The 82,835-nt window shown below is 54.2% G+C and carries 51 protein-coding genes and 1 tRNA gene; 36 read left to right on the forward strand and 16 right to left on the reverse strand.

Annotated features, from left to right (window positions below; genetic code table 11):
* Positions 1–857: 857 nt before the first annotated feature.
* Entirely contained in the window at positions 858–1,673 is an 816-nt protein-coding gene (locus OSC10802_RS0103860; protein WP_017715470.1) for a tetratricopeptide repeat protein, read from the reverse strand.
* Between the two features lie 409 nt (positions 1,674–2,082).
* Positions 2,083–3,195, reverse strand: coding sequence for a Holliday junction branch migration DNA helicase RuvB (gene ruvB / locus OSC10802_RS0103865; RefSeq protein ID WP_017715471.1), 1,113 nt, complete (start codon positions 3,193–3,195; stop codon positions 2,083–2,085).
* A gap of 42 nt (positions 3,196–3,237) precedes the next feature.
* Between ruvB and OSC10802_RS0103870 the strand changes: the two genes are divergently transcribed.
* The 14 genes from OSC10802_RS0103870 to OSC10802_RS0103940 all read left to right on the forward strand — a co-directional run bounded on the left by OSC10802_RS0103870 (position 3,238) and on the right by OSC10802_RS0103940 (position 19,530).
* On the forward strand, positions 3,238–3,837 hold the full coding sequence (locus OSC10802_RS0103870) for a sll1618 family protein (RefSeq protein WP_369797054.1): 600 nt from the start codon (positions 3,238–3,240) through the stop codon (positions 3,835–3,837).
* Between the two features lie 10 nt (positions 3,838–3,847).
* Complete coding sequence (locus OSC10802_RS38600; RefSeq protein ID WP_198525056.1) at positions 3,848–4,921, forward strand: class I SAM-dependent methyltransferase; 1,074 nt, start codon at positions 3,848–3,850, stop codon at positions 4,919–4,921.
* A 325-nt stretch (positions 4,922–5,246) separates the two neighbouring features.
* Complete coding sequence (locus OSC10802_RS0103880; RefSeq protein ID WP_017715474.1) at positions 5,247–6,044, forward strand: ABC transporter permease; 798 nt, start codon at positions 5,247–5,249, stop codon at positions 6,042–6,044.
* A 65-nt stretch (positions 6,045–6,109) separates the two neighbouring features.
* A complete protein-coding gene (locus tag OSC10802_RS0103885; protein ID WP_017715475.1) occupies positions 6,110–7,498 on the forward strand; it encodes an ABC transporter ATP-binding protein in 1,389 nt (462 codons plus the stop codon).
* A gap of 138 nt (positions 7,499–7,636) precedes the next feature.
* Positions 7,637–8,509, forward strand: coding sequence for a class I SAM-dependent methyltransferase (locus OSC10802_RS0103890; RefSeq protein ID WP_017715476.1), 873 nt, complete (start codon positions 7,637–7,639; stop codon positions 8,507–8,509).
* A gap of 58 nt (positions 8,510–8,567) precedes the next feature.
* Positions 8,568–9,629 carry a sulfotransferase family protein gene (locus OSC10802_RS0103900; protein WP_082218237.1) on the forward strand — a complete coding sequence of 354 codons (1,062 nt, stop codon included), beginning with the start codon at positions 8,568–8,570 and terminating at the stop codon, positions 9,627–9,629.
* A 6-nt stretch (positions 9,630–9,635) separates the two neighbouring features.
* Positions 9,636–11,036, forward strand: a complete 1,401-nt coding sequence (locus OSC10802_RS0103905; protein ID WP_026098145.1) for a glycosyltransferase — start codon at positions 9,636–9,638, stop codon at positions 11,034–11,036.
* A gap of 62 nt (positions 11,037–11,098) precedes the next feature.
* A complete protein-coding gene (locus OSC10802_RS0103910) occupies positions 11,099–12,961 on the forward strand; it encodes a glycosyltransferase family 2 protein (RefSeq protein WP_063711955.1) in 1,863 nt (620 codons plus the stop codon).
* A 231-nt stretch (positions 12,962–13,192) separates the two neighbouring features.
* Positions 13,193–13,939, forward strand: coding sequence for a sulfotransferase domain-containing protein (locus OSC10802_RS38605; protein ID WP_017715481.1), 747 nt, complete (start codon positions 13,193–13,195; stop codon positions 13,937–13,939).
* Positions 13,940–14,019: 80 nt separating this feature from the next.
* Positions 14,020–15,330 carry a glycosyltransferase family 4 protein gene (locus OSC10802_RS0103920; RefSeq protein ID WP_017715482.1) on the forward strand — a complete coding sequence of 437 codons (1,311 nt, stop codon included), beginning with the start codon at positions 14,020–14,022 and terminating at the stop codon, positions 15,328–15,330.
* A gap of 193 nt (positions 15,331–15,523) precedes the next feature.
* Positions 15,524–16,054: a dTDP-4-dehydrorhamnose 3,5-epimerase gene (gene rfbC / locus OSC10802_RS0103925; RefSeq protein WP_017715483.1), complete on the forward strand. Its 531-nt coding sequence runs from the start codon at positions 15,524–15,526 to the stop codon at positions 16,052–16,054.
* On the forward strand, positions 16,051–16,959 hold the full coding sequence (locus OSC10802_RS0103930) for an NAD-dependent epimerase/dehydratase family protein (protein ID WP_017715484.1): 909 nt from the start codon (positions 16,051–16,053) through the stop codon (positions 16,957–16,959). The genes rfbC (OSC10802_RS0103925) and OSC10802_RS0103930 overlap by 4 nt, the downstream gene beginning before the upstream one ends.
* Positions 16,960–16,978: 19 nt before the next feature.
* Positions 16,979–17,743 (forward strand): cephalosporin hydroxylase family protein, encoded by a 765-nt coding sequence (locus tag OSC10802_RS0103935; RefSeq protein WP_017715485.1) that lies wholly within the window; start codon positions 16,979–16,981, stop codon positions 17,741–17,743.
* Positions 17,744–17,862: 119 nt separating this feature from the next.
* Entirely contained in the window at positions 17,863–19,530 is a 1,668-nt protein-coding gene (locus OSC10802_RS0103940) for a glycosyltransferase family 2 protein (protein WP_071593271.1), read from the forward strand.
* Between the two features lie 143 nt (positions 19,531–19,673).
* Here OSC10802_RS0103940 and OSC10802_RS0103945 read toward each other — a convergent pair whose 3' ends face one another.
* From OSC10802_RS0103945 to rfbF, 4 genes are all read right to left on the reverse strand, one after another.
* On the reverse strand, positions 19,674–22,058 hold the full coding sequence (locus tag OSC10802_RS0103945; RefSeq protein WP_017715487.1) for a tetratricopeptide repeat protein: 2,385 nt from the start codon (positions 22,056–22,058) through the stop codon (positions 19,674–19,676).
* A gap of 157 nt (positions 22,059–22,215) precedes the next feature.
* Positions 22,216–23,457, reverse strand: a complete 1,242-nt coding sequence (locus tag OSC10802_RS0103950) for a class I SAM-dependent methyltransferase (RefSeq protein ID WP_026098147.1) — start codon at positions 23,455–23,457, stop codon at positions 22,216–22,218.
* Entirely contained in the window at positions 23,454–24,443 is a 990-nt protein-coding gene (locus OSC10802_RS0103955) for an NAD-dependent epimerase/dehydratase family protein (RefSeq protein WP_017715489.1), read from the reverse strand. The genes OSC10802_RS0103950 and OSC10802_RS0103955 overlap by 4 nt, the downstream gene beginning before the upstream one ends.
* A gap of 109 nt (positions 24,444–24,552) precedes the next feature.
* Positions 24,553–25,323 carry a glucose-1-phosphate cytidylyltransferase gene (rfbF, locus tag OSC10802_RS0103960; RefSeq protein ID WP_026098149.1) on the reverse strand — a complete coding sequence of 257 codons (771 nt, stop codon included), beginning with the start codon at positions 25,321–25,323 and terminating at the stop codon, positions 24,553–24,555.
* A gap of 485 nt (positions 25,324–25,808) precedes the next feature.
* Between rfbF and OSC10802_RS0103965 the strand changes: the two genes are divergently transcribed.
* Entirely contained in the window at positions 25,809–27,800 is a 1,992-nt protein-coding gene (locus tag OSC10802_RS0103965) for a calcium-binding protein (protein ID WP_017715491.1), read from the forward strand.
* Between the two features lie 570 nt (positions 27,801–28,370).
* Here OSC10802_RS0103965 and OSC10802_RS0103970 read toward each other — a convergent pair.
* Positions 28,371–29,294, reverse strand: a complete 924-nt coding sequence (locus tag OSC10802_RS0103970) for a hypothetical protein (protein ID WP_017715492.1) — start codon at positions 29,292–29,294, stop codon at positions 28,371–28,373.
* A 397-nt stretch (positions 29,295–29,691) separates the two neighbouring features.
* Here OSC10802_RS0103970 and OSC10802_RS0103975 point away from each other — a divergent pair, with 397 nt between their 5' ends.
* The 10 genes from OSC10802_RS0103975 (at position 29,692) to OSC10802_RS0104020 (ending at position 43,013) form a co-directional block, all read left to right on the forward strand.
* Complete coding sequence (locus tag OSC10802_RS0103975; RefSeq protein WP_026098150.1) at positions 29,692–30,444, forward strand: peptidylprolyl isomerase; 753 nt, start codon at positions 29,692–29,694, stop codon at positions 30,442–30,444.
* A gap of 465 nt (positions 30,445–30,909) precedes the next feature.
* Positions 30,910–33,936 (forward strand): peptidase domain-containing ABC transporter, encoded by a 3,027-nt coding sequence (locus OSC10802_RS0103980; RefSeq protein ID WP_017715494.1) that lies wholly within the window; start codon positions 30,910–30,912, stop codon positions 33,934–33,936.
* Positions 33,933–35,624: a beta-barrel domain-containing protein gene (locus tag OSC10802_RS0103985; protein ID WP_198525057.1), complete on the forward strand. Its 1,692-nt coding sequence runs from the start codon at positions 33,933–33,935 to the stop codon at positions 35,622–35,624. Before OSC10802_RS0103980 ends, OSC10802_RS0103985 begins: the two co-directional genes overlap by 4 nt.
* 624 nt (positions 35,625–36,248) lie before the next feature.
* Entirely contained in the window at positions 36,249–36,797 is a 549-nt protein-coding gene (gene rfbC, locus OSC10802_RS0103990; RefSeq protein WP_017715496.1) for a dTDP-4-dehydrorhamnose 3,5-epimerase, read from the forward strand.
* Positions 36,794–37,675, forward strand: coding sequence for a dTDP-4-dehydrorhamnose reductase (gene rfbD, locus OSC10802_RS0103995; protein ID WP_017715497.1), 882 nt, complete (start codon positions 36,794–36,796; stop codon positions 37,673–37,675). The genes rfbC (OSC10802_RS0103990) and rfbD overlap by 4 nt, the downstream gene beginning before the upstream one ends.
* A 130-nt stretch (positions 37,676–37,805) precedes the next feature.
* On the forward strand, positions 37,806–38,732 hold the full coding sequence (locus OSC10802_RS0104000) for a glycosyltransferase family 2 protein (RefSeq protein ID WP_017715498.1): 927 nt from the start codon (positions 37,806–37,808) through the stop codon (positions 38,730–38,732).
* 83 nt (positions 38,733–38,815) lie between these two features.
* Positions 38,816–39,889, forward strand: coding sequence for a glucose-1-phosphate thymidylyltransferase (locus OSC10802_RS0104005; RefSeq protein WP_017715499.1), 1,074 nt, complete (start codon positions 38,816–38,818; stop codon positions 39,887–39,889).
* Positions 39,886–40,770 carry a glycosyltransferase gene (locus OSC10802_RS0104010; protein ID WP_017715500.1) on the forward strand — a complete coding sequence of 295 codons (885 nt, stop codon included), beginning with the start codon at positions 39,886–39,888 and terminating at the stop codon, positions 40,768–40,770. The genes OSC10802_RS0104005 and OSC10802_RS0104010 overlap by 4 nt, the downstream gene beginning before the upstream one ends.
* A 321-nt stretch (positions 40,771–41,091) precedes the next feature.
* Positions 41,092–41,946, forward strand: a complete 855-nt coding sequence (locus OSC10802_RS0104015) for a glycosyltransferase (protein WP_017715501.1) — start codon at positions 41,092–41,094, stop codon at positions 41,944–41,946.
* Entirely contained in the window at positions 41,940–43,013 is a 1,074-nt protein-coding gene (locus OSC10802_RS0104020) for a glycosyltransferase family 4 protein (protein WP_026098152.1), read from the forward strand. The genes OSC10802_RS0104015 and OSC10802_RS0104020 overlap by 7 nt, the downstream gene beginning before the upstream one ends.
* Before the next feature lie 701 nt (positions 43,014–43,714).
* On the opposite strand, the gene OSC10802_RS48780 is transcribed toward OSC10802_RS0104020, so the two are convergent.
* Positions 43,715–43,867 carry a hypothetical protein gene (locus tag OSC10802_RS48780; RefSeq protein WP_017715503.1) on the reverse strand — a complete coding sequence of 51 codons (153 nt, stop codon included), beginning with the start codon at positions 43,865–43,867 and terminating at the stop codon, positions 43,715–43,717.
* Here OSC10802_RS48780 and glmM point away from each other — a divergent pair.
* The 8 genes from glmM (at position 43,866) to OSC10802_RS0104070 (ending at position 54,422) form a co-directional block, all read left to right on the forward strand.
* A complete protein-coding gene (glmM, locus tag OSC10802_RS0104030) occupies positions 43,866–45,353 on the forward strand; it encodes a phosphoglucosamine mutase (RefSeq protein WP_017715504.1) in 1,488 nt (495 codons plus the stop codon). The two genes, OSC10802_RS48780 and glmM, sit on opposite strands and share 2 nt — an antisense overlap.
* A 391-nt stretch (positions 45,354–45,744) precedes the next feature.
* Positions 45,745–47,427, forward strand: coding sequence for a hormogonium polysaccharide biosynthesis protein HpsL (gene hpsL / locus OSC10802_RS0104040; protein WP_026098153.1), 1,683 nt, complete (start codon positions 45,745–45,747; stop codon positions 47,425–47,427).
* Between the two features lie 67 nt (positions 47,428–47,494).
* The gene (gene hpsN, locus OSC10802_RS0104045; protein ID WP_026098154.1) at positions 47,495–48,481 is read left to right on the forward strand and encodes a hormogonium polysaccharide biosynthesis glycosyltransferase HpsN; all 987 of its coding nucleotides are present in this window, start codon (positions 47,495–47,497) and stop codon (positions 48,479–48,481) included.
* Between the two features lie 65 nt (positions 48,482–48,546).
* Complete coding sequence (hpsO, locus tag OSC10802_RS0104050; RefSeq protein WP_017715508.1) at positions 48,547–49,722, forward strand: hormogonium polysaccharide biosynthesis glycosyltransferase HpsO; 1,176 nt, start codon at positions 48,547–48,549, stop codon at positions 49,720–49,722.
* A gap of 177 nt (positions 49,723–49,899) precedes the next feature.
* Positions 49,900–51,081: a hormogonium polysaccharide biosynthesis glycosyltransferase HpsP gene (hpsP, locus tag OSC10802_RS0104055; protein ID WP_026098155.1), complete on the forward strand. Its 1,182-nt coding sequence runs from the start codon at positions 49,900–49,902 to the stop codon at positions 51,079–51,081.
* Between the two features lie 190 nt (positions 51,082–51,271).
* The gene (locus OSC10802_RS0104060) at positions 51,272–52,042 is read left to right on the forward strand and encodes an FkbM family methyltransferase (RefSeq protein WP_155967370.1); all 771 of its coding nucleotides are present in this window, start codon (positions 51,272–51,274) and stop codon (positions 52,040–52,042) included.
* A gap of 365 nt (positions 52,043–52,407) precedes the next feature.
* Positions 52,408–53,454, forward strand: a complete 1,047-nt coding sequence (locus OSC10802_RS0104065; protein ID WP_017715511.1) for a mevalonate kinase family protein — start codon at positions 52,408–52,410, stop codon at positions 53,452–53,454.
* An 83-nt stretch (positions 53,455–53,537) separates the two neighbouring features.
* The gene (locus OSC10802_RS0104070) at positions 53,538–54,422 is read left to right on the forward strand and encodes a UTP--glucose-1-phosphate uridylyltransferase (RefSeq protein WP_017715512.1); all 885 of its coding nucleotides are present in this window, start codon (positions 53,538–53,540) and stop codon (positions 54,420–54,422) included.
* A gap of 80 nt (positions 54,423–54,502) precedes the next feature.
* Here the strand turns inward: OSC10802_RS0104070 and OSC10802_RS0104075 are convergent, their stop codons facing one another.
* A complete protein-coding gene (locus OSC10802_RS0104075) occupies positions 54,503–55,168 on the reverse strand; it encodes a glutathione S-transferase family protein (protein WP_017715513.1) in 666 nt (221 codons plus the stop codon).
* A gap of 606 nt (positions 55,169–55,774) precedes the next feature.
* Here OSC10802_RS0104075 and OSC10802_RS38610 point away from each other — a divergent pair.
* Positions 55,775–58,480, forward strand: coding sequence for a PAS domain-containing protein (locus OSC10802_RS38610; RefSeq protein ID WP_017715514.1), 2,706 nt, complete (start codon positions 55,775–55,777; stop codon positions 58,478–58,480).
* A gap of 155 nt (positions 58,481–58,635) precedes the next feature.
* Here the strand turns inward: OSC10802_RS38610 and OSC10802_RS0104085 are convergent, their stop codons facing one another.
* The gene (locus OSC10802_RS0104085; protein ID WP_017715515.1) at positions 58,636–59,928 is read right to left on the reverse strand and encodes a retropepsin-like aspartic protease; all 1,293 of its coding nucleotides are present in this window, start codon (positions 59,926–59,928) and stop codon (positions 58,636–58,638) included.
* Positions 59,929–60,485: 557 nt separating this feature from the next.
* Here OSC10802_RS0104085 and OSC10802_RS43920 point away from each other — a divergent pair.
* Positions 60,486–63,293, forward strand: coding sequence for a PAS domain S-box protein (locus OSC10802_RS43920; protein WP_017715516.1), 2,808 nt, complete (start codon positions 60,486–60,488; stop codon positions 63,291–63,293).
* A 62-nt stretch (positions 63,294–63,355) separates the two neighbouring features.
* Here OSC10802_RS43920 and OSC10802_RS0104095 read toward each other — a convergent pair whose 3' ends face one another.
* From OSC10802_RS0104095 to OSC10802_RS43925, 4 genes are all read right to left on the reverse strand, one after another.
* Positions 63,356–63,991, reverse strand: a complete 636-nt coding sequence (locus OSC10802_RS0104095; RefSeq protein WP_017715517.1) for a hypothetical protein — start codon at positions 63,989–63,991, stop codon at positions 63,356–63,358.
* A gap of 39 nt (positions 63,992–64,030) precedes the next feature.
* Positions 64,031–64,177, reverse strand: a complete 147-nt coding sequence (locus OSC10802_RS48785) for a hypothetical protein (RefSeq protein WP_017715518.1) — start codon at positions 64,175–64,177, stop codon at positions 64,031–64,033.
* Between the two features lie 482 nt (positions 64,178–64,659).
* Positions 64,660–64,731 (reverse strand) — tRNA-Gly (locus OSC10802_RS0104105).
* Between the two features lie 232 nt (positions 64,732–64,963).
* The gene (locus OSC10802_RS43925; RefSeq protein ID WP_020480611.1) at positions 64,964–68,986 is read right to left on the reverse strand and encodes a beta strand repeat-containing protein; all 4,023 of its coding nucleotides are present in this window, start codon (positions 68,984–68,986) and stop codon (positions 64,964–64,966) included.
* Positions 68,987–70,361: 1,375 nt separating this feature from the next.
* On the opposite strand from OSC10802_RS43925, the gene OSC10802_RS48790 reads away from it, so the two are divergent.
* The gene (locus OSC10802_RS48790) at positions 70,362–70,505 is read left to right on the forward strand and encodes a hypothetical protein (RefSeq protein WP_155967371.1); all 144 of its coding nucleotides are present in this window, start codon (positions 70,362–70,364) and stop codon (positions 70,503–70,505) included.
* A gap of 72 nt (positions 70,506–70,577) precedes the next feature.
* Here the strand turns inward: OSC10802_RS48790 and OSC10802_RS0104115 are convergent, their stop codons facing one another.
* Both OSC10802_RS0104115 and OSC10802_RS38625 read right to left on the reverse strand, forming a co-directional pair.
* Positions 70,578–74,873 carry a beta strand repeat-containing protein gene (locus OSC10802_RS0104115; protein ID WP_020480612.1) on the reverse strand — a complete coding sequence of 1,432 codons (4,296 nt, stop codon included), beginning with the start codon at positions 74,871–74,873 and terminating at the stop codon, positions 70,578–70,580.
* A gap of 297 nt (positions 74,874–75,170) precedes the next feature.
* The gene (locus OSC10802_RS38625) at positions 75,171–82,043 is read right to left on the reverse strand and encodes a pre-peptidase C-terminal domain-containing protein (RefSeq protein ID WP_017715519.1); all 6,873 of its coding nucleotides are present in this window, start codon (positions 82,041–82,043) and stop codon (positions 75,171–75,173) included.
* Positions 82,044–82,835 lie beyond the last annotated feature (792 nt).

The raw sequence follows: 82,835 nt of genomic DNA on the forward strand, positions 1-82,835 counted from the left end.
AATGGCGGCGGAAATGTCAAGTGCACTGCCGGTCCTGGAAGTGGAAAATCTGTTGCCCAATGGCCACGCTCATCACTTTGTGTACCAATGGTACACACAATGGCGGCGGAAATGTCAAGTGCACTGCCGGTTTGGGAAGTGGAAGATGTATTGCCCAATGGCCACGCCCATGGCTTTGTGTACCAATGGTACACACAATGGCGGCGGAAATGTCAAGTGCGCTGCCGGTTTGGGAAGTGGAAAATGTATTGCCCAATGGCCACGCCAAGGGCTTTGTGTACCAATGGTACACACAATGGCGGCGGAAATGTCAAGTGCGCTGCCGGTCCTGGAAGTGGAAAATCTGTTGCCCAATGGCCACGCCAAGGGCTTTGTGTACCAATGGTACACACAATGGCGGCGGAAATGTCAAGTGCACTGCCGGTTTGGGGAGTGGAAGATGTATTGCCCAATGGCCACGCCCATGGCTTTGTGTACCAATGGTACACACAATGGCGGCGGAAATGTCAAGTGCGCTGCCGGTTTGGGAAGTGGAAAATGTATTGCCCAATGGCCACGCCCATGGCTTTGTGTACCAATGGTACACACAATGGCGGCGGAAATGTCAAGTGCACTGCCGGTTTGGGGAGTGGAAGATGTATGGCCCAATGGCCACGCCCATGGCTTTGTGTACCAATGGTACACACAATGGCGTGCCGGTCAGGGAAGGCACCTGCTGTTGCTATGCTTTTAATCTGCTTATTTCAGCAAAAGTGCAAAGCCTGAATAGGCGCGCTTCCAGTCTTTGGGTAAGGGGTAAATGCCCGATTGCGAACGATAAAATTGATGGAAATGAGGCAAATTAAATGCCAAAAAACTTACTGTAGGTGGAGAAACTTATCGAGCGCTGACACCATTTTAGGGGGCCACCGGCGGACGCTGGCAACCCAGTTAATGTCTCTGTAGCGCGAATCCAGGCCCACGACAGCCACCCAGTTACTTTCAGCTTCTCCGAACTGTCCCTGTTGCCAGAGCGCAGCCGTCAGCGCCGCCCGCATGTCGGGAAACTTGGGGTATTTCCGCACTAAATTGCGCATGGTGCGAATGGCTTCTTCTGTGTGGCCGGTTTGGTAGAGGGCGAGGGCCCAGTTGGCGCGGGCGAAGGCGTAGTCTGGCGCTAGATTAGCCGCTTGCCGGTAGTCCGCCAGCGCCGCCTCCCACCGGCCCAGCCCTGCTTCGGCGTTGCCCCGGTTGTTGTAACCGGCAGCGTCTCGCGGATCGAGTTCCAGCACCCGGTTGTAATCCGCAATCGCCGCTTCGTACTGGCCCAGCCCTTCCAGCGCCGTGCCCCGATTCAGGTAGGGATCGGGCGCGCCGGGAGCGAGTTCGATGGCTTTCTTGTAGTCCCCGATCGCCGCTTCTAGCTTGTTCTGGCTGACTCTGGAATTGCCCCGGTTGCTCCAAAGCGCTGCGCTGTCTGGGAATTGGTCAATCAGCTGAGTCCAGTAGTTTTCAGCTGTGGCGAAGTCACCGGCATTTGTGGCTTCAAAAGCCTTTTTGGCCAGAGCGTCGGGCGCTTGCTGCTGGATCGCTGCCGGTGCCGGCACAGGTGCCGGCATCTCCGGCACGATGTGCCCCACCCAGCCGGCCACACTCACCAGCAGTGCCCACACCCCACTCAAAATCAAACTCATCATCTCATCTCCGCATATATAATTTGCAAAAAAGATAGGGGTTGGCAGTCGCAATTTAGCGCAAAAGCGGAACTGCGAACTTCTTTAAGTGCAATAAATAAATCGAGTTTTCTATCGTAGCACGGCGGCGCGGATTGGCGCACCGGCCAGTCGCACCTAGTGCCGGCTCAGTCGCACCTAGTGCCGGCTCAGCCGTACCTTGTTCCGGCTCAGCCGTACCTTGTTCCGAGTCAGCCGTACCTTGTTCCGAGTCAGCCGTACCTAGTGCCGAGTCAGCCGTACCTAGTGCCGGCTCAGCCGCACCTAGTGCCGGCTCAGCCGTACCTTGTTCCGAGTCAGCCGTTCCTCAACCTCTATCGCGTAACCGCTAACGCCTAACCCCTACCCCGTAACCGCTAACCCCTAACTCCTAAAATAAAGACAGCTGCTGTCCCGGATGATTGTAACCTAAGTGCTTCCAGGCTGCAGGGGTGGCGACGCGACCGCGAGAGGTGCGGTTGAGGTAGCCGATTTGCAGCAGGTAGGGTTCGTAGACTTCTTCGATAGTTTGGGCGTCTTCGCCGGTGGCGGCGGCCATTGTTTCCAAACCCACCGGCCCGCCATTAAAATGTTCAATCATCACGCTCAGCAAGCGCCGGTCAGTCCAGTCCAAGCCGCAGGGATCGACGCTGAACAGCTGCAAAGCTTCTGTGGCGACGGCTTCGGTAATCGCCCCCGCTGACTTAACTTCGGCGTAGTCGCGCACCCGCTTCAGCAGCCGGTTGGCAATCCGAGGGGTGCCCCTCGAGCGGCGGGCAATTTCTGCAGCGCCATCCGAGGTGACGGCAGTCTGGAGGATTTGGGCGGTTCGCAGCACAATCTGGCTGAGTTCCTCAACTTCGTAAAAGCGCAGCCGCTGAATCAAACCAAACCGGTCGCGCAGCGGAGAGCTCAGCGCTCCGACTCGCGTAGTTGCCCCCACCAGGGTGAAGCGCTGCAGGGGAATGCTGCGGGTGCGGGCGCTCTGCCCTTTGCCAACGGTGATGTCGAGGCGAAAATCTTCCATCGCCGGGTAGAGGATTTCCTCTGTCATCCGGGAGAGCCGGTGAATTTCGTCGATGAAGAGAATATCACCCGGTTGGAGGTTGACGAGCAAACCGGCAATGTCTCGGGGGCGCTCCAGTGCCGGAGCGGAGGTGATTTTGCACCCGACGCCCATTTCTTGGGCCATAATCAGGGCCATTGTGGTTTTGCCCAAACCGGGGGGGCCATAGAGCAGCAGGTGATCCAGAGATTCGTTTCTGGATTTCGCGGCTTTGATGCCAATATCAAGCAAGTCTTTCAGGTCTTTTTGGCCAATGTAGTCAGCGAGTCGCTGGGGTCGGAGTTTTTCTTCGAGCTTGCTGCTGTTTTGCTCGTCGCCGGTGGCTTCCGGAGCCAGCAGAGAACTTGCCGGCGGCGCGGAATAGGTTGCAGGTGACTCAGCCGCGCTCTTGCGCCGCTTGGGTTCTTGAGGCTGTTTGCTCGAAGAGATGATTGCCATGATTGCCGCCGGTCTTAAAATATTCCCCAAGATCAAGTTATCTTGAAAAGCAGGTTGGAGTACGATTGGTCAAGTTCTGGCTGGAGGATTTTTGACATTATGACCGCTGAAGACCTTTTGTCAGTCCCAGAAGATAAGGCCGCTGAAGGCGCGATGGCCATCACCCAATCTTTGCTCGACCGGATGGATCGCGGCGAGCTACAGGAGTCAGAGATTGAAGCGGAGATCGCCACAATCGCCACCAGTGAGAGCGGGGTGCGGGAGTTTTTCGTGACCTATCTGACGGATGACCGGCCTGTTGCGGACAGTCCCTCTGCCGGGGTGCTGCGGGGATTGCAGTCTTCCCCCGATATTGTTGCCGAACTGCTGGTGAAAAATCTGGTGATGTCATCGGCGACAGCTGTGGCCCACCGGCGATTGCAAAATGAGGAGATGGCGGCGAGTTCTGAGCGTGTGCGCTCCCGCTGCGTCAATTTAATCCAAAACCTGCAACTGCCAGCCATCCCAACTCTAGCGAAGGAAATGCGAGACAGCGCCAGCACCGGCTCGGGTGCCTACCAGGCGTTTCTCGACCGCTGGGGCTACGATGCCGAGCAGCGCCAGGCGATCGCGGAAGTCCTGCAACCGTTTGCCGCCGGCTGAGCTGCGCGCTGTGAGCCAACTGAGGGAACCCGTGGCCAGTCGGGGGGGGCTGGCAAAAGTGGCCATTGAGAGTGGCGCGCTGCGCGTGGGGGGCTGGGTGGCCTCCTTCAGTGCCGGGCCTGCCGACGGCTTCAAGCTTGCCTTTGCCGGCAGGGAACTCCGCGAGTTTGAGGTGGAAAAGGGGCTGTACAGTCCGGGGGTGAAAAAAGCCTTCCCCGACTTGGACTGCGCTGAGACGGCCAAATTCAGCATTCGCGCCCCACTGGACGAGTGGGAGGGGGCGCGAGAGGGTTTGGTGATTTTGACACCCCTGTTCAGCGGGCGCGAGGGGCGTCTGCTGTTCAGCATCTTGGGGGATTCCCTGCCGGTTCCCAGTCAGGAAGATGCCGATTTAATCGGTGGCAATTTCTATTTGATTGCCTTTGAGTTTTTGGGCCACATGTTACAAAGGGCCGGTTTGCAGCCAAACGACTGCGTGCTCGATGTGGGCTGCGGTTTTGGGCGCATGGCTTACTCCCTGGCTCACTACCTGACACCGGCAGCCCGCTACGAGGGGTTTGACATTATGGCCAATGCCATCGAGTGGGCGCAGCAGACCATTTCTCCTCGGTTTGAGAATTTTAATTTTCGCCTCGCGGACATCTGCAACCCGATGTACAGCCCCAACGGAAGGGTGCCGGCGCAGGAGTTTGTCTTTCCCTATGAGGCAGAGAGTTTTGATTTCGTCTTGCTCAGCTCCGTTTTCACCCACATGCGCGCCGGTGAGGTTCGCCATTACCTCTCGGAGATCCGCCGGGTACTCAAGTCCGGGGGGCGGTGCTTGTGCACTTGCTTCCTGCTCAACGAAGAGTCGCAATGGCTGGTGGCGGCGGGAAAGAGCTCCCAAAATCTCGTTTATGAACTGGAGGACTGTCTCACCGCCTCGATCGAGGTGCCGGAGGGTGCAATTGGCTTCAGGGAACCGCTCCTGCTGGAGTGGATTGCCGAGCGAGGCTTCAGCGTGCTGGGAAAATACGGCGGCTCGTGGTGCGGGCGTGCGTCGCTCACCACCTACCAGGACATGCTGATCCTGCAAAAAAAATAAAAAATATGCCTAGAATCTTAATTTAAGGTATAAAATGCCGCTGACTGCCTTGAATCTGGACAAAATGCAGGGGAAATCCCCTCGCAGTTGCCCCGGTGAAAAGAGGAGGTAGGGGAAATCCCCTCGCGGCTGCCCCGGTGAGGAGAGGAGGTAGGGGCAATCCCTTTGCGGCTGCCCCGGTGAGGGGAGGAGGTGGGGGCAATCCCCTCGCGGTTGCCCCTGCCGGCGGTGTGTTTAGGTGGTGTAGTGGGTGAGGAGTACGGAATTGGTCAGAACAATTAGAGGAGCTGTCAGGAAAGCTGGCAGGGTTAACCGCTTGGCGCTGATGGAGTCCAAGTGGTGGCTGAAACTGGATCTGCTGAAGACCTTGGTGCGGCGCGAGCTAGAGGCGCGGTATAAAGGGTCAGTGCTGGGGAACTTGTGGCCGCTAGTAAATCAGATTTCCCAGCTGCTAATTTACACGTATGTTTTCTCGATAGTGCTGAAGGTGAAGCTCAGCCTGCAAGGATTGCCAGAAAATAACTTGACCTTTGGCATGTGGCTGTTTGCCGGCTTGCTGCCTTGGATGGCATTCACCGGCGGGTTGCTGCAGGCGTCGTCTTCAGTGGTGGCGCAGCCGAATTTGGTCAAAAAGGTGGTGTTTCCCCTGGCGCTGCTGCCTTTGGTGCCGGTGCTGGCGGCGTTCATCGAGAGTTCGATGGGGCTGATGGCCTTAATTGTCCTCGTGGCCCTCACAGCGCACACGGCACACAGCAGCTTATGGCTGCTGCCGCTCGTGTGGCTGCCTCAACTGCTGTTAACGGCGGGTTTGGGGTACTTGGGGGCGGGTCTGACGGTGTTTTTGCGGGATATTCCCCAAACTGTGGGAGTAATTCTGAATTTTTGGTTTTATTTGACGCCGATTTGCTATCCGGCTTCTGTCATTCCAGAAAATTGGCGGGCGGCGGTATTTTGGCTGAATCCGATGGCGGCGTTTGCTGAAAGTTACCGCGATCTGGTTCTCGTGGGACAGGTGAGGCACTGGGGCGAGTGGGGGACGGCTTCGGTGATATCGTTAATAGTGTTTGGCGCAGGCTTGTGGTCGTACCGCCGCTTGCGACCGGCATTTGCCGATGTCCTGTAAGCTTTTAAACCCCTGGAAAAAAGTTACGGTATTTCACCAGATTATTTTCAGTTTTAATAACAGCCATGCCAGAAGTCGCAATTTCACTGAAAAATGTGTCGAAGTGCTTTAAGCGCTACAGACATCCCGCCGACCGGCTCAAGGAGATCCTGTTGCCAGGTAAGAGCAGAGCTGAGGAATTTTGGGCGCTGCGCGATATCAATCTGGAAGTGCCAAAAGGGCAAACCTTGGGAATTGTCGGGCGCAATGGATCGGGAAAGAGCACCCTGCTGCAAATTGTTGCCGGCACTCTGGGCGCAACAGCAGGGGAAGTTAAGGTGAGCGGGCGCATTTCAGCGCTCTTGGAACTGGGGAGTGGGTTCAATCCGGAGTTTACTGGCCGGCAGAATGTGTTCTTTAATGGTCAGTTGCTGGGGCTGACGCACTCTGAGATTGAGGAAAGGTTCGATGACATTGCTGCCTTTGCCGATATCGGCGATTTTATCGAGCAGCCGGTGAAAACTTATTCCAGTGGGATGTTCGTCCGGCTGGCGTTTGCGGTGGCGACTAGCGTGGAGCCGGATATTCTGATTGTAGATGAGGCGCTGTCGGTTGGGGATGAAGCTTTCCAGCGCAAATGCTTCGCCCGCATCCAAACGATTCAGGACAGAGGGGGAACTATTCTGTTTGTCTCTCACGCCGCTTCGGCGGTGATCGAGCTCTGCAACGCTGCGGTGCTGATGGACCGGGGGGAAATGCTCCTGTCTCACAAGCCTAAGGTGGTGATAGACAAATATCACAAGTTGATTTACGCGCCCCCGGATAAGGAAAAGGGATTGCGCGAAGAAATACGCAGCTTGAATCAGGCGACGGTTACTCCTTTGAAATCCCATCTTGCCGGTCGCGAGAAAAGCCCGCTGTCCGTTGTGGCGGGCCGCGCCGGTGCGGAGGAGAAGTGGCTGCGGGAATTTTATGACCCGGATTTGGTGCCGGCAAATACGATTTCCTATGTCCCTCGGGGTGCCCGGATTCTCAACCCCCAAATCACTACACAGGATGGCAAAATTGTCAACCATTTGAACAGCCGGAACACTTATATCTACACTTACACGGTGGCGTTTTACAAGCCGGCTTCTAAAATCCGGTTTGGCATGCTGGTGAAAACCCTGAGTGGGTTTGAGCTTGGGGGCGCTTCGGCTTCCGCTTCCAGCCAGTCGATCAGCTATGTTGAGGCGGACACGACTCTGGTGGTGAAATTTCAGTTTAAGTGCTTGCTGAATCCGGGGGTGTATTTTTTAAATGCCGGTGTGTCCGGCATTGTTGACGGGAATTTTACCTACTTGGCTCGCTGTATTGATGTCGCGATGTTTAGGGTGCAGCCCCAAAGCAACTCTCAGGCAAGCGGGATCGTTGATTTGATGATTGAGCCGAGCTTGTCCGTGATGGAGACAGGGAAAAAAGTGGAATTTGTCTGAGGTGTGCCGGTGGACAAGAAACCCGGTTTCTTAAAGAAACCGGGTTTCTCAGTACCTCACAAAGGATGAAAACCGCTATAATAGTTTTGACCGCAGTACAGCCGGCCTGTCCCAAACACGCAATTGTGAGACGTTCCGATGAATAGCAGCGATAGCCTAGGGCACCAGAAAGCAGAAATTATTAAAAAGTTTGGGGAGTGGACAAATCACAACATCCGGCTTGCCGGCGAGACTCACACAATTGATAAGGAAGCAGTTACGGGGGCTGAAGTCAAGTTAAGGCGGGTGGCGCAAACAATCGCCGACTGGTCAGGGCAGTCTTTTGAAAATCTCCGGGTGCTAGATTTGGCTTGCTTGGAAGGTCTGTATGGCATAGAGATGGCACTTCAGGGCGCGAAGGTGGTCGCCATAGAAGGGCGAGAAGCCAATGTAGAAAAAGCGCGCTTTGCCAAGGAGGCTCTCTCTCTGGAAAATATTGAGTTTTTTCAAGATGATGTCCGCAATCTCTCTGCCGAAAAGTACGGCAAGTTCGATGTGGTTTTGTGCTTAGGGATATTTTACCATCTGGACGCTCCCGATGTTTTTCAATTTCTGGAAAGCATTGCGGAGGTCTGCCACCGGCTCGCAGTAATCGACACCCATGTCAGTGCGGTTGCGGAAAAGTGCTATGCTTACAAGGGGAACAGCTACTGGGGGAGAGTTTATCCTGAACACAGTCCCGATTCAACGCCCGAGGAAAGGGCGAAGTCCCTGTGGTCATCGGTGGACAATATCAACAGTTTCTGGCTGACTCGCCCGTCTCTGTACAATTTACTGGGGCGTGTGGGGTTTAGTTCAGTTTACGAATGTCACAGCCCGATGGTAAAAAAGTATGAAGTGATGAGAGCCAGACAGGAAGCAGATCGCAGTACATTTGTGGCGGTTAAAGGTCAGCCGGTGCGCTTGCTGTCATCCCCACTCATGAACGAGCTGCCTCAAGAAGACTGGCCAGAGAAAGAGGATCTTCAGTAAATTTATTGAGTTTATTTAGTAAAATGTTTGAACCGCTTGCAGGGAGGTGGTAAAAAAGATGGCATCGACGCTGATAATAACTGGAATGCACCGGTCGGGAACATCCCTAATCGCTTCCTTCATAAAGGCGATGGGAGTGAATTTAGGGGAGAATCTCTGTGAGGCTGACTGTTTTAATGTAAAGGGTTACTTTGAAGATGTTGATTTCCTTGAATTTCAGCGCTCGGTGCTGCAACAGAGCTGCCGGTGTGAGGAGGCGGGATGGCCAGACTGGGGCTGGACGGAAAGTGAGTGGCTCGATCGCGAGAAGTTTCAAGAGTGCGTTAAACCGGCACGGGATTTAATTCAATCTCGCGAGCGAAATCCAGGCATTTGGGGCTGGAAAGATCCGCGCACCTCTTTAATGCTGGATTTTTGGGATGAATTAATTCCTGACGCCCGATACTTGTTTGTTTACCGGCTCCCCTGGGATGTGGCAGATTCTATCCTCCGCCAAAACCGCCCTATTTTCTACAGCCGGCCTGACGTTATTCTGCGGATTTGGGCGTATTATAACCGGCATGTGCTGGACTTCTACCGCCGGCATCCGGAACGCTGCATCCTGCTCAATATTAATGCGCTCATCCAGTCGCCCGACCGGCTGGTTAAACTGCTGGAGGCTAAGCTTAACCTGAAAGCAGCGAGTTTTTCTCTTGACAATTGGCGAGAGATTTACGACGAGCGCCTTTTTAAGAGCGTGAGCTTGACTCATCCCCTCGTCCAGATTTTGCGGCAGATCGCACCGCAGTATTTTTCCCTGCTAGAAGAGTTAGATAGGGCAGCGGATTTGGCGAGTGATTTTTCTTGTGAAGCTTTAGAAGCGGGGGGTTTGCCGGCAGAAATATGGCCTTTATTGCTGCACTGGCAAGGATTAGCGAATCAGTTAGAGGTTCAGAGTCTTTCTAGCCGGTGCCAGCAAGAGAGAGCGGAACTTCAGTCGCAAATCGAGCAGCTGCAGCTGGAGATTGCCACCCTAAAGAAGTCGAAGCTGTGGAAATTGCGCAGCAAGTTAGCGAAGTTGTTTAGAAACCGGGGTTCTTCGAGAAACCCGGTTTCTAGCCCCACAACCGAAAAAGAGTGAGAAGAGATGTATACATCAGGGAAATCGCCAAGCGAGGAGATATCGGTATCCGTTGTGATTCCTTGTTACAACCAAGGGGAATTTATCCTGGACGCCATTTCTAGTGTCCAGAGTTGCAGCGAGCCGGTGTGGGAAGCGATCGTAGTCAATGACGGCTCTACAGATCCGGTGACTCAGAAAGTTTTAACCTATTTGAAAAACAGTGGCTATCAAGTCGTAGATCAGAGCAACCAGGGGCTGGCGCAAGCTCGCAATAAGGGAATCGAACTGGCCAAAGGGCCATATATTTTGCCGCTAGACGCTGACAATAAGATAAGAGGGGATTATATAACCAAGGCGATTGCGATCCTCGACAGACACCCAGATGTGGGGGTAGTGTATGGGGATGCGGAGCTGTTTGGAGACCAGACGGGGGTGAGGTCAGTCCCCGATTTTGACCTGAACAGAATGCTCAGGGGGAACTATATTGATGCCTGCGCTGTGTTCCGCAAGGTTCTTTGGCAACAGTGCGGGGGGTACGACCCAAAAATCCCAAAGAAATTAGGGTATGAAGACTGGGATTTCTGGTTGAGTGCGGCAGAAAAGGGATGGAGATTTTATCACATTCCAGAGGTTTTGTTCGACTACCGGCTCCGCTCGGACTCGATGGTGAGTTTTTGCAATATTCCAGAAAACCGCAAGCAACTGTTGCGGTATATAGCGACTAAGCACATCGGGCTTTACGCGACTAACTTTGCGAATATTTGGGCGGACAAAGAGTTTGCTTATTTAACGGAGAAAGCCCGCGCTGAAAGCCTGCTGGGGCAGCTGGAGCAAACTGAGGCGGAATTGGCAAAATCGGGAGAGCAGCTGCTGGAAGCGCAGGCGCAGTGGATGGGGGAGCTGCAAAGGGCGCAGACGCAGCTGCAGCAAGCGGAGGCGCAGTGGGTGGCTCAACAGCAAAGGGCGCAGCTGCAGCTGCAGCAAACTCAAGCGGCGCTGCTGGGCGCGCAGGCGGAGCTGGAGCAGTCGCAGAGCCGGCTGGAGCAAACTCAGGTGGCGCTGCAAGCCGAGCTGAAGCGCTCCCAGAGTCAGCTGCAGCAAGCGCAGCAAAAGCACATCGGGCTGCAGGGAGAGCTGCTCAAGGCGCGAAGCGAGGCGCAGCAAATTCGGGCGGAACTGGAGCAAACCCAGACTCAGCTGCAGCAAAGCCAGACCCAGCTGCAGCAAAGCCAGACCCAGCTGCAGCAAAGCCAGACCGGCTGGGAGGGGGAATTGGCCCGCTGGCAGGAGGAGCTGCAAGAAAAGCAGTCCGCACTGGAGGCGTCGCAAGCGGCGCTCGACGCCATACGGACGAGCAAATTCTGGAAGTTGCGGACGCAGTGGTTTAAGCTAAAAAAGGTTATGGGTTTGGGAGCTGACGCTTAAGCGCGTAGTGGCATCCCTGATGTCCTTCGGGTAGGCGAACAAGTTTATAGGTTTACAGACTGATGTTTGAAAATGCTGTCTCGCGGTCTAAACGTGTGCTGTCACGGATAAAGCAGCTGTCCGAGATTTGGAGGACGAGAGGAACACGGCATGCCTGGGCTAAAGTGTTCAAGAAACTGTATTTGAAGCTAGATGATACGCCGGCTCCTGTGGAGGTGGCTCCCGCAATTACTCACCATGAAGATACTTATCAGATATGGCTGAGACAGAATTTCCCCCGCCCTGCAGACCTCCGCAAAATGGCGGAGACGGTGGAGATTTTTAATTATAAGCCGGCGATCAGCATTATTATGCCGGTGTACAACACGCCGGCACGTTTTCTCCACGAGGCGATTGAGTCGGTGCTCAATCAAGTCTATCCTTACTGGGAGCTGTGCGTGGCGGATGACGCTTCAACGGCCCCTCACGTCAAACATATATTAAAAGAGTATGCCGCTAGAGATGAGCGGATAAAAGTCGTTTTCAGGACGGAGAATGGCCATATTTCCCGCGCCTCGAACTCAGCCCTAGAAATCGCCACCGGCGAGTTTGTGGCGCTGCTGGATCATGACGACGTGCTGACGCCGGACGCCCTGTATGAAGTTGCCCTGCTGCTCAACCGGCATCGGGAGGCGGATACGATCTATTCGGATGAGGACAAGATTGACGAGAGCAATCAGCTGAGAGACCCTTTCTTCAAGCCCGATTGGTGTCCGGACTCGTTCCTGTCGAGGATGTACACCTGCCATTTGGGCACCTACCGGCGCTCCCTCGTGAGCGAGATAGGAGGCTTTCGAGAAGGCTTTGAGGGCAGCCAGGATTACGACCTGGTTTTGCGGCTAACCGAAAAAACCGACAAAATATTTCACATCCCGAAGATTCTCTATCACTGGCGGATTCACCCCGCTTCCACGGCGAGCGATATAGAAAACAAAACTTACGCGACCGATGCAGCGGTTAAAGCGATAACCGAAGCCCTTTACCGGCGCTCCGAACCGGGATTGGTGACGCTGACGGTGGGCGGTCACACGATTGTTCGCTACCATATCCAAGATTATAGCAAAGTCAGCATCATTATTCCGACAAGGAATTTCGGAGACATTTTAAACCAGTGCCTGACTTCGATTTTTGAGCGAACGGTTTACCCGAACTATGAAGTGCTGGTCATCGATAACGGCAGCACGGAGCAAGAGACAGCAGATGTCATCGACAAGTGGCGCACCAGGGAGCCGAATCGCTTTCGCTGTGAGCTGCTGGATATTCCTTTTAATTACTCAAAGATTAATAATTATGCGGTCAAGCAGTGTGAGGGGGAGTACCTGCTGTTTTTGAACAACGACACGGAGGTGCTGGCAGACGACTGGATGAATGCGATGGTGGAGCAGGCGCAAAGACCCAGCATTGGAGCAGTGGGCGCTTTGCTACTCTACCCGGACAGGACTATTCAGCATGCCGGTGTGGTGGTGGGACTTGGGGGAGTTGCCGGTCACAGTCACAAGCACTTTCCGCCCAACTCGCCGGGGTACTACTATCAACTGCAGACGGTGAATAACTATTCGGCGGTGACAGCGGCGTGTTTGATGTGCCGGCGGGAAGTCTTTGAGGAAGTGGGCGGGTTTGAGGAAGAGCTGAAGATAGCGTTCAACGACATTGACATGTGTCTGAAAATCGCGGAAAGAGGGTACAGGAATATTTACCTGCCTCAGGTGGTGCTGTATCACCACGAATCCAAGAGTCGCGGGTTTGAGGACACTCCGGAAAAACAAGCGAGATTTGCGAAAGAGATAGACTACATGCGGCGCAAGTGGAAAAAGGTGATCGCGCACGATCCTTGCTACAGCCCGAATTTAACCAGGGACCGCGAGGACTACAGTATAAATGTGTGAGAGGGGGTGAGGTGTGCCGGTAGGGCTAAAGCCCAACTACAAACTTTGGGCTGAAGCCCAACTACAAACTTTTGGGCTGAAGCCCAACTACAAACCTTTGGGCTGAAGCCCAACTACAAACCTTTGGGCTGAAGCCCAACTACGAACTTTGGGCTGAAGCCCAACTACGAACTTTGGGCTGAAGCCCAACTACGAACTTTGGGCTGAAGCCCAACTACAAACTCTACTATTATGCCAGATTTCCTGATTATTGGGGCGCAAAAGTGTGGGACGACATCGCTGTATCACTACCTGATCCAGCACCCCCAGATTCGACCGGCTGCACAAAAAGAGCTGCATTTTTTTGACCTGTTCTTCAGTAAAGGAGTGGAGTGGTATCTGGAGCAATTTCCCCGCCGCACCGCCGGCGCTGGGTGGCTCACCGGCGAGTCGAGCCCCTACTATATCTTTCACCCCTTAGTGCCGCAGCGAGTCTGGCGGCTGTTTCCCGAGGTCAAACTCATCGTCCTGCTGCGCGAGCCGGTGGCCAGAGCGTGGTCGCACTACCATCATGAAGTTAGGCTAGGATATGAGAAGCTGTCCTTTGAGGACGCCATCGCCCTCGAACCGGAAAGGCTCAAAGGAGAAACCGAGAAGATATTAGCAGATGAGACTTACTACAGCTTCAATCACCAGCACTGCACTTACCTGTCGCGGGGCGCATACGCCGAGCAGCTGCTCAGCTGGATGGAACTCTTTCCCAAAAAACAATTCTTAATTTTGAAAAGCGAAGATTTCTACGCCAATCCTGCTGAAAGCGTCAAGCAGGTGTTTGAGTTCCTGGGGTTGCCGGACTGCCGGCTGCCTGAGTACGGCAAGTACAATGCAGGAGAGTACCCTCCCATCAGCGATGCAACCCAACGTTACTTGAGAGAGTATTTCCAGCCCCACAACCAGCGCTTGGAGAAAAATTTTGGCATCACGCTCTCTCACCCCTGACCGGCCACAAGCTTTGTGAGGGTTTCGGTTTAGTTTACAGAAGTCCACATACCAAAAAAGCGCCAGTTTTTGCGAACACTATGAGAATCCTCTTCCTTCACCCCAATTTCCCAGCGCAGTTCCGCCATGTCGCCACCGTTCTAGGGAGCGACCCAAAGAATGAGGTTGTTTTCGGGACGAAAAACGAGCGTCCGGAATGGGTTATCCCGGGGGTGAGAAAAGTCCTGTTCACACCCAGTCGCGAAGCGCGTCAGGAGACTCACCACTATGTCCGCCCATTAGAAAATGCCGTGCTGCAGGGGCAGGCCATGTTTCGGCAGGCTGAGGAGCTGAAAAAAGAGGGGTTTGTGCCGGATATTATTTACGGGCACTCCGGTTGGGGTCCGACGCTTTTTATGAAAGATGTCTTCCCCAACGCAGCGCTGATGTGTTATTTTGAGTGGTTCTATCACGCTTTTGGGTCGGACGCGAACTTTGACCCAGCGGACCCCCTGAATGCGGATGATATTCCGCGCATCCGCGTAAAAAATTCGCCAATGCTGCTGGATTTATACTCCTGCGACTGGGGGCTCTCGCCCACCTACTGGCAGCGCTCTCAGTTTCCCAAAGAATTCCACAGCAAAATTAGTGTGCTGCACGATGGGGTGGATACGGAGTATTTCAAGCCAGATCCGGGGGCGAAAATGGTTTTGCCCAATCTGGACCTGTCGGGTGCCGATGAAATTGTCACCTATGTGGGGCGGGGGATGGAGCCTTATCGAGGCTTCCCGGAATTCATCGAATCGATTGCCTATGTGCAGGAGCGACGCCCCAACTGCCATGTGGTGATTGTGGGAGCGGACAGGGTTTGTTACGGCAAAGCTTTGCCCAACGGCGAGACGTATAAAGAGCACATGCTCAAGAAAGTGCCGCTGGATCTGTCGCGGGTTCACTTTGTGGGAACGCTTCCCTACGGACTGTATTTGAAAGTGATTCAGGCTTCCTCGGCGCACGTCTATTTGACCCGACCTTTTGTGCTGTCTTGGTCGATGATTGAGTCGATGTCGGCAGGCTGTCTGGTGATTGGCTCTGATACGCCGCCGGTGGCGGAAGTTATCCGCGACGGGGAGAATGGCTTGCTCGTTGATTTCTTCTCGCCGAAGCAGATTGCTGACCGAATTGATGAAGTTTTGGATCGCCCGGCACGCATGGCGGAAATCCGCGCCAAAGCTCGCCAAACTGCTCTGGAGCGCTATTCCCACGCCGAGTTGCTCCCCCGCCACATCCAGCTGATTAAAGATGTTGCCGCCGGCAAGCTGCCGCCGCTGCAAGAGGAAAAAGAAAAAGCCCCGAAACAGAAGGGAAGTAAAGGGTTTGCTGTGAGTAAGGGCAAAGGTGCGCGCGTAGGGTAAAATAAAAGTTGGCAGGAGTGGCTTGAACTCTTGAGCCACGAACCAGGGGGAGGCAGCAGCCCACCCAGAGGGCGTTCCCAGGCAGTAGGGCCGGTGGGGCACACGGAGATCGCTCCGAAACAAGGGGATAAGGCGTAGGACAGGCGTCCCGCCTGTCCCTAAGGCTTAACAGCAAAGGCGAGCGAGAAAATATATGCGTTTTATCGAGACAAAACTCAGGGGTGCATTTATAATAGAGCCAGAACCAATTGAGGATGATCGCGGCTTTTTTGCCCGGACTTGGTGCCGGCGAGAATTTCAAGCCCACGGGCTGAATTCGCAATTGGTGCAGTGCAATATCTCGTTCAACAAGAAGAAGGGCACGCTGCGCGGGATGCACTACCAGGAGCCTCCCCATCAGGAAGCAAAGCTGGTAAGATGCACTCGGGGGGAAATTTACGATGTTCTCCTCGATTTGCGCCCCAGTTCGCCGACTTTTAAGGAATGGGTGCCGGTAGTTCTGTCTGCAGAGAGCCGGCGCATGCTTTACGTTCCTGAAGGGTTGGCTCACGGGTTTCAGACTCTGGAGGACAGTACGGAGGTTTTTTATCAGATGTCGGAATTTTATGTTCCTGAGTGCGCAAAGGGTGTAAGATGGAATGATGCGGCGTTCAATATTGAGTGGCCGGCTGACCAGCGGATCGTCTCGGCCAGGGACCGGCAATATCCAGACTTTAGGTTATGAAAAGAGTTTTGCTGACGGGTGCTACAGGATTTATTGGCCGGCACTGCCTGCCACTGCTATCAGCGAGAGCCGGTGAAGTCCATGCTGTTTCTCGCAAGGCACCCCAGCCAAACCGGCAGGACATAAATTGGCATCAAGCTGACTTGCTAGACTCTCAGCAAGTCTCGAACTTGATAGCCAAAGTGCAGCCAACTCACCTCCTGCATTTTGCCTGGTTTGCAGTGCCAGGAAAGTATTGGACTGCCTTGGAGAATTTTCGCTGGGTTCAAGCGAGTCTTGACTTATTGCAAGCATTTGCGCAATATGGTGGGCAGCGGGTGGTGATGGCAGGAACTTGTGCGGAGTATGATTGGAGATATGGCTACTGTTGTGAGCGAGTGACGCCTCTTTTGCCGGCGAGCGCCTACGGGATCTGCAAGCACGCTCTCCATCTGATGCTGGAAGCCTTTTCCGCACAGACAGGACTGAGTGCCGCTTGGGGGCGCATCTTCTTTGTTTACGGACCCCACGAGCATCCCTGCAGATTAGTGCCCTCAGTGATTTGTTCTTTATTGCGAGGGGAAAAAGCTCACTGCTCTCACGGCAATCAGATTCGCGATTTTTTGCCCGTTTGGGATGTCGCGCAAGCCTGTGTCACCTTGCTAGAGAGTCAGGTTTCAGGAGCGGTAAATATTGCTTCTGGGCAGCCGGTGGCTCTCAGAGAGATAATTTACAAGATTGCCGAAAAAATGGGCCGGCCAGACCTGATTCACTTAGGATCTCTACCCACCCCTGCCAGCGACACTCACTTGCTAGTTGCTGATGTGAGCCGGCTGACTGATGAAGTGGGTTGGTCGCCAAGCTCAGACTTGGATGCGGGATTAGAAAAAACAATCGAATGGTGGAGAGCCTCCCTCAGTTATTGATTTGTATAAGGGCAAGAATATGAAACTAATAATAGATACTGAAGCTCAAAAAATTATAAAAGAAATCGGGGGCGAGCGAGAGGAGATCGACCTTTACTCAAAAGAAGCTTTTGAGTTAATCTCCCACCACTGGCTCAAAGTGGGATGGAATCAAAAATACACCTATACATTTAGCTGGATGGGGAGGCCCATTATTCAGCTGCCTGAAGACATGTTTCGGATTCAGGAAGTCCTGTACAGAGTCAAGCCCGATGTCATTCTCGAAACAGGTGTGGCTCATGGCGGATCGCTGGTTTACTACGCCAGTTTGTGCAAAGCGATGGGAAAAGGGCGGGTGATTGGAATCGATGTCGAAATCCGACCTCACAACCGCAAGGCGCTGGAAACCCATCAGCTGTTTCCCCTGATTGAACTCGTAGAAGGGAGTTCAATAGCACCCGACGCAATCAGTCATGTAAAATCCCTAGTAAAACCAGGCGAAACAGTTATAGTTCTTCTGGATTCCTGCCATACTAAACAGCATGTTTTAGCCGAATTGGAAGCTTATCACGACTTGGTGTCTCCCGGTTCTTACATCATTGCAGCAGATGGTATTATGAACGTACTTGAGGACGTGCCGCGTGGCAATCCCGAATGGATTTGGGACAACCCCGCAGCGGCGGCAGCAGAGTTCGCTCAAAAGCACCCAGAATTTGTCTTAGAGGCACCCAATTGGCCTTTTAATGAAAGTGAATTGAGTGAGAGCGTCACGCATTGGCCAGGTGCGTGGCTGCGGAGACAGTAACCGGGGAGAAAATCACCCGCAGGAAGCGAAATTCATTATAGCATATTCGCAACTGCTTCAGCCTTCTCTTCTCTTTCAGCCAGCTCTAATAAACTTAAATTATTTTGGAGGATTGACTCATGTCAGGGAATCTTTTTTCTATCGTCATCCCAACCCGCGAAAGGCACGACACACTGAAATATTCAATTCAGAGTGTTCTCCATCAAACATACAGAGAGTTTGAGCTAGTAGTTATGGACAACTTCAGCAGTCCCGAAACCGCTGAGGTTGTCAAATCATTTGACGATCCGAGAATCAAATACTATCGGGCACCTGAAAGACTCTCCATGTCCGACAATTGGGAATTGGGGCTCTCCCACGCTACCGGAGAGTACATCTTTATTTTGGGAGATGATGACGCTTTAATGCCAGATGGACTTGAAATTTGTTGCGAAATATTAAAAAGATTCAACTTAAAAATTGTATCGTGGCGCAGAAGCTTTTATTGGTGGCCAACTGCCATCGCTCCTTGGAGGCGCAATCTGCTCAGCGTCATTTTATCACAGGAAGCAAGTATCTCCAATCCCAAAGACACACTCAATAACGTTTGCAAATATCAGCTTACTTACGAAAATCTGCCAACGATTTATAATTCCTTTATTCACCGAGATGTGATTGAAAAGGTGAAGTCTGTGGGCGGCAGATACTTTATGTCTTATTGCCCTGACATTTATTCCGGTATTGTCAACTCTTATTTCTTCGATAGCTTTTTATACTCCTATCGCCCCCTCTCAGTCGCTGGAATTTCCGGACACAGCACAGGCGCGTCACACGCCTATCGGAGTATGGAATCGCAACCTTATAAAGATTACTTGCAAGAACACAAGACAGATATCACAGAGAGACATCCCGCCCTCATCAATTCTGACAGCGAATATATAATCCTTGCTGACGTTTTCATTCGCACCAAAGAATTATTCTTTCCCGATGACGGCAATTTTGCCATCGATATAAAAAGTTGTTTGAGCCGCATGGCTTTGCGCATCAATGTAGATTCGGCAAACTATGAAACTACTTTGAACCAGATTAAAGCCCTAGCGCAAAAGTACGGAATTCCTCTTTCAGCCTTAAACATACCGGCCAAACTTACCTATGAGCCACAAGCACCGCAAGGACCGACTTTAGACTCTCATGGCTCACTAATTTCCCTGGCGATTAACTGCGAGCAAGCCGGCATAACCAATGTCGCTCAAGCCGCGATGCTAGTGCGCGGAATTTTGCCCCCGATAAGCACTCTCAAAATTAGCAATAAGACGGGACGTCCGTTGGAACTGCAGAAGACTTCACCGGCTCCAACTCAACAAAAAAATCTTCACCCCCCAACACCACCTCAAAAATCCGCCGGCTCGCCCGAATTCTTAAAGCAGCTAGCCGGCTGCGCCAATCTCTACCAGATAGATCCCTCCGAAGCATCTGTCACAGACGAACTGCGACAAGCTCGCAAACAGCTCGCTGATTTTTGGCTCAGCGCCGCAACAGACGACTTGGAAAACCTTTACTCAGGCGATGCAGGGAAAAGCCATCAAATCCTCCTGAGCAGCGGCATTAAAGAACAGCAATTAACCGAAACAGAGCGAGTTTTCGCCCATGAATTAGCAGCACAAATTACTGAAAAATTAGACAGCCAAAAACTCATCCAATACCTGCTTGCGGCCACATTATACCGGCCAGCCGGCCAGATGCCGGTGCCCGACAACCTGCCTCACCTCCCCAACTGGTTTCTCGCTGATTACGAACGCTTGCTATAGCGGTTTTCATCTGAGTTAGGTACTAAGAAACCCGGTTTCTTAAAGAAACCGGGTTTCTGGCATGTACTTCATCCAACTGAAAACCGCTATAACTTTGTAATCACAACCCCATTTTGGAGGACAGGCGGGACGCCTGTCCTACATCAGGAGGTAACTTTCCTCGCTAAAAGTTCCTGAAAAACCCCATACATATCGCCAGCGAACTTTTGCGGGTCCCACACCGGCGCTAGATTTGGCGGCTGCTTAGATTTCAGAAGCTGCTCCCTGACAGCATGCCGCAAATCAGCATCCTTCCCAAACTTAATCCCCCACTCCACATACTCTTCCCAACTGCCAGCAACCCCCGCTTCAATCCCCATACTTTTCAGGAAAGAGTGCGCCACTCGCGAGTAAAACTGCTCACCCCTTCTCGTCACCACCGGCAAATTAAACCAGAGCGCCTCCAAAGTCAGAGTCCCGCCATTACATGGATAGGAATCCAGCAGCACATCCCCCAGCAAATATCTCGACCGGTGCTTTTCTTCAGGCTCCACAAACCCGAGAAATTTCAGCCGGTGCAAACCCACACCCTGACGAGCGCACTCTTCCTTATACATCGACTGAACAACCTCCAAATCCGCCTTCCCCCTGTGTAACAGCAAACTGCTGGGCACATGCTTGAGGATTTGCACCTGCGCTCTCACCAAATCCGGGTTCAACTTTCTTCCCGGAGATACAGACATATACACAACCTGATCCGAACTTATCCGCAGCGCTCTTCGCGTAGACTCCCCTTCCAAAGGCGCACTTTTAAACCCAGAAACAGCCATAAAAGAATCAGGCATCCTCACCAACTGCTCTGTGTAATGCTGTTCCGTGCCGGCGGGCAGCGTGTGCCAGTCGCAGAGAAAATAATTGCTCCCCGATATAAACGGCGGTTCCCAACCCAACCAAGACACACAAACAGGAGCCGGCTGCCCATACAGTATCTCTGCGTGAGCCGGAACCGTCACAGAATCCAAATCCACTAATATATCCAGCTCATCCTGCAATATCTGCTCCCTGACTTCCCGTGGATCTGCCACCTCTCCATTCAGCAGGTATTTTTTAGGCCAATAGAATTTCTCCGCCACTCCTTCAAATAGCTTCGTTCGCTCATCCGCTTCCAACTTTCCCGTCACATACAGGAAAATGTGAGGAGTAATCGCCGATAGCTCCCGAATGATGTCAGCGCAGCACCAGCCCACCGAATGCTTTTTGAAATGCCTCGATATAAAGCCAATCCTTAACTGCCTGCCTTCGCTACTTTTACTGAATCGAACGCTCGCCTCACCGTTATTTTTTAGTCCCGATATTTCCTCTAGATTTTGGACTATTTTTTCGCCCCCTAATCTAGCCAACTTAGCATTCTGTTCCAGATCGTCTCGCAAGTGCGGAGCCAGAAAGAAAAACAGACTGTACAGCGCGATCGCATCCTTTCCGCTCAAACTGCCAGCCTTTTCGTGTATGAGCGCTTCAGTTTGCAAAAACTTCTCCGCAGCCACCTTACTCAAGCCAGATTCCAGATAAGCGTTGATAAAAAACATTGCCGCCTTCAGCTGGCTTTTCTCCCCAGCCCCCAGCACAAACCTGTCAGCCGCTTGTCTTAACGCTGAACTATTAGTTTTCCACACACTGTTGAGTAGCGCGCACAAATTCTCATGGGCTTCAATCAAATCCGGTTTCCACTCAATAGCTTTCTGGAAACTGGCAATCGCCGCCTCAATTTTCCCCTGCTGCTGAAGTGCCAGACCCATATTAGAGTGCGCCTCGGCCAGACTCGGTTTCAACTCCAGCGCTTTTTGGCAGCTAGCAATCGCCTCCTCAGGCTTGCCCTGCTGTACAAAAATCGTGCCTATATTGCAGTGCGCTTCTGCCAGGTCAGGTTTCAGGGCAATCGCTCTTTGAAAACTGCCAAAAGCCTCATCCAACCGGCCCTGCAGCAGAAAGGAACTGCCCATGTTCAAGTAAAAATCCGCAGTCCCAGATCCGGCACTTAATTCCATCGCCTTCCGCCAGCAAGCCACAGCCTCATCCAGCCGGCCTAACTGCTGCAGCGCCTTACCCAAATTCGAGTAGACAGCAACCAATTCAGGCTTCAGTTCCAGCGCCCTCTCGTAGCAAGAAATCGCCGACTCCAACTGACTTTGCCTGTAAAACATGCTGCCCAAATTAGCGTGCGCTTCTGCAAACTCAGGCTTAATTTCCACCGCCTTCGAGTAAGCCCGAATTGCCGCATCAATTTTACCTTGCCCTTGCAGCACATTCCCCAGCGTTTTGTACCCGGGGGCGAAATCCGGCTGAATCTTCAGCGCCTGCTGGCAAACACCCAGCGCCTCCGCCAACCTCCCCCGCACAAAATAAACCTCGCCTAGCTGGTTCAGCGCCTCAGCGCTGTCAGGTTCAATCTCCAGCGCCTTTTGATAGCTGGCAATAGCCTCATCGAACTTGCCGGCATCTTTCAGTTCATTGCCGGTTTTAAAATGAATTTCAGCTGACTCTGACTTCACCGAACAACCTCACTCAATTCCTATTGGAAAACCGCTGTTTTTTTCTGGACAGGCGAGACGCCTGTCCTGCGTCACGATGCTGTTTTTTCTGGACAGGCGAGACGCCTGTCCTACGCCTGGATGCAGGGGGTGGGGTTCAGCACCTTACTGACCGCCATTATACAATTTTTAACTCAGGAATGGGAATAATAAAACACCCGCCCCTGCGCCGGTATTCAGCCTGCTGAGCCAAAATCTCCTCAGCAAAATTCCACACCAGCAGCAACACGCAATCTGGCATCGCTTCCAGCAGCTTATCAGGCGCACAGACCGGCAGGTGAGCCCCCGGAGTGTAACGCCCCTGTTTGTGCGGGCTGCGATCCGCCACAAAATCAATGATCTCCCCGCCAATCCCGCAATAGTTCAGCAAAATGCTGCCCTTCGCCGAAGCGCCATAAGCCGCAATCCGCTTGCCCTTTGCCTTCAAATCGCGCAGCATTTCTAGCAAATTGCCTCGCAGCCGCTCAACAGACGCGCCAAACTGCCGGTAAAACCCTATTTCACCCACCCCCCACTCAGCCTCCTCTTGCAACAAAAGCCGCACCCGACCCAAACCCTCATCCCCTTTTGCTGGAGATTTTACCACAAAAAGGCGCAGCGAGCCACCGTGAATCGAAACTCGCTCAACATCCGCCACCCGCAACCCGTGCCGGTGAAATAGCTCAGTCAGAGCAGTCAGCGAGAAATAGCACAAATGCTCGTGATAAATCGTATCAAATTCTACCTTATCAATCAAATCTTTAACATAAGGCACCTCAATTGCCGCTATGCCCCCATCCTTCAGCAAATGGCCAATACCAGCCACAAACCCATTCAGATCCGCCACATGAGCCAGCACATTATTGGCGTGGATGACATCAGCTTGCTTGCCCTTATCCTTGAGATTCTCGCCCAACTCCGAGCCGAAAAACTCGCACAGCGTTGGAATTCCCCGCTCCGCTTCCGCCACCCGCGCAATATTCACCGCCGGCTCTATCCCCAGCACCGGCACGCCTTTTTGGCGGTAATACTGCAGTAAATAACCGTCATTGCTGGCAATTTCCACCACCAAACTGTTGCTAGAAAGCCCGCGCTCAGCAACCAGCCTCCCCACCAGCGCCTCAGCGTGCTGGAGCGCCGTGTCCGAAAAAGACGAGAAATAGCAATACTCTCGAAACAGCAGTTGCGGCGGCACCGTTTCCGAAATCTGCAGCAAAGCACAGTGCGGGCAAAAAATCAAGTCAAGGGGATAAGTCGGCTCAGCTGCCGGCAGTTGCTCCGCAGCCAGCAGAGCATTGGCCAGTGGCATCTGACCCAGAGATAGCACCGGCTGCAAACCCGATTTGCCGCACGACCGGCAAACTGGCCACCCATTCCTCATCCAGACCCCCCCAAAAACTTCCGATACCAGTCAACAGTGCGCTGCAAGCCTTCCTCCAGCGCAAACAGCGGACGCCACTCCAGCATCAGCCTTGCCTTAGCCGCACTCAGGTACTGATAGCGAATTTCGTTGCTCGCCTGATTGAGCACCAGTGGCTGCAAGTCAGATCCCATAATAGCGAGAATCCGCTCCACCAGTTCCAGCACCGGCACCGGCATTTCGTCAGAAAAATTGAAAGCATGGCCGCGCAAGTCAGGGTTTTTGGCCAGCTGCTGGGCCAGAAGCGCGTAGGCAGCTGCCCCATCCTCAACATAAAAGTAGTCGCGCACATAGTGGCCATCAGAGCGAATCACCGGTTGCTGGTTGCGCAGCACCGAACGGACAGTCCCCGGCACCAGCCGGTTCCAATTCAAATCCCCGCCGCCGTAGAGATTGGCGCAGCGGACAACCGCCACCGGCAACCCGTAAGTGGCCGCATAGGACTGCGCGATCAGATCCGCGCAAGACTTGCTGACATCATAGGGGTGCCGGCCAATCAGCGGCGTCTCCTCAGTATAGGGCAGCTGGCCTGTTTCGCCGTAGGCTTTATCTGACGAAGCGACAATAATCTGGCGCACCGATGGACTGCGCCGGCACGCTTCCAGCAGCGACCAAGTGCCGCGAATATTCGCTTCAAAAGTGGAGAGGGGATTGCGGTTAGCGATGCCCACAATCGTCTGGGCGGCTAGGTGAAAGACCGTATCGATTTCGTACTCCCCCAAAGTCCGCTCCAGCAGCGCCAAATCGCAGATGTCGCCGCGCACCACCGGCACCCGCTCCAGCAGCCCCCCCCGCACCAGCTCGCTGAGCGGCACCCAGTCGCGAACCAAGCACACCACCGCCGCACCCCTGTCAAGCAGGTGCCGCACCAGCCACCCCCCCAGCAAGCCGGTGGCACCCGTCACCAGAGTTGGCCGGTCTTGCCAGAAATCATCGTTCTCAACCATGATTTGATTCTATTAGAGCATGGGGTATGGGGCATGGGGCATGGGGAATTGGGCATTGGGCTATGCGCTATGCCCTATGCGCTATGCGCCTTTGCCCCATGCCCGATCCTCAGTCCCACACCTGCCAAGGGGCGTGGCCACTTTGCCATAAACTTTCCAAAAGCCGCACATCCCGCAGCGTGTCCATACACTGCCAGAACCCGTCGTGCCGGTAAGCCGCCAGCTGGCCATCAGCCGCCAGACGCTCCAAGACATCCGCCTCCAAACTGGTACTATCTCCTTCCAGGCAGTCGAAAATGGCCGGTTCGCAGACCAGGAACCCGCCATTGATCCAGCCTTCGCCAATTTGGGGCTTTTCCGTGAACTCAGCCACCAAATCCCCGGCAAACACCAAACCCCCGAAACGAGCCGGTGGGCGCACCGCCGTCACCGTCGCCACACGCCCGCACGACCGGTGAAAGCGCAGCAAATCCTCCAAGTCAACGTTAGCCACTCCGTCCCCATAAGTCAGCATGAACGTCTCGTCTTTCAGCCAGGGTTCCAGACGCTTGACGCGGCCACCCGTGAGAGTATTGACACCCGTATCGATTAGGTGTATAATCCAACTGTCTGACTCCTGACCGGACACCCGCACGTCGCCGGTGGCCAGATTCACCGTCAGATTGCCACTCAGGGTGCGGTAGTCCAAGAAATAGCGCTTGATGACTTCTCCCTTGTAGCCCAAAGCGATGCAGAACTCCTGAAAGCCGTAGTGGGCGTAGTGCTTCATAATGTGCCAAAGGATGGGCCTTGAGCCAATTTCCACCATTGGCTTGGGTTTGACTTGGGTTTCTTCGGCTAGGCGGGAGCCCGACCCACCGGCAAGAATAACGACTCGCATCTGTTGCAGCACAGTCCATTAATTTACGGGGGGATCTGGCGCTGTCACACCCCTAGTGATTTAATACCAGTAAGGCTGTTGAGTCAACTTTTTTTCTGCCGCGCCCCCACTCCCCGGGAAACTCGGAAAGCAGGAATTGTGTCTGAAATGATACAGAATCCTTTAAAGACACAGTATAGAGCGGCACAGGCAACCGTGCCGCCAAGCTTTAATTTTTATACAGACTGCTAACTGCGAGAGAATTCCGGGGGCCAAGGGCAGGGGACTGGCCAGCCAAGCTTCGCAGCGAGGCCAAAAGTGGGGGAGGCAAACCATCAAAAATTCTCAAGGCATACAGGCTAGACACAGACCTGCAATCTAGGCTAGACTTGCTGCGGATTGCTATAATAGACCACTGCCAACTCAACGTCAAGGAGTTGAGACAGTAGCCGCACTCGCAGTGCGGGCAAGGACTACGACGCGCAACAGAGGAGAGAAACCGGAAAATGGTAAGAATATTAAACGATGATGCCAACGTCCTACAGCTGCTCGACGGCCCAGATACGGTTCTGGGACTGGGTGGCCAAGACCTAATCCAAAGTTATTCTGGGGGAAAGAGTGCCATTTATGGGAACGCCGGGAACGACCAGCTGCTCGCTCAAGGCCCAAATGACACCCTGGACGGGGGGAAGGACAATGACACCCTCACCAGTACCAAGGGGTCGAGTTTGCTCCTGGGAAAGGAGGGCAACGACTCATTGACTGCAGCAAGTGCCGGCAATGACACTATGCTGGGCGGGGATGGCGATGACACGTTGGTCGGCACTACTCCCGCACAAACAAATACATCAGGCTCCTTGTTCCCTGGACTGGGGAGCAGCAGCACTGTCCTCGCCGCTACGAACAACTACCTCTTTGGCAACGCAGGAAACGACACCATTATAGGGGGCGGGAGTAAGGACACCCTGCGAGGGGGCAAAGACGACGACTCGATACAAGCAGCAACAAACTCAGAGAGCAACTTCTTGTCCGGCGACATGGGTGCGGACACGATATTTGGTGCGGGGGACTACGATACCCTGCTTGGCGATATTGACACAGCCGGCGGCAACGACATTATCGTCGGTGGGGCGGACGCAAAGCAGCTTTTGATTTTTGGGAATCAAGGCAATGACATCATCATAGTAAATTCAGCTGACACTGTACAGGGCACAAACACTAATGGCGACACTATTGCCATTGATGACTCCGTAAATGGTACGCAAGCTACGGTGCACGGCGGTCAGGGCAACGACCGCATAGATGCCAGAAAAACAGACGGAAAAAGCTCTATATATGGCGATGCCGGTGATGACACCATAGAGACCGACCAGCAGACCGATAGCCTGTTTGGTGGGGATGGCAATGACTCTCTCGTTGGTGTGGCGGGCACAGCAGCTGATACCACAGGAGGAGGAACTGGTACCACGACAGGAGGAGTGTTCGATACCGTAACAGGATCGCAGGGCACTTCAGGAACCTACATGGATGGGGGTGCTGGTAATGACATCTTGGTAGGGAAGGGCCGGCAGTCCCTCAGCGGTGGCGAGGGCAATGACATCTTGTCTGGTACGACGGGCGACACCTTGCGGGGCGATGCCGGCGATGACCGCATAACGGTGGATTCTCTGGGTGCCGCTGTTGTGGACGGCGGTGATGGCAACGACACCCTCACAGGCGGTGATGCGAACGACGTTCTTACAGGTGGTGCCGGCAATGACAGCCTGACTGGCGGTGCGGGGAACGACAACCTCAGCGCCGGTGAGGGCAACAACACCGCAAATGGCGGTGCGGGGAACGACACCATCACCGCCGGTGCCGGCAATGACAACCTAATTGGCGATACGGGGGACGACCGCATCACCGCCGGTGACGGCAACAACACCGTAAATGGCGGTGAGGGGAACGACGTCATCACCGCCGGTGCCGGCAATGACAGCCTGCTTGGCGGTGCGGGGGACGACAACATCAGCACCGGTGACGGCAGTAACATCGTATTTGGCGGTGCCGGCAATGACACCATCACCGGCGGTTCCGGCAACGACTACCTGCATGGCGACGAAAACGGCAGCACTACTGGCGGTAACGACAGCATCACCGGCGGTGCCGGCGACGACAGTCTTATTGGAGGTGCCGGTATCGACACCCTCACCGGCGGAGATGGGGCCGACCGCTTCTATTATTCTGCCGTCAGTGAAGGTGGTGCGAGCGAAATCATCAATAATTTTGTCACCGCCACCGACAAGATATACCTGGCGAAAACTGCCTTTGGCACTTCCGTTACTACCACCTCCACGACAGGATCGAACTTCGAGTTGACTACCCAAAATGGCACCGTTATTTACAATAGCACCTCCAGAACGCTGTCCTTTGATGACCTCGGCACTGCAGCTGCTGTGACACTCTTCACGCTCAGTTCTGGTTCTTCGCTCGCTGCTACCGACATCACACTCTATTAACTGAATTGAGCGGCACGTTGAACGGCTGTGATTGAACTCACAGCCACATAACACAAGGCCAGGGATCTCCCTCCCTGGCTTTTTGCTGTCCGCTGTGGCCGGCGGCAGGCACGACCCTCTCTAGGCTGTCACACACTTAATTTGCGTTATAAATCGTTATCGCATCGCTAACTATAGCAGCAGTCATATTGGGCCATCACTGGCGTGGGGAAAAAGGCGTAGGACAGGCGTCTCGTCTGTCCTACTGTCCTAAGAAAAGGCGTAGGACAGGCGTCTCGCCTGTCCTACTGTCCTAAGAAAAGGCGTAGGACAGGCGTCTCGCCTGTCCTGCTGTCCGTTCCCTAAGTGAATACTGCTATAACAGAAATTTTGGGCACTTTTGTAGCGCTGCATCATTTCTATCATAAGCAGATTAAAAGCATAACAGCTGCCAGCACCCTACCACACAGTTTCTTGTCTCCCTGACAGCCCCCATTCCCCAACCGGTTACAGTGTCGCCCCAGCTGACAGCCACTCTTACGGGAAGCCTGCGGCTACAGGCGGGGAGCGAGGGCGTGACAGGTGAAACGTTTAAAAAATGATTAATGGGGTGTTATCTCCCCCATTCGAGCCGGCGAGGAGCGCCTGCAAGGCCGGTGACAGGCCCACTTGCCCCCCAATCAGGCCCAGAAACCCAGTGCCGGCGTGCTCAATCTCCAGAAACGCCGCCTGAGGGGGTGCCGGCTTGTAAATCCTGAATGTCCGCATCACCCCTAGGGTGGCCGCACTTTCCAGCGGGCCAATGAAGCTGGTATCCCGGTCTAAAAAATAGGGCTGCTGCGCCCAGTAAGCCATCTGGCTGGCATTGAGAAAATAGCAGCCAGAGTGGGGGTTGAGAGGGCGGCGGAAAGGCACCGGCGTTCCCATAATCTTGCCGTTCAGTTCGGGCTGCTCCCCCACGTTCTGAAATCTGGCGGTCGCCCGTGGGGCTATGTCCCCATCAATATAAGCTTTGCGCACAGCCCCGGCAACCGACACCTCATAGCGATTCGGCTGCAGCAGGTTGCCATCCCCCGTGATTTGCGCAAACCAGTTGAGCTTGACAAAAAACCACGGATCGTGCAAGCACAGGTCATCTTCTAAAAAGCAGTAGTAATCATACTTGCCCAAGCCGTCTGCCAGCACAGCCTGACACTCAAAGCCCAACAGCATCGGCTCGGCGCTGGTAGCATGGTGAGTGTAGAGCTGGGGGGGCAGCGGAACCTGAGATAGAAGATGAAAGTCAGAGGTAGTGCACACGACAACATCAATATCGTGTGCTTGAGACTGGTTAGCCGGCAAGGCTTGGCGCTGGGCAATGTCAAGCACGCACTGCGAGTTGCCAAATAATTGGTGCAGCGCACTAACGCAGGCGGTCAAAGCTTGGATGCGGGGCTGTGGGTCTTTTCGTTGGGAAGCGTGGCGTCCGCCACCTTCGGGATTGAAAAAATGGGCAATAGTGAAGAGAATTCGCATAGAGCCTGCTTTCCTTGAATCCGCGCCGAGGCACTTCTAGCATTAACATTATTTTGTCTTTCCCGGCACCGTGGCGCGGTGGCGCGGTGGCACGATCGCCGGCTGTTCCTGAAACCGCCTGACCGCCAAACCTCTTCCCCTAACCCCCAATCCCTGACCCCTCTGAAGGCCCGCACCCCGCAGAGGTAACAATATAAAATACGGTTGATTACTCAGTAATTAAGGGCTGGCGAAAATATAATAGTCTATCTTATCATAGTTTTAAGCCGTCGGTTGCCAATCCCAAATAAAAAATCCAAAAACCAAAATCGCTATAATACCGGCAATCAAAACACAAGCGAGTCAGCTGCAGCAGCTCGCAGAGTAAACCACCAGGAGAATGGGTGAATCCGAAGACATGACAGAACTTTTTCAAGTAGGCAATAGAGTCATCCAAGGACACGAAATCCCGGCGCTGTTGAGCCGATACCAGCTGATGCCCCAATTTTTGCGGGGCATTATCATTGATGGAGCCATAGCCGACATTAGCTGCACCGACGAAGAGCGTCAGGCAGCGGTGGAGCGGATCTGCCAGCAGCTGCAGCTGACAGCCCCCCAAGCGCGGGAGGCGTGGCTGAAAAGCCAGGGCATGACGCTTGAGCAGATGGAGGAACTGGCTGTGCGGCCAGTTTTGCTGGAAAAATTCAAGGCAGCCACTTGGGGGGCCAAAGTAGAATCCTACTTCATGACTCGCAAGGGCAGCTTAGACCAAGTAGTCTACTCCCTAATTCGCACCCAAGACCTGGGGCTGGCCAACGAGATTTACTTTCGCATTCAAGAAGGGGAACAGTCCTTTGCCGAGTTGGCCAAGGAGTATTCTAAAGGGCCAGAAGCCCGCACCGGCGGTTTATTAGGGCCGGTGCCCCTGTCTCAGCCGCACCCAGCCATTGCCAAACTGCTTTCCGTCAGCCAGCCCGGACAGCTGTGGCCACCGCGAGCCCTGGCAGAGTGGATGGTGATTATCCGGCTGGAAAAATACATGCCGGCCCGGCTGGATGAAGCCATGCGCCGTCAGCTGATTGATGAAATGTTTGAAGAGTGGATCAAAACAGAAATCCAGAAAGTCAAGACGCTCCAGTCCCTGTGGTCAGCCTCCTCACCTTCGGCATGAGCGGGCCGCCAATATTGGGCCCGGGCAGATTTCGCGGACATCGGGCCGGCAGGCTATCACAAATGTGAGCTACAATAGATTCTGGTGCCAATAGCTGTGGCGCTCTACCGGCACTCACATGCGTGCGTGTGATACCTGGCGGAGCGGCAGCGATATTGTATTGCATTTTGGCAGCAGGGCGGCATCCACACCTTGAGCTAGTTTTAAAGCGTGTTATAAAGCGGTGAATTGCGCAAGAGAACATTACTTAAAGTTACCATCGGAGCAGAGCTATGGGAGGAGTGGCACCAGGATGACTGAAACTTTTTGCATTCATCGCTCAACCCGCCTGCTGTCCCCCCTAGGCGCGAACGCGGGGAGGGGGTTAGGGGGTGGGGTTGATCCCACGCTCGGTGCAATCGGGTTCGTTTCATCCTTTTGATGTGGGACGCTCTATTTTAGATTAGCAAGTTCAGCACTTCCCGTATGACCCAAACTGTTTCCCCGACCGAAATCCGAGATTTTTTGGCGCAAACGGCTCCGTTCGACCGGCTCGGCGTTAGGGACCTTGAAGCAATGGCCAACAAATGCCAGCTGCTGCGCTACCGCACTGGACAGCCGCTATTTGAGCGGGAAAAAATGCCGGTCATGGCCGCCATTATCTATGAGGGACAGGCGCGAGTGCTCGGCTACGACCAGCGCAGCCAGATGCCGGTGAGCTTGAAACTGGCAGGACCGGGAGAAATTCTCGGCTGGGCCAGCTTGGTGCGGGGCGTGCCGGGGGAAACCGCCATCGCATCCAAAGAACTGATCGCCATTGCCCTGCCGGCGGCAGACTTTCTAGAGTGCCTGGACACGCAAGCGAATTTTGGCCAAGCCTTTCGGGAGCGGGCCGACTTGAGTGAAGTCTTTGAACTGGTGAGCGCCGAACTGCAGCGGCGGGCGGATGGGACAGTCAATCTCAAAGAACTAGTTTTGCAAGTGCTGCCTGAGGTCAAGGTGCTGAACCTGCCCCCGGGCAAACTGGATCTGGCCAAATTAGACCCGAACTGGCTGTGGCTAGTCAGCAGCGGGCCATTGGGAGATTTGCCGGTCGGCAGCAGGCTATTTCTCGACGAGCCAGATCGCTCCCTGTCCGTGCCCGGAAAAAGAGGAGCTCGGTTGCTGGGTTTGCAGCTTAGCACATTAGAAGCAAAAACGCAAGAGGAAACAGGCAGCGGGCAGAGCGCCCCACCGGCTCAAAGTGCCGGTGCTAGCCCGCCTGCGGTCACGCAATTGCAGGAAAACGGTCGCGGTGGGGGGCTGGCAGTAATCGACGCGCCGGCGCGAGTTCCCGAGCCGCCCCCAGATCCAGACGCAGCGCCGGTGAAATTCCCGTTCGTGCGGGGGAAAGGCCAGATAGGTGCCCCAACCGCTTGCTTCGAGATGCTGAGCAAGTATATGGGCGGAACATTTCGCCGGGACATCATCCGCAAAGTGCTGGACAACCAGCTGAAAACCAAAGGGCAAATTTCCCTGCAAACCTGCGGTGCCGTCGTGGAAATGATGGGGATACGCGCCCAGCTGGTGCAAGTCCCAACAGAAGCTGTCGGCAGGCTCAAAGCACCGGCACTCGTTGCCTGGGAAGAGAGCTTCGCCATCCTCTACAGCATCAGCGAACGAGAAATCGTGATGGCGGTGCCAGAGCGGGGCATTATTCGCAAACGTCCCGGGGATTTTGGCGAAGCGTGGGGGGAAGTAGCGCAGGTGCTGCTGCTGCAGCCTCCCCGAGGCGAGCCAAAGGAAAAGTTCGGCCTCGGCTGGTTTGTCCCAGTAATCATTAAATATCGCGGCGTCTTAACCCAAGTCTTTGTCGCTTCATTTTTTGTCCAGATGTTCGGGCTGGCTAACCCGGTCATCACCCAGGTGATCATTGACAAAGTGCTCGTGCAGCGCAGCATCGAAACTCTGGATGTCCTGGGGGCCTTCATGCTGGGAATGGCCCTGTTTGAAGCCCTGCTCACCTCCTTGCGCACCTATCTGTTTGTGGACACCACCAACCGGATTGACCTCAGTCTGGGGACGGAGGTGATTGACCACTTGCTGCGGCTGCCACTGACCTACTTTGACAACCGGCGGGTGGGCGAGCTGGCGGGACGGATGAACGAGCTCGACAAAATCCGGCAGTTCCTCACCGGCACAGCCCTGACGGTGGTGCTAGATGCCGTATTTTCGGTGATCTACATCGTCGTCATGTTTATTTACAGCTGGCTGCTGTCCATTGTGGCTCTGGCCACGGTGCCCCTATTTGCCATCCTCACTTTGCTGGTGTCCCCGATCGTGCGAGGGCAGCTGCGCCGCCGAGCTGAGCGCTATGCGGACACAGAATCCTATCTCGTGGAAGTGCTCTCCGGGATTCAAACCGTCAAAGCCCAGAACATCGAACTGCAATCCCGCTGGAAGTGGCTCGACCGCTATGCGCGATACGTCAGTGCCGGGTTTAAATCCGTCCTCACCTCCAGCACCGCCAGCTCTGTGAGCGGCTTCTTGCAAAAGCTGTCCGGACTGATGCTGCTGTGGGCGGGAGCCTATCTGGTGCTAAAGAATGAAATGACCTTGGGGCAGCTGATCGCCTTCCGGATTATTGCCGGCTATGTCACCAGCCCCCTGCTGCGCTTGGTGCAGCTGTGGCAGAACTTCCAAGAAACTGCCCTGTCCATTGAGCGGCTCAGCGACATTCTCGACTCACCCCAAGAAGCGGACGAAGACAACCGCACCAACATCCCCCTCCCGGAAGTGAAAGGCACCGTCGCCTTTGAGGGAGTGTCTTTCCGCTTCACCCAGAGCGGCCCGCTGCAACTGGCAAATGTCAACTTAGAATTTCCTCCCGGTACGTTTGTTGGCATTGTCGGTCAGAGTGGCTCCGGCAAGAGTACCCTGATGAAGTTGCTGCAGCGTCTTTATGAACCCCTGTCTGGCCGAATTAAAATTGATGGCTATGACATCAGTAAAGTAGAGCTGTATTCGCTGCGCCGCCAGATTGGCATGGTGCTGCAAGATACCCTGCTATTCAACGGCACAGTGCAGGAGAATATTTCCCTGCACAATCCAGAAGCCAGTACGGAGGAGATTATCGAGGCGGCGAAAGTAGCAGTCGCCCACGATTTCGTTATGGGTCTGCCCAATGGCTACAACACGCTGGTGGGAGAGCGGGGCTCATCCCTGTCCGGGGGGCAGCGCCAGCGGATTGCCATCGCCCGCACAGTCCTGCAAAAGCCTAAAATACTGATTCTGGATGAAGCGACCAGCGCCCTCGATTACAAATCGGAGCGACTTGTCAGCGAGAACTTAGGGGCTACCTTTAAGGGCACCACGGTCTTTTTCATCACTCACCGGCTGTCCACGGTGAGAAATGCCGATGCGATCATCATGATGGATCAGGGTTCTGTGGTTGAGCAGGGCACCCACGACGAATTAATGGCCCTTAAAGGGCTTTACTACTGCCTCTATCAGCAACAGGAGTCACAGCTGTGAAATCCGCACAACCATTCGACCGGCCCGTGAAACCGTCGGAAACCTTCGACCAGCCCGTCATTTTAGAGCAGCCTTCTATCTGGGCGCAAATCTTTGTCTGGCTGATTATTGGCGTCACGACATCGGCCCTGCTTTGGGCCTATTTTGCCAAAATCGATCAAGCGGTTCCTGCCGCCGGAAAATTGGAACCGGAAGACGCCGCCCAAGACGTCAGACCGCCCACCGGCGGGGTGGTGCGCGAAGTTCTGGTTAAAGATGGAAATTTTGTAAAAAAAGGCGAAATCTTGCTGACGCTTGACCCCACTTCCCCTCAAGCTGATGTGGAGACTCTCCGCAACCAGAGAGAGGCTCTCCTGAGAGAAAATCAATACTACGACAAAGCCCTCAATGGCGGCAATCCGGTAGGGGCTGGGTCAGACTTAGAATCCCTGTCGCGGGAGCGCAATACCCTGCTGGCAGAAAATGACGTTTACCAGGCGCTAATTGATGGGAGCAACCTGCTAGGAGTGGGGGCACCGCGAAACTTCAACAGCACCCAACAAACTCTTTGGGAAGCCCACAGAAGGGAATATATCGCTCTGGAGTCTACGGGGCGATTGAAGGTTGAGGAATTGGAAAAGCAGCGCAGCCAGGTGCGAGGACAGCTAGAGGCCGGCCTCCGACAGGTAGCTATCGCCAAGGAACAGTTACCAAAGGCTGTCAGCCAAGTGGCAACCGCCCGGGTGCAATTAGAAACACTCCAGAGACAAAAAGAAAAGAACGAACAGGTTCTAGCGCTGAATAAACAGATTTTGGATCAGGTGTCGCCCCTGGTAGAAGAAGGGGCGCTCTCTAAGCTGCAAAAACAGCGCCAGGAGCAAGAAGTTTTGACCCGCCAAGCTGATGTCCTGTCCGGGGAATCTCAACTGCTGAACGCCCAAAATGAAATCGTCACCCGCCAGAGGGAGGTCTTGACCAGTCAAAATGAGATGGATGCCCGACAAGCTGAGGCGGACAGGCTGGCAGCGGAAGAGCAGCGGATCAAGGTCGAAATATCCCGGACGATTGAAGAGTGGAATAGCTCGAAAGCTTCCTGGGTAAGAGATAAACAAGATAAAATTCAAAGCAACAAGCAGCGGATCGCACAGCTGGATAACGAAATCAGTCAGAAGAAACTGGAAAACCAAAAGCAGCTCACTCAGCTCAATGGCCAGTTAACCAAGGCTCAGCAAGCACTTCAGTACCAAGAAGTGCGGTCGCCCATCGATGGGTATGTTTTCGATCTCAAAGCGGCACCGGGGTATGTGGCCAGGGAAGTCGAGCAGAATCCTATCCTGAAAATTATTCCGAATCAGACTCTCGTTGCCTCGGTATACATTCAGAATAAGGATATTGCCCTGGTGAGGGAAGGCCAGAAAGTGGATATCAACATTGAAGCTTTCCCCTCAATGGAATTTGGGACGATAGAAGGCACTTTGAAATCGATTGGCAAAGATGCTTTGCCACCGACTCAAGAACGCCAATACTATTCTTTCCCCGCCAAAATTACTCTGGACCGGCAAGCGTTTAAAGTGGATGATGGCCGGGAGGTTAAGTTACAGTCTGGCATGGCAGTTCAGGCTACTGTCAAAATCGGCAAGCGGACTGTTATGGATATGTTCCTTGACCGCATGGACCGGAAGATGAAAACGTTAGAGACTGTTAAGTGACATGGCATGGGGCATGGGGCATGGGGTATGGGGCATGGGGCATGGGGCATGGGGGCGATCTCACTCAAATACCCTTGAATATTTTGTGTGCAATTCGCACACATTTCTTGTTTCCGGAAGAAAGCATCTATAACCTTTCTCATATTAGTGAGGTACTGAGAAACCCGGTTTCTTTAAGAAACCGGGTTTCTGGGCCTAACGTTCATCCAACTGAGAATCGCTATATACAAAACCCGTCTAAAGGCGTATTTTAGAAAAACCATTCTTTCGGATGGAGCTAAATTTGAGTGCTTGGTGTCCCATCCGCACGCCCGCATGGGCCACAGGCCAGGGCAAAAGAGGGCCCAAGGGCCAACTTTCAGCCGGTTGCCCGAGGATAGGAGGCGCTGGCAAGGCGCACATTTCTTACTTCCGGAAGAACGCATATATACAAAACCAGGCTGCAGGCCGTATTTTGTAAAAACTTTTCTTTCGGATATCCCTAAATTTGAATAATTGGCCTCCCATACGCACGCCCGCATGGGTCTTCCCATGCGATGATGCCCCATGCGCCATGCGATGATGCCCCATGCGCCATGCCCCATGCCGGGTGCGCCACACCCAATGCCCAATCCCCAATAAGCGATGAATATTATCCCCACTGAAATTCCAGATGTCTTGCTGATCGAGCCGAGGGTGTTTTCCGACGAGCGAGGCTTTTTTTATGAAAGCTTCAACCGGCGGGCTTTTGCTGAGAAAACCGGCGTCAGCCTCGAATTTGTCCAAGACAACCACTCCCGTTCCGCCCAAAATGTCCTCCGGGGCTTGCACTACCAGATCCAGCAGCCCCAAGGTAAACTGGTGCGCGTCGCCGCCGGCGAGGTGTTTGACGTTGCTGTGGATATCCGAAAAAGCTCGCCCACTTTTGGCCAGTGGGTCGGTTTCTCCCTCAGTGCGGAAAACCGCCGCCAGCTGTGGATACCCCCCGGATTCGCCCACGGCTTTTTCACGGTTTCGCCCGCCGCTGAGGTGCTCTACAAAACCACCGACTATTACGCTGCGCCCCACGACCGGTGTATTATTTGGAATGACCCCGACCTGGCCATTGACTGGCCCCTCAACGGTGCGGTGCCGGTGCTGTCGCCCAAAGACCAAGCCGGCCTGCCTTTTAAAACAGCGGAGGTTTTTCCTTGAATATCCTGATCGCCGGCATCACCGGCCAACTGGGCCAAGAACTGCAGCGGGCCCTCGCCGGTGCCGGCCAGATTACCGGCTGCGCTCGGGACACGCTGGATTTGGCCCAGCCCGACACCATCCGCCGGGTGGTGCGCGAAGTCAAACCTGACCTGATTGTCAATGCCGGCGCTCACACCGCTGTGGACAGAGCTGAGAGCGAACCCGAACTGGCCACCGCCATCAATGCCACCGGCCCGGGCATCTTGGCTGAGGAAGCCCACAAGCTGGGTGCCACCCTGATTCACATCTCGACAGATTACGTATTTGATGGTATAATAAGTCGCCCCTACCTGGAAACCGACCCGACGAATCCACTGGGGGTGTATGGGAAATCCAAACTTGCCGGTGAGGGGGCGATTCGGGCAGTTGGCGGGCACAGCATTATCCTGAGAACGGCGTGGGTTTATGGCGCATTTGGCAAGAGCAATTTCGTGAAAACCATGCTGCGTCTGGGTGCGGAACGCCAGGAACTTCGGGTGGTGGCAGACCAGGTGGGCAGCCCGACTTGGACGGGGGATCTGGCCGGTGCGATAGCCCAGCTGATTTCCCGGATCGGTCCAGAGATTGCCGGCACCTATCACTGCACCAACAGTGGCGTCGCCAGCTGGTACGACTTTGCTGTGGCCATTTTTGAAGAAGCCGGTGCGCTGGGCTTTCCGCTAAAGGTGGAGCGGGTGATTCCGATTAGCACCGCCGAGTACCCCACACCGGCCCGCCGGCCCGCCTATTCTGTGCTATCCTGTGCGAAAATAACTGCAGTTTTGGGAACCCATCTCCCCCACTGGCGCTCAGGACTCAGGAAAATGCTTGCAGAGCTAAAAGCGATTAGCTACTAGCAATTCCTATCTTTTAATCTGGCTGTCTCTTAAAAGCCGGCGGAGCCGACAGAACGGCGTTCCCAGCCTCAGGCTGGGAACGAGGTAATTGTTTCAATCCAAAATCCAAAATCTAAAATCCCAAATAGGTATGACTGTGAGCGGCTACCGGGTGGCAGCATATATCACGGCTTATGAAGAGCCAAAAGCTATTGAAACCTGTGTGGCTGCTATACAAAACCAGTCCATTTTGGTGGAAAATATTTTTATCGTCGATAACTCTCGCCGCCATCCCATCACTTGGCAAGACCGGGGAAAAATATGGGTTGAATATCGCCCCGAAAATATAGGAGTTTCAGGAGGGGTGAGGAGGGGACTGGAATGGGCAATTGAAGGGGGATATGATTTTTTGTGGGCGTTTGACCAAGACAGCGTGCCCGCAGGAAATTGCCTAGAGAGGCTTTTGCAGACATATAAAAGTGAGTCTAAACCGGAGTGCCCGATTGGGATTGTGGGGCCGACAGCGATTGACCCCCGGACAAACTGGGTGATTGAGGGTTCTGTTTTCGAGCGCGACGCTTTCCTCCCCCGCCACCCGCCCAGCTCAACCGAGCCTTATGAATGTGACGCGCCGATTACCTCGGGCTCCCTAATCAGCTTAAAGGCGGCTAAAATGACTGCGCCGCCGAGGGATGATTTATTTATTGATGGGATTGATATGGATTACGGACTGCGCCTGAAGCTAAAGGGGTTTCGCAACCTGATAGTGCCGGATGCCATCCTGTACCATCAATTTGGCAATCCCATACAAGGGCGCTTTGGGAAGCGAGACATTTTTTTGCAAAAATACCCGCCACTGCGGCACTACTATATTTGCCGCAACCACACCTATCTGGCACTTCATTACGCTCGGGGATGGCATCGCGCCAGCAGCATTTTGCGACGGCTAAAATATATGGCGCACACGATGATTTTGGTGGGGATGTACGATCCGGAACCCAAAAGTCTCAAGCTGTGGGCTTGCCTGCTCGGAACGTTTCATGGTATAGTGGGGAGGTTGGGCAAAGTTTGGCAGTAAAAAAGTCTGGCGGCGGTAGTGCGGGCACTGCCGGCGGTTGGAATTGAACAGCTAAGCGCTAACAGAGATCGAAGTAAGAGCCTATGAAAGCCCTGATTCTGTCCGGCGGGAAAGGCACACGCCTGCGACCCCTGACCTATACGGGTGCCAAACAGCTGGTGCCGGTGGCGAACAAGCCAATCCTGTGGTATGGGATTGAAAGCATTGTCGCTAGCGGGATACGGGACATTGGCATCATCATCAGTCCGGAAACCGGCTTTGAGGTGAAGGCCACAACCGGCAGCGGGGAGCGCTTCGGTGCTAATATCACCTATATCTTGCAAGCGGAACCTGCCGGTCTGGCCCACGCCGTCAAAGTCGCCCAGCCCTTTTTGGGAGAGTCTCCGTTCATTATGTATTTGGGCGACAACATCATTGAGAGTGAGTTGCAGCCATTTTGGGAGCGTTTTAAGCAGCAGCAGCTGGACGGGCTAATTATGCTGCGGCGGGTGTCCAATCCCAGCGCCTTCGGGGTGGCCAAATTGGACGCCAGCGGTCGGGTGTTGCAGCTGGTGGAAAAACCTAAAGATCCTCCCTCGAATCTGGCACTGGTGGGGATTTATTTCTTTTCGAGGGCCATCCACGAGGCGATAGCCCAGATCCAGCCCTCTGCGCGCGGGGAACTGGAGATTACAGACGCAATTCAGCGCCTCATCGACGGGCAAAAAAAAGTAGAAGCCTGTACGCTAGAAGGTTGGTGGCTGGATACCGGGAAAAAAGATGACCTCCTGGAAGCCAACCGGATTATTCTGGATACGAGACTGACGCCGGCAGTGGGGGGGGAAGTGGACGACCGGAGTCAAATCATTGGGCGGGTGGAAATCGGTGCCGGCACCCGAGTCATCAACAGCTCAATTCGAGGCCCGGTGATTATCGGCAGCGACTGCTATCTGGAAAACTGCTTTATTGGACCTTACAGCAGCATCGCCGATCGTGTTACCCTTGTCGAAGCTGACCTGGAGCACAGCGTAATTTTGCAGGGCGCTAAAATTGCCGGTATTCACCAGCGGATTGTGGATAGCGTGATTGGGCGCAGGGCTCAGCTGGGTGTCGCTCTCCAGCGGCCAAAAGCGGTTCGTTTTATGATTGGCGATGACTGCCAAATTGAACTGGTGTGATTTACTTTATTACTGTCAACTATTATTCCACTAACTTAATTTCTAAATTAATCAGCTCAATCAAAAGAGATGGCGATATCTCTTACCGGATTATAATTGTAAATAATTCTTTTGAGGATTATTTCATTTATGATTTAAAGGATGAGCGGGTATCTATTATTAATGCAGAGGAGAACCTGGGGTATGGCAGAGCCTGCAATATCGGATTGAACTGGGTTTACGAGCGAGAGCCTGAGGCCACGGTCTGGATAATTAATCCAGATACCTGCTTGGAGGAAAATTCCCTAAAACAAGCTGCCCATTTTTTTGAGGATAACCCAGAGATTTCTGTTGTGGGCACCACAATTTACGAGCCGAACGGTGAGGTTTGGTTTGCCGGTGGCGAATTTGTGCGGAAAAATGGTACTATCATTGGCACGGACCAGCGGCTGCCGGCATCACTGCCCTACATGAAGGCAGACTGGGTGTCGGGCTGCAGCATGCTGATTAACCTGAAACGCTTTCCTGATCGGTGCCCTCAGTTCGATGCAGATTACTTTCTGTACTACGAGGACTTTGATTTTTGCCGGCGCTATGCCAGCCGGGGGCATATGATCGGAGTGACTCGTAAAATCGGGGTGATTCAGCAGCCCTCTTCAATGACCAATCGCCACCTGGATTTAAAGCTGCAACACAGCATTTGCAGTTACCTCATCGCTCTCGAAAAACATACGAGTCGCTTCGTGCTATTATACCGGCTGGTGCTGACTGTTTTCTCGGCGCTAGTGCCGGTACATACGAATCGCAAGGAGGCGATTAACAAACTCAAAGGGGTGTTCATGTATTGTAAGCGAGTCGTGCGCCGGCTTCAGCGCCGGTCCCGATCAATTTCTCGTTCTTGATTCCTGCTGATATCAGGTGTTAGGTGGTTAGGTGTTAGGTGTTAGACTTAACAGCTGAAACCTATTCCCCTCACCCTGTAGGCGCTATACAAAGTTGAGATAGATAAGCTGTTAGGCTAATAATGCTGCCTGTCTGCTCACAGGAGGCTCTGCCTCCAGGACGTCGTTCCCAGGCAGAGCCTGGGAACGAGGGATAGAGATGTAAAAATTACATAGAACCCCGGCTTTAAAATCCAAAAGCAAAAATCTAAAATCCCAAATTGGTGTTAGGTGTTATCCCGCCGTAACTGAGGACTGGCAAACTCTCTCAATGCTTCCCCTGTGATTTATTTTCTCACCGTCAACTATTATTCAGCTGAGCTAATTGCGAATTTATTAAAATCCATTCAAGCCGCCGGCCCAACCGCCTGCAAATTCCTAGTCGTTAATAACTCCCCAGACGACACGGGGATTAATGACTTAGAGAAAGACTCCGCGCTGATTTTGGATGCCGGCAGGAACTTAGGGTTTGGGGCAGCTTGCAACTTGGGACTCAACTGGGTTTACCGGCAAGATTCCCAGGCAGTTGTTTGGATTATTAACCCAGACACCCTGCTGCGGGAAGACTCCCTGCAGAAAGTTCCAGCATTTTTTGAGACTCACCCAGAACTTTCAATAGTGGGGACGGCGGTCTTTACCCCGAACGGGAAGATTTGGTTTGCTGGGGGGAGATTTGTGCCAGAAACGGGGGCGATGATTGGCGAAGATAGGTTGAGTGACAGTCCGGCTGTTGCGTGGGTTCGCAGTGACTGGGTGACAGGTTGCAGCCTCTTAATAAACTTGATAAAATTTGACAGCTGCCCGCAGTTCGATACGGATTACTTTCTTTATTACGAAGACTTTGATTTTTGCCTGCGCTACGCGAAGCAGGGGCATTTAATTGGGGTGACTGGCCAAATGGGTGTGGTGCACTATCCTTCCTCGGTAGCCGGTCGAAATTTATTCAGCAAGTTTAAATACAGTACCTTCGGGTATTTACTGGCAATGGAAAGGTATGCTAGTAAGTTCGCCTTTATAATGAGATTCATCCGCCTGATCGGTCACGCACTGCTGTTGCTGTGCGTGCGACCCCAAGTAGGGATTGGTAAACTGGCAGGCGTGGCAATCTATTTGAAGCGAGTCATCCGACGTTGTTGAATTCATTACTGATTAATCTGTCTTTTCTGATTCCTGAGCCGACTGGGCTGGCCACGTATGCCACCAATCTCTTCCCGCACCTTCAGGTTCTGAACCCGACGCTCTTGGTGGGCCAGCCAATTGCCAACTGCACTTGCTACCCAGTTCCGCCGCATTTAACCGCCGCTCAGGGAAGGCGAGGGCATATGGCCAGACTGATGTGGACTCAGCTGCAACTGCCTAAAATTTATCGCCAGCTGTCCTCCCGCCTGCTGTTCTCCCCAATCCCGGAAGCGCCAGTAATGTCTAGCTGCCGGTATGTCGTGACGGTGCATGACGTAATCCCGCTGCGCTTTCCCAGATGGCTGTCCCCCCTCACCCCTTACCACCGGTACTACCTTCCTAGGGTTTTAGCCGGTGCCGAGCATATCATCTGCGACTCAGTGGCGACAGCGCAGGATGTCACGGACTTTTTGCACATTCCAGCGAGCAAAGTAACGCCGGTTCTCTTGGCGCATGACGCCAGTCACTTTCGCTTTCTGGATTTGCCTGGGGGCAATTATTTCCTGTACATCGGACGCCAAGATCCCTATAAAAATCTCTACCGAGTGATTGAGGCATTCGCCGCTTTGCCCAACAGGTCGGATTTTGAGCTCTGGGTCGCAGGAACCGCCGACCGGCGCTACACGCCGCAGCTTGTGGCCCAAGCCGAAGAGCTGGGTGTGGGCAGGTTAGTGAAATTCCCAGGCTACGTTCCCTACGAAAAGCTGCCGGCGCTTCTCAATCAGGCTATCGCGCTGGTTTTCCCCAGTCTCTGGGAAGGATTTGGGCTGCCGGTGCTGGAAGCGATGGCCTGCGGGACGCCGGTGATTGCGTCGAACCGGTCATCGCTGCCAGAGGTTGCCGGTGATGCCGCTATTTTAGTCGATCCCTACAGTGTGGGAGAAATTACCGAGGCGATGCAGGCAGTGGCCAGCAGTGCGGGATTGCGCTGCCGCCTGCGAGAACAGGGTCTGGCGAGAGCGAGTCGATTCAGCTGGGCAAAAACTGGCCAGAAAACGGCTGAAATCCTGCAACGATACCTTTAGAGCCGTTTTTCGCCCCTGTGCCAGCCCGGGATCTTGTCTGTCCGGATTGCAGGGAAGCGCACCGTTAAGTGGGATTGTTCTGGGAAATGCTATCCGATACATTGTTGCTAACAACCTTTAACAGTTGCCAACAAATACATAAGCTGAGAGATTCTCTCAACCAAGGTGTATCAACCAATGCCCACAGGAAAATCGCGCGATCGCAACAGCCCAGTTCATGATATTGGCCACCTTCTTTTAAGAAGAAGTCACTTGAACTCGCTTGAAGGCCACTCATCCCTAGGTTTCAGGCTTTGTGGCAGTTTCCGGGACAGCCACTCGCCTTTGGTTCAATGGTCATGGTGACTGTCTTGAGCTTTTCAGCGCAGCCACCCGCCTTTGGTTTTCAGGTTCGGGTGACTGTCTTGAGTAAAGTATAGCATAGATTGGAAGATGTTAGCAAATCACTTGCTGTGGCCAACCTCCACTTGGAGTGTGCGATCTCTGGAGCAAGCTACCCTTGTTCTAGAAGTCGGAGGCTTGTGAGCGACCCGCCAGGAGCTGACCCGCTCAAGCTCCAAGAAGGTTAAAGCCGGTGCTTTCAGGAGCAAGAACCAGTTGATTGCTAGATAGCCGCATCATAATATAGCTGTTCTAAATGATCTGTGAAACCTCAGGGGGCCAAAAACCGGGTTTCTTTGGGAAACCCGGTTTCTACGCTTTCAGCAGTGCGAGATCGTCTGATAAAAGAGAGCCAAGGCTTGGAAGTGCACTTCTTGGCGTTGGAGAAACAAATAAATATCGCTGGCAACCGGTGGTAAGATGGCACCGGCTTCCAGCTCTTTGAGCTTTTGTGTGAGGAGTGGATCAAACATGGTACTAATACCTGCTCGGACTCAGGAACAAGGCCAGGTAAACCCGACCCTTTCTTTGGTAGAGGGTGCGGCACAGCCGGCAAACAGGACGAATATTAATCCAGCTTGGAACGCCATCGGGCTGCCAGCGACGCCCCTATTTGGCACAGACGGGATTCGCGGGCGCGTGGGAGATATCCTCAGCGCCCCCTTGGCGATGCAAGTTGGGTTCTGGGCGGGCCAGGTGCTGAAGGCGCAAGCCCCCAATCCGGGCCCGATTATTGTGGGGCAGGACTCTAGAAACTCCAGCGACATGCTGGCAATGGCCATAGGAGCCGGCCTGACTTCAGCTGGGCTGGAGGTTTGGAACTTGGGGCTGTGCCCAACTCCCTGCGTTGCCTATCTCACGAGTATTTCTGGGGCTGTCGGGGGCGTGATGATCTCGGCGTCCCACAATCCGCCAGAAGATAACGGGATTAAGTTTTTCGGGCCCGACGGCACCAAGCTGCCGGCGTCGCTGCAACAGCAGATTGAAGCGGGCTTGCGGGGGACAGGGAATTTCGCACCGGCACAGGGCAGGTGGGGGCACCAGCACCACCGGCCTGAATTGGTGAGCGATTATGCGGATATTCTCTGGCGTCCCCTGCTGCCGCAGGTGGACCTGCGGGGGATGCGCGTCGTTCTGGACTTGGCTTGGGGAGCTGCAGTCTATCTGGCACCGGCGATATTCAGGGCAATGGGAGCAGAGACGATCTGCTTGCACGACCGGCCAGATGGGGACAGGATTAATGTCGGCTGCGGCTCCACCCATCTCGATCCGCTGCGAGCTGCGGTCAGAGAACACGCCGCCGATCTGGGATTTGCCTTTGATGGCGATGCCGACCGGGTTTTGGCTGTGGATGGATCGGGCAGGACGGTGGATGGCGATTACATTCTCTACCTGTGGGGCAAGACGCTCAAAGAGTGCCAGCAACTGCCCGGCGACCTGATTGTGGCCACCGTAATGGCCAACTTGGGGTTTGAGAGCGCTTGGAAACAGCTGGGTGGCCAGCTGGTGCGGACGCAGGTGGGCGACCAGTACGTGCAAGCGGAAATGCTGCGCACAGGGGGAATGCTGGGCGGGGAGCAATCTGGCCACATTCTCTGCCGGCACTACGGCATCACCGGCGATGGGCTGCTGACGGCGCTGCACTTGGCCTCACTGGTGCGGCAGGGCGGCGTCTCCCTGGCAGAACTGGTGGATGGCAGCTTCCAAACCTATCCCCAACTGCTGCGGAATGTGCGCGTGGAGGACCGGCAGCGCCGGCTTGACTGGAAAAATTGCTCGGAGCTGCAAGCGGCAATCGCCCGAGCTGAAGCCGATATGGGCGACCGGGGACGGATTTTGGTGCGAGCGTCTGGCACTGAACCGCTGATCCGCGTCATGGTGGAAGCCGCCAGCGCTGAACTGGCCAACTACTGGACAGAAAATCTCGTGCGAGCAGTTGAGCAATATATCGTGGCGTGAGTTTCGGATTTTCCGGCCACCTTTCCCGCCTGACATAGCGCATTTAATTTGCTATATTACTATCTATCCATCGGCTTACAAATAAAGCTATTAGGTAGATAGAGATGATTTGTGAATTTGAGAGCAAGCAGATTAAAAGCATAAAGGGAGAAGCCGCCACAGAGGCAAGCTCCGTCTGGCAGCGGTGGGCTGACTGCAGGGCAGAGGCCAAGAGGACAAGAGAGATGGTGAGGAGAGGTGGGCCCACCAGAAACCGCGCCTGCGAGAAACCAGGTTTCTGAAAAAAACCTGGTTTCTTAATATTCGGTTCACTTTGTGCCGGCGCGACTTTCATGGTTTTCCATTTAAAATCGATGTGAGAGCGGCTCGCGGCTCGCTCAAAACTTCTCTCATGCCCAAAACGAAGCCGAAATCAAAGCGGAAATCTAAGAAAGGCAAAGCGCAACCCAGCAGTGACAAGCCACCTCTCAGTAAAAAGGAGGAACAAGCACAAAAGCGCCAAGCGGCTCGGGAGCGCCAAGAACTGTTTAAGGTGCTGACCCCCACCGCAGTCGCCTCGGCGGCGATTGGCCTGTTGCTTTTTGCCGTCAAAGGGCCCGCGCTTGCCGTTGCCGGTGGGGGCGGCTTGCTGGTGCTGGTACTTTCCTTTAAATATCCCCGGCAGGCTCTGTGGTTTTTCCTCTTCTACATGCCCTTCTCTGGCACAATCACCTACAGCATTGGCAAGGGGAACGCACTGTTCCAGCTGGCTAAAGATGGTTTCTACTTTCCAGCACTAATCGCACTGGTTCAGGAGTGGAAACGGCGGCGGCTGCCTTTTGTGGTTAACAAAAAGCTGGTGACGCCGCTCAAGATTCTGCTGGCGGTGTGTATCCTGACGATACTGTTGGTTAACGGCGCGCAGCAGTTCGCTCCCGCCTGCAGCAGTCTGCCCAATGGCGGCAGGGGCTTGCTGTGCCGGGACAAAATGCCCATAGCTCTCGGAATTTTGGGCCTGAAAGTTTTCATGGGATACATTCCCCTGATGACTTGCGCTTACTATCTGATCCGCAACAAGAAGGAGTTCCTCTTCCTGACTCGCCTGCACGTCGTTCTAGCCCTGATCTGCTGCGGGCTCGGCATTGTCCAGTACCTGTTCCTGCTGACGGGCCGGTGTGCCGGCACCCGCAATCTTACAGGTGACGATCTGTTTAAGGCGACCCTAGATGCGAGGTGTCTTATCGGCGGCTCTCTCGTCTACAGCCCTCAGGTCGGTATGATCCGTTTGCCAGGGACGTTTGTCGCTCCCTGGCAGTGGGCCTGGTTTCTGATTTCCAACACGTTTTTTACCTTTGCCGCTGCGTTCAGCGATCCGTCACTGTTATGGCAGATTGCCGGTTTTGCCGGTCTGGCATCGGTGTTTGTCAATGCAGTTATCTCCGGTCAAAGAATTGCTCTGGCCCTCGTGCCGGTATTTGTGGTTATCTTGCTGGTCCTCACCGGCCAAATAGCCAACCTGAAACGGTTTCTGCCCATTGCGGGGGGGCTGGGGGCTCTCGGGGCGATTGCTATGGCCATGTTCCCCCAAGTGATTGAAGAGCGGGTGAATAGCTTTATCGACCGGTGGAATGCTTCACCCCCGACGGAGTTTATTGCCAATCAAGCGGAGTTTACCTCTGAGGGACAGGTGGGATTGCTGGGGAAAGGCTTGGGGCGAGCCACAAACTCGGCTCGCATCTTTGGGAATACAGCGCTGATCGAGACTTGGTTTCCTAAAGTGCTCTACGAACTGGGGCCGGTTGGACTGCTAGCGTTTTTGTTTTTTGTCACAGCCCTGACGGTGGTTACTTTCAAGGTTTACCGCTCGGTAAAAGACAAGAGTTTGCGGAGTTATGGAGCCTGTTTTTGGGTATTTATCTTATTTATTAGCTACAACACCTACTATTACCCCCTCGATGTCGATCCGGTGGCTGTGTATTACTGGCTTTTTGCTGGAGTGCTTCTCAAATTGCCAGAACTTGACCGGCAGGAGCGAGAAAAACTCCTAGAGGCAGAGCCAGAGCCGCTGCCAGCTAAAAAGAAAAAACTTAGGTGATCTTTTTGGGGCTGCCGGATTTAGAATCCAAAATCCAAAATCCAAAATCCAAAATCCAAAATCCAAAATGGTAATGCCTTTGATTTCTGTAATTGTGCCCACCTATGGGCGCGAGCAGCCCCTGCGGGACACTCTAGCCGATGTCCTGAAGCAGGACTACCCGAAATTTGAAGTGCTTGTCGTCGATCAAACCGCCAACCACGAGCCCGAAACTCAAGCTTACTTGGATGAACTGGCAGCGACTGGTAAAATACAGCTGTTCCGGGTTGACTGGGCGAGTTTGCCCGGTGCCCGCAACTTTGCGGTGCGCCGCTCAGCGGGGGAAATTATCCTATTTATTGACGATGACGTTCAGCTCCCTGCGGGCTTTCTAGAAGCTCACGCGCGGAACTATATGGAAAAACCGGCAGTAGGGGCGGTGGCGGGACGGGTGTTCGACCGCATGAAACTCGCTGATTCTAAGGGTGAGCTGACCATTGACTATCTCCCCCCAGAAGCGATGGACCCAGCACTGGCCTGGTACTATATTGACTTGGTGCATACGGTGAAACCCCAGCAAGTTATATCAGCTAGGGGCTGCAATATGTCTTTTCGCCGAGAGGTTTTTACCAAGTACGGGCTGGGATTTGACGAGCGGTTCAAGGGGAGTGCGGTGCGGGAAGAGTCCGATTTTTGCCTGCAGTTCCGCAAAACCGGCTACCAGATATGGTACGATCCACAAGCCTATCTCATTCACCTGGGCGAGGAAACCGGCGGCTGCCACGACATCAGCACCCGCTCGCCCGAATATCAGATTAACCTCTATCACAATCACTTTGTCATGGGGTTCAAAAACTTGACCCCCCTCCAGTGCGTGCGTTTTTTTGCCCGCTTGTTCGACTGTCAGGTGTTGGGCCACCCCCCCTGCAACAAAAGTGGCTCCCCACTCAAAAGTTTGGTGCGCTCGGCTTTCTATACGATAGGCTTTGTGAAAGCTGTCGCTACTGCGGTAAAATCTGGTTGGAACGAAGGCCAGATTTACAGCCGGGAAGACGGCGTGAAAATATCACCTTGAAAACCTTGAAAAACAAATCAATGGTTTGAAAGGAGAGGGATGGGAACGTTTGCAATAAGGTTGAGATGAGAATTCTAGTCGCTAGCCACACATATATCGTTGACCTCAACCGCGAAAAGCTGCGGGCTTTGGCTGTTGCCGAACCGGGCATTGAGGTGACAGTTGTGGTGCCGAGCCGGTGGAAACCGGGGGGCGTGCAAAACAAAACGGTTGAAACGAAATTCCTCCAGGAAGGCTCGTTTCAAGTCGTGCCGGTTTCTAATTTCAGCCAGAACAATCAAGGATTGCTCACCTTCGGGGCTGACCTCATCGGGCTGCTGCGCCGGTTTCGCCCACAAATTATCCAGGTAGAACAGGGCTCCCGCTCCCTGGCTTACGCCCAGCTAATTGCGCTCAACCGGCTGCTGGGACTGAAAGCCAAAAATCTGTTCTTTACCTGGTGGAACCTTCCTTACGAGCTGAAATGGCCAGTGTCTCTGCTGGAAGCTTATAACCTCCGCAACACGGACGGTTTGGTCGCCGGCAATCAAGATGGCGCTGACATTCTGCGCCAGCGCGGCTACGAAGGGCCAGTTAAAGTGATGCCGCAGCTGGGCGTGGATGAAACCCTGTTCCGCCCCCAACCCCAGCCAGAATTGCGCAGCGATCTGGGGATCAATCCCGATGATTTTGTCGTGGGATTTGTGGGGCGGTTTGTGGGGGAAAAAGGGCTGCTCACTCTCGGTAAAGCGCTTGCCGGCTTGCGGGACTGTCCCTGGAAATGGCTGTTGCTGGGGCGCGGGCCTTTGCAGCCGGTGCTGGCGGAAAAAGCCGCCGAGTGGGGAATACAAGACCGGCTCATTTTCGTGGAAAGCGTTCCCCACGATTGCGTTCACCAGTACATCAACTTGATGAATGTCTTGGTGCTGCCCTCGGAAACCACCGACAAATTTAAAACTCTCACGGCTGCCGGTTGGAAAGAACAGTTCGGGCATGTTATAATAGAGGCGATGGCTTGCTCTGTGCCGGTGATTGGTTCCGATTCTGGAGAAATTCCCCATGTGATTGGAAATGCGGGTTTAGTATTTGCAGAAGGCAATGCCGAATCGCTGCAAAATTGCCTGCGGCAGCTGATAGAAAGCCCAGCCTTAGCGGCAGATCTGGCAAAGCGCGGCTACCAGCGGGCAATGGCTAACTACACAAACAGGGCTCTCGCCAAACAGGTGCTGGATTTTTACAAGCAGCTCATGGCTAGTGGTTAGTGAGAATGCTTGTTTCCTGGCGATTAGAAATCGCGGCTATACAGACAAAGCCCGCCTGCGCGGGCTATTAAGAGCACTTATATCCTTGAGACTTCGCTTCCGGATTCAAAAGTGACACGCTGCCATGCCCAATGCCCAATGCCCACTGCCCAATCAACAGGAAAAACTGGAAAAACTGTGCGCATCCTGCAAATTGTTCCCTCAATCTCCCTGGTTTACGGCGGTCCCAGCCAGATGGTGCTGGGACTCTCAGCAGCCCTCGCCCGTCAGGGGGTCGGGGTGACTGTGCTGACGACGGACTCCAATGGGGATGTGGGCCAGCCCCCACTGGATGTCCCCCTGGACCGGCCTGTCGAGCTCGATGGCTTCCAAGTGCGCTATTTCCGCTGCTTTCCCTTCCGGCGCTACAAATTCTCCCCGGATTTGCTCGGCTGGCTGCACCGGCACGCCCGGGAGTTTGACTTGGCTCACATCCACGCCCTGTTCTCGCCGGTGAGCACGGCGGCGGCGGCGGTGGCGCGATCCCGCCACCTGCCCTACATCCTCCGCCCTCTGGGCACTCTTGACCCCGCTGACTTGCGCAAAAAAAAGCAGCTGAAGCGAATTTATGCGGCGCTGTTCGAGGGGCCGAATTTGGCCGGTGCGGCGGCGATTCACTTCACCAGCGCGCAGGAAGCCAAGATTTCGGAACGCTTTGGGGCGGTGACGCGGGATTTGGTGATTCCGCTGGGCGTTAATTTTCTCAACCCCGCCCCGGAAACCCGTCAAGCCCGCGCCCAGTTGGGCATTCCAGCGGACCGGCTTTTGCTGCTGTTCATGTCGCGAATTGAGCCGAAAAAGGGGCTGAATCTCCTGCTGCCGGCGCTGGAAAATCTCCTGGCTGAAGGGCTGGATTTTCACTTTGTTCTCGCTGGCAGCAATCCGCAAGATCCAGACTATGAAGCGAAGATTCGGGCGCAGGTGGGAGCGTCGCCCCTGGGCAAACGCACGACGATTGCCGGCTTTGTCACCGGCACTTTGAAGGCGGCTTTGCTGCAGGAAGCGGACCTGTTTGTCCTGCCGTCTTACTACGAGAATTTTGGCATTGCGGTGGCGGAGGCGATGGCTGCCGGCACGCCGGTGTGCGTTTCTCGGGAGGTGCATATTTGGGAGGAGGTTCTGCAGGCGGAAGCGGGCTGGGTGTGCTCCTGTGATGCCGGTTCGCTCACCGAGCAACTCAGGGTGGCGCTGCGGGATGCCGGTGAGCTACACCGGCGGGGATTGAACGGGAGGGAATACGCTTTGAAGAATTACAGTTGGGATGCTATCGCGAAACAAACTGTGGCAGCTTACCGGGAAATTTTGGCCGGCACGCCATAAAGTCGTTTGAACAGTTATTATTCTATATGGCGGGGAGCGGCGTTAAGGTCTGTTTTAAAAGGCCGCCGGTGGCGCGAGTGCAATCAATTCATGCAGGAATCAACCGGATTTGAAAATTGGGCGTTTTGGATGGCTTTTTCAAGCGACAGGATGCCATAATGAGATGGAATGTGATTTTTGCGGAGGCAAAATGGATTTTGAAAGAATTTCACCGAAAACATTTGTGGGGCAGTTGCTGCGCTTGCCCTTGAGGTTAATACCGCCCGATATGAAGATGCCAATTTTGCGGGGCAAGATAAGAGGCAAACGGTGGACAGTCAAAGCCGGCAGGCACGGATGCTGGCTGGGAACTTATGAATACGAAAAGCAGATTATTTTTGAAAAAATGGTAAAGCCGGGGGACACGGTCTTCGACATCGGGGCGCAGGCCGGTTTCTACACGCTTTTGGCTTCGGTTCTGGTGGGGCCCACCGGCAGGGTTTTCGCGTTTGAACCCCTGCCGAGAAATGTATTCTACCTGAAGGAACACCTAGCACTAAACAGCATAAAAAATGTCACCGTGATTGAGGCGGCTATTTCCAATAGCAGTGGGGTGGCATTCTTTAAAGACAGTGCTAGCGGCTATCAGGGATTTCTCTCATCAGAGGGGGAGGTGCAAGTCAATACAGTGAGTCTGGATGAACTGATTGCCAGCGGTCAAATCCCCCTACCAGACTGCATCAAAATGGACATTGAGGGAGGTGAGGCGCGGGCTTTAGCCGGTGCCAAGTCTTTGCTGGATCGGGCTCATCCAAAAATATTTTTGGCTGCGCACGGACGGCCTATGTATAAACAGTGTGCTGAATTATTGCAAGCCTGCGGCTATCAGATAGAAGTCATCGATTGGGACGGTGCCGGCGAGGTGCCAAATAACCCCGATGTGCTGGCTTCTTACAAGGGCGCACCCTCTCAGTCAGATTGAGATTAGTCCCTCGAACGAGGGGCAGGGAGGAAAAGAAGAGATTTTGTTACGGCTGACTGTCGGGCACATCGAAACCAGGTTGCTTGAAGAAACCTGGTTTCTTAAACTTGGGGAAAGACTTACTGAGCGGTCGCCATGAGGATTTTTATAGTTGAGTGGGAGCGTATTTGTTGCAAAAAGCATGAAAAAGCCTGTGGGAAAATAAGGGGAAAAAAATAATGAAACCGCCAAGAGGCCATAGACGCGCCAGCGGCTTGCCCGTTGGGTAGAGCGCCAAGGTAAGAAGGGGAGAGTGAGAGAGGAATTATCGAAGTGGCAAATTATGTAAATTTTCGCTTAAAATGTGCGGTCGTGGGGGGGGAATTATGAAACTTTTTGTCCCGGGCCGGCTCTGTCTGTTTGGCGAACACAGCGACTGGGCGGGGGGCTACCGCCGGCTCAATCCCGATTTGGAAAAGGGCTGCACTCTGATTGCCGGCACGAATCAGGGGCTTTATGCTGAGATCAAGCCTCACCCCACTCACCTGATTCTTCGGGCTTCCCTGAATGATGGCTCTCGTAAAGAGCCGGTGGCGCTTCCTATGGAAAGGCAGGCGCTGCTTGCGGAAGCGGAAAAGGGCGGTTTTTTCAGCTACGCTGCCGGTGTCGCTTATCAAATTCTCACTCACTTCCAGGTGGGGGGACTGGAAATTGACAATTACTTGACGGATCTGCCGGTGAAAAAAGGTCTGTCGTCTAGCGCTGCTATCTGTGTCCTCGTGGCTCGCGCTTTCAATCGCTTGTACGATCTAAAAATGACGGTGCGCGGCGAAATGGAGTTTGCCTATCTGGGCGAGATTTCGACACCTTCCCGCTGCGGGCGAATGGATCAGGCTTGCGCTTATGGCAACCGGCCTATTTTGATGGCGTTTGATGGCGACCGGACTGATGTTATCGAGCTAAAGGTGCCGCAGGATTTGTTTTTTGTTATCGTGGATTTGGGTGCCGGCAAGGATACCAAAGCAATTCTCAGCAGCCTGAATCAGTGCTATCCTTTCGCGACTGACGGAGTTCAGCAGAATGTCCAGAAATATCTCGGCCCGATTAGCGCTCAAATTACTCTGGAAGCAGCTGAGGCACTGCAACAGGGCGATGCTGAAAGGATTGGCGCTCTGATGAGCAGGGCTCAGGCGGAATTCGACCGGCATCTCGCACCGGCTTGCCCGTCGCAACTGACGGCTCCTGTCTTGCACCAACTCCTCAATTCCCCTGCCATTCAGCCACACATTCTGGGGGGAAAGGGTGTTGGCTCTCAGGGCGATGGCTCCGCGCAGTTTATCGTAAAAGATGCGGATTGTCAAGAGCGGGCGATCGAAATTATTGAGCGCGATTTTCCCCAGATGAAATGTCTCAAGCTGGCGATTCGGCAGTAGGGGCACGCGCTGCTGGTGCTTTACAATTATAGCATAGCAGGCAGGATGCCCGCTCTACAAGAGAGGAGTCAAGCAAAAGTCAGATGAGCACAATTCGCAAGGCGGTTATTCCGGCGGCGGGTTTCGGCACCCGGCTGTTCCCAGCAACTAAGGCGGTCAAAAAGGAGTTTTTCCCTGTTATTGATAAGGACGGTCGCGCCAAGCCGGTGATTTTGGCGATTGTGGAAGAAGCTCTCAGTGCCGGCATTGAAGAGATTGGGATTGTGGTGCAGCCGAGTGACCGCGAACTTTTTGAGCATTTCTTTAAACATCCACCGGCACCCGAACTTTTTCGCAAGCTGTCCCCGCAGAATCAGGAATACAGCCGGTATTTGGAAGATTTAGGGAGTTGCATTACTATTCTAACACAGCCAGCTCAGGAAGGCTACGGGCATGCGGTCTTTTGTGCGAGAGAGTGGGTGAGCGATGAGCCATTCCTGCTGTCTCTGGGCGATCACATTTACTCGTCTGATACGGAAAGGTCTTGTGCCGGTCAAGTTGTAGATGTTTGCGAGCGGATGGGGGAGAGTGTGGTGAGTTTGACTGCCATGCCGGCAGAAATGCTTCACAAAGCGGGCTGCGTTGCGGGTGTTTGGCAGGAGTCGGGCTCGATTCTAAAGGTGACGCAACTCTCTGAAAAGCCGGCTGTTGATTACGCGCGCCGGCACCTGCGCGTTGAGGGAATGCCTGAGGATGAGTTTCTCTGCGTATTTGGGCTGTACGCGCTGACTCCGAACATCTTTGACTGTCTGGAATATCAGATCGCCAACAATATCCGCGAACGGGGGGAATTTCAGCTGACTTCCAGTCTGGATAGATTGCGGGAAGAGGAGGGAATGACAGGGGTGTTTGTCAGGGGCCGGTGTTTTGACACCGGCAATCCAGATGCTTACCGGCAAACACTGATTGATTTTGGAAATAGGGCCTAAGGCGTGAAGCGCGGGGCGCATAAGTAGGGTGCGTTCCCCCTTGGGGAACGCACCCTACAAGCTAAAATCCCAAATTGATATCAGACCTTTTCCCGCGCTGCCATACGCTCCTTCATTCGAGATTTAAAGGCATCGATTATTTCCGGGGTGGGATGGGTTTTTTGCCAGGAAGGGCGCTCGGTCAATCGCGAGCACCAAGCGCTCAGTTTTGGAAAGTCATCTAGAGGCAAACCCAGACTGGGCAACCAAGGAACTGCAGTGCCGGCGACGAGATCGGCTAGGGTTATGTGTTCCGCTCCAAAGTAGGGGCGCTCGCCCAGCTGGCGCTCCAAGAAAGCCAGCACCGTGGCTAATTTTTCTTTGGCTTGCCGCAACTTCTCGGCGTCGGTGGGGGAAAACCCCATACTCTGACCGATCAGCGGATTCATTGCCGGCAGGAGTTCATTCACAGCCACCATTTCCACCATGCGCACTAGTGCGATATCTCGGGCACCGGCTGGCAGCATGGCCGGCTCCGGGTATTTTGCCTCTATATAATCAAGGATGGCTAAAGATTCTATCACGGGAAAGCCATCATCCTCTAACACTGGAATGTGGTGGAAGGGGTTAATTGCCAGAAACTCTGGTCGTAACTGATCCCCATCCAGGTTGAGCGGCACCAGCTCAAACTCAATGCTTTTTTCCAGAAGAGCAACCCACACACGGCGGGAGTTGAAAGAAACAGGGTGGTGATAAAGCTTCAGCATGGGAAACCAGATTGTAACTTTATCTCTAGCATACTCTGTTTTTGTAGCTCTCTCCTATGCGAAACGGATTGTAGCCAGCGCTTTTGGGCGGAAGCCTCTTTGGCACTCTAGAAGTAGCGTTCCCCTTGGAACGCTACAAGCGAAGAGAACGCACCCTGGCAGCGCTTCTGCAATCCGCTCACAGTCCTCTTGTAGAGACTTTACATGTAACCCCCAAGCACTGGGGGGTTTTACCCCTCAGCGGACTGGCCGGAGCAATGACAGTGAAGATGTCAGTGATTTCTCTGTTGTGCGAAATAACCTGTGGGAACGAGCATCTCAGAGAGTGCCGAATCCCGTCCGCAGGCTTTGGTTGCCGGACACTGGGGATGGGAGCGCCGGCAAGCGCGCCCAGCATCCCCGCCCCAATGATTAGCCATCTATTTTCATTTTATTATCACATAGAAAAGGGAGTGTCAAGGAAATTTGGCTACTTATAAGTAATAGAAATTGATTTCTGGAGGTGGCTGGCAGGGAAGATAAAACTCACTTATAGGGGGGTGCAAATTCTGAAAGCCAGATTAAGGTAGAAATATAGTCGTCTGGGGGCTAGAGGTCTTGAAAAGAATGCCTTCCCGTCTGGAGAGCTGCGGCGTGGCTCTCCTAGCTGTTACCCTGGGGCTGCTGCTGCAGCGACTGCTATACCCTCCGCTGGCACTAGAAAGCCCTTTTCTCCTGTTTTTTGGCTCTGTAATGGTTAGCGCCTGGTATGGCGGCTTGTGGGCCGGTGTGCTGGCCACGGCTCTCGCGGCTTTCGCCAGCGACTGCTTCTTTCTCTCTGATCTCTCGTTGCTTGTCAAAAGCCCCGGTGAAACCTTGCAACTGTGCCTGTTTGTGGTGGAGGGGCTGCTGATTAGCAGGACAGTCGCAGCCCTGAAATCGCGTCCGGTGGCATCTGTTGCAAGGGAGCAACCGGCTGGAAATCTCACCGCCGGCGGCGCACCGGCTCAAGAGGCGCTGGCGACCGGTGAAACGCTCTACCGCACCCTTGCCGAAGCCATGCCGCACTTCGTCTGGACACTAACAGCGGAGGGCACCCTGGACTATGCCAACCGGCAGTGGCACGAACACACCGGCCTGACCGTCGAGCGGGTCAATAACGAGGGGTGGGGGATCGCCATCCATCCCGAAGACCTTCCGCGCGTTACGGAAGTGTGGGCGCAGCTACAGCAGGCCGGCGCAGTCACCGAATTCGAGTGCCGCCACAGGAGGGGGGATGGCACCTATCGCTGGTTTCTCTGCCGCCTCGTGCCGGTGTTTGACGCCCGGGGCGAAGTCATCAAGTGGGTGGGGAGCTCTACAGATATTGACGATCTCAAGCAGGCTTTAGCGGCGCTGCGGGAGAGCCAAGAACACCTGCAGGCGATCCTGGATAACTCGCCGGCGGTTATTCATGTCGTAGATACTCAGAACAGATACCTGCTAATCAACCGCCGGTATGAAAACGTGTTCCGCGTCGGGGTAGAGCAGATTACAGGCAAGAGCCTGTACGAGATTTGGCCCCAAGAGATAGCTGATACCTTGGCGGCGAATAACCGAAAGGTACTCGAATCTGGAATCCCTCTCGAACTCGAAGAGGTTGTCCCTGAGAGAGATGGGCCGCACACCTACATTTCCATCAAGTTTCCCCTGCGCGATGCCGGTGGGGTCCCTTACGCAATTGGTGGCATCTCCACTGATATCACCCAGCGGAAGAAGGCAGAGGAGGAACTGTACCGGCGCGAGCAGGCATTCAAAGCGCTGGCCGATAATTCGCCTGACGTCATTGCCCGGTTTGACAGGGAATTTCGCTATGTTTACGCCAACCCTGTAGCAGAACGAACGGCAGGAATAGGGAGCAAGACTTGTATTGGTAAAACTTTTTCAGAATTGGGAATACCACAGGAAAAAGTGGTAGAGTGGAACCAGAACCTCCAGCAGGTCTTTACAGCGGGGCGAGAGCTGGTTCTTGAAGAAGACTTTCCAACACCCAGCGGAACGAGATACTATCAAAGTTTTCTTGTGCCTGAATTCGCCAAGGATGGTTCAGTTGACTCTGTACTGTGCGTTAGCCGGGAGATTACTGCGCTCAAACAAGCCAAGGCTGCGCTGCAACAGCAGGCAGAGAAATTAGCGGAAGCCAACCGCCTGAAGGATGAGTTCGTGGCAGTTGTCTCGCACGAACTCCGGTCGCCGGCAAGCGCCATGCTGGGCTGGATTAATTTCATCCGCCGGCATAATTTTGAGCGAGAGGCAGTCAGCCGGGGGCTGGATATCATTGAGCGCAACGGGAAGCTGCAATTCCAAATCATCAACGACCTTTTGGACCTGTCGAGCATTATTCAGGGGCAACTCCGCATCCACACCTGCCTCCTCAACTTGGAACCGATTATTAATGCGGCGATTGAGGTAGTGAGACCGGCAGCTGAAGCCAAAAGAATTCAACTGGAGTCCGCAGTTGATTTGTCCGCAGGCAAGGTGATTGGCGATCCGGCTCGCTTGCAGCAGGTATTGTGGAATCTGCTTTCCAATGCAGTTAAGTTCACCCCGGAAGGCGGAGAGGTATTTGTTCGGTGCCGGCGCATTCACTCGCGCATTGAAATATCAGTCAGCGACACCGGCTGCGGAATAAGTCCTGACTTTCTCCCGCATGTCTTTGACCGGTTCACGCAAGGAAAGAATGCGAACCTAAAGAATAGCAGCGGGCTGGGTCTGGGGCTGGCAATCGTGCGCAACCTAGTGGAAATGCAGGGAGGGACTGTTTCTGCCAGCAGCAGTCCCGGACGGGGGGCGACATTTACTGTGCAGTTTCCCGTAGCGGCTATCGCCATCAAGCCGAAGAATGTAGCAGTTCAGCGGTTGGTTTCACCTGCTGGACGTCAAGCGCCCGCCGGCAGTCCAGGAGCTCTCCAGGGCGTGAAGTTGCTGGTTGTGGACAACTGTCCCGATACCTGCGAGCTGATCGCTACAGTGCTCGAACAGTTGGGGGCGGAAGTAACCGTGGCAGTTTCTGCCGGTGAGGCGCTCGACCGGCTGCAACAATTCAAGCCAGATGTCCTAGTCAGCGACCTTGAGATGCCCGGAGAGAGTGGTTACAATTTTATCCGCAGGGTGAGGGTTCTGGAAGCGGCGCGAGGGGGAAAAATTCCAGCTATTGCGCTGACGGCACACGCCGAACCTGAGGCTCGACTGCAAGCTTTTTCTGCCGGCTTCCAGATGTACTTGACCAAGCCGGCGGAGCCAGATGAATTGGCTGCGGTGGTGGCAAGTCTGGCGGCGCTGGGCAGAAATTAATCGGTGGGAGGGCATAGAAACCGGGTTTCTTTAAGAAACCCGGTTTCTGGGGCTCAGAAGCCCGGTTTCTTAAAGAAACCGGGCTTCTGAAATTTACACGAATGATTTAGACTCGCTATATCCCGCAGGACGCAGGACCGGCATCTTGCCTGTCCTTAAAGTGGCGTTAAAACTAAACTGCCGGCATCAGGAAAGCCGAGCTGATTGAATTGCTCAAATCGCCAGTGCTGCTGGTATCGGGTGAGGAAGTTCTGACCGATGATGCCTTCAACGCCTAACAAGTCTAGCACGCCATTCTTCAAAATCACGGCATCGAGGTGGGAGGCTTGGCGACCGTGCAAATTCACGCCTTCTAAGGTGATTTGCTTGCCGGTTTCTGTGCCGCAAAACCCCCGAACTTCTGTGTCCTTCGCCTTGGCGGTGTTGAGAGACAGCCGCTGCGCCAGTCGCTGCGAGACAACCATCACATCTGCGCCGGTGTCCAGCAAAAAGGTGAAAGGGCCTTTACTATTAATTTGCACTTGTGCGGTCATCACGCCCAGCTTTCCTGTTAGGGGAATGGCACCGGCAGGGTGGCGAGACTGCGGCAGGAGTTGCAATTTCAAGGTTCTGGGGTTTATAATTACATCGAAGCCGGTTAAAAAATCCATCCCCAAAACGCCGGACTGCCCCCCGGGAATTGCTGTTTTTGACAGCCCCATTCCGTTGAGCCCTTCAACTTTGGCAGAAGCTACGGTTACGGGCGGCAAACTGTGCAGCGCCGCTCTCACATTAGAGCAGTTGTCGCCGACAACCATATATGCTAAAATATCGCTGGGGATAGGGGTGCCGGCAAGTTTTAACTGCTGGGCGATTTGACTGTCGAGAATCGAATTGGATGCGCCGGTGTCGAGCAAAAAAGTTCCGCTCTGTCCGCCGACAGTCACCGGCAAAGTAAAAAGCCGGCTGTCAGTCAGGCGTTTTAGCGGTACAGAAGCTTGTCCCTGACTGACGGGTTTGGGGAGGGTGATGCCGGTGGTTTTCAGCAGCGCAGTCAGGCGAGCGCTGGCATCCGGGCGAACACTGCCATCTGGTGCGAGCATAACAACTTTAAATACGCATTGCGCCGAAGCAGTTTGCAGCTGTTCCGCAGAAGGTTGCTGGGGGTTAGAGACTTTCCCGAGAACACACTGCAGCAGCTGTTGCAGGAGTTCTTTTCCCAGGGGGTTGGGGGCGGGTGCCGGTTGCTGTGCCGGTTGCTGTGCCAGCTGTCTCTCGCTCCCAGGTTGCGCCAGCAAACGCCCACCGGGAGGCTCCGCCCTCATTTCCCTGGCACCCTGACGGGGCGCGCCTGCCGTCTGGGCGCGAGAAAAAGGGTTCTGGGCTGAATTTGGCAGGGGCGTTACGGCGAGCCCCCCGCAGACGGATGCGAGTGCGATGGCATTGGCGACAGTCCAAGAGAGTTTCATGGCTGAAGGTTGGAATGCAGTGGCGGACAAATTTGCCTGTTTCTTCTTATAATGACAGGTGTTTAACGTTGAATAGCTGATTTATAAAGAAAAAGCGAAGCCACAAGAAACCGGTTTTCTTCAAGACCCCCGGTTCCTGTACTGAGTTCTGGCTCCATTCCGGATTAACAATTACTTTATATAGCGATTCTCAGTTGGATGCACTCTGGCCCAAAAACCCGGTTTCTTTAAGAAACCGGGTTTCTCAGTACCTCAGAAAGGATGAGAAACGCTATAAATCAGCTCTAACTCTCACCGGCACACTCCTAGCGCAGCCCTGGGGAGCCAACGCCCCTCTCCCCTGCCGCACCCGGTTATAAAAAAATAATAAAATTTATTCATAAACTTAAGCACTCCTGTTAAATAGATATAACAGAAGTCAACTCTAGATGTGGGAGATAAACACGACAGGCCAGTCGCGCGTGGCGCGGGAAAGACGGTCTATGTTGGTTTTTTATGCGGGGAGCCGGTATTGATTTCCGTGACACCGCAAGTCCGAGCGTGAAGGAAAGCACAAGATGATCCAAGCTCTACAGACCGAGCGCAAAACCGAGCCAGCACCGGCAACCTCCGGCACAGCGAGGGGATTGAAAGTGCGCCGGCTATTTTTCCAGAAGATTGCCGGCGGTTTGGGATTGGCAACCGCCAGCCTGATTTTCATGGTTGGGGTTTCGTACCGGAGCATAACCCAACTCGTTCAGACCAATGCTGCAGTGGAAGACACCTTTACAGCCCTCAAACAGCTCGATGATGTGCTCTCCCAAATTAAAGAGGCGGAAACTGGGCAGCTCAGCTATATAATAACAGGAGATGAGGCTTATCTAGAAGCCGGTCGCGCCGCCCCAGAGGCGGTCAGTCAAAAACTGAAGCGTCTCAAAGAGTTAACTGCCAATAATCCGGACCGCCAGCACCTACTGAACCGCTTAGAGGGGCTGACCGACCATTTATTTGCTGAAATCGACCGGACAGTTGAGTGGCGAAAGAGGGCGGGCTTGGCCGCAGCGCTGCGCTCCTTAAAAACAGAGCGATTCAAGGAGGACATGAATGAAATACGCAGGCTGATTCATAAATTGGAACTCGAAAAAAAACAGGTCTTGACGCAGCAGCAAGCGCAGGCAAAACTTAGCGGGAGAAACGCGCTGATTGGCTTTTCCGGTGGAGTCTTGCTAAATTTTGGCATCCTCTTGTGGGTGTACAAACTCATCTATCGGGAGATAGAAAAGCGCAACCGCGCCGAGGAGGAACTGCAAAAACAGCGCGACTGTACGGGATTCATTATCGAGAAGACTCCCGCACTGGTGATTGGGATAGCGCCTGACGGCGTGACTGAGTTCGTCAATCCTGCGGTGGAGAGCGCTACGGGATACCGGGCGGAAGAACTGATCGGGCGGAACTGGTGGCAAATCTTTGCTGCGGGCGACGAGTGCCGGCACGCCGAGCCATCCTGCAATTTGCAGCGCGGGAATGTGCGCGACTGCGAGATGATTTTGACGGCGCGGAGTGGGGAGAAACGCACCATCTCTTGGAACGCCTTGAATCGCTCTGACGAACAGGGCAACTTGGTACAAGCGATCGGATTTGGCAATGATATCACCTACCGCGTGCGAGCTGAGGAACAGTTGCGAGCGTCACTCCAAGAGCTGTCAGACCTTAAATTTGCACTGGACAGGGCTGCTATCGTCGCCATAACTGACCCTCAGGGGATTATTACTTATGCTAATGATAAGTTTTGCGAACTCTCTCAATATTCTAGGAAAGAGCTGCTCGGTAAAACCCACAGCCTCCTCAAGTCTGGCTATCACTCCCGAGAATTTTTCCAAACCCTTTGGTCAGCCCTTGCCAAGGGCAAAATTTGGCACGGTGAAATTAAGAATAAAGCCAAGGATGGGACCTATTACTGGGTGGACACAACCATTGTGCCTTTTGTGGACGAGCGGGGAAAACCCTCTCAGTATTTAGCCATTCGATTTGACATTACGGAACGCAAGCGGGCTGAGGAAATTCGCAAGAGCGCTGAGCTGCTGCAACTGGTGCTGGACAACATCCCGCAAGCGATTTTTTGGAAAAACCGCAACTCAGTGTATTTGGGGTGCAACCAGAAGTGGTGCGAAATCGTCGGAATTAGCGCTCCTGAGAATATTATTGGCAAGACAGACGGCGACTTGTGCCGCGAGGAATCGGCAGAGAAATACCGCGAGTCAGACCGGCTATTGATGGATGCGGATACGCCAGAACTGCATCATATCCACCGGCGAATCGGGGGAGACGAGCGAGAAATGTGGCTGGATATCAACAAATTTCCCATTCACAGTCCGGAAGGGAAAGTGATTGGCATTCTCGGGACGATTGAAGACATCACCTACCGCGTGCGATCGGAAGAAGCCTTGCGGCAATCGGAATTGCGCGAGCGAGAGAGAGCCTTGCAGCTGGAGGAAACGCTGCGGGAGCTGCAAAAGACCCAAACCCAACTGATCCAGACAGAAAAAATGTCCAGTCTCGGGCAAATGGTTGCCGGTGTCGCCCATGAAATTAACAACCCCGTTAACTTCATCTACGGCAACCTCTCCTACATGGGCGAATACATTAAAAACCTCCTCGGCGTGCTGCACCTGTACCAGCAGCACTATCCCCAACCGCCGGCAGAAATTCAAGCTGAAATTGAATCCGCTGACCTGGATTTCCTGATTGACGACTTGCCCAAAATGCTGTCTTCTATGAAAGTGGGAGCAGATCGCATTCGCCAGATTGTGCTGTCGCTGCGGACGTTCTCGCGCCTCGACGAAGCAGACATGAAGGCAGTTGACATTCACGCGGGAATTGACAGCACGCTATTAATTTTGCAAAACCGGCTAAAGCCAAAAGCGGATCGCGCCGGCATTGAAGTCATTCAAGAGTATGGCAATTTGCCCTTGGTGGAGTGCTATCCAGGGCAACTCAACCAGGTGTTTATGAATGTGCTGGGCAATGCGATTGATGCTTTGGAAAGGGGGCACCGGGCGTCGGGAGCTCGGGGGTGCGAACAGCAGCAATCCCCGGCGCGCCACGCCCCATCGCCTGCGATTCGGATTCGCACAGAAGTGGCGGATAGCAACCGCGCGGTGATTCGGATTGCAGATAATGGATGCGGCATGACAGAGGAGGTAAAAGCGCATGTGTTTGACCCCTTTTTCACCACCAAGCCGGTGGGGAAAGGAACCGGATTGGGGCTGGCGATTAGCTATCAGATTGTAACCCAGAAACATGGCGGAAAAATCTGGTGCGAGTCGCAACCGGCACAGGGGACCGAGTTCTGGATTGAAATTCCGGTGCGGCAAAGTCATCCGTGATTGGGCAAGAAACCCGGTTTCTTAAAGAAACCGGGTTTCTACGCCTCTTGAGGGAACGCATTCTACTGCTTGCAGATAGCTTTGAGAACTTGCAGGATCTGGATTGAACGCTCAGGTTCAAACAGACTGAGCACCGGCATTAGCTGATAAGTCGGGGGATTTCCCTGCTGCACGCATACAAACTGATAAAGCTCTCCATTTGTCGCCAGCCCCCAAACTGATGTTTGACGCTCCAGGCTTTTATAGGCATAGGTGAGCAATTGCGCTAAACCAGCTGAGGGGGCGACACTACTGTTTTTAGCTTCTATCACCAAAACCCAAAAAAATGCGTCCGCTGCTGTCTTCTGAGCCAGACTGACTGCTAAAATGTCGAACCGGCCTTTAATGATGGTGTCTTCATCTGCTATATTAATCTCGGCGATGTCTTCTTCCAAGGTAATCTGGATAGGCGAGCGATAGAAGCCGGCTAATCGCAGCAAGGGAGCGAGCGCCAGTAACTTCACCTGTCCTTCCGAGACTTTGCCTGCTGTCAGGTAGCGGCGAAAGTCATTCCGAATTTGCCAAAATTCTTGCTGTTCGGCGTCAGTCAAAGGCTCCAGAGATAGCAGGGGTGTAAATGAGCTGCTGAACTGCTCTTCTAGCTTAAAAAGGCGCTGGACATCATTCAGAGATAGGTCGCGGGCGTTTAGAGTAGTCATAAGTTGAGTTGGCTGTCAGGTCAAAGTGATATTCTTCTTCTATTTTAGCGACATCTGGGCGAAATGTTCTAGCAGCAGCCGGTGGATAAAAATATAGCCGCTGCCAACTTTTTGCATTTTTTCCCGACTGCCAAATCCCTTAATTGGGAACTGTTCTTGTTTCGATACCGCCGCCAATCCGTCCAAAAATTAGCCCCGAACTCAGCCCGAAAGTCAGTCCCACAACCAGCCCGCCAGTAAACAAGCCATCCAGCGGCGCAATCAGCCCCTCAAACCGTCAATTTTCTTACTCTCTACAGGATTCCTAAACTCTTTCTTAAAACCTCTATCTTTTCTTCCCTTGGCGTTCTTGGCGTCTACCCTACGGGAAGCCGCTGGCGCGTCTATGGCGGTTCAGCAAAAAATCCACAAATCAAATCTAACCGCTCCACTTAAAATATATAGCAATATTCACTTAGGTTCGGACACGATCGTCGGAAAGGAACGCATATCCTATGAGGTTCTGACGTAGGGCAGGCGTCTCGCCTGCCCTAACCTAAGTGGCTAGTGCTATACTGCATTGCAAAAGAGCAGCTCAACCCAACGGTGCAATAACAGTACAGCCGGACTGTCTCTCAGTCTGGCAGAGGGGAAGCCGGCCATATATTACCCCTATTCTGAGCCATTAAAGCGGACGATGGGACTCGAACCCACGACGTTCAGCTTGGGAAGCTGACATTCTACCACTGAATTACATCCGCGTCAAGCACCTCATTACCTATCTTAGCCTTTCGGCAGAAAACCGGCAACTCACCACCTGAAATAAATCATACACGGTTCGCCAGCCGGCTGTCAACCTTTTTTTTCTCAGTACAGGGGGGGCGGGTTGAGCGCCCCGGGAGTGCCGGATGGGACAGAAGTCCGCTGCCGGCACCCCCGCCTGGGGGTTGGGGGTGGGGTTCTCCGACGGTCCCCCTCCCCCGAAACAGCGGATCAGACGAAACTGAAATAGCCACCGGCAAGATTGAGGTTGCCAGACCCCTGAACAATGGCCACCAGATCGTCCGCACCGGCAGTATTGTGCAAAATCGCGATCCCACTGGGCAAACCGGCGGAGGAGGCGAACAGCTGATAGTCAGCAGCGCTGCCCGCCAGCTGGATGACATCCTCACCGGCATTGAAGTCCGCAATCAAAGCGCAGTCAGCATTGCCCGCAGCGGTGTAGTAGAACTTGCCACCGCTTCCGAGCACAAAGCGGTCGGCACCCTGTCCGCCGGTTAGGGTGTCGAGCTCACCGGCACCCGGACTCCCCAGATGGGCGGCAGCGCCGGTCAGGGTGTCATTCCCGTCGCCGCCGCTGAGGGAGTCGCTGCCCAAGTCGCCACTGAGGAGATCGTTACCGCTATCGCCGCTGAGGGTGTCACTGTCCTTCCCGCCGGCGAGGCTGTCATTGCCGGCATCGCCATTGAGCCAATCATTGCCCTGATTGCCAAACAGCTGGTCGTTGCCGTCGCCGCCGCTGAGGGTGTCGTTGCCGATGTCGCCACCGACCCGATCGTCCCCAGTGTTGCCGCTTACAGAATCATCGTCCTTACCCCCCTGGCAGGTATCGTTGCCGGCACCGCCATCCAGGATGTCAGTGCCGGTGTTGCCATAGAGGATATCGCTGCCATCACCCCCATTGAGGCTGTCTGCGCCCTCACTGCCAATCAGGATATCATTGCCGCCGGCACCCAGTAGCTGGTCATTGCCGGCACCCGCGACTACCGTATCATTGCCATCCCCGGCATCAATAACGTCGTCCCCCCCACCGGCAGAAACGAAATCATTTCCCAGCCCGCCGCTGAGAGTGTCGCCGCTGTCAGTGCCGGTGATACTGTCGCTGCCGGCATTGGAGACGTCCAGGGTGAACGTGTCAGAAGCAGTCTTCCCCGCGTCAGAAACCGTTACGGTAATCGTTGCCGCGCCCTGTTGATTCGCCGCTGGGGTGACGGTAATGGTTCGGTTCGCTCCCTCACCGCCCAAAACAATATTGCTGTTGGGAACGATGTTCTGGTCGCTAGAACTGGCGGTTACCGTCAGGTTGCCAGCCGCTGTCTCCGCATCCGAGACGGTGAACGCAATTGCCTGAGTGGCCGCGCCCAGACTGACCGTTTGATTGGCAATGTCGCTAATCGTCGGGGCAGTGTTTTCGCTTGGGGTTGGGGTTGGGCTTGGGGTTGGGGTTGGGCTGGGCGGGGGGACTGGGGTTGGCGGGATGTCGTTATCGGTGTTCGTCACCGCCACACTCCCGGTTAGGGTGTCGTAGATAGTGTCGGTACTGGTGGGGTCCAGCGTAATGGTGTAAGTTTGGCTGCCATCGACATCAAATTCATCGACACCCGTGACGGTTACCGTCTGCGCCGCAGAGAAATTTGCCGCAGTAAAGGTCAGGACTGCCGGCGAGACAGCCCCCTCGGTGGTGTCAGCACCGGTCAGGGCAATCGTCACAGGAGCAGTTGGCGCAGTGGTCAGGGCCACAGTAAAGGTCGCAGTGCCACCGGCTTCCGTGGTGGTCAGCCCCGTCGCCGGAGTGACCGCGATTCTCGGTTCCCCGTCATCGGTGTTACTCGCCGACACACTCCCCGTCAGGGTGTCGTAGACAGTATCGGTACTGGTCGGCTCGAGGTTAATCGTGTAGGATTGGCTGCCATCGACCGTATCGTCATCTACGCCGGTGACTGTCACCGTCTGCGGCGCAGAGAAATTTGCCGGCGTGAACGTCAGCGTTTCCGGCGAGACAGCCCCTTCTGTGGTGTCAGAACTGCTGACGGCAACCGTCACAGGAGCCGTTGGGGCGCTGTTGAGGGCTACAGTGAAGGTCGCAGTGCCACCCCTTTCCGTAGTGGTCAATTCGGTCGTGGGATTGACCGCAATCCCCGGTTCCGTGTTCGTCACCGGCACACTGACTGGAGCGAGGGTATCGTAACCCGCGTCGCCGGCACTCGCCGCGTCGAAGACAGCATTATAGGACTGGCTGCCATCGAGGGTGTCGTCACTGACGCCGGTGACTGTCACCGTCTGGATTTGGCCAAAGTTTTCCGGAGTGAAGGTGAGCGTCGCTGGCGAGACTGCCCCTTCTGTGGTGTCAGAACTGCTGACGGCAATCGTGACATCAGCAGCTGGGGCGCTGCTGAGAGCCACACTCAAGGTAACAGCGCCACCGGCTTCTGTGGTAATCAAGCCGGTGCTGGGAATCACCGTGATTCCCGGCGCAGTGCCGTCATTATCGATATTGTCAGCCAGCACATCCGCTGGATCAGCGCCATTGTAATTCGTGTCCTCACTGACAGCCGGTGCCAGCAAAATGCTGTAGGGTTGGCTGCCATCGGATAGAGTGTCATCTGCGCCGGTGACTGTTACCGTCTGCGCCGCCGAGAAGTTGTCGGCAGTGAAGGTTAGGGCTGCCGGTGAGGCGCTCCCTTCTGTGGTGTCGCTGCTGCTCAGAGCAATCGTCACATCAGCAGTTGGGGCGGTGGTGAGGGCTACAGTGAAGGTAGCGGTATCCCCCGCTTCGCTGGTGATTAAGCCGGATGTGGGGGTGACAGTAAACAGCCCGGGGGCTTCGTCGTCAATGTTCGTCGCCGACAGAGTGTCCGCCGCAATCCCCCCGTAGAGGGTATCGTCGCTGGTTGCTGTCAGGATAACGTCGTAGGTTTGGTCTTTATCGACTGCAGTGTCATCGACACCGGTGAGCGTTACTGTCTGCGCCGCAGAGAAATTGGCTGCAGTGAAGGTCAGGGTTTCCGGGGAGACTGTTCCTTCCTGCGGGTTGCTGCTGCTGACATCAATTGTGACATCCGCCGTTGGGGCGCTGCCAAGGGATACGCTGAAGGTTGCAGTGCCACCGGCTTCCGTAGTGGTCAAGCCTGTCGTGGGGGTGATATTGACACCCGGTCCGGTGTTTACCACTGACACATCGTCAGGGTCAATCGCCCCGTAGATCGTATCCGTGCTGGTTGCTGTCAGGTTAATGGTATAGGGCTGGCTGCCATCAATAGTGTCGTCAGCTACCCCGGTTACTGTTACCGTTTGCGCCGCCGAGAAGTTTGCCGGCGTGAAGGTGAGGGCTGCCGGTGAGACACTCCCTTCTGTGGTGTCAGAACTGCTGGCGGCAATAGTAACATTGGCAGTTGGCGCACTGTCGAGAACTACAGTAAAGGTTGCAGTCCCACCGGCTTCCGTGGTGGTCAAGCCGGTCGTGGGGGTGACAGTAATGCCGGGGAGTTGATTGACTGTTACCGTCACCGCACCGGCAGCGGTGTCAGTGCCATCGCTGACCGTATAGTTAAACGTGTCAGTCCCCGTGAAACCGGCAGCCGGTGTGTACAGCAGCCGGTCATCCGTGGCATTGCCTGGCGTGCCCCCGTCGCTTAAAGTAATCGTGCCGCCGTTTCCTGAGAGGGTGTCAAAGGTTCCCAGAGAGAGGGTATTGTTATTCGGATCGGTGTCGTTGGCGAGGACATTGATGGTGACAGCCGTGCCGGCAGTCGCCGTAATGGTGTCCTCTGCTGCCACCGGCGGTTGATTGACTTCTACTGTCAGCGAATCTGGAGCGTCTAAAGTGTATCCAGGCGCTGTGCTGCTCGCACTAAAATTAATCGGTGTGGGGCTGCTAAACGTTGGCGCAGCTGTAAAGTTTGCTGTGTACAGCGCTGCCGGAGCAGTTCCCGCACCCGGCCAATTTTGGTTTGCATCGTTCCAGGAAAGCTCGACAAAAGAGTCCGTTACCGGATCGCTGTCAAAGTCCTGAGTGTCATCTTGCTGCGTTCCCCCACCAGGCACCAGACTTGTTTGCAGGGGATTGTCTAAACTGTTGAATGTGAGAGCGTCGCGGTCGTAATGCAGCCGCAATCCCAACCCCGAAAGACTGTCATCCGCCGGATTTGCCGTTTCATAATTTACATCAAATGTAACTGGCCTGTCAGGAGATGCAGTTAGAATTGAAGGGTTAACAGTAATTTTTTGCTCGGCCATTTTTAGTGTTCTCCAACACCCCAAAGAGCAATTCCTCTTAGCCTGCCACACAATCTTTGGGCAAGAACTAATAGTTTTTCCGACATCGAGGGCAAGCATCATGCCCGCCCCTGAAAAGGCTTTTCCCCAATGTCCCCGGCGCAAAATTTTACAGCAAAGTCCGATTGTCATCTGTCATAAGCTAGTCACATTCAGACAGACAAAAGCGAACCTTCTATTGCAGAAACTCTCGGTGCGAGCGCAGCGATTTGTTCAGTTCCGCTGCTCGCTACCGCACCCGCATTAACCCCAGTTGTCTCATCTATTCACCTCCTCTACTATAGCAGCAGGCAGTTAGGTTAGGACGTAGGACAGGCGTTCCCTCCGCTCCCGATCCCTACTAGAAAGTGAGATGCCCTGTTTTTAACTGACTGTCCATTGCTATATAGCGCGAGATTTTGGTGAAGTTTTAGGGAAGTGAAGTTTCAGGAATTTCTCAATCCGTTTGCCAGCAGTCGCAGTGCGACCGGCTGCCGCGAAAGCAGGATTCCCCAGTGCTAGGGGCACCCAAAAGGAAGCCCAAAACTGTCAGATTGTTTTCAGTTCGTGTGCTTTATCTCTGCCATCAACATCCATCATCCTGTTCCAGGATGCCGCCAAATAGCGGTCGATTTCATCCCCCCAATGAGGGATTTTGCCCGGGCGCTGCCAAATCAGCCCGCCGAGCGGAATCAGCTGTGAAGAGATAGCCTAAATTGCTCTAACCGTCCGTTCGTTCTTCTGCCTGACTGCTGCCATCACTATCTATAGCAGCAGGCAGTCAGTTTAGGACATTAGAGCTTGAGGTTGAAGGGAGCGTCTGCCCTACGCCTGTCCTACGAATATAAGGCGTAGGACAGGCGTCCCGCCTGTCCTTTTTGTCCTAATCTAAGTAAATACTGCTATATCTGCCGGCGGGCAATGTCAAGTTTTTCCCTTCGGAAAATTCCCCCTTTCTTTCGGCAGACGATTCCATTTTATTATCCTATAGCAGTATGCACTTAGGTTAGGACATTAGATCGAGAGGCCCGGCGTTAGCGCAGCGGCGCGTTAGCGCTACGCCGTACCTACGCCTTTTTCCCTAGGTCACTGATGTCCTAACCAATATGACTGCTGCTATATCTAGCTGTTTAAAATTATTTGTTATAGCAGTAGGCACTTAGGTTCGTACATTTCGGCCTCTTTTGCACCCCCGCACTCCGGCTCCTATTGTCCTAACCCATAATACTACTGGGATATAGACGTAGGTACGGCGTCCGCCGGGACTGAAAGTCTAATGTTTTAACCCAAGTGAATACTGCTATAAAACCTCTAGAGGGGCTCTCATATTAGTGAGGCGCTCCAGTACCTCACTAATATGAGAAAAGCTAGAATTCACTATTGGCCAACCGGCAGTCTGCCTTTTTTATTTCCCAGGCAGGGGGGGCGGGTTTGCCGCCCCTGGAGTGCCGCCGGCGACAGAAGTCCGCCACCGGCACACCCGCCAGATCCCTTTTCTTAGCCCCCTCCCCGCAAGCGGGGAGGGGGTTGGGGGTGGGGTTCTCCGACTGTCCCCCTCCCCCGAAAGCGCGGATTAGACGAAACTGAAAGAGCCACCGGTCAGGCTGAGGCTGTCAGTCCCCTGCACAATGGCCACCAGCTCGTCCGCACCGGAAGTATTGCGGAAAATCGCCGTCCCAGCCGGCAAACCGGCAGCGTTCGCGGACAGCAGATAGTCAGCAGCACTGCCCGACAGCTGGATAACATCCTCACTGGAATTAAAGTCCGTAATCAAAGCGTAGTCAGCATTGCCCGCACTGGTATAGTAGAACTGGCCACCACTCCCGAGGACAAAGCGGTCGGCACCATCTCCGCCGGTTAGGGTATCCACCTCACCGGCACCCGGACTCGCCCCACTGGAGGCAGCGCCGGTCAGGGTGTCGTTCCCGTCACCGCCGCTGAGGGAGTCGCTGCCGAAGTCGCCACTGAGGAGATCGTTCCCGGTGTTGCCGCTGAGGGTGTCAGCGCCCTTACCCCCATAAAGGGTGTCATTGCCGGTGCCCCCATCCAGAACGTCCTCCTCAGAGTTGCCAAACAGCAGGTCATTGCCGTCACCGCCCATCAAGCTATCGGTGCCGATGTTGCCCACAAGCACATCATCCCCAGTCATGCCGTTGAGAGTGTCGCTGTCCTTACCGCCGGCCAGGGTGTCATTGCCGTCATCGCCATTGAGCAAATCATTGCCCTGATTGCCAAACAGCCGGTCGTTGCCGTCGCCGCCGCTGAGGCTGTCGTTGCCGATGTCGCCACCGACCACATCGTCCCCGGTATTGCCGGTTACAGAATCCGCGTCCTTACCCCCCTGGCAGGTATCGTTGCCGGCACCGCCATCAAGGACGTCATTGCCGGTGTTGCCATAGAGGATATCGTTGCCATCACCCCCATTGAGGTTGTCTGTGCCTTCATTGCCAATCAGGATATCATTGCCGCCGACACCCGACACCTCGTCATTGCCGGTGCCCGCGACTACCGTATCATTGCCGTCCCCGGCATCAATTTCGTCGTCCCCGGCACCGCCGGAAATGTAATCATTTCCCAGTCCGCCGTTCAGAGTGTCGCCGCTGTCAGTGCCGGTGACAGTATCGTCGCCGCTGCCCTTGTTGGAGACGTCCAGGGTGAACGTGTCAGAAGTGGTATTCGTCCCGTCAGAAACCGTTACCGTAATCGTTGCCGCGCCCGATTGATTCGCGGCAGGGGTGACGGTAATGGTTCGGTTCGCCCCCTCACCGCCCAAAACAATACTGTTATCGGGAACGATGTTTTTGTCGCTGGAACTGGCTGTTACCGTCAGGTTGGCAGCAGCAGTCTCCGCATCCCCAACAGTGAACGCAATTGCCGGAGTAGCCGCCCCTGTGCTGACCGTTTGGTTGGCAATGTCACTAATTGTCGGGGCAGTGTTTTGGCTTGGGGTTGGGCTTGGGGTTGGGCTTGGGGGGGTGACTGGGGGTGGGGTGACGTCGTTATCGGTGTTCGTTACCGCCACACTCCCGGTTAGGGTGTCGTAGATAGTGTCGGTACTGGTCGGGTCCAGCGTAATGGTGTAAGTTTGGCTGCCATCGACATCAAATTCATCGACACCCGTGACGGTTACCGTCTGCGCCGTGGCGAAGTTTGCCGCAGTAAAGGTTAGGGTTGCCGGCGAGACAGCCCCCTCGGTGGTGTCAACACCGGTCAGGGCAATCGTCACAGGAGCGGTTGGGGCGCTGTTGAGGGCTACAGTGAAGGTAGCCGTGCCACCTGCTTCCGTGGTGGTCAGCCCCGTCGCAGGAGTAACAATGATGCTAGGTTCTCCGTCATCGGTGTTACTCGCCGACACACTTGCCGTCAGGGTGTCGTAAGACGTGTCGGTACTGGTCGGATCGAGGTTAATCGTGTACGATTGGCTGCCATCGACCGTATCGTCATCTACGCCGGTGACGGTTACCGTCTGCGCCGTGGCGAAGTTTGCCGGTGTGAACGTCAGCGTTGCCGGGGAGACAGTCCCTTCTGTGGCGTCAGAACTGCTGACGGCAACCGTCACATTTGCCGTTGGGGCGCTGTTGAGGGCTACAGTGAAGGTCGCAGTGCCACCCCTTTCCGTAGTGGTCAATGCGGTCGTGGGACTGACCACAATCCCCGGTTCCGTGTTCGTCACCGGCACAGTCAGGTCAGCGAGGCTACCGTAAACAGTGTCGCCGACACTAGCGGGGTTGAAGACAATATTGTAGGGCTGGCTGCCATCAAGGGTGTCGTCACTGACGCCGGTGACTGTCACCGTCTGCAGCTGGCCAAAGTTTAGCGGCGTGAAGGTGAGAGTCGCTGGCGAGACTGCCCCTTCTGTGGTGTCGTCACTGGTAACATCAATCGTGACATCAGCAGTTGGGGCGCTGCTGAGAGCTACACTCAAGGTAACAGCGCCACCGGCTTCTGTAGTAATCAAGTCGTCGTCGGGAATGACCGTGATTCCCGGCGTAGTGCCGTCGTTATCAATATTCTCAACCAGCACATCCGCTGGATCAGCGCCGCTATAAAGGGTGTCCTCACTGACAGCCGATGCCAGCAAAATGCTGTAGGATTGGCTGCCATCGGCTAAAGTGTCATCCGCGCCGGTCACTGTTACCGTCTGCGCCGTGGCGAAGTTTGCCGGCGTGAAGGTCAGGGTTGCCGGTTCGACAGTCCCTTCTGCGGTGTTATCACTGCTGACAGCAATCGTCACATCCGCAGTTGGGGCAGTTGTCAGGGCTACAGTGAAGGTAGCGGTGTCCCCAGCTTCGCTGGTTATTAAGCCGGATGTGGGGGTGACAGTAAACAATCCGGGGGCTTCGTCGTCAATGTTCCTCGCCGACACAGTGTCCAGCGCAATCCCCCCGTAGATGGTATCATCGCTGGTTGCTGTCAGGGTGACGCTGTAGCTTTTGTCTTTATCCGTTAAAGTGTCATTCACCCCGGTGAGTGTGACCGTCTGCGCCGCCGAGAAGTTCGCCGGCGTGAAGGTCAGGGTTGCCGGTGAGACAGTCCCTTCCAGGGTGTCGCTGCTGCTGACAGCAATCGTGACATTGGCAGTTGGGGCGGTATTGAGGGCTACAGTGAAGGTAGCAGTGCCACCGGCTTCCGTAGTGGTCAAGCCTGTCGTGGGGGTGATAGTGACACCCGGTCCTATGTTGACCACCGACACATCGTCCGGGTTAATCGCCCCGTAGATAGTATCATCGCTGGTGGCTGTCAGGTTGATCGTATAGGGTTGGCTGCCATCGGTTAGAGTGTCATCCGCGCCGGTCACTGTTACCGTCTGCGCCGTCGAGAAGTTTGCCGGCGTGAAGGTTAGGGTTGCCGGTGAGGCACTCCCTTCTGTGGTGTCGTCACTGGTAACGGTAACAGTAACATCCGCAGTTGGGGCGCTGTCGAGAACTACAGTAAAGGTTGCAGTCCCACCGGCTTCCGTTGTGGTTAAGCCGGTGGTTGGGGTGACAGTAATCCCCGGAGAAACCGGCTCTCCGTCATCGGTATTGCTCGCCGCCACACTGGCAGTTAGAGTGTCGTAAGCTGTGTCTGTACTGCTGGCATCCAGCGCTATATTGTAGGTTTGAGCCCCATCAATCGTGTCATCATCCACGCCGGTGACTGTTACCGTCTGCGCCGTGGCGAAGTTTGCCGGTGTGAAGGTTAGGGTTGCCGGTCCGACACTCCCTTCTGTGGTGTCAGAACTGCTGACGGCAATGGTAACATCGGCAGTTGGGGCGCTGTCAAGAACGACAGTAAAGGTTGCAGTGCCACCGGCTTCCGTTGTGGTCAAGCCGGTGGTTGGGGTGACAGTAATCCCCGGAGGAACCGGCTCAATTGTCAGTGACTGCGGTGCCAGTACATACTGTTCGCCGCTGTCTCCCGTAGCGGCTTCACTTGCGGTAAAATTAATGCTTGTGCCGTTAAAAGCATCTAATACCGTAAAGTTTGCTGTGTATAGCGTTGCCGGTTGCGTTCCCGCACCCGTCCACCCCCGATTCGGATCTCCCCACGAGAAGTACAAAAAGGAGTCGGTTTCCGTTGAATTTGGCTGGCCTTGGTCTATGTCAGTACCGCCATCTGCTTGCGGTTGAGGATTTGCTGCTGTAGGTAAACTCGAAAATACAGGAGCGTTAAACGGATTGGCACTACCTGTTAAGCCGTCGAACCTCAGTTCTTGAGAGTTAAAATTTGTTAATAAGGTCAGCCCATTCAGGCTTTCATCAACTGGGTTCGCGGTTTCATAGATGACATCTACAGTAAGAGTGTCGCCGGGAGATGCCGTAACAGGTCCTGATACGGCTTGTCCGTTGACTAGAATGTTGCCCGCTCTAATTATCTGCTCTGCCATAAATTTGGCCTCCTCACATCAAGAACATTTTTCTCTAGTGTGGGCATCTCACTTGGGCGAAAAAAGGCGTATATTTTTACTGACTTACCGCTCCCCTAATCAGGTGCTATGTAAGGTTTAACAACTGAGATGCCCCTCTCAACTAAATTCCCCCAAAACAGCCCGCACTAATGACCAGCTCTTGAATTCAAAGCCGGCTATTAGCAGGTCGTTTTTGGAAGTTATTGAGGGGCAAGCGCTAGGCTTGCCTCTCAATATTTGTTCCTTTTAGGTAAGGAACTGGTAGCGACAGCTTTCTTACAGTAAAATCGAGTTCGCAGCTGTCAGAGAATCCTCAGGAAATATTGTATCATTTCCCGGACTCAAAGGCAATTCAGAAGATAGAGGATCGCCAGCGCTCGAAGCCCCCGGTAAGATTGCCGTCAGGGGGTCTGCGACTGGGGCTGACAAGTCTGGAATTGCCGCTGTACCGTTTGAAAGGTCATTCTCTGCTAGAGCGCCAGAAAGCAGAGGGTCATCCGCACTGCCTGCCAGTTGGCTGCCGGCGGCGCTGCCGGTCAAGGGGTCAACATTTGCTGAGCCTACAGCCGGATTGCTGGCACTTAAGGCGTCCTCTTGGGTTTGGGCTGCCGCACGGCTCCTGTTCTGTGAGCCCTGAGGAAAATGGAGGTCCAGGAAAGCCAAAATGGCAGCGTTATCGCGGGTTGCGCCCGCTCCTGCAAGACTGGAATAGTCAAAGTTCTCAACCAGACCTGGAACGGGAAGGGCGCGAAGGCTGAGGTAATTATAAATCATCAGGCCGTCGCTCAAAGCGGATGCTTGCCCGTTGCCATCAACGTCGAGCATATTCTCCGTAGATGTGCCGAGGTACTCAGCAATATCATCAGCTTGAGTGTTGCCCAACGTCCGGGTTGCGCCCGGTCCTGTAAGAGTGGAATAGTCAAAGTTCTCAGCCAGACCTGGAACGGGGACGTTAGCAAGGCTGAGGTAATTATAAGCCATCAGACCGTCGCTCAAAGCGGATGCTTGACCGTTACCATCAATATCTAACTGCCGGCGGGCAATGTCAAGGGTGTAGTTGGGATTGGCAGCACCCACGACTTGAATATAAACCGCCGAACTGGTTTCCGGGAAACTGACCGACTCGAAATCCCTGTCCGTTTCCGAAGAACCCAGCAGGTTGCGATTTTCGTCATAGACTTTCAGGTCAAGATTCCCTTGCGCATTATCAAAATTAATGGTAATGGCATTCGGGTTCCACTCAGTGCCCCGCACCGGCTGGACGCGATACCAGTCACCCCCTTCCGCTCCACTTTGGGCGTCACCGGCATCCAGCGTCAAGCCGGTCAAGGTGGGCAGCGCTTGGTTTTGACCGATAGAACCGAGATTCGTGGCCTTATCGAAGCTATTGTTATTCGAGCCAGAATCAGTTTCGGCCCAGTCTGCGGGAACAGCACCGGCAGCTGCAGCTGGAGTCACCGCCAGGGCATAGGATGGGCTGACAGTCGTCGCATCCGCACCGGCAACCCGGACAAAGTACCGCCCCGCCGCCAGTCCTTCCAGGGATATCTGTTCGCCGGCATCGGTCACCGTGACAGGGTTGGCCACAAGCTGTTGGCTGGCATCGCGCACTTCCAGGTTGAGGTCGCCCTCAGCACTGTTGAAATTAATGCCGAGAGTGCCGGCAGTTCCGCCCTCTGGGACATCAAACCGGAACCAGTCCACATCCCCCGGTTGGTGGATGCTCAGGTCAGACAAATTATAGGCAGAACCCGTCAGGGTTCCCAAATCATAGGCTTGCTGTGACAGATTGTTGCTCGAACGGGTGACATCTCCGCTCCGGTCAAGTGTTTCAGCAAAGTCAGCAACGATGCGATTTGTGCGGTTGGTTGCCTGTGCCACCAGATCCGACGCGCCGGTGAAAGCGGAGAGGAAGCTCCCCCAGGTACTGTTAGCGAGGAAGCTGTAGTTGCTGCTGCTGTAAGAGCTGGAAACAGTGCTGCCCGGTGCCGGCAGATTGATGCTCAGACCGGAAGCCCCCTGAACGTCCACCTTGTTAATCAGGGCACTGCCCAAGGCTTGCGAAACCGCACGAGCCGCCGAGCCAATCGGGTTGCTTTCAGGCAGGCGGGCAGCAATGCCATTCATATACCCGCCCAAATCCCGATTGTTAGCGTCGGAGAAGTATCCCGCTTCAAAGCGAGCCTGAGTCAGGGCTTGCCAATTTTCTGGGGAGGAGTTGGCGCTCACGGCAGCAGAAAAGTTATCCATCGCCGTCTTCAGCGTCTCGTAACCGCTTGTGCGCGTAGCGGAGAGGGTTTCGGTGTTCCCGTAAAACTGGCCATAGGTGTCCACAATCGCCGCGCCCAGCTCCTCGGAACTCATCCGGGGGTTGGCAGCTAAGCGCGAGAGCAGCGCCTCGTAATCCCAGCCATCCCCCGGTTCGAGGTTCTGGGAAGCCACCACCACATCCGTCACGTCTTTCAGGTCGTAAGTTTGCTCGACCATCCCTTGCAGACAGGCGTCGAAACCGACCAGTTTCAGGCTGTCGCCGAGATTAGCCCCCGCTAGGGCTTGCGTTGTTTCAGCAACCGTCAGGTTGTCGTTGCTTGCATCGTCCCAGGCAACACCGGACAGACCGCCACCGTGATCCCAGACCACTACTGCATAGTTTTCCGCTGCATAATTCTGCGCTCCCCAAGTGACGAAGTCTTGCAGGGTTTGGCCCGCCCCCGTATTCAGCTCGCCAAGGCTTTGCAGGTTGCTGGAAATCACGTTTCGATTCGAGTCGTGCTGGATTAAACCGCGACGGGTGTCCGTCCAGTCTCCATTCGAGGAATCGTACCCGTCGGCGCGATCCATCTGCACGACGACATTAACGTTGTCGGGAAGGCCAATCGCCTCCATTTCATTGATGTCTCCGATGCCCGCTCCTTCCAGGTTATTGTCACCGGCAATATAAACCATGATTGTCCAGGAGTCCTGACCGGCACCCCCAGCCCCCGGATTGGCAGCCGGTGCGCTCACCGTCAAGTCGTAACTGGAGCTCGTCGCGCCGTCCACCCCAGTAACCCCGGCGTAGTAATCGCCGGCGGGCAGTCCACTTAGCGAGATGGACCCAAAACCGCTGTATGTAATGCTGTCTTGATTTAACAGCTGTCCGCTGCTGTCATACAGGGCTAGGTCGAGATTGCCGCCGCCTTGGGAATAATCGATGAACACCTGGCTGTCAGGAGTGCCGGCAGCAGTGGTGGTGAACTTGAACCAGTCTTGGTCTGCAGCACTATTAATAGTCAGGTCAGTCAGCGGCGTCCCAACCCGGATCGCAGCTGCTTCAGCGAGAGTGTTGTTCGACTCATAGCCATCGGGCAAAATGCCAGATTGGCCACCCAAAGGAGCGTCTACGCTCAAGTTGTAGTTAGGGTTGGTCGCCCCCGCGTATCCGTAGACCTTCACCAAGTAATCCCCAGCCGGCTGACTGTCCAGCGTCACCGTCTCGCTGTCGCTTGTGCCGGTAGAACTGCCCAGCAGCTGCGTGCCGGTGGCGTCGTAAACTTCTAAGTCAATATCGCCCCAGTCGTGTTCAAATTCAATGTCAACCCCCACTGTCCCAGCAGCGGTTGTGGTAAACTTAAACCAGTCCTCGTTGCCAGACTCGTGAATGCTTTGATTGGCGGCGATATTGCTGTTCGCACCGCGCAGAGTGCCCAGGTTAGAGGCAGTATCCGCCGAGTCATTCGGCTCGTTGCTGTCAGGGACTGTTGCACCGGTGCCGTTTCCACCGGCACTGCCAATAGAAGTGCCAATAGGAGCGTCAACAGTCAGGTCGTAATAGGGGTTTGTCCCGCCCCCGTAGCCGAACACGCGAACGAAATAGTCGTCGGCAATCAGTCCGTTGAGACTGATCGATTCCCAATCCCCCACACCGCCAGAACTCGCCACCATCTCCTGGTCTGAGTTGTAGAGTTCTAAATCCAAATCGCCGCTGGCGTGCGTGAAGTTAATCGTCACGCTGTCATCGAACTGACCGTCCTCATTCAGGGTGAATTTGAAGTAGTCGTCATTGCCAGCTTCGTGAACGCTCAGCCCCGTCAGCGTTTGCGCTTCCCGCAGTTCCGTGGCGGTATCAAAGGAATCATTCGACTCCAGATAGTCCCCACCCAGAGCGCTGCTGCCCAAGGTAGAATTAATCGTTAGCGAGTAGTTGTTGCTGGATCCATTGTACCCGTAAACATGCGCGTAGTAGTCCCCAGCTAGCAGACCCTGTAAGCTAATCGTCTCGCTGTCCGTGACTCCAGTGGAACTGCTAATATAGTTGCCAGCTGCATCGTACAGCGCTAAATCCAGGTCGCCGAAACCGTGGTAGAAATCAATGCTGAGGGCATCGCCAAATTGCCCAATGCCACCGAGCGAGAACTTAAACCAGTCGTCGTCGCCCGACTGAATAACCAGATCCTGAAAAGTGTTCGCCCCTGCTGACAGTTGGCGCAGGTCGGATGCGGTTTCCAGGGAATCATTCTCTTCATAGAAATCGTCACCGGCACTCGCTGCGCTTCCGCCAGGGGCTGTCACTGTCAGCGTGTAGTTGTTGCTCGCTCCGGCAAACCCGTAAACGTGCGCGAAGTATTCCCCAGCCGGCAAATCCGCTAAGCTAACTGTCTCGCTGTCACCGGCACCAAAGGAGCCACCAACAGAGTTGCCATTCGCATCGAGCAGCTCTAAGTCCAGGTCCCCCTCTGCGCCCCAGAAGTCAATCGTGAGCGCGTCGCTAAACCCGCCGGTGCCGGTGGTTGTGAAACTGAACCAATCATCGTCGCCAGACTGAATGACCAGATCCTCAAAGGATGTTACCCCTGTCAGAGAACCCAGGTCGGCAGCACTTTCGCTGCTATCATTTTCTTCATAGCGGTCATCCCCCGCCATGCCAGAACCTGTTGGCGCAGTGATAGTTAAGTTGTAGTAGGGATTGCTGGCATCACTGTACCCGTAAATTCGCGCGTAGTATTCCCCAGCGTCCAGCCCCTCTAAGCTCACACTTTCCCCGTCACTGGTACTGTAAGAGCCGGTCAGCAGGTTCCCAGAAGCGTCGTACAGCTGTAAGTCCAAATCTCCCAGGTACTGCCCGAAGTCAATCCTCACCTCATCGCCATACCCGCCCGGATTCAGAAGCTCGAAACTGAACCAGTCGTCATCGCCAGACTCAATGGAAAGCGCGTCAAAATAGTTCGCCCCTTCCAACCGGCTCAGATTATAGGCTGTGTCGAGCGAGTCATTCTCTTCATAGTAATCGCCGGTCGCACTGGCAGCGGTTAGCGCCCATATATCTAACGTGTAGTTCGGGTTGCTAGCTCCATTATACCCGTAAACCTCCACAGAGTAGGTTCCAGCTGCCAGCCCTTCTAAGCTTATACTTTCGCTGTCACCCGTACTTGTGGAGCTATAGAGTTCGTTGCCAGAAGCATCGTACAGCCGTAAGTCCAAATCTCCCAGGTCGTTCCAGAAGTCAATCCGCACCTCGTCGCCATACCCGCCGGTGCCGGCAAGATTGAAGCTGAACCAGTCTGAGTCGCCAGATTGAATGACCAGATTGTCGAAATAGGACTCCTGTTGCAAATCTATAGCGGTGGCGCTGGCGAGATCGTCGTTCTCTTCATAGCGATCGTCAAGAGTTGCGCCGCCGGTTGGCGCTACCACGCTCAAGCTATAGTTGGGGTTTTCGGCTCCACCGTACCCGTAAACCTCTGCGTAGTATGTCCCTGCAGCGAGTCCCTCTAAGCTGACCGACTCGCTGTCGCCTGTACCGCCTGACCCACTAATATAGTTGCCATCTGCATCGTACAGCTGTAAGTCCAGATCGCCCAGATAGCCAGCGAAATCAATCCTGACTTCATCCCCAAATTGGCCGGTGGCTCCCATATCGAAGCTGAACCAGTCATCGTCCCCAGATAGGATGACCAGATTGTTCAAACTGGGCTGTTGCTGCAAATCCAGAACGGTGGCACTTTCGAGAAAATCATTGTCTTCATAGCCGTCGTCGAGAGTTGCTTGGTTGGGTGCCCAGATATTCAAACTGTAGTTCGGGTTTTCGGCTCCAGCGTACCCGTGAACCTTTGCGTAATAAGTCCCTGGTGCTAAACCCTCTAAGCTAACTGTCTCGCTGTCGCCTGTAGTGCTAGATCCACCAATAAAGTTGCCAGAAGCATCGTACAGCTCTAAGTCCAAATCTCCCTGGAAATGGTCGAAGTTAATGCTGACCGCATCTCCCGCCGAGCCGGTGGAGGCAATATCAAAGCTGAACCAGTCATCGTCGCTAGATACAATGGCCAGGTTATCGTAGCTATTTTGCTGCTGCAAATCCAGGAAGGTGGCACTGCTCAAATCGTCATTTTCTTCATAGAAGTCGTCCCCAGTGCCTTGACCGTATGCTGAAATGCTTAATGTGTAGTCCGGGTTAGAGGCTCCATTCCAACCAGCTACTTGCGCATAGTAGACTCCAGCAGCCAAACCTTCTAAGCTAACCGCCTCGCTGTCACTGCTACTTGTGGAAGCGCCAACTTGGGTATTGTTTGCATCGTACAGGTATAAGTCCAGGTCGCCCAGGTAGTTCTGGAAGTCAATCCTCACCTCGTCGCCATAAGTGCCGGTGCCTGGAATCTCGAACCTGAACCAGTCTGGGTCATTTGACTGAATAGCCAGACCGTAATAGGGGTTATACCATTGTAGCAGACCCAGGTCTGTAGCAGTGGTGGAATCGTCATTCTCTTCAAAGTAGTCGTCACCGGCACCGGCACCCCCCGGCGCTGAGAGAGTTATGGTGTAGTTCTGGTCGCTGTCTCCACTGTACCTGGAAACCTTTGCGTAGTACAGCCCCGCCGGACGTCCCTCTAAGCTGACCGTCTCGCTGTTACCTGTACCGGTAGACGCTGTAATATAGTTGCCATTGGCATCGTACAGTGTTAAGTCCAGGTCGCTCAGCGCATTATCGAAGTCAATACTGAAGGCGTTCCCAGCTTGTCCTGTTTCCTCCGTCTGGAAACTGAACCAGTCCGAACCGTCCGACTCCATCGAAGCATCGATGTAATTGACTCCTGTCAATAAGCCCAAATTTGCTGGGTGATTCCCATATAATAGGCTCTCCCGGCTGTCATTGGCCTCATAAATATCAGGCATGATAGCATTCTCCTCAACAATTTAATCACGCAAAACGCGCCCAAATCACAATGACTTGTCCCTGGGCAATCTATTGATTTGAACGCCTGAGTCAATTCAATTTTTTATTCGGCCTGGAAACCAACTTTTATTCGGGCGGTGACGCCTCACAACTGGTTTCCCTTTTTAATACAAGTCAGGCCCCTTGTATTGGCCACTATAACCCCTCGTTCTCTCGATTTTTCAAGCCGATTCCAACTCCCCGTCCGAGGAGAGCTGTTTAACCCTCGATCCTGCCAATATTCGCCATTAGGAAGTCGCGCCTCATTAAGAGACTCCCGCCTAATCCACCGGCTTTTTATGTATTTATACTTGAGCTTTATTGCCTACTTTAACTTAGCCTAACTCCAGAGCGCCCGCAAGAGCTTTACACAAAACTTAGATTTAATTAATATTTGTTAATATAAAATCGGTCGCACCGGGCATCATGCCATGAAAATTTGTAGGGCGGGTTCACCGGCAATGTTGGTGACACTTTGCACAATCTTCATAAACGCGCCCCCACTCACGCCGGAATTGCAAGGGCGGGTTTGAAATTGGGCATTGGGCGTGGGAATTTCTAGGAGCCGGCTCACCCGAGATGTCTGTCACACTTCGCACAATCTTCACAAACCCGCCCCTCACGGCGGAATTATAGGGGCTGGTTTATGGGACATGGGGCATTGGGCGTGGAGAATTTGTAGGGGCAGGACAAGCCCGAAATGTTTGAGACAGCGCGAAGCCGATTGGTATAGCAATGGAGAGATCACTAAT

The organism is Kamptonema formosum PCC 10802, from assembly GCF_000332335.1.
Taxonomy (GTDB): domain Bacteria; phylum Cyanobacteriota; class Cyanobacteriia; order Cyanobacteriales; family Oscillatoriaceae; genus Oscillatoria.

Coding starts and splice junctions, on each gene's coding strand:
- OSC10802_RS0103930 (WP_017715484.1), top strand. CDS start 16,051: ATGAAAAGAGTTTTGCTGACGGGTGCTACAGGATTTATTGGCCGGCAC.
- OSC10802_RS0104000 (WP_017715498.1), top strand. CDS start 37,806: ATGACTGTGAGCGGCTACCGGGTGGCAGCATATATCACGGCTTATGAA.
- OSC10802_RS0103975 (WP_026098150.1), top strand. CDS start 29,692: ATGACAGAACTTTTTCAAGTAGGCAATAGAGTCATCCAAGGACACGAA.
- OSC10802_RS0103910 (WP_063711955.1), top strand. CDS start 11,099: ATGTTTGAAAATGCTGTCTCGCGGTCTAAACGTGTGCTGTCACGGATA.
- ruvB (WP_017715471.1), bottom strand. CDS start 3,195: ATGGCAATCATCTCTTCGAGCAAACAGCCTCAAGAACCCAAGCGGCGC.
- OSC10802_RS38610 (WP_017715514.1), top strand. CDS start 55,775: ATGCCTTCCCGTCTGGAGAGCTGCGGCGTGGCTCTCCTAGCTGTTACC.
- glmM (WP_017715504.1), top strand. CDS start 43,866: ATGGTACTAATACCTGCTCGGACTCAGGAACAAGGCCAGGTAAACCCG.
- OSC10802_RS0104095 (WP_017715517.1), bottom strand. CDS start 63,991: ATGACTACTCTAAACGCCCGCGACCTATCTCTGAATGATGTCCAGCGC.
- OSC10802_RS0103920 (WP_017715482.1), top strand. CDS start 14,020: ATGAGAATCCTCTTCCTTCACCCCAATTTCCCAGCGCAGTTCCGCCAT.
- OSC10802_RS0104060 (WP_155967370.1), top strand. CDS start 51,272: ATGGATTTTGAAAGAATTTCACCGAAAACATTTGTGGGGCAGTTGCTG.
- OSC10802_RS0103950 (WP_026098147.1), bottom strand. CDS start 23,457: ATGAGGAATGGGTGGCCAGTTTGCCGGTCGTGCGGCAAATCGGGTTTG.
- rfbC (WP_017715483.1), top strand. CDS start 15,524: ATGCGTTTTATCGAGACAAAACTCAGGGGTGCATTTATAATAGAGCCA.
- OSC10802_RS0103955 (WP_017715489.1), bottom strand. CDS start 24,443: ATGGTTGAGAACGATGATTTCTGGCAAGACCGGCCAACTCTGGTGACG.
- OSC10802_RS0104070 (WP_017715512.1), top strand. CDS start 53,538: ATGAGCACAATTCGCAAGGCGGTTATTCCGGCGGCGGGTTTCGGCACC.
- rfbC (WP_017715496.1), top strand. CDS start 36,249: ATGAATATTATCCCCACTGAAATTCCAGATGTCTTGCTGATCGAGCCG.
- hpsN (WP_026098154.1), top strand. CDS start 47,495: ATGGTAATGCCTTTGATTTCTGTAATTGTGCCCACCTATGGGCGCGAG.
- OSC10802_RS0103860 (WP_017715470.1), bottom strand. CDS start 1,673: ATGAGTTTGATTTTGAGTGGGGTGTGGGCACTGCTGGTGAGTGTGGCC.
- rfbF (WP_026098149.1), bottom strand. CDS start 25,323: ATGCGAGTCGTTATTCTTGCCGGTGGGTCGGGCTCCCGCCTAGCCGAA.
- OSC10802_RS0104115 (WP_020480612.1), bottom strand. CDS start 74,873: ATGGCAGAGCAGATAATTAGAGCGGGCAACATTCTAGTCAACGGACAA.
- OSC10802_RS0103905 (WP_026098145.1), top strand. CDS start 9,636: ATGTATACATCAGGGAAATCGCCAAGCGAGGAGATATCGGTATCCGTT.
- OSC10802_RS48790 (WP_155967371.1), top strand. CDS start 70,362: ATGAGAAAAGCTAGAATTCACTATTGGCCAACCGGCAGTCTGCCTTTT.
- OSC10802_RS0103940 (WP_071593271.1), top strand. CDS start 17,863: ATGTCAGGGAATCTTTTTTCTATCGTCATCCCAACCCGCGAAAGGCAC.
- OSC10802_RS0103900 (WP_082218237.1), top strand. CDS start 8,568: ATGGCATCGACGCTGATAATAACTGGAATGCACCGGTCGGGAACATCC.
- OSC10802_RS43920 (WP_017715516.1), top strand. CDS start 60,486: ATGATCCAAGCTCTACAGACCGAGCGCAAAACCGAGCCAGCACCGGCA.
- OSC10802_RS0103890 (WP_017715476.1), top strand. CDS start 7,637: ATGAATAGCAGCGATAGCCTAGGGCACCAGAAAGCAGAAATTATTAAA.
- OSC10802_RS0103965 (WP_017715491.1), top strand. CDS start 25,809: ATGGTAAGAATATTAAACGATGATGCCAACGTCCTACAGCTGCTCGAC.
- OSC10802_RS0103935 (WP_017715485.1), top strand. CDS start 16,979: ATGAAACTAATAATAGATACTGAAGCTCAAAAAATTATAAAAGAAATC.
- hpsO (WP_017715508.1), top strand. CDS start 48,547: ATGAGAATTCTAGTCGCTAGCCACACATATATCGTTGACCTCAACCGC.
- OSC10802_RS38625 (WP_017715519.1), bottom strand. CDS start 82,043: ATGCCTGATATTTATGAGGCCAATGACAGCCGGGAGAGCCTATTATAT.
- OSC10802_RS0103970 (WP_017715492.1), bottom strand. CDS start 29,294: ATGCGAATTCTCTTCACTATTGCCCATTTTTTCAATCCCGAAGGTGGC.
- OSC10802_RS43925 (WP_020480611.1), bottom strand. CDS start 68,986: ATGGCCGAGCAAAAAATTACTGTTAACCCTTCAATTCTAACTGCATCT.
- hpsL (WP_026098153.1), top strand. CDS start 45,745: ATGCCCAAAACGAAGCCGAAATCAAAGCGGAAATCTAAGAAAGGCAAA.
- OSC10802_RS0103885 (WP_017715475.1), top strand. CDS start 6,110: ATGCCAGAAGTCGCAATTTCACTGAAAAATGTGTCGAAGTGCTTTAAG.
- OSC10802_RS38605 (WP_017715481.1), top strand. CDS start 13,193: ATGCCAGATTTCCTGATTATTGGGGCGCAAAAGTGTGGGACGACATCG.
- OSC10802_RS48780 (WP_017715503.1), bottom strand. CDS start 43,867: ATGTTTGATCCACTCCTCACACAAAAGCTCAAAGAGCTGGAAGCCGGT.
- OSC10802_RS0104085 (WP_017715515.1), bottom strand. CDS start 59,928: ATGAAACTCTCTTGGACTGTCGCCAATGCCATCGCACTCGCATCCGTC.
- OSC10802_RS0103880 (WP_017715474.1), top strand. CDS start 5,247: ATGGAGTCCAAGTGGTGGCTGAAACTGGATCTGCTGAAGACCTTGGTG.
- OSC10802_RS0103980 (WP_017715494.1), top strand. CDS start 30,910: ATGACCCAAACTGTTTCCCCGACCGAAATCCGAGATTTTTTGGCGCAA.
- OSC10802_RS0104075 (WP_017715513.1), bottom strand. CDS start 55,168: ATGCTGAAGCTTTATCACCACCCTGTTTCTTTCAACTCCCGCCGTGTG.
- OSC10802_RS0104005 (WP_017715499.1), top strand. CDS start 38,816: ATGAAAGCCCTGATTCTGTCCGGCGGGAAAGGCACACGCCTGCGACCC.
- OSC10802_RS0104065 (WP_017715511.1), top strand. CDS start 52,408: ATGAAACTTTTTGTCCCGGGCCGGCTCTGTCTGTTTGGCGAACACAGC.